General features: G+C 47.5%; 108 protein-coding genes (1 of these 108 running past the window's edge). 18 read left to right on the forward strand and 90 right to left on the reverse strand.

The window, feature by feature from the left end:
• Positions 1-136 precede the first annotated feature (136 nt).
• The 3 genes from NE619_RS05645 to speB (NE619_RS05655) all read right to left on the reverse strand — a co-directional run bounded on the left by NE619_RS05645 (position 137) and on the right by speB (NE619_RS05655) (position 2,751).
• Positions 137-289 carry a hypothetical protein gene (locus tag NE619_RS05645; protein WP_256131404.1) on the reverse strand — a complete coding sequence of 51 codons (153 nt, stop codon included), beginning with the start codon at positions 287-289 and terminating at the stop codon, positions 137-139.
• 143 nt (positions 290-432) lie between these two features.
• Entirely contained in the window at positions 433-1,824 is a 1,392-nt protein-coding gene (locus tag NE619_RS05650; protein WP_256131405.1) for an MATE family efflux transporter, read from the reverse strand.
• 27 nt (positions 1,825-1,851) lie between these two features.
• Positions 1,852-2,751, reverse strand: a complete 900-nt coding sequence (speB, locus tag NE619_RS05655) for an agmatinase (protein ID WP_256131406.1) — start codon at positions 2,749-2,751, stop codon at positions 1,852-1,854.
• 78 nt (positions 2,752-2,829) lie between these two features.
• Here speB (NE619_RS05655) and NE619_RS05660 point away from each other — a divergent pair, with 78 nt between their 5' ends.
• Positions 2,830-3,654, forward strand: coding sequence for a MerR family transcriptional regulator (locus tag NE619_RS05660; RefSeq protein ID WP_256131407.1), 825 nt, complete (start codon positions 2,830-2,832; stop codon positions 3,652-3,654).
• Here NE619_RS05660 and NE619_RS05665 read toward each other — a convergent pair whose 3' ends face one another.
• The 6 genes from NE619_RS05665 to NE619_RS05690 all read right to left on the reverse strand — a co-directional run bounded on the left by NE619_RS05665 (position 3,655) and on the right by NE619_RS05690 (position 11,090).
• Positions 3,655-5,109, reverse strand: a complete 1,455-nt coding sequence (locus NE619_RS05665) for an MFS transporter (protein ID WP_256131408.1) — start codon at positions 5,107-5,109, stop codon at positions 3,655-3,657.
• A 229-nt stretch (positions 5,110-5,338) separates the two neighbouring features.
• The gene (dnaJ, locus tag NE619_RS05670; RefSeq protein ID WP_256131409.1) at positions 5,339-6,487 is read right to left on the reverse strand and encodes a molecular chaperone DnaJ; all 1,149 of its coding nucleotides are present in this window, start codon (positions 6,485-6,487) and stop codon (positions 5,339-5,341) included.
• Positions 6,488-6,560: 73 nt separating this feature from the next.
• Entirely contained in the window at positions 6,561-8,438 is a 1,878-nt protein-coding gene (gene dnaK / locus NE619_RS05675; protein WP_256131410.1) for a molecular chaperone DnaK, read from the reverse strand.
• A gap of 62 nt (positions 8,439-8,500) precedes the next feature.
• Positions 8,501-9,082, reverse strand: coding sequence for a nucleotide exchange factor GrpE (grpE, locus tag NE619_RS05680; protein WP_256131411.1), 582 nt, complete (start codon positions 9,080-9,082; stop codon positions 8,501-8,503).
• Positions 9,072-10,118 carry a heat-inducible transcriptional repressor HrcA gene (hrcA, locus tag NE619_RS05685; protein ID WP_256131412.1) on the reverse strand — a complete coding sequence of 349 codons (1,047 nt, stop codon included), beginning with the start codon at positions 10,116-10,118 and terminating at the stop codon, positions 9,072-9,074. The genes grpE and hrcA overlap by 11 nt, the downstream gene beginning before the upstream one ends.
• A gap of 336 nt (positions 10,119-10,454) precedes the next feature.
• The gene (locus NE619_RS05690) at positions 10,455-11,090 is read right to left on the reverse strand and encodes an AAA family ATPase (protein WP_256131413.1); all 636 of its coding nucleotides are present in this window, start codon (positions 11,088-11,090) and stop codon (positions 10,455-10,457) included.
• Positions 11,091-11,222: 132 nt separating this feature from the next.
• Between NE619_RS05690 and NE619_RS05695 the strand changes: the two genes are divergently transcribed.
• Positions 11,223-12,725 carry an APC family permease gene (locus tag NE619_RS05695; protein WP_256131414.1) on the forward strand — a complete coding sequence of 501 codons (1,503 nt, stop codon included), beginning with the start codon at positions 11,223-11,225 and terminating at the stop codon, positions 12,723-12,725.
• On the opposite strand, the gene NE619_RS05700 is transcribed toward NE619_RS05695, so the two are convergent.
• The 7 genes from NE619_RS05700 to lepA all read right to left on the reverse strand — a co-directional run bounded on the left by NE619_RS05700 (position 12,722) and on the right by lepA (position 21,048).
• Positions 12,722-13,600, reverse strand: coding sequence for a LysR family transcriptional regulator (locus NE619_RS05700; RefSeq protein WP_256131415.1), 879 nt, complete (start codon positions 13,598-13,600; stop codon positions 12,722-12,724). The genes NE619_RS05695 and NE619_RS05700 overlap by 4 nt on opposite strands.
• 27 nt (positions 13,601-13,627) lie before the next feature.
• Positions 13,628-14,257 (reverse strand): AAA family ATPase, encoded by a 630-nt coding sequence (locus NE619_RS05705; RefSeq protein WP_256131416.1) that lies wholly within the window; start codon positions 14,255-14,257, stop codon positions 13,628-13,630.
• A 19-nt stretch (positions 14,258-14,276) separates the two neighbouring features.
• A complete protein-coding gene (locus NE619_RS05710) occupies positions 14,277-15,287 on the reverse strand; it encodes a YeiH family protein (RefSeq protein ID WP_256131417.1) in 1,011 nt (336 codons plus the stop codon).
• Between the two features lie 148 nt (positions 15,288-15,435).
• Positions 15,436-16,539, reverse strand: coding sequence for an acyltransferase family protein (locus NE619_RS05715; RefSeq protein WP_256131418.1), 1,104 nt, complete (start codon positions 16,537-16,539; stop codon positions 15,436-15,438).
• Between the two features lie 12 nt (positions 16,540-16,551).
• Positions 16,552-18,042, reverse strand: a complete 1,491-nt coding sequence (gene glpK / locus NE619_RS05720) for a glycerol kinase GlpK (RefSeq protein WP_256131419.1) — start codon at positions 18,040-18,042, stop codon at positions 16,552-16,554.
• A gap of 41 nt (positions 18,043-18,083) precedes the next feature.
• Positions 18,084-19,253, reverse strand: a complete 1,170-nt coding sequence (gene hemW / locus NE619_RS05725) for a radical SAM family heme chaperone HemW (RefSeq protein WP_256131420.1) — start codon at positions 19,251-19,253, stop codon at positions 18,084-18,086.
• Positions 19,237-21,048 carry a translation elongation factor 4 gene (gene lepA / locus NE619_RS05730; RefSeq protein ID WP_256131421.1) on the reverse strand — a complete coding sequence of 604 codons (1,812 nt, stop codon included), beginning with the start codon at positions 21,046-21,048 and terminating at the stop codon, positions 19,237-19,239. The genes hemW and lepA overlap by 17 nt, the downstream gene beginning before the upstream one ends.
• A 240-nt stretch (positions 21,049-21,288) precedes the next feature.
• Here lepA and NE619_RS05735 point away from each other — a divergent pair, with 240 nt between their 5' ends.
• On the forward strand, positions 21,289-22,143 hold the full coding sequence (locus tag NE619_RS05735) for an Rpn family recombination-promoting nuclease/putative transposase (protein ID WP_256131422.1): 855 nt from the start codon (positions 21,289-21,291) through the stop codon (positions 22,141-22,143).
• A gap of 333 nt (positions 22,144-22,476) precedes the next feature.
• Here the strand turns inward: NE619_RS05735 and NE619_RS05740 are convergent, their stop codons facing one another.
• From NE619_RS05740 to gpr, 3 genes are read right to left on the reverse strand one after another with little or no spacing between them, the layout of a single operon-like run.
• Complete coding sequence (locus NE619_RS05740; protein WP_256131423.1) at positions 22,477-22,662, reverse strand: hypothetical protein; 186 nt, start codon at positions 22,660-22,662, stop codon at positions 22,477-22,479.
• 1 nt (position 22,663) lies between these two features.
• Positions 22,664-23,551, reverse strand: a complete 888-nt coding sequence (gene spoIIP / locus NE619_RS05745; protein ID WP_256131424.1) for a stage II sporulation protein P — start codon at positions 23,549-23,551, stop codon at positions 22,664-22,666.
• A 22-nt stretch (positions 23,552-23,573) separates the two neighbouring features.
• Positions 23,574-24,461 (reverse strand): GPR endopeptidase, encoded by an 888-nt coding sequence (gpr, locus tag NE619_RS05750; RefSeq protein WP_256131425.1) that lies wholly within the window; start codon positions 24,459-24,461, stop codon positions 23,574-23,576.
• Between the two features lie 131 nt (positions 24,462-24,592).
• On the opposite strand from gpr, the gene rpsT reads away from it, so the two are divergent.
• Complete coding sequence (rpsT, locus tag NE619_RS05755) at positions 24,593-24,865, forward strand: 30S ribosomal protein S20 (RefSeq protein ID WP_256131426.1); 273 nt, start codon at positions 24,593-24,595, stop codon at positions 24,863-24,865.
• 170 nt (positions 24,866-25,035) lie between these two features.
• Here rpsT and NE619_RS05760 read toward each other — a convergent pair whose 3' ends face one another.
• The 4 genes from NE619_RS05760 to NE619_RS05775 form a co-directional block, all read right to left on the reverse strand.
• Positions 25,036-25,599 carry a PAS domain-containing protein gene (locus tag NE619_RS05760; RefSeq protein WP_256131427.1) on the reverse strand — a complete coding sequence of 188 codons (564 nt, stop codon included), beginning with the start codon at positions 25,597-25,599 and terminating at the stop codon, positions 25,036-25,038.
• A 102-nt stretch (positions 25,600-25,701) separates the two neighbouring features.
• Complete coding sequence (locus NE619_RS05765) at positions 25,702-26,862, reverse strand: M20 metallopeptidase family protein (protein WP_256131428.1); 1,161 nt, start codon at positions 26,860-26,862, stop codon at positions 25,702-25,704.
• Positions 26,863-27,009: 147 nt separating this feature from the next.
• On the reverse strand, positions 27,010-27,504 hold the full coding sequence (locus NE619_RS05770) for a DUF2798 domain-containing protein (RefSeq protein WP_256131429.1): 495 nt from the start codon (positions 27,502-27,504) through the stop codon (positions 27,010-27,012).
• Between the two features lie 133 nt (positions 27,505-27,637).
• On the reverse strand, positions 27,638-29,002 hold the full coding sequence (locus NE619_RS05775; protein ID WP_256131430.1) for an MATE family efflux transporter: 1,365 nt from the start codon (positions 29,000-29,002) through the stop codon (positions 27,638-27,640).
• A gap of 93 nt (positions 29,003-29,095) precedes the next feature.
• Between NE619_RS05775 and NE619_RS05780 the strand changes: the two genes are divergently transcribed.
• Positions 29,096-29,917 (forward strand): MerR family transcriptional regulator, encoded by an 822-nt coding sequence (locus tag NE619_RS05780; RefSeq protein ID WP_256131431.1) that lies wholly within the window; start codon positions 29,096-29,098, stop codon positions 29,915-29,917.
• 88 nt (positions 29,918-30,005) lie between these two features.
• Here NE619_RS05780 and NE619_RS05785 read toward each other — a convergent pair whose 3' ends face one another.
• Together NE619_RS05785 and NE619_RS05790 are read right to left on the reverse strand one after the other, a co-directional pair.
• Entirely contained in the window at positions 30,006-31,718 is a 1,713-nt protein-coding gene (locus NE619_RS05785) for an APC family permease (protein ID WP_256131432.1), read from the reverse strand.
• 77 nt (positions 31,719-31,795) lie between these two features.
• The gene (locus tag NE619_RS05790; RefSeq protein ID WP_256131433.1) at positions 31,796-33,106 is read right to left on the reverse strand and encodes a saccharopine dehydrogenase family protein; all 1,311 of its coding nucleotides are present in this window, start codon (positions 33,104-33,106) and stop codon (positions 31,796-31,798) included.
• Between the two features lie 1,022 nt (positions 33,107-34,128).
• Between NE619_RS05790 and NE619_RS05795 the strand changes: the two genes are divergently transcribed.
• Positions 34,129-35,220, forward strand: coding sequence for a response regulator transcription factor (locus NE619_RS05795; protein ID WP_256131434.1), 1,092 nt, complete (start codon positions 34,129-34,131; stop codon positions 35,218-35,220).
• Here NE619_RS05795 and NE619_RS05800 read toward each other — a convergent pair.
• From NE619_RS05800 to NE619_RS05970, 35 genes are all read right to left on the reverse strand, one after another.
• On the reverse strand, positions 35,212-35,388 hold the full coding sequence (locus NE619_RS05800; RefSeq protein WP_256131435.1) for a hypothetical protein: 177 nt from the start codon (positions 35,386-35,388) through the stop codon (positions 35,212-35,214). The two genes, NE619_RS05795 and NE619_RS05800, sit on opposite strands and share 9 nt — an antisense overlap.
• Positions 35,389-35,443: 55 nt before the next feature.
• Positions 35,444-36,424: a lipoate--protein ligase gene (locus NE619_RS05805; RefSeq protein ID WP_256131436.1), complete on the reverse strand. Its 981-nt coding sequence runs from the start codon at positions 36,422-36,424 to the stop codon at positions 35,444-35,446.
• Positions 36,405-37,841 carry a purine-cytosine permease family protein gene (locus tag NE619_RS05810; RefSeq protein ID WP_256131437.1) on the reverse strand — a complete coding sequence of 479 codons (1,437 nt, stop codon included), beginning with the start codon at positions 37,839-37,841 and terminating at the stop codon, positions 36,405-36,407. Before NE619_RS05810 ends, NE619_RS05805 begins: the two co-directional genes overlap by 20 nt.
• A 13-nt stretch (positions 37,842-37,854) precedes the next feature.
• Complete coding sequence (locus NE619_RS05815) at positions 37,855-38,067, reverse strand: hypothetical protein (RefSeq protein ID WP_256131438.1); 213 nt, start codon at positions 38,065-38,067, stop codon at positions 37,855-37,857.
• Between the two features lie 37 nt (positions 38,068-38,104).
• The gene (locus tag NE619_RS05820) at positions 38,105-38,554 is read right to left on the reverse strand and encodes a VOC family protein (protein WP_256131439.1); all 450 of its coding nucleotides are present in this window, start codon (positions 38,552-38,554) and stop codon (positions 38,105-38,107) included.
• A gap of 10 nt (positions 38,555-38,564) precedes the next feature.
• Positions 38,565-39,383, reverse strand: a complete 819-nt coding sequence (locus NE619_RS05825) for an SDR family NAD(P)-dependent oxidoreductase (RefSeq protein WP_256131440.1) — start codon at positions 39,381-39,383, stop codon at positions 38,565-38,567.
• Positions 39,384-39,412: 29 nt separating this feature from the next.
• Positions 39,413-40,807, reverse strand: coding sequence for a dihydrolipoyl dehydrogenase (gene lpdA, locus NE619_RS05830; RefSeq protein ID WP_256131441.1), 1,395 nt, complete (start codon positions 40,805-40,807; stop codon positions 39,413-39,415).
• A gap of 13 nt (positions 40,808-40,820) precedes the next feature.
• On the reverse strand, positions 40,821-41,507 hold the full coding sequence (locus tag NE619_RS05835) for a 2-oxo acid dehydrogenase subunit E2 (RefSeq protein WP_256131442.1): 687 nt from the start codon (positions 41,505-41,507) through the stop codon (positions 40,821-40,823).
• A 4-nt stretch (positions 41,508-41,511) separates the two neighbouring features.
• A complete protein-coding gene (locus NE619_RS05840) occupies positions 41,512-41,790 on the reverse strand; it encodes a biotin/lipoyl-containing protein (RefSeq protein WP_256131443.1) in 279 nt (92 codons plus the stop codon).
• A 45-nt stretch (positions 41,791-41,835) separates the two neighbouring features.
• A complete protein-coding gene (locus NE619_RS05845; protein ID WP_256131444.1) occupies positions 41,836-42,807 on the reverse strand; it encodes an alpha-ketoacid dehydrogenase subunit beta in 972 nt (323 codons plus the stop codon).
• Positions 42,804-43,790 (reverse strand): thiamine pyrophosphate-dependent dehydrogenase E1 component subunit alpha, encoded by a 987-nt coding sequence (locus NE619_RS05850; RefSeq protein ID WP_330640673.1) that lies wholly within the window; start codon positions 43,788-43,790, stop codon positions 42,804-42,806. The genes NE619_RS05845 and NE619_RS05850 overlap by 4 nt, the downstream gene beginning before the upstream one ends.
• A 238-nt stretch (positions 43,791-44,028) precedes the next feature.
• Entirely contained in the window at positions 44,029-44,658 is a 630-nt protein-coding gene (locus NE619_RS05855) for an ABC-2 transporter permease (RefSeq protein ID WP_256131445.1), read from the reverse strand.
• Positions 44,642-45,520, reverse strand: a complete 879-nt coding sequence (locus tag NE619_RS05860) for an ABC transporter ATP-binding protein (RefSeq protein WP_256131446.1) — start codon at positions 45,518-45,520, stop codon at positions 44,642-44,644. Before NE619_RS05860 ends, NE619_RS05855 begins: the two co-directional genes overlap by 17 nt.
• Before the next feature lie 203 nt (positions 45,521-45,723).
• Positions 45,724-46,248, reverse strand: a complete 525-nt coding sequence (locus NE619_RS05865; protein WP_256131447.1) for a DUF6382 domain-containing protein — start codon at positions 46,246-46,248, stop codon at positions 45,724-45,726.
• Between the two features lies 1 nt (position 46,249).
• Positions 46,250-47,008, reverse strand: coding sequence for a hypothetical protein (locus tag NE619_RS05870; protein WP_256131448.1), 759 nt, complete (start codon positions 47,006-47,008; stop codon positions 46,250-46,252).
• Positions 46,992-48,200 carry a DUF5702 domain-containing protein gene (locus NE619_RS05875; RefSeq protein ID WP_256131449.1) on the reverse strand — a complete coding sequence of 403 codons (1,209 nt, stop codon included), beginning with the start codon at positions 48,198-48,200 and terminating at the stop codon, positions 46,992-46,994. The genes NE619_RS05870 and NE619_RS05875 overlap by 17 nt, the downstream gene beginning before the upstream one ends.
• Complete coding sequence (locus NE619_RS19150; protein WP_256131450.1) at positions 48,190-48,444, reverse strand: hypothetical protein; 255 nt, start codon at positions 48,442-48,444, stop codon at positions 48,190-48,192. The genes NE619_RS05875 and NE619_RS19150 overlap by 11 nt, the downstream gene beginning before the upstream one ends.
• A 134-nt stretch (positions 48,445-48,578) precedes the next feature.
• Positions 48,579-48,737, reverse strand: a complete 159-nt coding sequence (locus NE619_RS19155) for a Flp1 family type IVb pilin (protein WP_334304331.1) — start codon at positions 48,735-48,737, stop codon at positions 48,579-48,581.
• Positions 48,738-48,748: 11 nt separating this feature from the next.
• Complete coding sequence (locus tag NE619_RS05890) at positions 48,749-49,819, reverse strand: type II secretion system F family protein (RefSeq protein WP_256131451.1); 1,071 nt, start codon at positions 49,817-49,819, stop codon at positions 48,749-48,751.
• On the reverse strand, positions 49,809-50,555 hold the full coding sequence (locus NE619_RS05895; protein WP_256131452.1) for a type II secretion system F family protein: 747 nt from the start codon (positions 50,553-50,555) through the stop codon (positions 49,809-49,811). The genes NE619_RS05890 and NE619_RS05895 overlap by 11 nt, the downstream gene beginning before the upstream one ends.
• Positions 50,545-51,771: a CpaF family protein gene (locus NE619_RS05900; RefSeq protein ID WP_256131454.1), complete on the reverse strand. Its 1,227-nt coding sequence runs from the start codon at positions 51,769-51,771 to the stop codon at positions 50,545-50,547. The genes NE619_RS05895 and NE619_RS05900 overlap by 11 nt, the downstream gene beginning before the upstream one ends.
• Before the next feature lie 209 nt (positions 51,772-51,980).
• Complete coding sequence (locus tag NE619_RS05905) at positions 51,981-53,681, reverse strand: amidohydrolase (protein ID WP_256131455.1); 1,701 nt, start codon at positions 53,679-53,681, stop codon at positions 51,981-51,983.
• Between the two features lie 23 nt (positions 53,682-53,704).
• Positions 53,705-54,505 carry an SDR family NAD(P)-dependent oxidoreductase gene (locus tag NE619_RS05910; RefSeq protein ID WP_256131456.1) on the reverse strand — a complete coding sequence of 267 codons (801 nt, stop codon included), beginning with the start codon at positions 54,503-54,505 and terminating at the stop codon, positions 53,705-53,707.
• Positions 54,477-56,036: an amidohydrolase gene (locus NE619_RS05915; protein ID WP_256131457.1), complete on the reverse strand. Its 1,560-nt coding sequence runs from the start codon at positions 56,034-56,036 to the stop codon at positions 54,477-54,479. Before NE619_RS05915 ends, NE619_RS05910 begins: the two co-directional genes overlap by 29 nt.
• Before the next feature lie 36 nt (positions 56,037-56,072).
• Positions 56,073-57,554 carry a sodium:solute symporter family protein gene (locus NE619_RS05920; protein ID WP_256131458.1) on the reverse strand — a complete coding sequence of 494 codons (1,482 nt, stop codon included), beginning with the start codon at positions 57,552-57,554 and terminating at the stop codon, positions 56,073-56,075.
• On the reverse strand, positions 57,551-57,835 hold the full coding sequence (locus NE619_RS05925) for a hypothetical protein (RefSeq protein WP_256131459.1): 285 nt from the start codon (positions 57,833-57,835) through the stop codon (positions 57,551-57,553). Before NE619_RS05925 ends, NE619_RS05920 begins: the two co-directional genes overlap by 4 nt.
• Positions 57,836-57,853: 18 nt before the next feature.
• On the reverse strand, positions 57,854-58,672 hold the full coding sequence (locus NE619_RS05930) for a polysaccharide deacetylase family protein (RefSeq protein ID WP_256131460.1): 819 nt from the start codon (positions 58,670-58,672) through the stop codon (positions 57,854-57,856).
• A gap of 249 nt (positions 58,673-58,921) precedes the next feature.
• On the reverse strand, positions 58,922-60,319 hold the full coding sequence (locus NE619_RS05935; RefSeq protein ID WP_256131461.1) for a sigma-54 interaction domain-containing protein: 1,398 nt from the start codon (positions 60,317-60,319) through the stop codon (positions 58,922-58,924).
• Positions 60,320-60,475: 156 nt separating this feature from the next.
• Positions 60,476-61,177: an MIP family channel protein gene (locus tag NE619_RS05940; protein WP_256131462.1), complete on the reverse strand. Its 702-nt coding sequence runs from the start codon at positions 61,175-61,177 to the stop codon at positions 60,476-60,478.
• 123 nt (positions 61,178-61,300) lie between these two features.
• The gene (locus NE619_RS05945; RefSeq protein ID WP_256131463.1) at positions 61,301-63,610 is read right to left on the reverse strand and encodes a cation:proton antiporter; all 2,310 of its coding nucleotides are present in this window, start codon (positions 63,608-63,610) and stop codon (positions 61,301-61,303) included.
• Between the two features lie 8 nt (positions 63,611-63,618).
• Positions 63,619-64,560 carry a sensor histidine kinase gene (locus NE619_RS05950; RefSeq protein WP_256131464.1) on the reverse strand — a complete coding sequence of 314 codons (942 nt, stop codon included), beginning with the start codon at positions 64,558-64,560 and terminating at the stop codon, positions 63,619-63,621.
• A complete protein-coding gene (locus NE619_RS05955; protein WP_256131465.1) occupies positions 64,557-65,246 on the reverse strand; it encodes a response regulator transcription factor in 690 nt (229 codons plus the stop codon). Before NE619_RS05955 ends, NE619_RS05950 begins: the two co-directional genes overlap by 4 nt.
• Positions 65,247-65,289: 43 nt before the next feature.
• Entirely contained in the window at positions 65,290-66,978 is a 1,689-nt protein-coding gene (locus tag NE619_RS05960; RefSeq protein ID WP_256131466.1) for a Na/Pi cotransporter family protein, read from the reverse strand.
• A 99-nt stretch (positions 66,979-67,077) separates the two neighbouring features.
• On the reverse strand, positions 67,078-68,181 hold the full coding sequence (locus NE619_RS05965) for a hypothetical protein (protein WP_256131467.1): 1,104 nt from the start codon (positions 68,179-68,181) through the stop codon (positions 67,078-67,080).
• Positions 68,182-68,252: 71 nt separating this feature from the next.
• Positions 68,253-68,951 carry a ClpP family protease gene (locus tag NE619_RS05970; protein WP_256131469.1) on the reverse strand — a complete coding sequence of 233 codons (699 nt, stop codon included), beginning with the start codon at positions 68,949-68,951 and terminating at the stop codon, positions 68,253-68,255.
• Between the two features lie 153 nt (positions 68,952-69,104).
• On the opposite strand from NE619_RS05970, the gene NE619_RS05975 reads away from it, so the two are divergent.
• Positions 69,105-69,353 (forward strand): YlmC/YmxH family sporulation protein, encoded by a 249-nt coding sequence (locus NE619_RS05975; protein ID WP_256131470.1) that lies wholly within the window; start codon positions 69,105-69,107, stop codon positions 69,351-69,353.
• A gap of 7 nt (positions 69,354-69,360) precedes the next feature.
• On the opposite strand, the gene NE619_RS05980 is transcribed toward NE619_RS05975, so the two are convergent.
• Positions 69,361-70,575 carry a metallophosphoesterase gene (locus NE619_RS05980; RefSeq protein ID WP_256131471.1) on the reverse strand — a complete coding sequence of 405 codons (1,215 nt, stop codon included), beginning with the start codon at positions 70,573-70,575 and terminating at the stop codon, positions 69,361-69,363.
• Positions 70,576-71,252: 677 nt separating this feature from the next.
• Here NE619_RS05980 and NE619_RS05985 point away from each other — a divergent pair.
• Together NE619_RS05985 and NE619_RS05990 are read left to right on the forward strand one after the other, a co-directional pair.
• Positions 71,253-72,041 (forward strand): Uma2 family endonuclease, encoded by a 789-nt coding sequence (locus tag NE619_RS05985; RefSeq protein ID WP_256131472.1) that lies wholly within the window; start codon positions 71,253-71,255, stop codon positions 72,039-72,041.
• 35 nt (positions 72,042-72,076) lie between these two features.
• Positions 72,077-72,364 carry a DUF6809 family protein gene (locus NE619_RS05990; protein WP_256131473.1) on the forward strand — a complete coding sequence of 96 codons (288 nt, stop codon included), beginning with the start codon at positions 72,077-72,079 and terminating at the stop codon, positions 72,362-72,364.
• A gap of 249 nt (positions 72,365-72,613) precedes the next feature.
• Here the strand turns inward: NE619_RS05990 and NE619_RS05995 are convergent, their stop codons facing one another.
• The 4 genes from NE619_RS05995 to NE619_RS06010 all read right to left on the reverse strand — a co-directional run bounded on the left by NE619_RS05995 (position 72,614) and on the right by NE619_RS06010 (position 78,808).
• Positions 72,614-74,293, reverse strand: coding sequence for an APC family permease (locus NE619_RS05995; RefSeq protein WP_256131474.1), 1,680 nt, complete (start codon positions 74,291-74,293; stop codon positions 72,614-72,616).
• A 14-nt stretch (positions 74,294-74,307) separates the two neighbouring features.
• Complete coding sequence (locus NE619_RS06000) at positions 74,308-75,378, reverse strand: NAD/NADP-dependent octopine/nopaline dehydrogenase family protein (protein ID WP_256131475.1); 1,071 nt, start codon at positions 75,376-75,378, stop codon at positions 74,308-74,310.
• A 16-nt stretch (positions 75,379-75,394) separates the two neighbouring features.
• Positions 75,395-76,513: an alanine dehydrogenase gene (locus NE619_RS06005; protein ID WP_256131476.1), complete on the reverse strand. Its 1,119-nt coding sequence runs from the start codon at positions 76,511-76,513 to the stop codon at positions 75,395-75,397.
• A gap of 231 nt (positions 76,514-76,744) precedes the next feature.
• Positions 76,745-78,808 (reverse strand): helix-turn-helix domain-containing protein, encoded by a 2,064-nt coding sequence (locus tag NE619_RS06010; protein WP_256131477.1) that lies wholly within the window; start codon positions 78,806-78,808, stop codon positions 76,745-76,747.
• A gap of 152 nt (positions 78,809-78,960) precedes the next feature.
• On the opposite strand from NE619_RS06010, the gene NE619_RS06015 reads away from it, so the two are divergent.
• Genes NE619_RS06015 through NE619_RS06030 form a run of 4 tightly spaced genes read left to right on the forward strand, consistent with a single transcriptional unit; the run spans position 78,961 to position 81,948 of the window.
• Positions 78,961-80,070 (forward strand): helix-turn-helix domain-containing protein, encoded by a 1,110-nt coding sequence (locus NE619_RS06015; protein WP_256131478.1) that lies wholly within the window; start codon positions 78,961-78,963, stop codon positions 80,068-80,070.
• Positions 80,071-80,072: 2 nt separating this feature from the next.
• The gene (locus NE619_RS06020; RefSeq protein WP_256131479.1) at positions 80,073-80,273 is read left to right on the forward strand and encodes a PLDc N-terminal domain-containing protein; all 201 of its coding nucleotides are present in this window, start codon (positions 80,073-80,075) and stop codon (positions 80,271-80,273) included.
• On the forward strand, positions 80,273-81,190 hold the full coding sequence (locus NE619_RS06025) for an ABC transporter ATP-binding protein (RefSeq protein ID WP_256131480.1): 918 nt from the start codon (positions 80,273-80,275) through the stop codon (positions 81,188-81,190). Before NE619_RS06020 ends, NE619_RS06025 begins: the two co-directional genes overlap by 1 nt.
• Positions 81,187-81,948: an ABC transporter permease subunit gene (locus tag NE619_RS06030; RefSeq protein ID WP_256131481.1), complete on the forward strand. Its 762-nt coding sequence runs from the start codon at positions 81,187-81,189 to the stop codon at positions 81,946-81,948. Before NE619_RS06025 ends, NE619_RS06030 begins: the two co-directional genes overlap by 4 nt.
• Before the next feature lie 3 nt (positions 81,949-81,951).
• Here NE619_RS06030 and NE619_RS06035 read toward each other — a convergent pair whose 3' ends face one another.
• The 21 genes from NE619_RS06035 to NE619_RS06135 all read right to left on the reverse strand — a co-directional run bounded on the left by NE619_RS06035 (position 81,952) and on the right by NE619_RS06135 (position 103,098).
• A complete protein-coding gene (locus tag NE619_RS06035; protein ID WP_256131482.1) occupies positions 81,952-82,710 on the reverse strand; it encodes an SDR family NAD(P)-dependent oxidoreductase in 759 nt (252 codons plus the stop codon).
• Positions 82,711-82,726: 16 nt separating this feature from the next.
• On the reverse strand, positions 82,727-83,506 hold the full coding sequence (locus NE619_RS06040) for an SDR family NAD(P)-dependent oxidoreductase (protein ID WP_256131483.1): 780 nt from the start codon (positions 83,504-83,506) through the stop codon (positions 82,727-82,729).
• Complete coding sequence (locus NE619_RS06045; protein WP_256131484.1) at positions 83,496-84,119, reverse strand: SDR family NAD(P)-dependent oxidoreductase; 624 nt, start codon at positions 84,117-84,119, stop codon at positions 83,496-83,498. The genes NE619_RS06040 and NE619_RS06045 overlap by 11 nt, the downstream gene beginning before the upstream one ends.
• Positions 84,106-85,554, reverse strand: a complete 1,449-nt coding sequence (locus NE619_RS06050; RefSeq protein ID WP_256131485.1) for an APC family permease — start codon at positions 85,552-85,554, stop codon at positions 84,106-84,108. Before NE619_RS06050 ends, NE619_RS06045 begins: the two co-directional genes overlap by 14 nt.
• Positions 85,555-85,581: 27 nt before the next feature.
• The gene (locus NE619_RS06055) at positions 85,582-86,331 is read right to left on the reverse strand and encodes a creatininase (protein ID WP_256131486.1); all 750 of its coding nucleotides are present in this window, start codon (positions 86,329-86,331) and stop codon (positions 85,582-85,584) included.
• A gap of 17 nt (positions 86,332-86,348) precedes the next feature.
• Positions 86,349-87,293: an agmatinase gene (gene speB / locus NE619_RS06060; protein WP_256131487.1), complete on the reverse strand. Its 945-nt coding sequence runs from the start codon at positions 87,291-87,293 to the stop codon at positions 86,349-86,351.
• A gap of 277 nt (positions 87,294-87,570) precedes the next feature.
• A complete protein-coding gene (locus NE619_RS06065) occupies positions 87,571-88,971 on the reverse strand; it encodes a sigma-54 interaction domain-containing protein (protein WP_256131488.1) in 1,401 nt (466 codons plus the stop codon).
• A 27-nt stretch (positions 88,972-88,998) separates the two neighbouring features.
• Positions 88,999-89,520, reverse strand: a complete 522-nt coding sequence (locus tag NE619_RS06070) for a nitroreductase family protein (protein ID WP_256131489.1) — start codon at positions 89,518-89,520, stop codon at positions 88,999-89,001.
• A gap of 411 nt (positions 89,521-89,931) precedes the next feature.
• Positions 89,932-92,562: a pyruvate, phosphate dikinase gene (ppdK, locus tag NE619_RS06075; RefSeq protein WP_256131490.1), complete on the reverse strand. Its 2,631-nt coding sequence runs from the start codon at positions 92,560-92,562 to the stop codon at positions 89,932-89,934.
• Between the two features lie 18 nt (positions 92,563-92,580).
• Positions 92,581-93,984: a glycine--tRNA ligase gene (locus NE619_RS06080; protein ID WP_256131491.1), complete on the reverse strand. Its 1,404-nt coding sequence runs from the start codon at positions 93,982-93,984 to the stop codon at positions 92,581-92,583.
• 39 nt (positions 93,985-94,023) lie between these two features.
• Complete coding sequence (locus NE619_RS06085) at positions 94,024-94,734, reverse strand: DUF4342 domain-containing protein (protein WP_256131492.1); 711 nt, start codon at positions 94,732-94,734, stop codon at positions 94,024-94,026.
• A 17-nt stretch (positions 94,735-94,751) separates the two neighbouring features.
• Positions 94,752-95,519 carry a DNA repair protein RecO gene (recO, locus tag NE619_RS06090; RefSeq protein ID WP_256131493.1) on the reverse strand — a complete coding sequence of 256 codons (768 nt, stop codon included), beginning with the start codon at positions 95,517-95,519 and terminating at the stop codon, positions 94,752-94,754.
• Positions 95,520-95,660: 141 nt separating this feature from the next.
• A complete protein-coding gene (asrC, locus tag NE619_RS06095) occupies positions 95,661-96,710 on the reverse strand; it encodes a sulfite reductase subunit C (protein ID WP_256131494.1) in 1,050 nt (349 codons plus the stop codon).
• Positions 96,711-96,728: 18 nt separating this feature from the next.
• Entirely contained in the window at positions 96,729-97,520 is a 792-nt protein-coding gene (gene asrB / locus NE619_RS06100) for an anaerobic sulfite reductase subunit AsrB (protein ID WP_256131495.1), read from the reverse strand.
• Positions 97,521-97,522: 2 nt separating this feature from the next.
• Complete coding sequence (gene asrA, locus NE619_RS06105) at positions 97,523-98,569, reverse strand: anaerobic sulfite reductase subunit AsrA (protein ID WP_256131496.1); 1,047 nt, start codon at positions 98,567-98,569, stop codon at positions 97,523-97,525.
• Between the two features lie 416 nt (positions 98,570-98,985).
• Positions 98,986-99,882 carry a GTPase Era gene (era, locus tag NE619_RS06110; RefSeq protein ID WP_256131497.1) on the reverse strand — a complete coding sequence of 299 codons (897 nt, stop codon included), beginning with the start codon at positions 99,880-99,882 and terminating at the stop codon, positions 98,986-98,988.
• A complete protein-coding gene (gene cdd, locus NE619_RS06115) occupies positions 99,879-100,265 on the reverse strand; it encodes a cytidine deaminase (protein ID WP_256131498.1) in 387 nt (128 codons plus the stop codon). The genes era and cdd overlap by 4 nt, the downstream gene beginning before the upstream one ends.
• Before the next feature lie 5 nt (positions 100,266-100,270).
• Complete coding sequence (gene ybeY / locus NE619_RS06120) at positions 100,271-100,723, reverse strand: rRNA maturation RNase YbeY (protein WP_256131499.1); 453 nt, start codon at positions 100,721-100,723, stop codon at positions 100,271-100,273.
• Positions 100,724-101,707, reverse strand: coding sequence for a PhoH family protein (locus NE619_RS06125; RefSeq protein WP_305146589.1), 984 nt, complete (start codon positions 101,705-101,707; stop codon positions 100,724-100,726). It abuts the gene before it with no gap.
• Complete coding sequence (locus tag NE619_RS06130; RefSeq protein WP_256131500.1) at positions 101,664-102,887, reverse strand: sporulation protein YqfD; 1,224 nt, start codon at positions 102,885-102,887, stop codon at positions 101,664-101,666. Before NE619_RS06130 ends, NE619_RS06125 begins: the two co-directional genes overlap by 44 nt.
• Positions 102,835-103,098, reverse strand: a complete 264-nt coding sequence (locus NE619_RS06135) for a YabP/YqfC family sporulation protein (RefSeq protein WP_256131501.1) — start codon at positions 103,096-103,098, stop codon at positions 102,835-102,837. The genes NE619_RS06130 and NE619_RS06135 overlap by 53 nt, the downstream gene beginning before the upstream one ends.
• A gap of 162 nt (positions 103,099-103,260) precedes the next feature.
• Here NE619_RS06135 and NE619_RS06140 point away from each other — a divergent pair, with 162 nt between their 5' ends.
• Entirely contained in the window at positions 103,261-104,046 is a 786-nt protein-coding gene (locus NE619_RS06140; protein WP_256131502.1) for a histidinol-phosphatase HisJ family protein, read from the forward strand.
• A gap of 111 nt (positions 104,047-104,157) precedes the next feature.
• Here NE619_RS06140 and NE619_RS06145 read toward each other — a convergent pair whose 3' ends face one another.
• Genes NE619_RS06145 through NE619_RS06155 form a run of 3 tightly spaced genes read right to left on the reverse strand, consistent with a single transcriptional unit; the run spans position 104,158 to position 107,686 of the window.
• Entirely contained in the window at positions 104,158-105,240 is a 1,083-nt protein-coding gene (locus NE619_RS06145) for a pyridoxal-phosphate-dependent aminotransferase family protein (protein WP_256131503.1), read from the reverse strand.
• A 47-nt stretch (positions 105,241-105,287) separates the two neighbouring features.
• Complete coding sequence (glpK, locus tag NE619_RS06150; protein WP_256131504.1) at positions 105,288-106,784, reverse strand: glycerol kinase GlpK; 1,497 nt, start codon at positions 106,782-106,784, stop codon at positions 105,288-105,290.
• A gap of 20 nt (positions 106,785-106,804) precedes the next feature.
• On the reverse strand, positions 106,805-107,686 hold the full coding sequence (locus tag NE619_RS06155) for a helix-turn-helix domain-containing protein (RefSeq protein ID WP_256131505.1): 882 nt from the start codon (positions 107,684-107,686) through the stop codon (positions 106,805-106,807).
• A 319-nt stretch (positions 107,687-108,005) separates the two neighbouring features.
• On the opposite strand from NE619_RS06155, the gene NE619_RS06160 reads away from it, so the two are divergent.
• From NE619_RS06160 to NE619_RS06175, 4 genes are all read left to right on the forward strand, one after another.
• Positions 108,006-109,487 carry an APC family permease gene (locus tag NE619_RS06160; protein WP_256131506.1) on the forward strand — a complete coding sequence of 494 codons (1,482 nt, stop codon included), beginning with the start codon at positions 108,006-108,008 and terminating at the stop codon, positions 109,485-109,487.
• A gap of 220 nt (positions 109,488-109,707) precedes the next feature.
• Positions 109,708-111,633 carry a putative bifunctional diguanylate cyclase/phosphodiesterase gene (locus tag NE619_RS06165; RefSeq protein ID WP_256131507.1) on the forward strand — a complete coding sequence of 642 codons (1,926 nt, stop codon included), beginning with the start codon at positions 109,708-109,710 and terminating at the stop codon, positions 111,631-111,633.
• Between the two features lie 153 nt (positions 111,634-111,786).
• On the forward strand, positions 111,787-114,198 hold the full coding sequence (locus NE619_RS06170) for an MDR family MFS transporter (protein ID WP_256131508.1): 2,412 nt from the start codon (positions 111,787-111,789) through the stop codon (positions 114,196-114,198).
• Complete coding sequence (locus NE619_RS06175) at positions 114,188-114,619, forward strand: MarR family winged helix-turn-helix transcriptional regulator (RefSeq protein WP_256131509.1); 432 nt, start codon at positions 114,188-114,190, stop codon at positions 114,617-114,619. The genes NE619_RS06170 and NE619_RS06175 overlap by 11 nt, the downstream gene beginning before the upstream one ends.
• Here the strand turns inward: NE619_RS06175 and NE619_RS06180 are convergent.
• Positions 114,616-115,343: the 3' portion of a GntR family transcriptional regulator gene (locus tag NE619_RS06180; RefSeq protein WP_256131510.1), read on the reverse strand. 679 nt of this gene lie beyond the right edge of the window; only the last 728 of its 1,407 coding nucleotides appear in the window; its start codon lies off the right edge, out of view; its stop codon occupies positions 114,616-114,618. The genes NE619_RS06175 and NE619_RS06180 overlap by 4 nt on opposite strands.

A 115,343-nucleotide genomic window follows, 5' to 3' on the forward strand; every position in this document is an offset into this window, starting at 1 on the left:
ATTTTCTCAAGTGAATTTCCTTCGCAAAAAGAGACATTTTCTCAAGTTATTGACAGGTGCGTTCGCTGTCCTCTCAGGGTTTCCCTCCAAATGAAAACCGAAACTTTCTCTCCATAGCGAAAAAAAGACGCGGGAATTATTTCTCCCCGTGTCTTCTCTGATTGAACTTTTTTTTCAAACTATCGTATTTTTCCGCCAGCCATTCAAAGCTCCCATGTCTATGAAGGACCACAGCCAGCCAAATCAGCCAGAAAATCAAAATTCCCAAGAATAATTCTCTGCTGCCCATTTGCTATTCCCCCTTCCCAAACTTTTATCCACTACACACTTTAAAGATAATTCTGAATTCTCTTATTATTCTACAGCATTATGCTCCTGATAGCAACCTATTTCAAACAAGAATCTGGATGGGGGGGAGTTCTTCGCTTCGGCTTATTTTACTGGTTCCGCTTCTGCGGCGGCCGGCAGGGGTTCTTTACCGTCACCTCTGTACAACAGATCGTAATGATATTTATCCTTATATTTTCGGAACATGAACAGGGCCAGGCCGGTGGTGGTGATTTCGGCAAAGGCCAGAGTCATCCACACGCCATGAAGGCCAAAGAGCCAGGATAGTGCGACTGCTCCGATGATAACCATGATCAACGCCCGGCTGAAGGATATCAGGGCGGAAATCTGACCGTTTCCGTAAGCGGTGAAAAATCCTGAGGCAAAAATGTTTACGCCGGTGAAGAGAAACGCCACGGATAAGAACCTTACCCCGGTCTCCGCCATTTCATAGACGGGAGTTCCCTTCGGCTCGAACGCCTGCGCGATAAAAGGCGCAAAGATAAAGCACAGCACGGCGATCGTTGCGGAAGACGCTAACATGAACACTCTCGAATACTTGAGAAACACATTGACCTTCAAGTATTCCTTCGCGCCATAGAAATAGCTGATCAGAGGAGCCACCCCCGTAATAAATCCCAAATGAGCGGATATGAGTAAATAATGGGAATTGAGCACAATGCTCAGGGCCGCCACGCCGTCTTCTCCCGCCAGGCGGATCACGATCATATTAAAGACAAAGGTAGTGATTCCGGCGGAGGCTTCGGAAACCATTTCCGATGAGCCGTTGAGCATGGAGTGGGCAATATATCTTCCGTCCCATCTTGGTCTGACGATTTTCAGCTGGGTGTCCCTGACAATAAAATAGGCGGCTCCCAGCAGCATAACGGTCACCAGGCCGGCCAAAGTGGCCCATGCGGCCCCCTGAATACCCCAGCCCAGCATAACGATAAACACATAATCCAGAGCAAGATGAACAATACCGCCTGACAGATATAAAGCCAGCGTAAAACCGGGCCTTCCGTCCACACGGATAAAGTATTCAAAAATAACGCCTAAAAACGCAGCCGGGGCTCCCAATATCAAAATCCGAATGTAGTCACTGCAAAGATCCCACAGCCGTTCCGTAGCACCGAGAAAATTGATCAGCTGATCGATGAACAGATATCCGACCGCGATCGTCGCTATGCCTATCACTGCGGAAACGATGCAGATCAGGGTGAATTTTTCGTTGGCCTCCCTCTGCTTTCCCTCCCCCATCTTTATGGCTACGATGGCGCTGGAACCGGCGGCCAGCATGATCGATACGCCCCAGACCAGACCCTGGATCGGATAAACGATTGACATGGCCGCCAATCCGTCCGAGCCCACGAAATTGGCAACAAAAATACTGTCGATGATATAATAGAGGCCAATGACAATCAGCATAATCACTGATGGCGTTATGAATTTAACGAAAACTGATAATTTAACTTCTTTATCAAATAAATGTTCCATACAGGTGTCTCATCCCTTCCCTTAAGGTTACTCGGAGGCTTTGCCCAGGACTTCGTGTATGATTCGAAGAGCGGCCCAGGATGTCACATCGTTCACGTCAAGAGGAGGTGCCACCTCCACAAGGTCCATGGCCTTTATCGGCGCCCTGCGGATCAGCACTTTAAAAATCTCAATCAGTTCCCTGCTGGAGAGCCCTCCTGCTACAGGGGTCCCCGTGCCGGGAGCAAAAGCCGGGTCCAGCACATCAATGTCCAGAGTCAGATAAACTGCGTCATAATCCGCGTATTTACGGACCAGCGCCTCGGCAACCGCCTTTGCGCCTCTCTCGTAAACATCCAGAGCCCTGTGGGTGGTGATTCCCGGATGTTCTTTCATCAGTTCCAATTCTATAAGCTCGGCTACACGAATTCCCACAAAGGAAAGATCTTCTCCGCCGCAAACGTCTTCCAGAGCGCGTGCTTCCGTACAGGCGTGGGACCACTTGTGTCCGTCATATTCCGGGCAGAGATCATAGTGGGCGTCAAAATGAATGACACCGATTTTTTTACCTTCATAATATCTGGCAAAGGCCTTTTGCAACGGGATCGTCACCGAATGGTCTCCGCCGATAAACAGCGGAAAACCGCCTGTCTCCATCACTTCCAGCGCCTTCTCCTCCACATCGGAAAAATAGGACTCCCAATCCAGCTGCGGGTGCATATCTCCGAAATCATACAGGATGCCTTCTTTGATTTCCCTAAAATCTTCTGTTACATCGGACATATCCACAGACAAAGATCTCAGCCTTTCCGGCGCTTTGGCGGTTCCCTTGTTCAGGCTCACCGCATTATCGAAAGGCACGCCCATGATGCAGACTCTGGCCTCACGTTTGTCCTTCGCGGCCCACCTGAGCCACGATGCTTCTTCAAAACTCGAATACTCAAACATGTTAAAACCTCATTTCTTTTCTTATAAAAATATGATAAAGTATATGGTAACCATACAGTCAAGAGGAGGAATGGAAAAATGGAAAAAAATCTAAAGGATTATTTTACCACCGGCGAATTCGCCAGGCTCTGCAATGTGAAGAAGCAGACCTTATTTCACTACGATGACATCGGCATCCTTTCTCCCGAGATCGTCGGCGAAAACGGATACCGCTACTATTCCTACACCCAGCTGGAAGTTTTTTCTACGATTTCTATGCTTAAAGACCTGGATATGCCTCTTGCTGACATTAAAAAATACCTGGACCACCGCAGTCCCGAAGCTTTTATCCGACTTTTGGAACGACAGCAGCAGGAGGTGGACGAAAAAATCAAAGAACTCCAATGGCTCAAACGATTTATCGATACCAAGCTCCGCATCACGAAAGAAGGGCTTTCCGTTCCCATCAACGAAATATTTTTGGAGACGCGGCCGGAAGAGTACCTGATCGCCACCGAATATCTGGGCGATGACGTGGAAAAGGATATCGCAGCCGCTGTGACCGAACATCTGAATTTTTGTCACAGCCTGGACATATACAGCGCCTACGCCATCGGCGGCATGATTCCCATCAGCTGCATTGTTCCGGGAGAAAGTTATATTTACTCGTACTTTTACACCCGCACCGACCAGTCCGGCTCAGATGCGGTCATCGTATGTCCTGCCGGTGATTTTGCGGTCTGCTGCGACAATCAGGGCTACGGCAGAGTTGAAGAAATCTGCGCCCGCCTGCTGCAGTACGCCGCCGATCACGGATACCGTCCGGGAGCGCATATCTATGAAGATCTGCTGCTGGATGAAATGTCCGCGGGCGGCTATGACAACTATACGGTGAAGCTGTCTCTTCCCCTGCTCAGAGCCTGATCAGATCAGTTTTTTAAACGGCTGCAGGTCGATCTCCTCACCCTTTTCCCGGCATGCCAGAGCGTCCAGCACTTTATTGTACATAGTCTTGGTAATCGGATATTTGATAACCATGATGATCGACAGCACCATAAAGAACGCAGGAATAACCGTAAAGGACAGATGGGTCCAGACAAGGGTTGTCTGCGACTGAACCGCGGCTTCTCCGTTGAACCCGGCAAACTGAAGGATCAGCCCCAAAATCTGCAGGCCCACCGCATTGGCCATGGATTCGGAAAGAGACTGCAGAGAAATAACCAGCCCGGCCCGCTGCTTTCGGTTTGCCAGCTGGTCCACCTCGCAGACATCGTAGATCATTGCCGGAACCAACTGCCAGTAACAGATGCTGCCCACGCAGTAAGCCATGGAAAACAGGCAGAGCATCAGAATGGAATGTACCCCTGTCAATCCGAAAAGAGCCATGATGGCCGCACAGAATCCCATACCAAAGATAAACATGGTTCTTTTATCGAAGTAGCGATTAACCCGCAGGATTACCGGTACGAACAATACGGAGGCAAAGGTCATGAGAGCCATGATAAACGTGATGCCCGCTGCCGAAAGCCCCATGTTGTAGGTAAAGAAATACATTCTGTCCGCGCAGAATATCGCATAAGCAACCAGATAGAAAATGCTGGTGCCCACGATAAAGCGAACTGAACGCAGCTTTAAGATCTGTCCGTAGTTTCGCAGCATATCCCAGATTATCAGCGCCAGCTCCTTTATCCTGCTCCCTGTTCTCCTTTTCTTTTCCGGCAGGGTGCCCGCGGCCTTTCGCTCCGCGTATTCCTTCTCATAGCGGTCTTTAATCCCCACTGCTCCGATAAAAATCGTAAGGGCGGAACATCCGCCGCAGAACACGGCCATGAGCTGCCAGCTCTGCGCGGAACTCCTTCCCATATTCAGGAGAAAATCCACAATGATGTTGGGCAGAATCATGCCCATTGCCATGCCCAGCGCGTTGAAGAGATAGGTGTATCCCCGCAGCACGGTCCGTTCATCGTAATCCTGCGTCAGCTCCGCGCCCCAGGCTAGGTAGGGAACAAAAAAGGTTGAAAAAGAAGTCCAGAACAGCAGTATGGTGATGCCGTAATAGACGATCCGAACGCTTTCACTGGCATCAATGGAGGTGAACAGAAGTCCTGTGAACACGGCCAAAGGGAAGGAAGCAATTAAAAGGTAGGGCTTCCGTTTTCCAAACCTGGTATATGTATTGTCGGAAAGGTAACCGACTACGGCCCCGCACACCGTCTCCCATATCGAACCGATGGCAGCCAGCGTTCCGGCTATTGCCGGACTTATTCCCACAACTGTGCTCAGAAAAAAGAGAAGAAAGGTTCCCGCCAGATTATAGAGGGCGGAATCCCCCACACCGGCCAGCCCATATGCGATTTTCGTTTTCAGATTCAGTTTCATTTTGGGATTTCCTTTTATTAAAAAGTAGTATTTTTATATAGAATTGGCACGTTTATTATAAACCATCCGGTTACCGTATAGTCAAGAGTTGTCGCAAAATTTAAAAAATAATAAAAATGACAGCTGTCTGCCGCTCTTCCTATCTGTAAGGCCTTCATGCGAATCTGCCCATCGTTAATTAAAAGAGACCCGCCGCACGCCTGCGACAGGTCTCTTTTTTCAAATCCTTTTAACTGAAGAACTCCTTCATGGATTCCAGGAATCCGCTTTTCTTTTTATAACAGTCGTTCTTCACCTCTTTTGCCATGTTTTGAATAGCCTTCTTTTGTTTTCCGCTCAGTTTGGTCGGAACTTCCAGAAGCACTCTCACGTAGAGATCTCCCTTCCTGCTGGAACGAACGGACTTTATGCCCTTTCCTTTCAGCCTGAATACGGTGTTTGGCTGAGTTCCCGCAGGTACCTTATAGGATACCTTGCCTTCCAGCGTCGGCACAGTGATATCATCTCCCAGCGCCGCCTGATCGAAGGTGATGGGAATTTCCAGCCACAGATCCTGGCCTCTTCTTTCAAAGAGTTTATGCGGTTTTACCGTCAATACAACGTACAGATCGCCGTTGGGACCTCCGTTGCTGCCAGGCTCGCCCTGCCCCTTGATGGAAATAACCGAATCATTGTCCACGCCGGCCGGAATATCGACGGAAATGGTAACCGTCTTTCTGACTTTTCCGGTGCCGCCGCAGTCACTGCACGGATGTTCGTTGATCTGTCCCGTACCGCCGCAGTCCGGACATGGAGACGCGCTCTGGAACGTACCGAACGGCGTTCTCTGGGTCGTATGGATCTCTCCGGTGCCGCCGCACTTGGAACATGTGGTCTTGGATGTGCCCGGCTGCGCGCCGCTGCCTTTACATGTTTCGCACTCCACATATTTGTTAATCTGTATTTCTTTTTTGGTACCGAAAGCAGCTTCCTCGAAGGTAATGGTCATAGCTTTCTGGAGGTCGTTGCCTTTTATCGGGCCGTTCCTCCGTCTCTGGCGGGAACCGCCGCCTCCGAACATACCCCCGAACATATCAAAGATATCTTCGAAGCCGCCTGCGCCAAAGCCGCCGAAACCGGCACCGCCTCCTCCAAATCCGGCATTGGGGTCTACACCCGCATGGCCGAACCGGTCGTATTTGCTTTTCTTTTCAGGATCGGATAAAACGCTGTATGCTTCATTGACTTGTTTGAACTGTTCTTCGGCTTTTTTGTCCCCCGGGTTTTTGTCAGGATGATATTTCATGGCCAGCTTACGAAAAGCCTTTTTGATTTCATCATCACTGGCGCCCTTTTGCAGTCCAAGGACTTCGTAGTAATCTCTCTTATTCTCTGCCATTGCCTTTTCCTCACTTTAAGTAATATACTCGGGCAGAGCACCCCCTGCGTGGGAGTGCTCTGTCAGAGTCGGACTAGTTGTCTTTCTTATCCTCATCTACTACTTCATAGTCAGCATCTACTACGTTGTCCCCTGCAGGGCCGCCTGCCGCGCCGCTGTCCGCCTGACCGCCCATATTCGGGTCAGCGCCCGCACCGCCGTTCTGCTGAGCCTGCTGTGCCTGCTGGTACATCTTGGCTGAAATAGCGTGGAACTGTTCCGTAAGTTTTTCCGTTTTATCCTTTATCTCGTCGATATTGGTGCCTTCCAGAGCCTTGGACAGTTCGTCCTTAGCTGCGGTTACGGCATTCTTTTCTTCTTCTGACAGACTGCCTTCGATTTCTTTCAGGTTCTTTTCTGTCTCATATACCAGAGTTTCCGCCTGGTTGCGTACTTCTACTTCTTCTTTTCTCTTCTTGTCTTCTTCCGCGTACTGTTCGGCCTCTTTTACCTTGGCCTTGATCTCGTCGTCAGACAGCTTGGTGGAAGATGTGATGGTGATGCTCTGTTCTTTGCCGGTACCCATGTCCTTGGCGTGTACGTTTACAATGCCGTTGGCGTCGATATCGAAAGTAACTTCGATCTGAGGTACACCGCGCGGAGCAGGAGGAATACCGGTCAGCTGGAAACGTCCCAATGTGGTGTTTCCTGCGGCCATTTCACGCTCACCCTGCATTACGTGGATATCTACGGCTGTCTGATTGTCCGCTGCCGTGGAGAAGATCTGGCTCTTCTTTGTCGGAATCGTCGTATTTCTTTCGATCAGCTTGGTAGCTACGCCGCCCAGTGTCTCGATGGACAGGGACAGCGGAGTTACGTCCAGCAGCAGTACATCGTTTACTTCGCCAGTCAGTACGCCTGCCTGAATAGCAGCGCCGATGGCTACGCATTCATCCGGGTTAATTCCCTTGAACGGCTCTTTGCCGGTAACTTTTTTAACTGCGTCCTGTACGGCCGGAATTCTTGTGGAACCGCCTACCAGGATTACCTTGGAAATATCGCTGTTGGTTACGCCGGCATCGTTCATGGCCTTCTGCATCGGTTCGATGGTCTTCTGAACCAGATCGGATGTCAGCTGGTCGAACTTGGCTCTTGTGAGATCCACGTTCATATGCAGCGGTCCGTCCTGATTTACTGTGATGAACGGCAGGTTAATGTTGGTGGTCTGCGCGCTGGAAAGCTCTTTCTTCGCTTTTTCAGCAGCTTCCTTCAGTCTCTGCAGAGCCATTTTATCGTTTCTTAAATCAATGCCGTTTTCCTTTGCGAAAGTATCGGCCAGGTAGTTGAGCACAGCCTCGTCGAAGTCGTCTCCGCCCAGCTTGTTGTTGCCGTTTGTCGCCAGTACTTCGAATACGCCGTCACCCAGCTCGAGGATGGAAACGTCAAATGTGCCGCCGCCCAGGTCGTATACCAGGATTTTGTGCTGCGCTTCGTCTTTGTCAAGGCCGTACGCCAGGGAAGCTGCCGTCGGCTCATTGATAATTCTCTTTACGTCCAGTCCGGCGATCTTGCCTGCGTCCTTTGTAGCCTGTTTCTGGCTGTCTGTGAAGTAAGCCGGTACGGTGATAACCGCTTCTGTTACTGTTCCGCCCAGATAGCTTTCAGCGTCCGCTTTCAGCTTGGAAAGGATCATCGCTGAAATATCCTGCGGTGTATATTTTTTACCGTCGATTTCTACGTTATGGTCAGTTCCCATGTGTCTCTTGATGGAGGCGATGGTTCTGTCCGGGTTGGTGATAGCCTGTCTCTTGGCAGTCTCACCGATCAGTCTTTCTCCGTTTTTGGCAAAGCCCACTACGGATGGAGTCGTTCTGTTGCCTTCGGCGTTAGCGATTACTACAGGTTCTCCCCCTTCTAATACTGCTACGCACGAGTTTGTTGTACCTAAGTCTATACCTATTACTTTTCCCATGTTACTCTCTCCTTTTATGTTGTATTCTAATGTATTTTAATTTTTAAACATTAACCGTTTTATTAACTTGCCACCCTTACCATGGAAGGCCGGATCACTTTTCCGTTTAACGTATACCCTTTCTGCATGACCCCGGAAACTTTTCCGCTGTCATATTCATCGGTATCTTCATTCATAACCGCATTGTGGAAGTTGGGATCGAAATCCTCTCCAAGGGCAGGTATCTCCTTGAGCCCTGCTTTTTCCAGCACGTCGAAGAGCTGTTTGAATATCATCTCCATGCCTTCTTTAAAGCTCGCGTCTTCGGCATCGTGCTCCAGAGCCCGCTCGAAGTTGTCGAGGACTGCCAGAAGTTCTACTGCGATTTTCTCGTTGGCATAGGAATAGATATCGCTTTTTTCCTTTTCCACACGTTTTTTGTAGTTCTGGAAATCGGCCATCAGCCTCATATAACGAGAGCTTTCATCTTCTTCCGGTTCTTTCTTCTCTTCTTTTTTCTCTTCGTCGTTTTCCCCAGTCTTGCCGTTTTCTTCATTCTTTGCTTCGTTTTCCTGGGAACCCTCTGTTTCCTTTACTTCCGGTTCCTTTTTTTCTTCTGCCTTTTCAGCAGCCGCTTCGCGTTCTTTGGGATCGTTAGTCGTCATCCTTGCCTCCTCCTGACAGTTTAAATGTATTGCTTATATTCTCCGTTAAATATTCAACTACCGAAGTAATCTGTCCGTATCGCATCCGCGTCGGCCCGATCACGCCGATCTTGCCAGCCAGCTTACCGTCCACATGGTAGGTGGCGGTAATCAGGCTGCAGTCCTGCATGATGTCTTCGGTGTTCTCTTTTCCAATGGTTATTATTACGCCGTTTTCCCTGTTAATCAAGGTCTTTGTGAAATCCTCTTTCTTACCCAGCATTTCCAGAAACATCTTGGCCTTATCCAGGTCATTGTACTCGGGAATGGAGAAAATGTTCGTCAGCCCATCCATATAGAGGTTGACGTTGAGCATATCTTCCAGCGTCTTGATGAAATTGGGTACCACCTTTTTAGCCAGCGCGCTCATCGCTTCGATGTCTGTCTCAAAGCTTTCTATGATATCCAAAGTCAGTACCTGACTGAGGGTCTTTCCTCTGTAGTTATAGGTCATGGTCTTGGCCAGAAGCTCCAGACCGTCCTCGGTATAAGGCACCTTTAGCTTGAGGGCCGTGTTGGATACCTTGCCGCTGTGGGAAACGATCATCAGTACGACCGTATGCTCATCTACCGGCAGCAAATTGATGTATTTCAGTGTATCTTCATCAGGTGACGGCGTCAGCGCGAAGGATGTGAGGTTGGTAATATCCGATAAGATCTTCGCGGCGTGCTGCACCGTCTTTTCCAATTCTGTCACATTCTCATAAAGCTTGCTGGCGATAGCGTTTTTTTCTTCTTCCGTCAGCTCGTATTTCTTCATCATATCGTTTACATATAGACGATATGCCAGCTCGGAGGGAACGCGGCCTGCGGATGTATGGGGATGCGTAAGATAACCCATCTCCTCCAGATCGGCCATTTCGTTTCGTATCGTAGCAGGGCTTATCCCCAGATCGAACTTTTTGGAAAGTGTTCTGGAACCGATCGGCTCTGCTGTTCTGATAAAGTCGCTTATGATGGCCTGTAGTATTTTCAGTTTCCTTTCACTTAATTCCATTGCGGTTCCTCCTGTTAGCACTCTTTATAAGTGAGTGCTAATTACAGTTTAAATTTACCACTCTTATGTAGTATTGTCAACACTCTTTTAAAAAATTTCTTGAAAATTTTTCGTAAAATCCGGCTGCCAAAAAACGGCCTGGCAAAAAATTTCTCAGCACCGAATTTATTTTGCGTCGATGCTGAGAAATTTTCCCTCCCGGAGGGTTTTCAGACTGTAATTCTGCGCTATCCCGCGCCGCCGGAATAAAACAGCGGCGCAGGCCCATAAAGACGTAATAAATAGAAAAGGCTGCGCGCAAATAATATTCTCAGCCCTTTGCGCACAGCCCGCCGATTAAAGTCTGTTTTTCAGTTCAGGGAATCTGGTGCAGATATAATTTATCGCGATTTCCTTTACTTTTTCGTCATCCAGCTTTCCGGTATCGATGCAAAGATCGTATCCGGTGAGATCCAGCCATTTGCGCCCTGTATAGGTGTTGTAGTAACGCGCTCTGGCTTTGTCGGCCTTTTCAATCATTTTAATGGATTTTTCATGCGGAAAATCCAGGTCTTTTTCCAGCCGTTCCAGCCTCTCATCCTCGTCAGCATGGAGGAAAAAGCTTACGTGTTTTTTGTAGCCGCGGAACAGATCGGACCCGCAGCGTCCTACAATTACACAGGGACCCTCTTCCGCCGCCTGCCGGATCAGCTCCGATTCGATCTGATAGATGTTCGCTCCTGTCGGTACGTTCCAGGCGTCTGTCATATACGGCAGGGTGTATACGCCGGATTGAAACAGGGACCTTCCCGCACGGAATTCTTTTTCGTCCAGATGTTCAAGATCTTCTTCCGAAATGTGCAATTCTTCGGCGGCTTCTTTCAGCAGCTCCTTGTCAATATAGCTAAAATTGAAATACTCTGCGATAGCCTTTCCGAGAACAGAGCCTCCGCTCCCAACCTGTCTGCCGATGGTAATAACATAGTTGTTCATAATTCCACCCCACTTTCCAAACAGTTCTTTTTCTTTATTGTACTCCTTTATTTTCCATTCGTCAAAGCGGAAACACCATTTTCTTCACTTTACATAACATAAATTAATGACTTTTAACGAAAGGAATGTTTTATGAAAGACTTACATATCAATCAGCCTGCTTTGCTGAAACGATGTTTCGGCATGCGTGAATCTATTACCATTACTGTTGGAACCGTCATCGGCGTCGGTCTTTTTACCGTGGGCTCGGGCGCTGTGGGCGTCCTGGGCCCCGCGGTCATCTTCGCCACTTTCGCAGCGCTTCTGATCAGCATTTATCCGGCTCTGATCTATGCGGAGATGGGAGCGGCCCTGCCCTTTGCCGGCGGAACCTATCAATACGCTTCGCTGGGCCTGGGGCGGCCCTTCGGCATGCTGGCCGGATGGAATTTCATCATCTCTATGATTTCCGTAGCGAGCGGAGAGGCCCTGGCTTTCAGCTTCTATCTGCGCACTCTGTTTCTGGCGCTGGGGATTTCCCTACCCGTCAGTGATCCGCTCATCGCCTCGGCCGCTATCCTCTTCTTTGTCATTCTTTCCGTGAGAGGAGTGGAAATGAGCGGCAGACTGCAAAATGGGTTTATGTTTTTCTTCTGGGGAATTACCCTCGTCTGGTTCATAACCATGCTCCCGGTATTTCACCTGGATTCTTTTTCCGCGGCCGGAATCCAGGGCAGCGGCGGTTTAAAAGGCTTTTTCCCGTGCGTCGCTATGATCTGGTGGTGTTTTGCCGGATTTGAAACCTGCTGCGCCATGGGAGAAGAGGTCTGCTTTCCCCGCATCAACCTTCCCCGGGCGCTCTTTCTGGCTCCCTTCATCGTCTTTACGGTAACCGCACTGTTCCAATGGGCCCTGATCAGTATCTCGCCCGCAGACAGTCTGGCTGCGCTGGCTGCTGCCGATGCTCCCTATGCCCACGCCATGAAGACAGCTGGAATTGTAGGCTTCCCACTGATTCTTCTCTGTCTGGGCATCACCCTTGGCGGCGATTTTTCTACATTAAATGCCGCCATAGCCGCCCCTGCACGTTATCTTTTCACTATGGCCAGGGACAATGCGATTCCGCCAATTTTCGGAAGGATTCATCCACGTTTTAACAGTCCTTTTGTAGCTTTGATTTTGCTGGGCCTTCTGATGATTCTGCTGGTATCCACAGGTTCCATCACTTACATCGCTTCTCTCTCCCTGTTCGCGACACTGCTTTATTATGTAATCGGTATGGCATCCGCTCTGGGGCTTCGGAAAAAATATCCGGACCTGACGAGATCTTACCGCGCTCCCGGTCTGGCGGCGGGAGCAGCAATCAGCATTGTGATCTATCTGCTCCTGATGACGCAGCTTTCCCCGGAAGCGGTAATCGCCGGGATTCTCTGGTCCTGCCTCGGCCTGCTGCTTTTCTTCACCAGAAACGGCTTCAAAAAAATGCCGGAAACAGAAAAAGAGAAAGTGGACTTTCTCTTTACGGGTGATGCTATCGATGAGCCTTCTGACTCAGAGAGGAAAAAGATGGACCGGGAGTATGGAATCTGGCGCGCAGCCGTAATATGCGCCGCGGTTGGAGTCGCCTTGCTCTATGTTTTTTCCTTCCTTTTCTAATCCTTCAGCTGGTAAAACAGCTCTTTATAATCTGGCGAAAAAACACTGTTTCTTCGCCAGATAAACGTAAGATCATGTGTCAGTTCAAAATCTTTAAGAGGAATCTTCACAAGCGCTCCTGTTTCCAGCTCTTTTTTTACCGCCGCTTCATAGAGGAAGGTGATTCCGCATCCCTCGGCGGTCAGAGCTTTGATGGCACTGATGTTGCTGATCTCAATCATATTTTTATAATCGCTGATTAAAAAATTACGGCTCTCCAGGTAACGCTCAAAGATCTCTCTGGTGCCGGAGCCTTCCTCCCGCACGATGATCCTCTCCTCAAAAGTATCCTCAATTCTGAGCATCTTTTTCGCAGGTTTGTACCGGGGACTGCACACGCCGATATAAGGCTCTTTGGAGTAGACCTTTGAATCATATTCATTCTTGGCAAAAAAACCTTCTACCAGGGCAAAATCAATCTGTCCATCGTCGAGTTTTTTCAACAGCTCCTGGGTATTGGCCACAGTCATGCGCACCGCAGTCTCGGGATGCGCTTTCAGATAGCCGGCAACCGGCCCCGGGATCACGAATTCGCCTACCGTCAGTGTCACTCCGAATACCAGTTCCTTTTTTGCTCCCTGCAGCTGCTTCATCTTATCCTGTAGGTGCATGACGTCGTGGACCATGGTAGTCGCCGCGCTTTGGAGAAAAGCCCCCGCTTCGGTGAGCCTGATCTTCTTATTATTATAATCGAACAGTTTTACCTGAAAGAGTTCTTCCAGATAGTGAATATGCTGAGAAACCGCGGGCTGGGTGATATTAAGTTCCTCCGACGCCCGGGTAAAATTCATATATTTACATACGGTCAGAAATGTATTAAGACGAAAATCGAGCATGATCGGCCTCCTTTGTCTTCTGTTCCGCTATTTTTCCAGCTCCGGAAAGCGATTACAGATATAGTGAATGGCCAGCTCCAGAAGCTGTTCATCATCCAGCTTTGCTGTGTCAATCGTCAGATCATAGTTGGTCGGGTCCTGCCAGGCGCTTCCCGTGTAAGTATGAACATAGCGGGCTCTTTCCTTATCCAGTTTCCGCATCATTTTCAAAGCCTTTTCATCAGCCATTCCCAGATGCTTGCTGAGCCGCCGGATACGCTGCTCCTCGTCCGAATACAGGAACAAACTGATATGTCTTTCATAACCGCGGAAGAGATGAAATCCGCAGCGTCCCACCACTACACAGGATGCCCGCTCCGCGGACTGCCTGATGATTTTCGATTCTGTCTTAAAAAGGTCCTCTCCCGTGAAGGTCTTCCAATCGTCCGACATATATGCCCTGGGATAACCTCCCGTCTGCAGCAGGAGCCTATTGGCCAGGGTTTCCTTTTCATCCAGCGGCGCCAGGTCCTCCTCCGGGGAATTCAGCTCCTTTGCCGCTTTCTTTACCAGATCTTTATCGATATAATTGAATCCAAAGTGTTCCGCCAGGCTTCTTCCCAGGACTGAGCCGCCGCTTCCCACCTGTCTTCCTATCGTGATTACATAATTATTCATATTATCCTCACTTTCAAAATCACCAGATACCGAGCACATGCTGTATCAGCAGGCTGACGCCGGCAATCCCTATCCAGCAGCAAAGGCCCATAAAGATCGGCTTCCCGCCGTTTTTAAACAATTTTACGATGTTGGTATTGAGCCCGATGGCTGACATCGCCATGACGATAAAGAACTTGCTCAGCGTCTTAATCGGGTCTGTAACGGCCGCTGACAGGCTGAACACTGTGGTAATCACCGAAGCCAGCACGAAGAACAGAATGAAAAAGGGAAAAATTTTCTTCATGCTCACCTTGGAGTCATCAGAAGAATCCTTTGCTTTTTTCGTCTGATACAGTGCCAGGATCAGAGTGATTGGAATAATTGCCAAAGTCCGGGTCAGCTTTACGATTGCCGCCGTATCCAGCGTATTGCTGCCGTGAATTCCATCCCAGGCCGTGGCTGCCGCGGTAACGGAAGAAGTATCGTTGATGGCAGTTCCCGCAAAGAGACCGAATCCCTGGTCGCTGAGTCCCAAAAGTCCTCCCAGCGTAGGAAAGATCAACGCGGCAATGATGTTGAAGAGAAAAATGACTGAAATGGACTGTGCGATCTCTTCGTCGTCGGCCCGGATAACCGGAGCAGTGGCCGCAATGGCAGATCCGCCGCAGATTGATGAACCGACCCCTACCAGGACGGATATCTTGGACGGCATTTTCAGCGCTTTGCATAAAACAAAAGCAATGATGAGAGATGTACAGATGGTGCAGATGATGATCGGCAGCGATTGTTTTCCCTGCATCAGTATATCGGAAAGATTCATGCCGAATCCCAATAAAATGACCGCATACTGGAGGATCTTTTTTGATGTGAAGGCAACGCCCACTTTAAACGGCTCCTTTTTCTTCAGAACCTGCGTTACGATCATACCGATTAAAATTGCGAAAACAGGGCCGCCTACGACAGGAACCAGGTTACCGAGAAACCAGGATGGAATCGCGATGCATAAACAAAGAAGAATACCCGGTCCTGTCTTTTTAAAAAATTCCATAGATGCTATATACCTCACTTTCTTTAACTGCTATCATCATACCATCAAATATTGATAATTCAAAATTATATTTTTTTATATATCAATAATAAATTATTATGATCAAATCGAATGGAACAAACTGTGTGATTGGCTGTTTCAAAGGAGCTTATTTCTCTTTCTCCGCTTCTTTCAGCGCTTTATCCCGGTTGGTTTCAATCCCCAGGGCCCATTTCACAAATTTTTTGATATTCAGGTACACCTTATCATAAAGGAAATCGAACACCCAGTTATACCCCTTTGATACCGGCGGGCTGGAAAACACCACTACGCACAGGGATGCCAGTCCGAAAAGGCAGAGGTAATACACAAACATATTGGGGTCGGGAAGATCATATTTCTTCACCAGCTGACGGACAACCAGATGGAGGATGTAAACGGACATGGTGTTCATGCCCACGTAGGTCAGGTAATTTTTTCCCTTTGGCAGGATATTGAGCATGAGCACGATCCAGCCGCAGGGGATGATGAAATCGGCAATACGCATCAGAACATCCACATACCAGGTTAGCCCGAACGCGGCTCCCGGTCCCCGCAGAAGGTAGAATTCCACAGACACCGGACACTTGTAGGCCAGCAGGATATTGATACCGATGAGTACGATTCCCAGAATGGCGCAGTGCCACTTTTTCAGAGTCTGAATCTTGGCGATATGCTCCTTCTGGCAGAAATATCCGATCATAAAGAATGGGAAATAGCTTACTACCCTTCCCAGAGCTAGCGTTCCGTCCAGCTGCGGAATCAGTCCCGCCACCAGGTAAATGATAATGCTGATTTGTACGATATATTTGCTCTTAATAAAGTCTATTAAAAAGAATCTGTATACGAACAGAGCCACCAGATACCAGAGCGCCAGCGGCGGATCCATCCAGGTCAGATGCGCGTTTCCGTTGATCAGATAGCGTACTCCGTAAAAGAACGGCACCAGGAGGATATAGGGGAACAGAAATGTCTTAAAGGCCGTTTCCCTGGCCCTCGCCGGCCTCTTGGAAAAATAGCCGGACAGAAAAACGAATGCCTGCATGACAAATACGTTGATGGTTATGTATACGACTCCCCCGAAGGATGCCTGGTGAAAGTTGCCGCCTACCATCGTAAAATGGGAAATGGGAATGGTCCAAATCAAAAGACCGCGAAAGGTATCAAAAAAATAGCTTCGTTCCTTTTTTCCTCCTGCCTGCGCTGCTGTGTTGTTAAGTGTTTCGTTTGCCATAATCAAAGTCTCCTATTTCGCCCAGCCGAGAACGCATTTCACCGCTTTTTCCCAGCCTTCTAAAAGCGCTGCTCTTGTTTCATCTTTCATAGCAGGTTCGAACTGTCTGTCGATCTGCCAGTTATTGAGAATATCCTCCGTGCTGTTCCAATAGCCTGCGGCCAGCCCTGCCAGATAAGCCGCTCCCAGCGATGTGGTCTCAATGCATTTTGGCCTCAAAACCTTTTTGTCCAGCACATCGCTTTGGAACTGCATCAGAAAATCATTGGCACAGGCCCCTCCGTCCACCTTCAAAGCGAGGAGGTCCCTGCCCGTATCCTTTACCATAACTCGAATCAGATCATTGGTCTGATAGGCCATGGACTCCAGTGTCGCCCTCACCAGATGGTTTTTGTTAGCTCCCCTGGTAATTCCCAGAACCGCGCCTCTGGCATAAGGGTCCCAGTAAGGGGCGCCCAGGCCGACAAAAGCCGGAACCACATAGACACCGTTGCTGTCAGGAACGCTGGCAGCCATTTTTTCCGATTCCGGCGCGCTGGGAAGAATCTCCAGTTCATCCCGCAGCCACTGAACGGCCGCTCCGCAGACAAAAATCGAGCCCTCAAGAGCATAATTGACTTCTCCGGAAATCCCCCAGGCAATGGTGGTCAAAAGCCCGTTTTCCGAATAAACCGGTTCGCTGCCTGTATTCATGAGCAGAAATCCGCCGGTTCCAAAGGTATTCTTGGCCTCACCCGCTTTAAAGCAGGTTTGTCCGAAAAGCGCCGACTGCTGATCGCCGGCAGCTCCCGATATGGTGATCTGTCCTCCGAAAATATTGGGATCGGTCTTTCCGTAAATTTCGCTGGACGGCCGTGGCTCCGGCAGCATACAGGCTGGAATATCCAGCTCTTTCAGAATATCTTCATCCCATTTCAGCGTCCTGATATTGAAAAGCATCGTCCTTGAAGCATTGGAATAGTCCGTGATATGTACCCTGCCGCCGGTCATCTTCCAGATCAGCCAGGTCTCAATGGTGCCAAAAAGGAGATCACCCTTTTCCGCTTTTTCCCTGGCGCCCTCCACGTTTTCCAGAATCCAGCGCAGCTTGGTGCCGGAAAAATAGGCGTCGATCAGAAGGCCGGTTTTCTCCCGGAAAATCTCGGTCAGTCCCCGTGCTTTCAGCTCATCACAATACCTGGCCGTCCTTCTGCACTGCCAGACGATGGCGTTATGAACCGGCTCTCCCGTATGCCTGTCCCATACTACCGTGGTCTCTCTCTGATTGGTGATGCCAATGGCTTCTACGTTCTCATAGGTACCGCTTGCCATCAAAAGCGCTTCCTGCGCCACGCCCATCTGGGTGGACCAGATTTCCATAGCATCGTGCTCCACCCAGCCTGCCTGGGGGTAGATCTGCCGGAATTCCTTCTGCGCTGCGCTCACGATGCGTCCCTGCCGGTCGTAAAGAATGCACCGGCAGCTGGTAGTGCCCTGATCCAAAGCCATAATATATGTTTTCATAGTTACCTCCTGTCAGTCCGCGTCTGTTTCTGCGATGATAATTACACGAATTCCGCCATGATCTCATTGGAAATGTCGATTCCCTTTTCCGTCAGCGCAAGGTACGTCCCATTGAGGGCAAGATGCCCGCTTTTCACATAGGCCCGGATCGTCTGCCGCTGGTCTTCATAGACGGAAAAGAAGTTTTCTCCAAAGGTGCGCCGGAAATCTTCCATATCCAGCCCCTCTGTCTTCCTCAATGCGGTAAACACATATTCGCCCATGAGATCGGTCTGTGTTTCATAAGAATAGCCATCAGGGTCCGCAGGCAGCTCGCCCCGTCCGATCTTCTGAAAATAAGCGTCAAAATCCGAAACATTGCAGGATCGGCCTTTATCATACAAAAATGCGTGCGCCCCCAGACCTGCTCCGTAATATTCATCAAAGCTCCAGTACTTTAAATTATGTTGACATTCAAACCCCGGTTTGGCGCAGTTGGAAATCTCATAATGATGATATCCTGCTTCCCTCAGCATGCGGATGCCTTCGTGGTACATGGCCCGATCCTCTTCCGCAGGCGGAAGATCTATGCTCCCTTCCCGGTACATGCGGCTGAACGTTGTGCCCTCTTCCAGCTGCAGGCTGTAAAAGGAGATGTGCTCCGGTTCCAGCGCCAGCACCTGTTCCAGAGAGTCCCTCCACATCTGCCTGCTCTGCCCGGGCATGCCGAACATTAGGTCCACGTTGATATTGGAAAATCCCGCTTCTCTGGCTGCCTGAAAGTTTTCCGTAAAATCCCGACTGCTGTGTATCCGCCCCATAAAGGAAAGCATCCCGTCATCCATGGATTGGACTCCGATACTGAGGCGGTTTACCCCGGCCTTACGGTACGCTCTCAGCTTGTCCCTGCTGAGAGTCCCCGGATTTGCCTCCAGACTGACCTCCGCTTTTTCCGCAACGCAGAAAGCGGCTTCCGCCGCTTCTAAAATTTTCGCTATATGCTCTTGCCGGAGAAGTGACGGAGTTCCTCCCCCGATAAAGATAGTGTCACATTTTATATTCTGCCCCCTGTAGAGGGAAAGCTCCGCGATCAGAGACTCTGCGTATTTTTTCTGAATTTCCTCATCGCATTCTCCGAAAGAGAGGAAATCGCAGTATCCGCATTTTTTCACGCAGAAGGGAATGTGTATATAAAGGCCCGCAGGCCCCTTTTTTCTATTTATTTTCATCATATTTAAGCACGGCCGTAAAGGCTTCCTGCGGAACTTCCACGGTTCCGAACTGACGCATACGCTTTTTCCCTTCCTTCTGCTTTTCCAGCAGCTTTTTCTTACGGGAAATATCGCCGCCGTAGCATTTGGCGATAACGTCTTTCCTGTAAGCGCGCACCGTCTCTCTGGCGATGACCTTCTGTCCGATGGCTGCCTGAATCGGCACTTCGAACTGGTGCATAGGAATGACTTCCTTGAGCTTGGAGCAGACGAAACGCCCTCTGGCATAAGCCTTTGATTCGTGCACGATCATAGAAAAGGCATCGACCAGATCTTTGTTGAGCAGCACGTCCATCTTTACCACATTGGACTTTTCGTAGCGCAGGAATTCGTAATCCAGCGAGCCGTATCCCCGCGTCTTGGATTTGAGCGCGTCGAAAAAGTCGTAGATAACTTCGTTGAGCGGCATCTCGTAGTGGAGCTGCACTCTGGTCTCTGTGATATATTCCATATGAATCAGTTTGCCCCGGCGTTCCTGACAGATCTCCATGATATTGCCCACATAATCCTTTGGTATCATGATGTCCGCCTTAACGATGGGCTCCTCAATATGGTCAATGTCCGTCGGGTCGGGAAGGTTGGACGGATTCTGCACCATTTCTATATCGCCGTTTGTCAGCACCACCTTGTAGATAACGCTCGGCGATGTGGTGATCACCGCCAGATCGAATTCCCGTTCCAGCCTTTCCACAATGATCTCCATGTGGAGCAGTCCCAGAAATCCGCAGCGGAAGCCGAATCCCAGAGCAGTGGATGTCTCAGGTTCGAAATGAAAGGCCGCATCGTTGACCTGCAGCTTTTCCAGAGCATCCTTTACGTTTTCGTATTTTTCGCCCTCTGCGGGGTAGATACCGCAGTATACCATCGGCTGTACCTTTTTGTATCCCGGCAGCGGTTTTTCGGTAGGGTTTTCATCGAGCGTGATGGTGTCTCCGACTCTGGCATCGGCCACCCGTTTGATGCTGGCGCAGATATAGCCTACCTCGCCGGCTTTCAGTTCCCTGCAGGCCACCGGGCCCGGAGAGTAGATTCCTACCTCAGTAACTTCATATTTTTTGCCAGTGTTCATCAGACGGATAAAATCACCGGTTTTCACCTTTCCGTCAAAGATGCGCGTATAAATCACAACGCCTTTATAATTATCGTAATAAGAGTCGAATATCAGCGCCTTCAGCTTTCCGTCCACCTCTCCCGACGGAGCGGGGATCTTGTGAACGATCTCTTCCAGCAGGTCTTCGATTCCGATTCCCTCCTTGGCCGAAACCAGCGGCGCTTCCGATGCGTCGATGCCGATGACGTCCTCCACCTCAGCCTTGATCTCGTCCGGTCTTGCACTGGGCAGGTCGATCTTGTTGAGCGTAGGCAGGATTTCCAGATCCTCATCCAGCGCCAGATATACGTTGGCCAGTGTCTGGGCTTCAACGCCCTGGGTAGCGTCCACCACCAGAACGGCGCCCTCACAGGCGGCCAGGCTGCGGGAGACTTCATAGGTAAAGTCCACATGTCCCGGCGTATCGATCAAATTAAAAATATATTCATTGCCGTCCTTGGCTTTGTAGACCAGTCTAGTGGTCTGCAGCTTTATGGTAATTCCTCTTTCCCGTTCCAGTTCCATATTGTCCAGAAATTGTTCCTTCATCTCTCTTTGGGAAACAAGGCCGGTTTTTTCGATAATCCGGTCGGCCAAAGTAGACTTTCCGTGGTCTATGTGCGCGATAATGCTGAAATTTCGAATGTATTTCTGATATGAATTCATGGTTTCCTCTTTTCTCTTAAAGTTCCTATTCATTTTACTTGAAAAGGGGCATAATTTCAAGGTTTAAATGCATTGAAAAGCCGCATGCCCTATAGCCCGCTTTTCTCAGCTCCTTTTTTCGACTCCCGGAATCAATATTTGTTTTTTTGCCTAAAATGTAAAATTTTAGTTGACACTTGAAAATACATAACTTACAATAAATGTAAAAATATAACATTTATTGCTTTGGGGGATCAGAGAATGAAAAAAGTAAAACGCACTTACAAGGACGGCATCTTTCGCCAGTTATTCAATGAAAAGGAAAAGATTTTGGAACTTTACAACGCCCTCTCGGGAAACAATTACCCGAAAGGAACGCCCATTGAGATCATCACGCTGGAGGACGCCATATTCGGGGATTTGAAAAACGATCTGGCCTTCATCATCCACAACCGTTTGATCGTTTTGATCGAACATCAATCGACCGTCAATCCCAACATGCCGCTGAGGATGCTCGGATATATCGCCAAGGAGTACGAACGGCTGACTTACTCCCGGGCGATTTACAGCAAACGCCTGCTACCGATACCCACGCCGGAGCTGTATGTCTTCTACAACGGAGAAGAACCCCAGCCTTTGGAACAGGAATTGAAAATATCCGACGCATTTTTAGAGAAATGTGGTAAAATAACCTTAGAAGTGGTGGTGAAGGTAATCAACGTCAATTACGATAAGGGAGCGGAAGTGTTGAAGCGCTGCCAGACACTGAGGGAATACAGCCAGTTCGTTTCCGTCATCCGAGGCAAATGGAAGGAAAGCGGGGAGCTGGAAGCCGCCATAAAAGAAAGCATAGAAGCCTGCATAGACCAGGGGGTGCTGCGGGAATTCTTAAAGAAGAACGGTGGTGATATCGTGAGTTTTCTGTACGAGGAGTTAAGCAGAGAGGAATGCGAAGCGATCCGGGAAGAGGATGGTTACGAAAAGGGTAAATCAGAGGGCATTCAAAAGGCCCGCAGGATTTTTAAACTCCATATGGAGGGAAAATCTCCTCAGGAAATCGCAAGGCTCTGCGATGAAAGGCTGGAGACAGTTAAAGAGATCCTGGATATTTCCTGAATAAAGCATATATGGGACATTGAACAAAAGCGCTGTTTCTCTCCGACTGAAACGGCGCTTTTTGTGACAAGACATCTAAAAAGCGGATCTTTTTTCAACGTTTCCCAGCTTCGCCAGTGGATTTCGGAGGAGAATTCCCGGAAAACAAAACGGCATCCCCGGTAGACCCACTCTTTTCGTCCGCTTCAGGGACAGTTCAGGGCAAAAAGCGCCGGAGTGGCGGAAGAGTCTGCCAGGGCAGCGTGAGAAGAACTCCTGCCAGAATGGTAGCGAGAGGTATCACCCAGGGCAGCATGAAATCTGTCAGGGCGCGATGATCCCGCTTGAGCAAGCTCATAAATCCACTTCAAAGTTCAATCCGAAAAGCGAAACATCCACATCTCCATTTTCGTCTTTTATAATGTTCATTCCTGATTTTCCTCCGCAGCCCGTGCTTTCCCTGCACGACCGGTCCACTGCGATCAGGGCACTTGTCCCCAGAAAAAAAACGATAAATACAGCGATCCACTTTTTAAGCATATTATTTCCCTTCCTCTTCGATGACAGCGGCCAGTACGTGGGCAAAATATTTTCCGGTAGCCTTAACTTCTTCAATATTGTTCTGGTTGTTTCCAATCTCCAGCAGCAGGTATTTATCCGCAATGTATTCATTGTATCGGTACGTTTTTTCGATTGCTCTTCCTCCGAAACCCTTATACATGGATTCCGCCTTTTTGTTTATCTTCTTCGCATAGGACATCAGCTTGCTGAAGTTGGCGTTGTTCTGTCCGACGACCAGACTGAACTTGGCTACTGTCTCACCGTTGATTGTTGTTGTCTTTCCTACATTTCCCGAGTATGCCGCAGCATCTCTGTGCAGGTCGATTATGTATTTTGCCGTCGGATATTTTTTCTGCAGCGCTGTAATGGTTTCCAGAGAGCGGTCATAGGACTGGTTGTAGGACGGGCGGTCGTGGATCGTCTTATCGTGGACTACGCCGATTCCCAGGCTCTGCAGTTCTTTTGTGAGCACGTTGCCCACATCCCGGACGGTTCCCACTTCTTTTTCCCGGTGAAAATTGCTCTCTGAATAAGGCTGATAGGACTCTGTACTGTGGGTATGGTATATAATCACCAAAGGCTTGCTGTTGTCAGCCTTTTTCGTTTCTTTTTCAGGCTGGGTGGTTTCCTCCGCCGGCTGAGTCGTCTCCTGCGCGGCTTTTTCTGTGGCTTTCTCCGCGGTCTCGGTCTTCTTTCTTTCCACGCCCCGGTCGATGGCCGGGTAGACCTGCGAAACACATAGTTTCCCCAGCTCCGAACCGCTCACCTTAATATCCGGCAGGCGCCCTTGACCCAGACGCTGCCAGAAAAACAGGGTGGAAAGAATAAAGCAAACTCCGCATATACAAGCCAATGTTTTTTTGTTCATCATTTTCCTCCATCAGTTGCTCTTACGAATATATGCCGGGATGGAGAGTTTTATTTATACCATTTGCAATTATATCGGAAAAATCTTTGATAATCTGGTCAATGTCTGTGGAGGTAACGATCATATCCTGTCCCTTCTCTTCGATATAATCGTCGACTTGCTGCGCCTGCGGAAGGTTGGCTTCTAGAGCTTCACGAATAATCGTCCGTGAATCGATGACTGTGGGCACGCCGATGGCGATCACCCTGCGTCCCAGCGTCTGCTCCGAAAGGCCGGTGCGCACGTTTCCCATACCGCCGCCCGGATCGATTCCTGTATCATTGATCTGAATCGTTGTGCTGACCCTGTCAATATTTCTTGCCGCCAGGGAATCCACGACAATGACTACTTCCGGGTCGCAAAGCTCTACGGCGCCCTTAATCAGCTCTGCGGTCTCCATACCGGTGGAGCCGGTGACTCCAGGGATAAAACAGCTGACGCATCCCAGTTCTTCGTCTCCGTCCGCCTCGTACATAATAAAGAAATGTCTGGTCACTTTCACCTTGGAAACCGTATATGGACCCAAAGCATCGGGGGTTACTTTATCGTTCCCCAGGCCCACCACCAGAACCTTGAGATGATAGTGGAATTTAATCAGCTCCGAGAGCTCCTTTGCCAGGGCTTTGCCCGCCCGCTCTTTGATCTCATCTTTTTCGTCCAGTATGCCGTTCACTTCGATGGTGATGTAATTGCCCATCGGTTTTTCCAGTTGTATTTCCCCCATGGGATTCAAAATTTTAATCCTGGTGGAAGTAATATCCTCATCGTATTTAATCTTTTCCATGGACACCCCTTCGATGTCCTTGGCGCTGCCTCTGGCTTCATCCAGCAGCTCTTTGCGCTCGATGGCCAGGTCTGTTCTGTATTTCACCGCTTTACCGCCTTTCCTTTATTACGCTCAAAATCCAACTTTCTCTATTTTTCCCTTGCAAAATCGATTTTATTCGTATATACTAAAACTTGCGAATTTAGCTAAAAAATATGAAAGTGGGGTAATTTTTAATGGCAAACATTAAATCCGCAAAGAAAAGAATCCGTGTTATCGACAAGAAGACTGCAAGAAACAGAAGGATCAAATCCCATCTGAAAGCAATCTTAAAGAACTTTGATGAGGCAATCGAAGCAGGCGATATGGAAACAGCTGCTGAAAAGCTGACTCTCGCTGAGAAAAAGCTGATGCAGGCTGCTGCCAAGCACACCATTCACAAGAATGCCGCATCCAGAAAAGTTTCCAGATTAACAAAGAGATTCAACCAGGCGAAAGCCGCACAGTAAAGTCTCACCCGTCCCCACCCGTGTATAAGTTAAATACACATGCAAATGAGCATATAAAAACGATGGCCTGTGTCTCCCATCGTTTTTTTCTTTTTTGTATTTAGCGAAAAATGACGAAAGCGCAGGCTTTCGTCATTTTTCAAGTGTATGTGTATTGCTTTGATCAGCCGCTACCGTAGTACGGCTTCTGTCAGCTGTCTCTGATAATCCGCTATGTTCAAAACCTGATCCCGCTTTTTCCCTGATTCGGAAAGGGTACCGTGAAGACGAACAATCAGGTCGGTCAGCTCCGCGTTTCTTTTTTCCAGGAATTCGCACCGTTTTATGGCATCAATGTCCGAGATAAAACATAGAACCGTATCCTTTTCCATTTCATCCGGGGTGAGCAGAATACGCATCCAGCGATAGTCCCTTCCCGCGGACGAGCAGCGGAATTCTATGCTGTCATACCCTCCCTGCCGAACGATAGTCCTGAGATTTTTCTCCTCAAACATGGAAATAAACAACGGCAGATCTTCCGGGTGGATCTGCTTCTCAGCTTGATTAAGCATCTCCTCTCGCAGGCCGCTCTGTGCGATAAAGTACCGTTCCTCTGTAAAAAAGAACGTTTCATAAGTAGCCTCGTTCAGATCCATCTCGAAAATAGCAGTGTATCCTCCGCCTAACGAAGCTGTGTACCTTTTCAAGCTTTCCTTATCCAGGACAATATGATTTCTGGTATTGATAGGTGCCATGCCTTCTCCCCCTTGTATAGGTTCTAATAGTGTCTTATTCCGGGATTAATTATAGTCTTTTCGTTATAGTGAAACAAGAATATTGCTTTTTTCGACAAAATTTTACCGATATTGGGTTTTCATACAAATTTGGGCAAGGGTTTCGATCCCTGTGGCAAGACATTTTTCATTGATTTGGAATCTGCTGGTATGCAATCCGCTGTTCTCTCTGTCCGCAAAGCCGCATCCCAGAAAAAAATACGCGCCTGGCACCAGCTGCAGATAAGAAGAAAAATCATCCACTGTCATGGATTTACGATTGATTTCAACAGCCTTGTCTCCCGCTGCCAGCTTTACCTGCTCTGCGGACCGACGGTCATTAATCAGGGCCCTGTATCCCTGTGTAAACTTCACATCAATGGATAACCCCATGGCCTGCGACAGACCCCTGGCTAAAATACGGATCCGCTGACACAAGCGGTCGCAGACCTCCCCGTCCTCGCCGCGAATGATGCCTTCAAGCTCCACCTGGCCCGCAAGGATGTTTCCGGCCTCGCCTCCCCGGATACGGCCAAAGGAGATGAGGCCCGCCTTCACCGGGTCCAGATCTCTGGATACGATTCCCTGACAAAGAGAAATGAATTGGGCAGCTCCGTAGACCGCGTCCCTGCCCAGATCGGGCTTTGCTCCGTGGGCCGGAGTCCCCTTGATACGGACTTCGAGCATCCTCGATTCACCGTGAACCGTTCCATACTGGACGCCTATCGTTCCGGCCATAAGGTCCGGTTTGACATGAAAGCTAAAGATCTGATCCACTCCCTTTAAAACTCCCGTTTCGATCAGCCGGTCAGCGCCTCCCTTTCCTTCTTCGTCGGGCTGGAAAATCAGCCGCACGTCGCAGGGCAGCACGTTTTTCAGTCTATGCAGCACCTGGGCCAGCCCAACCAGAATGGCCGTATGCGCATCATGACCACATGCATGCATCAGTCCCGCCCTTCTGGAACGATAGCTGACCATAGCTTCCTCAGCAATGGGCAGCGCATCGATGTCCGCCCGAAGAGCGATGCATTTTTGTGGATTCCCCTTTCCTTTTATATCCGCTGTTACCGCTGTCGCCAGGGGCCGGGAAATTTCCAGCTTCATTTCTTTCAGTTTCCTGCCGATCAGGGTCACGGTCTTAAACTCTTCGTTGCCCAGCTCCGGCCAGCTGTGGATTTCCTCAAAGACTTCTTTTGCCAGCTGTTCGGCTTCCTGTATGTATTCATTCAGATTTTGTATAATCACCTCAAGCACCCCTTTCATCCCACTAATATATGAGCGGCTGGGGGTGAGTATGAGTTTTGATTTCAGAGAACGTACCAAACGGGCTTTGGGGGTAAATAAGCAAAGGTTCTGCTCCGGCAGGCCGGATATGGAAGAGCGCAATTCTTCTTAAATGGTATTTACTTTTGCCTTGCAGCCGCACAGCTGCCTTTTAAACATGCGTTTAAAAGCAAACCGCACTGCCGGCCCTGCGATCAAAAGCTGCCAGCAAAAAGCCATTGGAAAATTCCATAAAACAGTGTGAAGCCAGGTGATCGGCATCATACTTCCAAATCCATGAAAAATGATCGTAGCCGCAAGACTCATCAAGGGGCACATCAGGCATACCGTTGCCACGGAAACGGCCAGAATCACAACGATTTCTCTATTGTCCCGCGCATCTACGATCAAAAAGGCGATCTTTCTTGCTAAAGGGCCTGCCAGGATCGATTCCAGGACGATCACCAGAACCCCCATAGCCGCAATCTCCCCAATGGGCACCGCAAACGAACTGCCGCTCAGTCCTCCGTTTCTCAGCGATGCATTATACACTTCCATGCCATAGACCATAACCAGGGCCATCATCACACCGAAGATCAGTTTCTGAAATTTTGTTTTGGGCATTTTCATTGTCCTCCTTGTCTTTTGTACAAAAAAAGAATGCGCCAGTCCCAACCTGGACTTACGCATTCTTCGCTACTCGGTATCTTTATTTTAGCAATATGAAAATTTTTTGTCAAGATTTCTTTTGCTTCCATCACGCAGCCTGAGCCGCTTCCCCCAGCGTTCTGGTGTCGTACGCCGCATTCATTTTCTTCAAATAAATCAGGCAGATAACCAGTGAAGCGATCGTTGACACAGGTGAAGCAAGGCCCATTGCAAACAGTGACGTGCCGATGGTCTGCCTCAGCAGCAGCGCCAGCGGGACGCGGGCCAAAAAAGTCGCTGCCAGATTTTGCGTCATATTGAATATGGTTCTGCCATAGCCGTTGAAATAGCCCCCCAGGCAATAAACGATCCCTGCCAGGAAGATGTCCCAGGAATAGGACTGCAGGTACGTGGCCGCCAGGTTCATCACTTCTGCGTCAGAGGAAAACATTCCCGTCAAAGTAGTCCCGAAGAACTGACAGTAGGCTGCGATTAAAAAACCATACCCCCCTGTCATCCAAACGGCGGCCCGGAGGCATTTGCGTGTTCTTTCATATTCTCCGGCGCCGTAATTCTGCGCCACCATAGCCGATACTGCCGCATTCATGGCAATGGGAACCAGGAAGAGAAATTCCACCAGCTTTTCCACTACGCCTACCGAGGCGGAAGCCACCACACCAAAGGGATTGACAATGGCAACGATCAGCAGGAAAGATACGCCAACCAGAATATCCTGTATCCCCAGGGGGATTCCCACCTTAAAGAGCTGACGGAACTGCTCTTTGTGAAAGCGGATATCCTTCATCGAAAAGGCGAATCCCAGTCCCCGTCTGATGAGAAAAGCCACGGAGAAGAGAAAGCTCACCGCCTGCGCCAGAGTCGTAGCGATGGCCGCGCCCGCGGCGCCCATTCCAAAATAGCGAATCAGCACAATGTCCAGTACCACGTTAACTACGCAGGCAATTGCCACAAAGAGCAGCGGCGACTTGGAATCTCCCAGCCCCCGCATGATCCCGCAGACCACATTGTATCCTGTGATGAAAAAAGCTCCCATTGAACAGTAAAAGAGGTACGCCTGAGTGTTTGCCACTGACTCCTGCGGCGTGTTCATCAGGGAAACAATAGTATCTCTGCCCAGCAGAAGGCCCGCTGTGAGGACAATCCCGATAATCGTAAAGGTAATAATGGTAATTCCCATGGTTTCCGCCAGCGCTTTATGGTTTTTGGAACCCATATACTGTCCCAGCAGCACGGTGATTCCCATTGTCAGCCCAATGATAAACTGCGTAAAGATCATCATTACCTGACTGCCTATGGTGACGCCCGATACGTCGGCTGTAGTTGCGAAATTCCCCACCGTCAGCATGTCCGCGGCGCCGTATAATGATTGCAGCAGCTGGGCCAGCAAAAACGGTCCGGCAAACTGGATTAACTTCTTGTACACATTTCCCTGTGTTAAATAATTCAAACTCATCTTTATTCCCTCCAATAACAAATCTTGCGTCCGTCACTGACAAATGGTATTATAGAGCGTGTTGTAACAACGCAGTCAAGAGGAGAATGTAACATGGAAGAAAAAATTTATTTTACATCGGGAGAATTCGCAAAGCTTTGCGGCACAACAAAGGAAACCCTGCGCCATTACCATAATAAGGGGATTCTCTCGCCCAAAAAAGAAGGGGACAACGGTTATTTTTATTATGAAGCCTGGCAGTTTTTCGAGTTTGACCTGATCTCGCTGCTGATTTACGCCGGAAACAGCCTGCAGGAAATCCGCCAGTATCTGGACTCTTATAACACAGAGAATTTTTTGGAACTGATGAAGGGAAGTAAAGAGCGGCTTCTGCGCAAGAGAGAAAAAATCGAAAGCATGCTGCGGGTCGTGGATAACAGCGTCGCTCTGGTAAACCTGGGGCTTAAGCACGACGGCCATCAGCTGACCATCGCAGCCTGTGAAGAGGAATATTATCTGACTGTGCCAATTGAAGAATCCGCATATGAAAACAAGCGCAATCTTCTGGACGCCTTTTCCCGCTTCTGGGCTCATTCCGTGGACAACCCGCTCATCGGCGAATATCCGTACAGTTATGTGATCCCTGAGGAAAGCCATCGAAAGGGCGATTACTCCATTAAGTATATCGCCGGCAAACTGGATGAACCCTCCGGCAACAGGAACATCCACACGAAAAGCGCCGGCCGTTACGCCATCCTCTTTCATTACGGCAGTATCGACGAAGTCCATGTTTCCTGCCGCAGGCTCTGTGAGGAAATTCATCAGCTGAAACTGGAACACGCCGGGCCCCTTTATGTGGATGAATTAATCAGCAACCATGTGACGCCTGAAGAAGAGGATCACATAACCAAGCTCTCGATCCGGGTAGGTGAATAGAAAAACGCGGCGATTTCTATAAAAATATCTCCAACCACTTGCTCTGTGATTGGAGATATTAATTATTTTCGTTTAACTTTATTGCTTATTAAGCCTTATCCCGGAATTCCTTTTTCAGGCTGACGCCCAGGCCTTCCGTAGGAATCGGCTGCTGCCTGATCGGCAGAGTGGGATCTTTTTTCCTTCCGATGAAGAAAATAACCAATCCTACCACCAGCAGGACAATTCCCCCGATTCTACACCAGTTAATCATTCCCCAGAAATCACTGAAGAAACCGCTGCCATATTCCTCGAGATAATACTCTTCACCCCAGCTGCCTTCGTACCATTTCAGGAGTACAGAACCCAGGAGAGCGACAAAACCGGCCAGAGCCACATATGCTCCGATATAAACCGTATCTCCCTGCGCAAGCTTTGTCTTCGGATTGAGCGGGTGCCCGATTGGATCCTCTTTTGCCATTCCGCCATAGACCCATTTGCAGATCAGATAGCCTACCAGGCTGATGGCCAGCATCAGGAATCCTGAAATGAAGTAATCCGTTCCGTTTACATACAGTGCGATACCGGCAATGATGAACGGGCAGATGGTCATTGCGTACAAACCTGCTTTTCCGAAAGGAATGTAATATAATCCAAGCTTCTTTCTTTCCTCAAGCGGATAAACTTTTCTCAGTCTGTGAACAGCTACTGCCAGACACATATACAGATACAGCATAGGCGGCGTCGTTGCCATAGCCAGCGTTACAAAATCAAATTTGCAGAGGAAAATCGTAAACACAGCCATGATAATGATGCTCAATGCAGGAACGCCTCTCTTCTTAGAAACCCTGCAAAGGAATCTCGGGAACAGATGGTCGTCCGCCATTACAAAGAAGCCTCTGGAGCCGGATGCTATGTAAGCGTTGAAAATGGAGCAGTTGGACAAGATAGCGATTATCAGGAATCCCATTCCTGCCGCCGGTCCTACAAACTGGATTAAAACATCCATGTAACCTATTGCGTTTTCACCTTCCGTATTCCACAGCTCCCAGTTGCCTACAGAAGCGAGACCTGCCATGGTTGGAAGCAGATAGCTCAGTGCGATGATCGGCATCGCGATAATCAGCCCCTTGGGAATTGCCTGTGGATTCTCCAGCTCTCCTGCCACATTGGACATACATTCATATCCGCTGTACATCCAGATCGCGATACAGATGCTTCCGCCCAGGCTTCCTACAACGCCCTCTTCCTCATTGTAAAAAGGTTCAATAGGACTCGTGTTCCAATTGGCAAAACCTACGATCATAACGGCGGCAAAACCCACGATAACCAGCAGTGAGAAAATCGTGCTCAGGCTGGATACCTCTTTAATACCCATCAGGTTGACGGCGGAAAAAATAACGATCATTGCGACTTTCAGTATAGTTGCCGTCATTGGTGACATGTGCCAAAACTTTTCAACATATCCGACTACCAGCACAACATACATTGCCTGCTGCAGCCAGGTACTAATGGTTCCCCAGAACCCAACCTGCCAGCCCCACATTTCTCCGAGAGCATCTCTGGTCCAGACGTATGCTCCGCCTTCCGAAGGAAGCACAGCGCCCAGTTCAGCGACCATTTCACTGATCGGCAGCGCCCAGAAAATAGGAAATAAGACCAGCATCAATAACGTAAGGCCCGGTCCGCTGATCGGTATCATTTCCTCGATACCGAAAGCCCCTGCGGCAACCAGACAATAGATCATAAAGACTACTCCCCAAACGCCAACGTGGCGACGCTTAAGAGCACCAACACCTTCCAAATGTTTTTCCTGTTGCATGGTGTTCCTCCTTTTTACATTTCTAAAAATGCGGCTATGGAGCCGGAGTGGACTCCATAGCTTATGTAGTTAATTACTTATTTCTTTGCGTTTGCAAAGATGTCGGCCATCATTTCTTTATCCTTAGCTGCCTTATATGGGGAATCCATTTCAACGATTCCATATTCAAAGCCAGCCTCATCCATGATCTGCAGATACGGGATCGGATCAAAGTATTCCGGTGCGAATACGCCCTTATCCTTCCAGATGCCTCTGCCGATCAGTTCGATACCAACAGCTGCGCCAAATCCGGTCTGTGCTACAACAGCCTGCATGTTCCATTTTTCCATGGATGCCTGGTTGTCAAACGGCTGATACATAAAGATTTCTCTTTCCTTGCCGTCTTTGATTCCCTTGCAGTGAACGCCTACGCACATCTTACCGATCATTTCGTCTCCGATATCCTTCGGCTGCGGTGCGCATGCGGCTACGATGTCTCTTGGTACAACTTTCACCCCGTTTACCTCTACCGGGTCCAGACTTCTCAGGCCCAGAGAAGTGATAACCTTCAGCGCCTGAATCAGGTTGTCGTCCAGAGCAATCTTGAAGGTAACTTTTTCCAGACCGTATTTTTCCAGGAATCTCGGCATCAGAACAGTCTCTTCGTGTTCAACTTTTACTAATGTATTTGGTCCTACGCCTGCTGGCATGTCAAAGGTCTCTTCACCGGCAAACGGAACGTCTGTCACATAGCCCTTTTCCTTGCTCCATTCTACGTTCGGGTTCACGCACTCGTCCAGTACGGTCCATACGTTGAAACCGAAGGTGATGTCATCTTCGCCGGCATTGGGAATTTCCAGATTTCCGCCGTCTTTAACGTGGATTTCTTTCAGCTGATCAAACAGATATTCAGCGGCAAATTTTGCGAATACATCTACGACACCAGGGTCGATTCCCAAGCAGATGCAGGCCATGTTGCCCTTTTCTTTCCATTTATCAAACTGGTCGAAGTTGTATTTTGCCATCGGCTCTGAGAAACTTCCTTCCAGCGTTCCATACTTGGGTGGATCGTACGGTACGGACCATGTTCCCATGCTCACATAGTTTGCGCCTGCTTCATATGCGGCATCAAAGATATTGTTGGATACAAACGGCGCAGCAGCGTCCATTACGAAATCGCATCCCTGCTTTTTGATGATGTCAACCAGTTCATCCCTGTTCTTTGCGTTGAGCTGCTGCGGCGTAAAGCGCGCGTCGCCCTTCAGGTGCTCGCAGACTTCCTTTGCTCTATCGAAATCATAATCGCCTACTACGACTTTTTCCAGCCACTTCCCTTGCGGATCTCTCACCTGCAGAATTCTTAAAATTGATTCTCCTACGGCTCCTGCTCCTACCAATAACATTTTCATAATAATTTCCTCCTTGCTTTTGGGTGGGCTTTTGCCCATTCTCTTACTCAGCAGTTGGTACTAACCGAATACCCGATGCAGACGGTATTTCTCTTTTTCAATACATCATGCTCTCTTTGCTTTGCGCATGATTGTGCATAAAAAAAGAGAAATACACGCATATAGAATATGCTGCATACTCCTCTGTCCGTTTGCCAGTTGGTTATCTCCTCGTAGGCGCCACAATTAAGTGATCTCTCCAAAGTTTCGTCCAATAACCTTCCTTTTGCCTGTCAGTTTCCACGGGGTAACTGCCACTACCCTGCTTTGCTTCTTCGGCCTCCCGCTTGGGCGAGACGTCTAAGGCTATTTTCATCCGAAGTATTCAGTTGTATGAATTGAGTTTATTTTACCATCCTTTTTCAGAATATTCAAGTTGTTTTTAATAATTAAATTATTAACAGATTCGAAGTGTTTTTACTGCGTCTAAAAATTGTACGAGCTGTTGGGCAAAATAGCATAACATACGAATTGTCCGACAAAATCTGGCCAAAGCTGACCAAAGATAGTCTGGCGCTTTTTGCTTTGAAATTAAGCCAAAGCGGATAAAATATGTGGGTTTGCGGGTTGTATGTATTTATTTTCTGGAAAATTTCACTTAAGATTGACCGGCACGGGTAAGAAACGTTGAAAAAAGATCCGCTTTTACCCATTTTTTGATGATAAAGATCCGGGAATAATTTAATGCGTTATAATATGAAATCGGATAAACATTTCTTCTTGGCAGAAGTGCTGACACCCGGGCCTCCAGCCGTGTTGACACATCAAATAAGGATATTTCATTGTACGATCCTATTAAAAACTTCTATGGAGGCCCCGGCACAATTCCGCACTGGCCCTCCACAGGTTTCATCCGGGAATGTCCAGTCTTCCCTTTATAATCATAAATACTACTTCACACCAGGTATTTCCTTGTCCTTTGATTATTCCCCTATGATATAATTTATTCAAACAGGTATTTTATATGAACGGAGAATTTCAGTATGGCAAAATCACTTGAACCACATATATATGAACAGCTCCTTTCGTTTTATCTGCAGATGAACGACGAACTTCTGAAAGGTTCGGATTTTGGAGACGTCGTGACATCTCTGATCTCAGATTTTTGGAATTACAGAAGCTCCGTCACTATTTTTGAAGAGGATAAGTTCATCGGTATATACGATAACGTCAATTTAAAAAAGATCTATTCCAACGAATACATCGATAAAGACGTGAAAAACGAATACATTTTCGATCACAAAAACTCCTTTAACTTCTCAAACTGCGCTGATGCGTCTTCTAAGATTCTCTATCTGGAGGATATCATATCCTTTGTTGATTATGAGCAGACGGAATTCTATAATAAATTTTTTAAAGAGCGGAATATTTTTTACGAAGCCATTATTTTATTGGACAGTTCCCTGTCTGCCCTGAGCTTATACAAATCCAGAGAGGATGAAAATTTTACGGAGGAAGAGCGCCTTCTCATCACGTTTATCGGACAGATCACAAGACAGGGCTACCAGATTCACAAAAAGATCGGCAAAATGAATCAGGATATCAAGCTTCTGAAGGATACCCGCAACATCTTTCCCCTTGGAAACATCCTTGTCAACGAAAAGCGGGAAATTATTGATTACAATACTACTGCCGTGGAGTTTTGTAAAGCGATAACCGGAGAAGTCAACACAGACCGGATCATCAGCAGCTTCATTTCAACCCTGGAAGACTCCACTAATTTTATGATGAGCGCAGAGCAGAAGATTTCATATTACATCCTGGGCTATAAAATCGAAATCAACATTTTAATCAACAAAAACATCTATGAGAATTTTGAAAAAAACTATTTAATTATCATTTCCAGGCAGACAGCAAAAAAAGACGCTTCCGCCTTTATGTCCCAATACGGCATTACCAATCGGGAAAAAGAGATCATCGACTGCGCCGCTAGGGGCCTGAAAGCTCAGGAGATCGCAGAGGAACTGTGCATCAGCGTCTACACGGTTAAAGTACATATTAAAAATATTTTCTCAAAGCTGGAGGTAAACAATCAAAAAGCAATGATTGCCAGGTACAACGAATTTTTACGTTAATTGCGGGTCCAGCAGCACTTTAAGATCCGCTTCTTTACCTGTGTCTTTTTGTTCAAAATAGGATTGTAACTCCGAGAATCCAATAGTTTTAGAAATATATTTATCTACATCCAGAATGCCGCCGGCAATCATTCCAATGCAATCGTCAGCCGCCTCCCTTCCACCCATATCCCATAGAGAAATCCAGGCCTCCTTTACACGCCCGGATTTCCCCATGGAAGGTTTAAAAGATCAAACGTTCAATTTGTTTGCGGGTAATTCCCTTAAAAAACTCCGATACACACACGCCCTCCAAACGATGTGATACCGCCTGACGGCTATAGTCCAGGCCAATGAACATCTGCTCGAACTCCCGCGTATCGCGAAGGCTGAAATAATCTCCGAATACTTTCATGTTGGCAATTTTTCCTGCTTCCACGTCGAGCCTTATTTCGACAAATCCGCCTTCGAAATAACCGCTTCTGGTCAGGCTGCATTTTGGCGCGTATCCGTAATTCCAGCGATGGGTCCGGTATTTCCCGTCGGCCAGTCTGCGGACCTCCTTCTCTTCAAGGTCGCTCAGTTGATAATACCGCAAATCTTCCCGCTGAGAAAAAGCTTCCAGCAAATAGGCCTTAAACGCCTCAATCGTCATATCCCTTTTCAGATACGGCCGGATATTCGCGACTCGGCTCCTGACAGATTTGATTCCCTTAGACTCGATTTTCCCCGGCTTAACCCTGAGGGCTTGCTTTACGCAGTCCAAATCTGAATCAAATAAAATGGTCCCATGATGCAGCAGAATGCCGTTCTGATAATGCTGCGCGTTTCCCGAAATTTTCTTACCTTCAATGGTAACGTCATTTCTGCCCGTCTGCTCCGCCTGTATTCCCAGATTTTGCAGGGCGCTGACCAAAGGTGTGGTAAATGCTCTGAAATCCAGGTCCGCTTTGGCCTTGGGGATCAGAAAAGAGTAGTTTAAATTCCCTAAATCATGATAAACCGCGCCTCCGCCCGTGATCCTGCGAACAACGTGGATGCTGCCCGCGGATATAAAATCGCTGTTGATCTCCTCAACGGTGTTCTGATGCCGCCCGATGATAACGGAGGGCTCATTCTGCCAAAGCAGCAGCACCGGATCGTCTTTGCAAAAGTCCCTGAAAACATACTCCTCAAAGGCCAGATTGTAGTGCGGGTCTTTGCTGTCATTTCTGAGATAAATCATTGGAATACCCGCCAATTCCTTTTTTATTGCGCACCAGAAACAGTTTCCCCAAAATGGTATAGGCAGCCACTGCGAAAACAAAGGTCGCTCCTGTCGCCGACATGTACACGAACATCGGCTTCGCTACCAGCAGAATCGGATCGAAAAGCGCCACGTATACAACGCAGGATAAAGCGAACACCACAATGGCTACCCAGTTAAAACCTCCCCAGAACCGGTAACGGCTGCCTTCCGTCTTATCGAACATATCCACAAGATCCAGCTTTTGTTTTCTCAATATGAAATAGTCCACCATCTGAATCGCAACCAGCGGTACATAAACCACGCAGATAATTCCCATCAGAATATAGAAGTGATCGTAAATGTACAGCGGGAAGAAAATCATTATCAGGAAGGTTGGCAGCATGAAGAAAAAGGTTACTTTGCCCCAGTGCATATTTTCAAAGATCTTAAATTGCCGCATGCCCAGACTGGAAATATAGATGGTGACCGGTGCTGAGCTCAAATTCGCAAATGCGATGAACAAAAGAGCGATGATTCCCGGTACCAGGCCTCCCAAAGGCACCATCCATTCCGTTGGATCGATGGAATTGAAGGCGAGAGATGTCGCCACGCCCAAAATCGTTCCCAAAGAGGATGCCAGGCATACGCCCAGCATGCTGGGCCAGTAAGCGGCTCTCACTGTTTTACACAGTCTTGCGGCGGTTCCCCTCGATGCCCACCAGGAAACGCCTGCGCCAATATTGATTTCAAAGGCGATCATAAAGTTTACCATCTTACCGCCCGGTACAGGTGCAAGGGCTTCGTAATCCAGGATTGCTCCCCAGCCGCCCGGCGCTTTTGCGATCAGGATAGCCATTCCAACCATAACAATGCACATCAGCGGTGCGACGATCGCACTCATCTTACGCATGGCTACAGGACCCTTCCAGGCGATCAGCCAGGCAGCGGCGGCGGCAACCAGCCCCAGCACGTTGATCAGATATCCGTTTTCTGAAACAAACCCGGTTGTTGTCGCTAAAATGTTTTCAAAGGCGCGGCCGCACATAACGCTCAGGGTTACGGCCCATCCAACCTGCGTCACCAGAATGACCAGCAGCATCAGCTTCATTCCGTTGCCGCCCAGCCAGCTTCTGCCCAGCGTCCAGTGTTCCACCCCATACTTGGCCGAGGTAACGGCCGTGGCAACGATTCCGATAAAGACTCCGATTACGTTTCCGGCAATCGTTGCTACAATCGCTTCCCACAAGCCGACGAACAATGCCACCGTCCCGCCGGTCATGAAGCACCATGTGGCGATAGCCAGAGCAACGTCCACATTGACGTTATCAAAAAAACTATAGATTCTGTCTTCCTTCAGCAATGGTAAGTTCCCTGTCAGGAATTCGTTCTTACCGCCATGTTCACTTTTTCCCATATCTTCTCTCCTCCTAGAAAATACCGCAGGCCATGAAGATGACCGGCAGAATACCGAACATTACTGCAATGATAACGGTTAATGCCCAATCGGATTTGGGTAAGTCCTGGCAGACACCACCCTCTTCTTCGATTACAGTGATGCGTCTGATAAGCTCCTTCTCCAGCTCTTCAGGCATTTCTGTCTTTCCCTTTATGCGTCTTTCAACCGTTTCGTAAATCGACATAATTTGCTCCTTTCGAACACAGCTAAAGCAACAACTTCTATTTTTTATCCAGGTCGTAGGTTTCCAATATGAGACCCAAATCCTTCCGGGTATCGTAATAGGTATATCTTCCGAATCCAATCCAGTACCCGCTCTGTATTACCGGGATACCGCGCTCTGAAGCGACTTCATGCAGCGCCTTCCTGTTATCCCGAATCGCAATATGATGGACTCCTTGTCCATGCTCTTTGAGAAACCGGGCATAATCGCTCTTCTCGTCGATGGGCTGAATTAATTCAAGTTCGACGTCTCCTATCATGGCAAAGGCGGCATAAAACTCATAATCCCGGGCCTCTCCGTAAGTCTGGCGATCCCGCAAAACTTCTGAGGTCCCATCATCCCTTACCCAGGGACCCACTCCATAGGCTTCAAAATTCTTTACCGATTTTTCAATATCCTCAACGACAATATTCAGCTGCAGGATTTTCTGAATCACAACAGGACCCATGGCATGCCTCCTATCTGAACTCGCATCCGCCGCAGATGTTCAAGGCCTGTCCGGTGATGCTCCGGGCTTCGTCTGATGTCAGGAAAAGGGCGGCACTTGCTATATCCGCGGGTGTTTGGGCTCTTTTTAAGGCGCACAGCTGGTTGCAGAACTCATCCACCACGCCCTTTCCGTTTTCGGCGTTTTTGAACATTTGCGGATATTTTTCTTTATAAATCGGCGCTGCGTTTTCATAAAGCGGCGTGTAAACGAATCCCGGACAAATGCAGTTTACATTGATATTTTTCGGCCCCAGTTCTCTGGACAGGGTTTGTGTAAAATTAATCACCCCCGCTTTCATGGCTGAGTATTCTGCGATTTCAGGAGCACCGGTCTTGCCTGCAACGGAGGCGATCGTCAAAATATTGCCGTATCCCTGGTTTACAAAGGTTTGATAGATCGCTTTGCAGCAGTAGAATACACCTCGCAGATTGATCTGATAGCTGCGGTCCCAATCCTCCGAATCCAGATCTGTCAGCGGATCTCCCTTGATCCTGCCTACAACGCCGGCATTGTTGACCATAATATCAATACGCCCGTAAAGTCCCAGGGCCGCATCGATCAAAGCGGCGACGGATTGTTCTTCTGTGACATCGGTTCGCACAAAGTTGGCAGTTCCTCCCCCGGCACAGATTTCCTTTGCGGTTTCCATTCCCTCTTTTTCACTGACATCGGCGACAATTACCCGTGCGCCGGCTTTAGCGTACGCTGAGGCGATCGCCTTGCCGATTCCCTTAGCGCTGCCTGTCACAACCACATTCTTACCGCTGTAGTCAAATTTGATATTCATATTTCACCTCTGATTTCTGATTCTCATGTTTACTGTTTCCCCTTCGGCGGCATATGTATGCACCTGTCCTCAGCATCGAGGGCCGCTTCCAGCAGCGCCTCCCCAATGGTCGGGTGAGCATGGATCGTATCTGTGATGTCCTCCAAAGCCGCGCCCATTTTCAAAAAGGCGACCGCTTCTCCGATGATTTCGGTGGCATTGGCCCCCAGTAAATGGATTCCCAGCAGCCGGCCTGTCGCTCCGTCACTGATTACCTTGAACATCCCTTGTGTCTCTCCCATAGCCAACGCTTTGCCGCTGGCCATGAGCGGGAATCTGCCCACCTTGACGTGTTCGTATTGCTTCAAGGCTTCCTCTTCCGTCAGGCCCGCGAACGCCAGCTCAGGAGAAGTGAAGATGCAGCTGGGTACCAATGTATCGTCATATTTGCTTCTCATTCCTGCTATATGTTCTGCCGCGATCTTCCCCATTTCAGATGCGGCGTGGGCCAACGGTCTGATTCCTGTAACATCGCCGACGGCGTAGATATAGGGTATGCTCGTCCTGGCGTATTCATCCACCTTGATATATTTACCGTTCATTTCCAGGCCCAGAGCGGCAATGCTGTCCGTGTTGGGCGTTCTGCCGATGGAAACCATCACTTTGTCAGCATGGATAAATTCTTCCTCATCGTTTCTGCGTATGCGGACTTTCCGTTCGCCCCCTTCCCCACGGATTTCCTGAACCATGCACCCTGTGTTAACTGTAATTCCGCTCTCCTTCATGTACTGCTCAAGGGTCCGGGACATCTCCTCATCCGCATTGCTGATAAGACGGGGCATTGCCTCTGCGATCGTAACCTGGCTTCCGAAAGCCTGCAGTATATGGGCGAATTCACATCCGATCACGCCGCCGCCGATAATGACGACGTGCTTGGGAATTTCGCTTAAATCCAGCATTTCCTCACTGGTCACCGCATATTCTTTTGCGCTCGGGATGGGAATAGATGCCGGCCTTGAACCCGTTGCGATGATTAAATTCTTAAATTCGATCGTTTCCGTATCGCCGCCCTGCTCAAACCTTATTCTTGTTTGGCCCGATACCGTTGCTTCCCCTTTGAAAACCTCCACGCCATTGGCTGCCAGAAGGCCTTCCACCCCCTGGCGCAGCTGCCGCACCACTAAATTTTTCATATCTATGGTTTGTTGAATATCGACGGATATGTCTTTTATGTGAATACCTCTGTAATCGCTGTTTTTTACCGCATTGATAATTTCTGCGTTTCTGACCAGCGTCTTTGTTGGAATACATCCTGTGTTCAGGCAGGTTCCGCCGATCCGTTCCCGTTCCACCAGCGCGGTCTTCTTTCCCAGCTGGGCGGCCCTGATGGCGGCCACGTATCCGCCGGGGCCTCCGCCTAAAACTACTATGTCGTATGTCTTCATTTCTTCCTCCTAGCTAGTCCATTAACCTTTCAGGGGCTTCCAGAAAGCCTTTCACTTCATTTAAATAAGAAGCTGCCAGTGCGCCGTCGATAATCCTGTGATCCGCCACCAAATCCAACGGCATATAGCGTTTTTGCAGAATTTCTCCGCCTTCCATGACCAGCTTTTCGTAAATTCGGCTGACTCCCAGAATCGCAACCTCCGGCTGGTTGATAATCGGCGTAAACCTTTCGATGCCGTACATACCTAAATTGGTAATGGTGAAGGTTCCCCCGCAGATATCATCGTAGCTGAGCCCCATGGCTCTGGCGCCCCCGATGATCCGGCTCACTTCTTCGCACAGCTCTTCAAATCCGCGCTGATCCACCTTCTTAACGTTAGGCACCAGCAGTCCTTTTTCCGTTGCCACCGCAAGCCCGATATTGATCTCGTCGTGAACGACAATTTCGCCGCTTTCTATACTGGAATTGAACAGCTCATATTTCTTTGATGCAAGGGCGCAGGCTTTCATGAGAATGTGATTGTAGTTCATTTTCAGATTCTCATGGGCGTGTGCCTCATTGAATCCTTTGATGAACGTATCCGCTGCGCCGGTCTCCGCTGACATGGAGTAGGTGACGCGGGGTGAAGTCTGCCAACTCTCTTCCATGCGCTGATACATGATTTCGGCCATTCCTGTAATCTTGATTGTTCTGCTCATGGTATTATTCCTCTATGTCCGCCAAACATCCGCTGATATCCTCGTCAGCATCGGCAATGATACATAAGGGCGTCTGACAGGGGACCTTTTCTCCTTCCGGGACTAAAATTTTTCTTAAAATTCCATCCTGATCGGCTTCCAATTCATTTGTCAGCTTATCGGTTGTGATCTCCAGAATCGTCTCGCCCGCTTTGACCGCTTCGCCTTCGCTCTTAAGCCATTTTGCCGCCACGCCGTCTTTCATCGTCAGTCCTAACTTTGGCATTGTAATGATATTCGCCATGTTCCTTTCCTCCTCTTCTACTGATAATTCCTTCTTGTTTTGATGTTAGTCTGTGATCGACCGAATTCCCTCCACAATATCTTCCGTCTGGGGTATTACATAGCTTTCCAGATTTTTCGTATAAGGGATCGGCGTATTTAATTCCCCAATTCTTACGATTCGCTTTTCCAAAGATTCGTATATGTCCTCTGCGATACAGGCGGCCATCTCCGCCGACCATGCTCCCCGCTTTACCTCCTCGGTTACAATGACCGCTCTTTTTGTCTTTATCACGGAATTATAGATCGTTTCCTTATCCAGCGGATACAGGGTTCTCGGGTCAACCACTTCCGCACGGATCCCCTCTTTTTCAAGGATTTCCGCAGCTTTCAGCGCTTTGTGCACGCACAGTCCCGTCGCAATGACCGTAACATCGGTTCCCTGCCGTTTCACATCGGCGCTTCCCAGCGTAATTGGCTTTCCGTCCAATTCCACCTCCCCTTCCTCAAAATAAAGGGACAGATGTTCAAAATACATGACCGGATTTTCGTCTCTGACCGCGCCGATCAGCAGACCATATGCGTCCTGCGGTGTAGACGGATATACCACTTTTAATCCCGGTATATGGGTGAGAAAAGCTTCCAGGCACTGGGAATGCTGCGCGGCGGCCTGCAGCCCTCCTCCGCATGGCAGGCGCAGAGTCATGGGTATTTTCATATTGCCACCGTACATATATCGAAATTTGGCGGCCTGATTGAGCAGCTGGTCAAAGGCGCAGCCCATAAAATCATTGAACATCAATTCCGGTACCGGGATCATTCCCAGGGACGCGGCGCCGACTGACATGCCCACAATCTGCTGCTCTGTGATCGGCGTATCCCTTACCCTCTCCGGCCCAAACTCGCTGTACAGACCTTCCGTCAGCCCAAAGGTTCCGCCGACAATTCCCACATCTTCGCCCATGATGAAAACATTTGAATTTCGCTTCATTGCGTTTCTGAGGGCCTCATTAATTGCTTTTGCATAGGTCAGCTTCATCGGTCAACTCTCCCTTCCTCAACGATATCGGTATAAACATCTTTCACAGCAAGCGCTGCCGGGGGAAATTGGCTTTCTTCCGCGAATCTTACCGCTTCATTGATTTCGCTTTCGATCTTCTCTTGCAGCATGGACCGCTCTTCTCCGGTCAAAATATCCTTTTCCTTTATGAGCGCTTCGCAGTTTTTTATGGGGTCCTGATCCAGCCATTCTCTGATTTCCTCCGGAGACCGGTAAACATCCGGTTCTCCCTCAAAGTGGCCATGCTGCCTATAGGTTTTATATTCCACCAGCATTGGCCCATTTCCGCTTCGCACATACTCTACCGCTTCTTTTGCGGTTTCATAAACCACGGTCACGTCATTGCCGTAGGCCACCGTACTCTTCATGCCGTATGCAACAGCCCTGTCCGCAACATTTTTTACCGCCATCGAGCGGTCAACTCTGGAAGAAATTCCGTAGAGATTATTTTCACAGACAAATAAGATCGGAAGTTTCCATACGCTGGAAATATTCATTGCTTCGTGCCAGCTTCCCTCATTGGAAGATCCGTCTCCAAAAAAGCAGACCACGATATTGCCGCTCTTTTTCATTTGGCATGCCAGGGCTGCCCCTGCTGCCAGATTAAACCCTCCCCCTACGATGCCGTTGGCCCCCAGTATGCCAATGGAGGTGTCTGAGATGTGCATGGAACCGCCCTTTCCGTGACAATATCCGCTTTCTTTTCCGAACAACTCCGCCATCATGGTTTTGATATCCGCACCCTTTGATATAATGTGGCCATGGCCCCGGTGGGTACTGGATATGTAGTCGCCCTGATTCAAATTGGCGCATACCCCTGCCGCCGTTGCCTCCTGGCCGATGCAAAGATGCACGAAGCCCTGCACCTGTCCCTTTGCGAAACACTTTGACACCCGTGCTTCAAAGAGCCTTATTTTCAGCATCGTTTCATATAGAGACTGTACCTTTTCTTTTTCTAACAACGTTTTCGCCTCCTTCTCTTTTGATTGCAATTAAATTATCACAAATTTCAAATAAGTTTAAAATTCTTCGCTCATGGTATTTATATAACTCTTTTGAGTTATTTTTGGTTATTCTGTTCTCCGGATATTTTTTACAGACAAGAAAAAACTACGGCGAAGGAAGTCTCTTCTACCGTAGTTTTTATTATTCATGATTTATGTTCTATGAGAAAATACTCAAGACTGTCTTACAACTGCATCAAAACTCGCGATCCTTAAAAAGCTTTAAGGAAATCAGGTAGGAAATCAGCATAATGACAACCGCAAAGGAGATTACGGCTAATGCGATTTGAAAATCCGAGATATTGGAATCTGATAAAAAAACCGGTATCCTTTCCAGTAAAAAATCGCTGCTTCCAAGGAGTAACAGCAGTAATGCGCCCCCTGCGACATTTGCGGTCATCACATTGAATTTATAGGTAAGGGGCAGCACGACCGAGCAGTATATAGCTGCCCCTACAAGGGAAAGCACTATGATTTCACTGGGAATCGTCTGGGCCTCTACAGGCAGGCCGAATATCATAATAACTCTCTGGACAACCAGATCAACCACAACTGCAAGTATGGCAAAGATCACGATGGAAAGATACTTGGACAAAACAATCGTGCTTCTTTTTATGGGCAGACTTACCAGTATAATATTGCAGTCATTCTTCTGTTCTATATCGCCGGACCCCAACACCAGGATATATGTGACCCCCAACACTGACAGAACAAATGCAAATGTGGATCCCTGCTTTGCAAAGAGGTTAAGAAAAACAATAAATGCCACTGCCACTGCCAAATTTCTCTTCTGAATAAGAAAGTCCTTTTTAATCAAATGCAACATGTGATTTTACCCCTTCTATATAAAAAACCGCAATATCTTCCAAGGTGGCTCTTTCAACAGATACCTGATTTCCCAGCTCATTTTCCAGGTAATCGTTTCTCTCTGCCAGGCCTACAAACTCATGCTGATCTTTTTTAAGTCCGATAAACATCTGCTCACCCATGGTATCCAACGCGTCCGGATTGCCTCGAACAAGGCAGTGCTTTGCCATAAGCTCATCTTTATTCCTGGTGAAAATAATCTTTCCCTTATAGATCAGCGTAATTTGGTCCGCTATTTTTTCCAGATCCGATGTAATATGGGTAGAAAAGAAAACAGACTTGTTCTTATCCTGCACGTAGAGCTTCAATATATCAATAAATTCGCTCCTGACCAGAGGATCCAAGCCGGAAGTAGGTTCATCCATAATCAGCAGATCCGCATTATGGGATAAGGCGATCGCCAAAGAAAATTTCATTTTCATCCCTTTCGACAGATCTTTGATCTGTTTTTTTAAGGGCAGCTCAAAATCATGGACGTATTTCTGAAAAAGATTTTCGTCCCACTGGTCATAAAACCCTCGTATAACGTTTTTCATTTCATGAACCGTCAGAGTTTCATGAAAATGATTTTCATCAAAAACAAACCCGATCTTTTGTTTTATGCGCTTTTCATCTTTCAAATTGTCCAGCCCGAACAGCTCAATCTGACCGCTGTCTCTCTTGACCAGATTCATGATCAGTTTAATTGTGGTGCTTTTACCGGATCCATTGGGCCCAATAAAGCCCATAACCGAATTATTCTTCAATGTGAAACTGACATCAGTAAGTGAAAAATCTTTATATTCCTTACTTAAATTATGAACTCTCAGCGGCAGCGTCATATGCATGGTTTCCTTTCTTGTTATTCCCTGCTCGTTTGTACTTACACTCTAATTTTTCTTTAGTATTATACCACTGTGCATCAATAAAGTATATAGCTAATAAATAAAATGGGGCTTCATTATAAATTGCTAACATATTTATTATAAGAGCAAAACACAGCAGCAAACGTGATGCGCCTGCCGCTGTGTCTTCTTCCAGCTGTCTACCTGCAAAGTTCCCGCTTCATTTCTCCAATCAGATCAATGATGTCGGTAATGTAGTAATTATTTTCTTCCAAATGTTTTTTCACTTTTTCCAGATAGACACGGCCATTTCCGGGCACACCCCTTTCCACTTCGCTAATAAAACCCACCATGTTTTCCCTCAGTGTAACCGGTTCATCTACCGGCACATAGGCAATTCGCACCTGCCCGGTCTTGCGGTCATAAAAAATCGTATCTAAATTCAGCATAATCCTGCTAGGCGTAATCAAATATTCGCCGGCCTTGCTGACCAGAAGGAAAGTCTTTTCCAGAATGTCCAGGGCTTCCTTTATCTCTTTCACATCGCACTGCCGCAGAGCCGTATACCCGCTGCAGTGATAGGATACCAGTTCCCCGTCCTCACAGCTTACAAAACCCATAGGCATAAATAATTCACAGAGCCCGGAAGAAAGTACGACCTTCTCAAATTCCCTTACGGAGCCTTCCTTAAGCTGCAACTTAAAATCATTATTTCGAATCTCCATTTTATCCCCCTCCGCACTTGCCGCAGGGTGTGTACCCTTTAGCCTGTGCGTCCTCTTTTTCAATCTCTACCGTATATTTATCGACTGTTTTACAGCTGCCCCTGTGATACGCCTTACCTGCGCTGAGAAAGCAATATACAAAGCTTCCCTGCGGAAGTTTATCCGGCTCGCATAGTTTGCAGGGCTGGAAACTTTTTTTAACCGATCCCGTCAGAACCATCTGCCTGGCATTGGATTTTACATATACGCAGTCTTCATTATGATACCTCTTTCCCCACATAGGAAAAATCCATACGATCTTTGAATCGCCGTTTGTCTCCATTTCTGAAAACGCCATCGGGCTGCCTGAAACCGATCTGCCGATGAAGCCTCTGCACTTTATGCGGCTTTCCATTGTAACCCCGTTATAAAAATCAAGCGGCAGACGGATATCCACGTCATATTTTAATCTCAGAGAAATCAGACCGTCTTTTCCAGATTCCCTGTACAGGTACCGAAAGCGGTCGATTTCAATATTCCCGGCCTGTTCATTTTCCCGCCTCAGCCGTTCTTCAACCTTTACGGGAAAATAAGGAGCGGCCTTTACCCCATAGGCCTGCGCGGCCAGGTGGGCTGTTTCATCGAGAGCAGAAAAAGTCACATTTTCCGCTGTACTGAAAATTTTAATAAAATAGCCCAGTGTAGCGATCCCTATGATAAAGATCGGCAGAAAAACAGCCGCTTCCAGTGTAAAATACCCCTTTTTAGTACCTAGTATCATATTCCCGTTCCCTACCGCTTATCTTTGCTTTCAGTCTGAATCCCCCGTTATAGTTTTTCAACAGAAAGTCTCTGCTAGAAGTGCCCTTCATGTTTATTTGAATAAGGTCCATCATACGGGCCAGTTTTAAAGTTTCGCTTTCAAAGTGAAGAAATATCATCAAATAGTCCTGATAATAGAAACCTTTCCTGTTCCCCGTATCAATACAGCCTTCATCCCGATTGCTGAGCACGGAATCCAGGTCCGTTGCCCAGGAGGCTTTATCTTTGAACAGCACCACAGGCTTGCCCTTTTCCAGGAGCCTGGCATCGTTTTCCGCTTCGGCAAAAGCCCATGTGCCAATCAAGATCGCCTGTGTCAGCACAGCCTGCGGGCCGGGTGTCAGCACTTCTGCCGCAGCCAGAGTCTGTGCTCGTTTCTCTTCATCCAGATATAAATACGCTGCATTAAACCCGCTTCGAAACAATACTATACCTCGCCGTACTTCTGCTTTGTTCTTTTTATTACTGTAGTCTCCTTCCAGGATGTACTCCACTTCATTTTCGAAAAAAGTAGCGCGGCCCACCCGGTCTTCCAGAGCATTCTTGAATTTAAGCAGAATGTACCGATCCAGCAAGTATGTTTCTTTACTCTGATTAAAGATTTCATCAATTGATCCGATTTTATCTTTAATCTCAGCGATCCGATCTGCAAATCCCGGACTGCTGCTTTTAAGAGGCGCAGACGGAAGACTGTCAATGATCCTGCGATTACGCAGAGTCCTGTCTTCCCTTTTTTGACCGCTCTTATCGCTCTCCCACTTATCCAGCAGGTCTTCAGCCAGAGCAAATTTCATGTGATCCAATATCTGTTCTTTGATAATTCTCGGATCTGCCAATGAATACTCGCCAAAACCCGCACGGATTCCTGTAACCTTCGCCTCTTGGTTATCATGCAACGCATAATCTGCGTATTCTTTTATTTCAGCTTCCACCTCCTCTCCTGTTTTTTCGAAAGCAAATATGCCGTAACGATCTTTCAGTTCCAAGTTGAACTCAGATAAGATGCTTCTGCACGCAAGGTTCAAAATGCCGTCACCGTAGCTTATGACTGCCGCACGTTTGGCAGCATAGATGAAAACGGCTGTCAACGTTATCATCGCAGTTAGAATAAATATCAGAAACACCGAAGCGCTCCCTTTCCTATTTTTCATCTGTCTGCTCCTTAAGCCTGGCCAGATCTACGGTGCGTATGAAACTGGCTTCATTATCTGCGTATCTGTGTGCAGAAATTTTCTTTGTCGCCCTGCGCAGCATCCCCTTTTCAGAAAACCCCAGGGAAGCTTCGTAATACACCTGCCCGCCTTTGTTATAAACAGGATAGTCGGCTTTTACTTTCGTTATATATTCAACGGTTTCTGTGACTCGTCCGCTTTCCGCCCTTAGAGCGATATGCATTTGAGCGCGCGTTTCAGTCTGCTGATAAAGAAAAGCCAGCATATGGATCAGAGCCACTACCGCCAGAATAATCAGCGGAAAAACCAGTGCCGCTTCTACTATCGTCGTACCCTTCTTATTTTTTCTGGCCGACGCTAAAATCCGCTGTTGAGACTTTCGAAGGTCTTGTTTACAAATCCGGTTATTTCGCTTTTGAAAATAAGTCCGAGCACAATGGCGATAGCGACCAGAATCGCGACTTGCACCATCTCCATCCCCTGCTTGCTGTTGCTTATGAATTTCCATCTTTTCATCTTTATCCCCCTTACATTCCCATTAATGCCGGTGCTATGGTTATCAGAATCAGAACCGAGAGCAGGATTACCAAGGGCAGGGTCAGCTTTGTCTCCGCCAGCCTTCCCTTTTCCTCTGACTGCTGCTTCCGTGCAAACCACAGCAAATCGTTTTCCTTCTTCAATTTCTCCGCCAGATCAGTGCCTTTGCTGATATTGTCGCTGATAATATTTGAAATCCGCATCAGCTCCTTTACTCCGCTCCGCTTTGCGAATTGGCGCAGCTCCTGATGAAGCGACCCATTGGCCTCCTTCACTCCACGGCAGATCTGTTCCAGCTGCGTATAAAAATAATTGGGCGTGTGATCTGTTTGAATGCGATCCTCCACGGCCTTTAAAAAAGCTGTATTGAGAACAACGCCCGCATTCAGCAGCAGAACCAGCTTATTGATAAATTCCGGCAGCTCTCTGACAATCGACTCCACAGCTCGCTTTTCCTCTTTTTCAATCTCAGAAAAGCGCATTTTATAGACCAGCATACCTGCAGCCATAGCCATAATCAGGTACAGCGGCAGACTGGAATCATCCGCTTTTTTCCAGGTGAGAACCTCTCCAGTTTCAAGGCGGTCCGGCAACCGTACTGTTTCCGCCGCTGTATCCACATTGAACTGCGCCACAAGTTTTTTCAGCTCATCCTCCGCTTTTTCCGCAGCCGTTTTTTCCGGCAGAGCCGATTCTTTTTGAGGCTCTTTTTTCCCCACCGGCTCAATTGTAATATAGTATTCTTTTGTTTCCCTTCTTTCGGTGCCGGCTATCTCCACCTCCGTACTGAAAGAAATGGAACCATTCTCAGGATCAGGCCTCCGGACTTCCACGATTTGCCCGTTGTCTCCGAATTTCAGGCTACCGGAATTTTTCGCTGTTGATGCCAGATCAAAAGCCCCCGCGATACATAGAAAGGATATAATTACTACACACTTTATCAGCAGATTCCGGCGGTTCCTTTCGATTTTCTCCCGGCAGTCTTTTCCTCCGTAAAGCCTGTCATACCGCTCCCTCAGCCTGTTTTCAAACTTCCTGTACGCCTTCAACTCACACTTCAATGTTCGTCAGCCTTTCCGTCAGATAAAAAGCCGCGCCCAGCCCTGCTATGGCAGCCGTCATAATTATCCGGCCGGCGAAAGTCGTATACAGCGGCTCCAGATAATCCGGAGAAGAAAAATTGAGAAAGAGTATCACAACCAGCGGCATAACGCTGATGATCTTACCTTCAAACTTTTTCTGTGCAGTCATCGTCTTGATCTCCCGCTCAATATTGATTTTATCCACAAGGATTTCCGTCGTATTTTTCAGCATTTTTTCTAAATCCCCACCCATCGTTCTGCATGTCATATAGACCTGAACGAAATTATCAATATCTTCGCAGTGGCTTCTTTCCGCAAAATCAAGGAGAAGCCGGATGTCACTTTCTCTGTTCTCTGATATGGCTTTGACCATATGCTTCAATTCAACTATCATAGGCGTATCATCACTGTAAATAAGGCTCAAATTTTCCAGGCTGCTTTTCAGAGCCTCACCGATCTGCCTGTTTACCGCAATGGATGCCGATAGAGAATACAGCAGGTCTTTGAATTGTGTTGTAAGCAAAGCCTTTCTTTTTCCCGCCAGGTAATCTCCGTACCGATCCAGCAAAAGATACGGCAGAAACCCTCCGGCCAGGGAAAAAACAATACTATGATAAAACAGAAAGAGCACTGCGAAGAAACTGACATACCCTGCCGCTAAAAAATTTCGTTTTTCCTTTGAGGACAATTCGTACTTTGAATAATCAATGTTCAAGCGGAACCCCCCTTAACTCCAGCTTCTCGGTATGTACAAGCCTGTTGCTGCTCTTAATCAGCCCTTTGGACGGCCGGTATTTGAAGAGCAGGCTGGTTTCGATCTCACCGTTGGTTATACCCTTTATTTCCGCGATCTCCAGTACCTTTCTGCTGCCGTCGGAGAGTCTGCCCAGATGAATGATGATATCAATTCCTTCGGCGATCTGTGATCGTATGGCATCTACGGGAAAATCGGCGGCCTGGAGAAACATGGATTCCAATCTTCGTAGCATTCCTGAAATGGAGTTGCCGTGCCCCGTCGACAGGCTGCCGTCGTGGCCGGTATTCATCGCCTGAATCATATCCATCACTTCCCTTCCCCTCACTTCTCCTACAATGATGCGATCCGGCCGCATCCTCAGGCTGGTCTTGATCAGGTCCTCCATCGTGACCCTTCCTTTTTGCTGAACATTGGCCTGCTTGCATTCCATCCTCACCAGATTCCGAATCTGTTTAATCTGCAGCTCCGCCGAGTCCTCAATTAAAATGACCCGTTCATCCTCCGGTATGAAATTCGACAGAACATTGAGGAATGTGGTTTTGCCCGAGGATGTTCCCCCGCTGATAAAGCAGTTATAGCCTGCCTTTACCAGCTTTTGCAAAAAGTCGGCAGCTTCCTGAGTGATGCTCCCCATTTTGATCAAAGCCTTCATATCAATCGCTTTTTGTGGAAACTTCCGGATTGTCAGGATCGGCCCGTTGAGCGCAATATTCTTGTAAACCGCATTGACTCTCGACCCGTCTTCCAGTCTGGCGTCTACAATGGGGTGGAGCTCATTGATCTCTCGGTGTACTCTGGCCGCCAGCCGCCGTATCAGTTCTTCCAAGTCCTCTACCGTATCAAAGGCCAGATCCACTTTCTCCAGCTTGCCGCCGGTTTCTATAAAAATGTGATCTTTTCCGTTGACCATGATTTCAGATACCCGATTGTCTTCAATATATGGCTGGAGAATATCCAGGTCTCTTCGCAGGGCGAAGAAAATCCGTTGGACCAGCCTGCGGTTTTCACCGGGCGAACGCATGGCAAGCCGCTTGTCCTGCAGCACATAAGCCTCGATTACTTCCAGCGCCTGTTCATCCGTGATTTCCTCTTCCTTTGAAGTAAGCGTACCGCGAATCTCTTTTATGATCTGCCGCATTTCTATATCCGGCGCTCCAATTACATTTAACTCCATAATTTACTTTATTTTCCTTTCTTGGCTATAGTATACGGCACTTGGAAAATAATTACAAGTCTTTCTTTTCGACAAAATTCGACAAATGCTTTATTGCCCAATAAAAAAGTGTGAATAAATGGATCGAATATCCTATTCACACTTCTGGGTCTCAGGAGCTGGTACGTTTCTTTATTTATCTTCTGATATCACCTCTGTTTGCCGCAGGTTTAAATATTATTAAAAATCACTCTGCCGTCAAAAATCTTGCTCAATACTTTTATATCCTGAATTTCCAACGGATCTGTTTCATAAACATCTCTGTCTATAACAATCAGATCGGCGAATTTTCCTGGCTCTATGCTGCCAATTTCCTTCTCCATATGCAATGCGTATGCGGCATTAATCGTATATGCCTTTATCATTGTATGAACATCCACTCTTTCACTAGGTTTAAGCAAGTATTGAGGATCATCGATATCAGTCAATTTTTTTACTTTATAAAAGTCTTCTTGATATATGTTCCGTGTAACACCTGCCCTGACTGCAAAGAACGGGTTTGGGTCAGCTGTCACCGGATAGTCGGCGGAACTTGTTATAACAACGCCCGCATCTTTAAAGCTCTTCATTGGGTACTCATTTTCGGCCCTTTCCCTGCCGAGATAAGGGAGTTCCGCTTCAAAATATACACATGGATCTTTAAAATGCCAATATGGATTTGTGCATGCCACAATACCTAAATCCGCCATTCTCTGTATGTCTTCTTCTCTCATAACCTGAAGATGGGTAATACAGTTTCTATGGTCGCCCGGCACTTTCCGCTGAGCCGTTTCAAGTGCGTCAATCGCCTCCTTGACGGCCTCATCACCAATAGCGTGTACATGAATATTGAATCCTTTTTCCAGCACTTTTATAAACGTTTTTTCCAGTCTGTTATACTCCCAAAGCAATTCGCCCCTGTAGTCGGATCCCTGCCCGAGCGCTTCACAGTAGGGTTCCCTCAGACATGCGCTTCCGCCTTCTACAGTTCCGTCCACAAAGAATTTTGCTGTAGTGACCTTAATATATCCGTTCCGTTTTTCAAATTCTCTACGCTTTTCCTCAAGGTCCTTGATTTGATCATCTTCATTAAAGCTTGATTTAATTTCACGGGCAACGCAAATTCTTATGTTCAGCCCGCCCTCATCTTCAAGCGCAGCCATTCCGTCAAAAATCGGCACCGGATCTGTTGACCCTGACTGTCTCTGCGCAAGAACCGCAGTATATCCATATTGGTCAAGGATTTTCTGGCACCAGCTCAGAGCCTCTTTTCTTTCACTGGCTGTAAAAGTCTGTTCATCGTAAAGCAGCTTTGCTTCTTCTTTCAGTATCCCCCAGGGTTCTCCTGTCTGTGGGTCTTTTTCAATGACCCCACCCTCCATATCAGGTGTTTCTTTTGTAATATCAAAATTCTCCAACGCCTTGGAGTTGAGCCAGGCAATATGACCTCCGTAATCCACAAGAATTACAGGCTTGTCAGAACAGATCGCATCAAGTCTTTCTTTTTTGGGGCCAATGCCGCTTTCTTCCCCTGGAAACACGGCTGTCATAAAACCTCGCCCATAGTAAATGTCACGCTCGGGATGTTCTTCAATGAAATTCTTGATCATTGTCATAGTTTCTTCAAGATTCTTGGCATCGAATAGATTTATATTATACATAACGTTATACGCATTACCTGGAAGATGTACATGCGGTTCAATAAAACCGGGAAGAACGGTTTTTCCCTTCCAATCTATGATGACAGTGTTTTCGTTTATATATCTTTCTATATCGGAATTTTTTCCCACAGCGATTATTTTATTATTATTAACTGCAATTGCTTCAGCCCGTTCCATTTTTTCATTCATCGTATAGATATTGCCATTGCGTAAAACCAAATTTGCTTTCATCACGCACTCCTTTCCGTTAAACATCAGAATCGCCCCGCAGTCAGGCCAAAATCCATAATTAAATTAGCGCCAGTGATTGTTTCAGAGCAGTCATTATAAGCCAGAAACATTACGGATTTCGCAACATCCTCAGGTGTAATAAACCTTACATCGTCTTCACTTTGCGGATAGTTCGCAAGCTTCATGCGGTCATACTCCGCTCGGTTGTCCATCTTCGAGCGGGTAAAGCCTTCATCAAGCATATCCGTCTTTACCATATCCGGACTGACAATATTAATGCGTATGCCGTGACGCGCACATTCAAAAGCCAATGCTTTTGTCATTAACGTCAGTCCGCCTTTTGAAGCACAATAAACTGAATCAGCGTCAAATCCCATAACTCCGGCAGTAGATCCTACATTTACAACACATCCTTTTGATTCTGATAAATATGGCACCGCATACTTTATCAGAAAAAACGGCCCGCGAAGGTTCGTATTAATCATTAGCTCCCAGTCCTTTTCGCTGACATCTTCAATGTATTTTTCATAGCATATTCCTGCACAGTTTATCAGAATGTCCAATCGCTTTTCTTGGTTTATCAATGTATTCACGATATTCCGGCAATCAGCTGTACGGGATACATCCCCTTTGATCATATCGATGCGTTTACTTATTTGTGACAGTTCATTTCTGGCTTTCTCAAGAGTTTTTTCTTTTCTCCCTGTAATATATACCCGTTCTCCTATGCGGAGAAAGGCGGCAGCAATGGCTTTTCCTATACCGCCTGTTCCTCCTGTAACAAGAACAACTTTTTCATTTGCTGTTTGATTCGTTCTTTTCATATACGATCTTTCCCTCCCAAATTGTCATTTCAACATCCAGATTGCTGAATGCGGGAGTTCCCACTGCATCATATGGATTCATATTCATGACTGCCATATCCGCAAACTTCCCAATTTCAATCGAACCCTTTATTTCCTCAAGGCCGGCTGTATATGCCGCATTAATGGTCACGCTTTTGACCGCAGTATCGAGATCAATGTTTCTGCAGGGGTTGGCATTGTCTACAAGCGCAATAATGTCCCTTACCGGGTTAACCGGTACAATTGGGGCATCTGATCCCGAGCATATAAAGTTGCCCGCATCAATAATTTTTTTCATAGGGTCCCAATTGTCCGCGCCTTTTCTGCCAAGCACCACTTCGAATTCTCCTCCATCAGCTCTGTCCCATGTCGTACTTGGTCCAGGCTGCATGGAAAGAATGAGGCCCAAATCCTTTGCCATTTCAATCTGAGCTTGCGTAGGCGTCGCAAAATGTTCAATTCTATGCCTTATATCACGCCTTCCTTCTTCCATGAATATCTGCCTGTATATGTAAATCAGCTGGTCAATTGCCCTATCGCCAAGAGCATGCATCGCAACTTGCATACCATTCAAATGCGCTTTTTTTACAAAGTCATAGATTTCAAGATCTGAATGATAAAGGAGCCCCCTCTTGGAGGGGACATCGACAAATGGATCAAAGTTACACTGAGTGTATTCAAACAGCGAGCCATCCAATGTTAAACATCCACCGATTCTAGGCCATCCGATTGCTTTAACTTTATCTACATCCCATGTCTGATAATATTCCACCATCGTAATCGGTAATTCTTTTTTTCTTTCCAGAATCAGATCAATATCCCGATCTCCCGATACAAACTGCCCAAAGAGCCCGTGCATCATAGTTGCGCCTCTGGAAATCGCAGTGTTTACACAGGTCTTAATATATCCCCAGAGTATCTCATCGGACTGTGAGGCTAACATGTTTCCCAGGGCAGCGAAAGCAGAATCATCCGAGACATAGATCCCGGCTGTTTCGCCATCTTTCATCTCCACACCTGGAAGATCGGCAGGCACGTTTATAAGATCCGCTGCCGCACTGTTTACGCATACACCATGTAGAGTATTTGCAATTATCATCACTTTATGACCATGAGATAGCTTATCAAGCTCCCACTTATCCGGATATCTTCTGTCTTCCTCTCTGACCATGCTCTGCGGCACATAATTCATCGCAATTACCCAGTCATCCCCAGGTATCCTTTTACATTCCTGCTCTACAAGGCCGAATATTTCCTGCATTGAAACTGCATTTAACAGATTCACCGACATTTCTTCCAGTCCTGCGCATACCACATGCACATGACAGTCTGACATTCCCGGGAGCACAGCCCGTCCATTAAGATCGATTACCTTTTTCCCTTCAGGAGCCTTGTCGTCAGAGCCAAGTGCTGAGATCTTATCTCCTTCTATGGCCACCCATTTATAAACAGATAAATGTTTATCCATTGAAATAATATCGCCATTTTTAATAACAATATCGTAACTCATTTGTACCTCCCTTTCAATTGCCTATTGCAGCGTGTGTTACAGTGCTTTTGTACTCCGTGGCTCCTTATAGTTTTTAAGCAAATCAAACATCTCATCGACATGTCTCTGTTTTCCGAATATAAAGCCACAGATTATAATAGCCAAAGTATTGCATACCAACCCTAGTAAGCCGCCTGTCCATCCACCTGCCCACTGAATTGCCTGCGGCCAGAAAACTCCTAGTACCGCCCACATTGAGCCGATTGTAAAGCCGGCAATCGCTCCCTGCAGGTTGGCTTTTCTCCAAAATAGTCCAATAAACACCAGAGGAAATGCCTGTACGCAGCAGTCGTAAATCGCGATTACGAAATACATCAGCTGCTTTACTTCAAACATTGAAATAACTACTGCTGCTACACCTACGCCGATCGTGGCCGCTCTGGCAATTTTGAACAGCTTATCTCTGCCCATTTTGGGGCAAAGTGGAGCTACGATATCCTTAGAGATCATTACAGCGAAACAGTTGAGAAAGCATGCTATAGAACTCATGCTTGCGGCAAGTCCCAGTACTCCCAGTAATCCCAGTCCAACAGGTCCGCCAAGTTTATCTGCAATCCAGAAGCTTGCCTCCTGTGAATCTGCCGGAAAGCCTTTGAAGTACGTAGCGCCCAGGCCTAATGCCATTACGAGAAACCCCATTATTATTCCAAGAATTGGTGCAAAAAGTACCGATTTCTTCGTAGTCCTTGGGCTGTCTGTCATATACAGCCGATAAAAAATAGCTGGCAGAACAAATCCTCCGAGGCCACAGGTGATAATTACCGATGCCCAATAGCAGGCTCCATTTGCGCGAAATGACAACAGCTGTGGTTTGAACTCCTCAACCAGCGCATATAAATCGAACACTCCGCCATAAGCTTTGCGGATCATCCAGTACAGGAAAACGACACCTACCACTCCCATTGTAATGCCCTGTATTAAACCTCCAATGGCCGCACCTTTCGCTCCTCCGAAGAATGTATAGACTATTACGAAGCCTACTGCTATAATAAGCGCCGCATTAAATCCAACCATATAATATGTCGCCGCATGTACCATATATCCCAATGCCTTGATTTCTACTATAAGCCATGGCGCATAGAAGATGAAAAATATTGTCATGAACACCCATCTGAATTTCTCGCTCCCATAACGCTTAGCAACATAATCTCCCTCTGTTTCAAGACCGTACTCTTTACCCCATATCCATACGGGCCTCGCTTCGTAATATTGTACGATTACAGCTACTACGGAATAAACTATTATGTATTGTGCGAACACTCCCGTATCAGCTGATGTCGCAAACCAGCCTACATACATGGCTCCGCAATACCACGCTCCAATCCCGGAAAAGGCGTTAAGCATAAAGCCGAAGGATCTGTTTCCTACGGCATATGATTCCAAATCCACTTGCTTCTGCGTAGAAATTTTAATGATAACAGCATTTAATATAAAATACCCGATCATAATTGATATTGTTATCAAAGCTTTAGTCATCATTGTTCATCACCCCTCTTCGTAGCATTATTCTCATCTTCCTCATTCTCCCATTTTGTGCGTTCCTCTTCTTCAAATTTTCCTTCGATGTTATAAAACACAATCAGTCCGATGCACATCATAAACGGTGCAAGTAGAATACAGAATTGTGAGCATGGCAGTCCGAGAATATGCGGATTTATTACATCAATTACCTTCTGAAGAGGCGGAAATGTGATAAACAAAATACATATGGTGAAATAAATTGCCATAACTATATACAGATTTACTCTTTTCTTTGACATAGTGGCCTCCTTTCTCATCTAAAACGATTTATAATCTTCCGCAGCATCAATGCATCTCATGAATTCGATATCGTCGTGCTTTTTAATGAACTGAATGAAACGCTCGTACATTCTAATTCTTGCCGGTCTTCCGCTGATCTGTGGGTGACAGGTTAATGTGAACGTGTTGTCAAAACTTTCTTCATAAAGGTATTGAAATTCTTCTGCCCATATTTCGTATGCAGTGCTAGGCGCAGGCATAGGTGCTCCCCATGTATAACCGCTAAGCAGCCAAAAAGGTGCGTCATCCAGAGTCCAGTTTATTGGAATTTCGACAATATTACTCTTTCTGCCAAACACTTCAAGCCTGCTGATTTTATCGCTCCCCATCATAGTACTATCGTAAAAGAACTCCATGTCTTGAAGAATCTCCAGGGTGTTCAGGCTAAATTCCCATGATGGAGCCCGGAACCCAACAGGATTTTTGCCAGTAACTTTTTTAATCGCTTCACTTGTTTTTACGTATTCATCTACTTCCTCCTGCTTTGTTCTGAACTCACAAGGGCATATGTGCGAATATCCATGATTCCCCACTTCATGCCCTCTTTCAGCAATTTTTCTTACAATCACAGGGTGTTTTTCAACAGCTTCACCGGGAATGAAAAAAGTACTCTTAATTTCATATTTATCAAGAAGGTTTAAAAACCTGGGTATGGCGACCTCCGCACCATAATAGCCCTGTGACAGCACAACTGGCCTATTTTCATTTCCTTTAGCATTTAGAGGGTCTGGTGCGGTCCATAGAGTTTCGGCATCAACATCAAATGTGAGCATTACTTTAAATTTTTTATTAGCCAATGATCTCTCCTTTCACAACTTACGTTTTCATGATGATATACTATAGCGCGCTTTGCTACTAATCTATGTACGCATAATCCATGCCAATATCTTGTTGTTGAAATTCCAGCCGTTCACGTAAACCTTTTAAAATCTGATTCGGAAATATTCCATATATGGAACGTTTATCGTTCTTTTTTTAATTTTTTGTTCCAAAAATGGAAAAAACGTCTTTTTGTTTTTATTTATGAAACAAAAGACGTTTTTTCATTACTTTTTTGTGATTCTGTATTGACTTAATCGCCGCGAAAGTGTTGCCTTACTCATATCTAACATATCCGCAACTCTACTCGCATGCTTATATCTTTCCATCATAGATATTAAGATCGTTTTCTCGTATTCTTCCATGAGTTCTTTCATACTTTTATTGCTAAACTGCGCAGCATCAATATTAATGTTGCTAATTGGTATTTCTAAGATTCTTTCTACTTGAAAGCCTTTTATTAATTCTCCGTCAAAGGATAACATTATGCGTTCAACAGCATTTTTCAACTCTCTGACATTACCAGGCCACGATGCTTTTTCCAATATGGTTAGCGCATCATCGCTTACAACTTTATTCATATTATACTTAGTGTTAAATTCCTTAACAAAATTAAGTGTAAGGCCTCTTATATCCTTTTTCCTTTCTCTCAGTGGTGGAATATTCAGCGGCATCACATTCAATCTATAATATAGATCTTCTCTAAACGCACCTGCCTTTACAGCTTCCATCAGGTCTTTGTTTGATGCGGTTATAACTCTGACATCGATCGGTATTACCTTGCCGCCGCCTATACGCATTAGTTCACGTTCCTGCAGTACGCGTAGCAATTTAGCCTGAAGGTGTACCGGTATCTCACTGACCTCATCTAGGAAAAGAGTCCCCTTGTTTGCCATTTCAAAATAACCCATTTTTCCATGTGGGTCTGCTCCCGTAAATGCTCCCGGTTCATATCCAAAAAACTCCGATTCCATGAGATTTTCCGGTATTGCGGCACAGTTTATTTTAATGAAGGCTCCATTAGCTCTTTCACTATGCTTGTATATATAATTGGCAAAGACTTCTTTACCGGTTCCGGATTCTCCCGTAAGGAGTACGGTTGTGTCCTGCGAAGCAATTCTTTTTGCTTGATTTAACAAGCTTTTCGAAATATCGTCGTCAACGATTATTTCTTCATCTGGTACGGTATTTTCTTTCCTAAGGCGTTTTAATTCTTCCTGCAGCGCTCTGTTATCTCTGTTATTTTGATCCAGCAGCTCTCTTAATATCTGTGTTTCAGTAACATTGCGTTCGGTACAGACAATCATCTCTATAGTATTGCCATCGTATAGGGGTACCCCTGTAACATAAACCTGTCCGCCGTCCCCGAGCCTCTCAATATGTGACTCTTCTTTTCCGCTGTTGAGAACTGTCGTGATTATGTTATCTTCCGTAAAGCCTATCGCTTCCAGTTCTTTCATATTCTTTCCCACAGTTTCTTCCCTGGTCAGTCCTCCGGTTGCACAAGATTCGTTATTGACGAAAACTACATTGGCATCTTTATCCGTAACAAAGACACCAATCTTCAGGCAATTTAAAAATTCAAGGAATTCATGATAATTGTTTTTTAAAAATTTTATTTTCATATGATCTCCTTTATCCAATTTAAACATTTGATGGGAACTTGATGAATATAGTATAACCTGCAAACTGTACCTCAGCAAGTTTCACTTATTGCAATAAAAAAGGTACTGCGCAAGCGCAGTACCCCTCTCCATTCTCTCATTCTTCTTAACTTTAATTTACGCCTGTTTCTCTTCTTCCGCCGATAAGAACTTATATACCAGCGCGGCGATAGCTGCGCCTACCAGTGGTGCGAGGATGAATACCCAAACCTGACTCAGCGGCTGACCTCCTGCCAGCAGCGCAGGTCCAAAGCTTCTTGCCGGGTTTACGGAAGTTCCGGTGAACGGAATTCCCAGAATATGTACCAGGGTCAGAGTAAGACCGATTACTAAACCTGCGACAGATCCGTTTTCCACCTTAGATGTCACACCTAAAACAGCAATAACAAACACAAAAGTCAGAATCACTTCTGCCAAAAAGGCAATGCCCATGCTGATTCCCAAAGCACTGGCGTCTCCATAGCCGTTTGTTCCCAGAGACTCGTTGCTTCCGAAAAGAGCCACCAGAATGGCCGCGCCTGCTATGCCTCCGATAAACTGAGCAACCAGGTATCCCACAAAATCCTTGCCGTTCATTTTTCCAGAGATAAACACTCCCAGCGATACTGCCGGATTGATATGACACCCTGAAATATTGCCGATGGAATACGCCATGGCAACGATCACCAGCCCGAAAGCAAATGCGATCAGTAAAGTCGTGAAGCCCAGCGGCACCTCAACTCCTAATTTTCCCACCAGCGTATTGGCGGCAACCGCGCTGCCGCAGCCGAAGATAACTAAAACCATTGTTCCGATGAATTCCGCTACATATTTTCTCATCTGTCGTCCTTCCTCCTTTGACTTGCAAAACTCTTACATATATTTCTATATCCAAGGTTATATGCTACTCTCCAAAGCAAGAACATTCAATGGTTTTACCAATTCATCATAATTTTTACTGATCTATTCTTCGTCGTCCAGGAAATCGGCTTTCAGCAGGCTGTTGGCCATTTTCTGCGTACCGATTACCCACAGAAGGTCGCCTTCTTCGATGATCATGTCGATGTCCGGATTGACGATAGGCAGCATACCCCGCTCAATGCCCAGAATATATCCTTTATACCTGGGCCGGAATCCGGAATTTTTGATTGATTTTTTCAGCAGGCTGGAATCCGATTCCACCTTGATCGGACAGCAGATGATCTGTTTTTCCGGTTCGATCTCGTAAAAGATCTGTCCGTAGATGTACTCCCGCAGCGTTACCATCGGCTCCTGGGGTTCCTGGATATGATCTTCTTTTTCCAGCATCAGAATACAGGATTCAATTTCATTTTTGGTACCAATGGCGTGAATGATATCTCCTTCAATGACCCGGAACTTTCCATTGGGCATGTTGATATGTTTTCCATCACGAATGATTTTAATGATCGTAACGTGGAAAAAACGGCTCTGGCAGAACTCAAGGATGGTGTTTTGCTTAATGGTATGGGTGACCTTAAATTCCACCACATAAAAGGATTCGTCCAGCCAGTGATATTCGCCCTTAATGCCCCGCTCCTTCTTCTGCTTTGCCAGTGTGGTTTCATAGAAATTTTCAACGAACCGCATTTCTATTTTCAGCGTTTTTCCCTTGATATAGTCCGATTTGATGATAAAGACAATAACCGCGAAAGACACCACCACCAGCAAAAGATACGGCAGCCGCAGCAGTACCCGCAGCGTCATCACAATAAACCCGCAGGAAATGATGATTCGCATACCTGTGAAAGCCAGAAGCGGCATGCGGTTGGCCTGGCTCTTAAGCCAGAGTTTCGTATAAAGCACGCTCTTTTTGGAGCACATAATGCTGATGAGCGGGATCATAAACCCGCAGGTCACCACAGCCGTCAGAATATTGCCCGCAAGTCCCTGGATATACTGGTGAACAAAATCCTGCAGGAAACGTGTTCCGCCGATATAAATGAAAAAGATGCCCACCGTGCAGATTGCCGTTCGTATAAAAAATTTGATAATATAACGCTGCCAATCCCAGTCCTTGTCCGCAGTGCTCTGCTGCTCGGAAGTATGCCGGTTGAGAAACTTATACATCTTCGGCGACAAATGGCGTTTGGCAAAGCCGTAAACCTTCTCCGAATGTTTGATGAAAATCGGCGTCGTAAAGGTAGTGATGACGGAGACGCAGACAACAATGGGATAGAGAAAGTCACTGGTTACTCCCAGAGACATTCCCAGGGTGGCGACGATAAAGGAGAATTCACCGATCTGCACCATGCTGAAACCGCCCCGGATGGCGGTATGCAGGGATTGGCCGGAGAAAAGGATGCCCAGTGTCGCAAAGGTCATCTGTCCTAAAATGGTAACCGCAGTGATAATCAGAATCGGGCCCAGATATTCCAACAGCAGCTGAGGTTCAATCATCATTCCTACGGAAACAAAGAAAACTGCTCCGAAGAGATCTTTAATCGGTTTGACCAGACTTTCGATCCGTTTACCCTGAATTGTTCCCGCCAGGATGGAACCCGCCAGGAATGCGCCCAGCGCCGAGGAAAAACCGATCAGATTGGCAATGACTACCATGCCCAGACACAGGGCAATGGCTACGATCAACAGCAGCTCGTCGGTGATATGATTGGATACTTTTTTCAAAAATGTTGGAATTAGATAGATTCCCAGTACCAGCCATATCATCAGACAGAGGAGCAGCATGCCGATATTCTTGAATACATCCAGACCGGAAGTGCTCTGTCCTACGGCCACAGTGGAAAGCACGATCATCATAAAAATGCCCCCGATATCTTCCAGGACTAAAGTCCCCAGTACCAGCTGGGCAAATTTTTCCTTTTTCAGTTTGTACTCCTCGTAAGCCTTGAGGATAATCATCGTCGAAGACATGGAAAGCATGCCTCCCAGAAAAACACTGTCCATTTTGGCCCAGCCTAAAAGCTGTCCCGCCGTATAGCCGATAATAATCATGGCGGTCATTACGGTCATGGCTGTGACAAAAGCGCTGCCTCCCACAGTAGCGATCTTCTTAAAGCTGAATTCAAGTCCCAGCCCGAACATGAGAAATACAATTCCGATGTTTGCCCATACATGAATATCTTCCACATCCACCACCGTAGGCAGATAACTGAAATTAGGGCTGATTAAAAAGCCGGCAATAATGTAAGCCAGAACGACCGGCTGGTTGATCTTTTTAAAGATGAGAGTTATGATTCCGGCCACCACTAAAATAAGGGCTAAGTCGCTGATTAAATAATCAAGTTGCTCCATATATCATTCTACCTTTCAAAAGTCACATAAAAGACGCTTCCCTCCCCTGCTTTGCTTTCCACTTTCAGGTCGGCTCCGAACAGCGCTGCGATATGCTTTACGATGGACAGCCCCAGCCCGGTTCCGCCGGCTTTGGTGGATCTTGATTTATCGACCCGGTAAAAACGTTCGAACAGACGCTCCAGATGTTCCTCGGCAATACCAATGCCCTCATCCCTGACGATTACCTGAGTCTTTCCGTCTGTAATCCCGGCCGTCACCCATACGCGTCCGCCCTGTTCCGAATACTTGATAGCATTTTCAATCAGATTTACCATCATCTGGCGAAAACGGTCAGGACTTCCGTAGATCCGGGCCTCCTCATCGTAATCCGCAATCAGGCGTACATCTTTGTCCTCTGCGATAGGCTCCAGCGCCTCAACCGTTTTTTCCAGTACATCTCGAACACAGAACTCCTTCGTATCCGCGGACTCTTTCCTGTTCTCAATATCCGACAGAACGAGAAGATCCTCAATCAGGCGTTTCAGCCTCGAGGTTTCAATTGCGATGATATCAATAAATTTTGTCCGTATCTCCGGGTCCTCGGCAGCCCCCTGCTGCAAAGTCTCTATGAACCCCGAAATGGAAGTCAGGGGTGTTTTCAACTCATGGCTGACATTGGCCACGAATTCTTTGCGAATAACCTCTGCCTTTCTGCTTTCCTCCGCCGCTTTCTTCAGTTCTTCCTGCGCCCTGCCTGCCGGCTTGATCATACTTCTATATATGTGAAATCCAATTGCGATTATGCCAATCAAATACACACAGACAAAGATTAACAGCCCGCTTTCCACCGGAACGCCATCGTAGGCTTCCGCCATCCTCGGCAGGATATACAGCTTATAGACCAGAAAAAGCGCTAGCAGAGTAAAGCCTATGATCTCTGCGGCAGCGATCAAAAACTTATTTTTCATTTTATCTTATATCCTTTTCCTCTGATGGTTTCGATATATTTTTCTTCATCGCCGCCCTGGCCCAGCTTCTTTCTCAGATAACGAATATGTACATCGACTGTTCGGGTTTCCCCGGCGTATTCGATGCCCCAGACCTTATCCAAAAGCTGGTCTCTGGTCAGAACATGCCCCCTGTTCTCCGCCAGATAACACAGCAGTTCAAATTCTTTCAGCGTCAGGTCCACAAGTCGCTCACCGACCTTCACCTGATGCCGCTCAATATTGATCTCAAGCTCATCGATTCTAAGGATATGTTCTCCAGGCGGTAAGTCCTCATGGGTATTATCGTAACGTCTGAGCACAGCTTTGATTCTGGCCATCAGTTCCCGGATTCCGAAAGGCTTGGAAATATAATCGTCAGCGCCGAATTCCAGTCCCAGCACCTTATCAATCTCCTCTGTCTTGGCTGTCAGCATAATGATGGGGGTCTCGTTGCCTTCCTCGCGAAGTTCTTTGCAGATATCATAACCGTTTTTTCCCGGAAGCATGATGTCCAAAAGGATCAGATCCGGTTTTTCCTTATGGACCATCGTTACACCCAGATATCCATCTTCTGCTTCAATGCCTTCATAGCCATTGGCTTTCAGATTGTAAAGCACCAGCTCCCGAATATTGGGCTCGTCTTCAATGATCAGAATTTTTTTCATCTTTTACCACCTTATCTTATTTTACCATATTTTAAGGGGAGCTTCAATTTGCGACTTCATCCATATCCTTGAAATCCACATTATCCAGCACAGCGTTGGCAATATTATCACAGCAGTCGCCGATTCGTTCGATATTATGGATTACATCTGTATAAATTACTGTAAATTCCGGCGAGCATGTCTTTTCGTTGAGTCGCTTCATATGCTGTTTACGCAGCAGCACCTCGATATGATTCAATTCCTTTTCCTGCTCCTTGACCTCATGAGCCAGAGAATGGTCCCCTTTCTCCAGTGCCAGGATGCTGTCCCTCATCATGCGCCCGGCGTGGTCAAAGCACTCATAAATTTCCGCACAGGCCGAGTCGGAAAACTCGTATTTATTTTTCGTCTTTTCTCTGGCGAATATGGCAATGTTCTCGCAGTAGTCACCTACGTGTTCGATATCCGCGGCCACGTGCATCAGCCCCGATACCTGGCTTGTCTGCTTTTCTGTCAAGGTTTCGGCAGATGATATGGATGCCAGATAGCTGACCGTTTTTTTCTGCAGCTCATTCACCGCATCCTCCATATCCAGGACTTCTTTTACTGCCGTGAGGTCATTGCCCAGGAATGCTTTTTTAGAGGAAACAATCATGCCGGAAGCAAACCCTGCTAATCTGGAAAGCTCTTTTTTTGCCAGATGAATAGCAGCAAAAGGCCGTTCCAAGACATTGTAGTCCAGATAGATCGGTTCGGAAGGAAGCCGGTCGGAATCCTTTCCCGGAACCAGTTTGGTAACGATCTTAACCAATACGCCGATCAGCGGCAGGAAAAGTATCGTATTGAAAATATTAAAACACATATGCGCATTAGCGATCTGCCTTGCGATTACAGCCACCTCCGGTCCGCTCGGCGATATGAACTGTATGAATTTAGCATACCATGGGATGAACCAGATAAAGATAAAGGTTCCTGTCATATTGAAGATAACATGGGCCGCAGCTGTTCGCTTGGCATTGACCGAGGCGCCGATGGACGCCAGAAGCGCGGTGATCGTTGTTCCGATATTATCGCCGAAAAGGATAGGCAGCGCTCCCTGCAGGCCGATAATGCTGCTGATACCATCCGGACCTGCTGTCGATGCCAGATTCTGCAGTACGGCGATCGTAGCCGAACTGCTCTGTACAACAACGGTCATAACGGTTCCCAGAACTACACCTAAGACCGGAATATCCTGCACCTGCATCATCAGATCGACAAAAAATTGGGACCCGGCCAGCGGTTCCATCGTCTCCCCCATGATATTAATACCGACAAAGAGCAGACCAAACGCAAACAACGTCTGCCCAATGCTGATTAGTTTTTCTTTTTTTAAGAAGAAGTAAAGAACGAATCCGATAGCTACGAACAGCCATGCATAATCGCCAATCTTGAAAGCGATCAGCTGCGCGGTGATGGTTGTACCAATATTGGCGCCTAAAATGATGCTGATAGCCTGCGGCAGCTTCATAAGTCCCGCACTGACAAAGCCCAGTACCATAACAGTTGTGGCACTACTGCTCTGCAGTACCGCCGTACAGAGCGCCCCTGCCAAAACACCCAGCACAGGATTTCTGGTAAGAAGCGCTAAAATTTTCTGCATCTTCTCGCCTGCTGCTTTCTGCAGTCCATCGCTCATCAGGTTCATACCGTAAATGAACATGGCGAGGCCGCCCAGCAGGGTAATGATCATCTGGAATACTTCTGCGTTCATCATTTTTCTCCTTTTATAAACATAATTAGATAAGTTTATTATAGAAGGTTAACTTTATGTAAAAAAGCAGAAGTTTGTTAAGGAATTGTTAATTCTATGTTAAAAAAGGGCGTTTTTCAAAACTGCCTCCGTCAGCTCCTTGATTCCCTTTCCATAGGGGCCATCAAGACTGATACTGCGAATTCCATCCTGAACCGAAAAGCTTTCCGGATCCTGCGGCAAAACAGCAGCCGTATGCAGCATCACATCTTCCTGTGATTTTTCATCAGCTGTCGAAGGGTCCTCCTCTTCTGCAGGCAGCTGATATCGGTTCAGGACTTTTGCCATGCGTTCTATAATCGTTTCTCCTTTTAGAAAGACCAGATATTCCAGCATACGCCCTTCCTTATAGCTGACCTCCTCCTGCTCTGCCACCAAACAGATGTGATTGGCCATTTCATAACAGCACAGAGCGCTCTTTCCCAAATCGCACCCCACATCGATCACGATGAAATCGTATCTTCCCGTATCCATAACCGCGCCCAGGAAATACTGCATTTCCTCACCGCTGAGCCCTTTCAGCAGATTCCTCCCCGGTGCGGGTAAAAACGCGTCCACACCGTAATAATCAAATACCAGAAAGCTTTCAATAAAAGGCATTCTGTCTCTGCTGTCATCGTTGAACAGATAGTAGAGGTACTCGCTGATACTCTTTCCTTCTGGAAAAGGCTGCATGTATTCCAGGGTGGATTCCAGTTCTTCCATGCTCAGATACATCACCCTTTTTCCGTGAAATCGTTTCAATTCCTGGGCGAAAGCCATTGCCGCGCTGGTACATCCACCGCCTCCCTCCGCGGAAACAAAGGCCACAGTCTTCAGGCTATGGTTTTTTATGGGTACTGCTTTCCGTCCTGTGAGGAATGTGTAAATGAACAGCAGCTCACCCGCAAGCTGTCGTACATTGCTGTATTTATAAAGCTGAAAGGCCTTGTTTTCATAATTCCGGTCCACCATCGAAGGTTTTTCAGCCAGCCCTATGATCTTGCCGCCGATTCCCGCCTGGGAATCCTTCAGTATCAGATCGAAAGCTCCCAGTTCACTATGTAGAGGATCACTTTGATATAAAGTGATCGTGAAATTCTTATAAACATCTACCAGCGCCAAACTCAGCGCTCTCCCGTATTCCCGGTCTTCTGATATAATCGCCAGTTTAATATTCTCCATTTTACATTCCCCTTTGTTGATTTGTAAATATTTTCCTTATTCTTCAATCATAAAGGGAATGTAAATTTTTGTCAATCATTATTTTTAATTTCGCTTCGTAATTTTTTCAGGGCCTGGCTCAAACCGCCTACTTCGTCTATGATTCCGATTTCCACCGCTTCATGTCCGAAGAGAATGGTTCCCACATCATTGGGCATATTATCGGTGCGGTTCATCAGTTTGGTTATGGTATCGCGGTCGGCTTTGGAATGTTTTTCAATAAAGTTAATCACCCGGTCTTGCGTCTTGCGCAGATAATCAAACGTTGTTTCCGCTGTAATTACCAGTCCGTTTGTGCGAATCGGATGGAGGGTCATGGTCGCCGTTTCCGCGATAAATGAATAGTCCGTTGAGGTGGCAAGAGGGATCCCAATGCTGTGTCCTCCCCCCAGCACCAGAGAAACAGTCGGTTTGGAAAGCGTAGAAATCATTTCCGCAAGAGCCAGTCCCGCCTCCACATCTCCGCCGACTGTATTGAGAATAATCAGCAGGCCTTTCAGCTTTGGATTTTCTTCCACGGCTACCAATTGCGGGATCAGATGTTCGTACTTCGTTGTTTTATTTTCCGCCGGCAGCACCATATGGCCTTCTACGCTGCCGATGATATTGATATATTGAACGTCACTCTCAAAATCCGTGCCAGTCGTCAAGAGTCCCAATTCTTTGATGATATCTTTGCTTTTGTCTTCTTCTGATGGCAAATTTTTTTCATTGTCATTATCTTTATTCATAATTCGCTCCTTTTTCTAATAGATTTGTAACATGCGAGCTGCGTCGAGCATGTTTCAGCTGGCGCTTCCCTGCGGCAACGCCGTTTTTATCAGCAGTTTCAGCTGTAATACGTGAGCTGCGCAATATTAGTATTTACCCATTAGGAGGTCATTATGCGACTGAGCGAAATCGGAAGTAAAGAAATTGTAGATCTGTCAAAAGGAAGCAGCCATGGACAGCTGTGGGACACGGAAATGCTTTTTGAGCGAAAAACAGGTATCATAAAAGCGGTTCTCATTCCCGGTCATCAGAGCAAAGGGCCCTTCAAGGCTTCTTCCGAGCAGTGGATTCAGCTGCCCTGGAACAGTATTGTCAAGATCGGTGAAGATATGATTATCTTCAAATCAGAAGAAGACGACTGAGATCTGCTCACTCAGCCGTCCTATTATCAAAGGTTATGTTTATGACCGCGATTTCGCTGTCGGTCCCCACCCGCATAGCAGGTCCCCAGATACCTACGCCTGAGGTGACGATGGAATGCATATCGCCCTTTTTCAAATATCCGCAGGCGTTTTCCCACATCATGCGGATGGTCAGGTTTCCTGGGAAAATCTGTCCGTCGTGGGTATGTCCAGACAAATCGACATCCACGCCCGCATCTGCGATTTCCTGTAATTCTTTAGGCTGATGATCCAAAAGGAGAACAGGCTTTCTCTGATCGACCCCGGCCAAAAGCTCTTCAATGGATTTTCGCGAAGCGCTTTCTGTTCCCGGCTTGGATGCGTCCCTCCTGCCAATGAGGTAAAACGCTTGATCTACCAGCTCCGTCTGATCCTGCAGCAGTTTTACGTTGGATTTTCTAAGAAAATCATTCATCTCATTTTCATTTATGGTTTTTCCGCCAAAGGGTACCGTAAATCCACCGACCAGATTTTCCGCCACATCATGGTTTCCGTAGCAGGCATAAACTCCGTATTTGCTTTTAATTGATCGGTAAATCTCCATGAGCCTTTCCGGGTTTTGCAAGGCACTGTAATCATTGTCAAAGATATCTCCTGCAATGCAGACAAGATCCGGCTTCTGCGCATTGATCTTTTCCGCCATCTCCGCCATCTGTTTTTTCCCGATGCTGTAGCCCATATGCATGTCGGCCACCAAAACGATCTTTAACCTATCTCCGGACGCACAGGCCTTATGAACCGTAATGTCATAGGTGCTGGTTTTTATGGTTCCCACATGAATCATTCCATATGCACTAAATCCAAGAATCAAAACAGCTACCGCCGCGCCGCGCGCTGCCACCAACCTCCGCCGGACAGGGTCGCCTCGTTTAATCTTCTTTACCCGTCTGTAAACAAATGTACCCAGCAGCGACAGCACCATGAAAAACAGCGCGTAGATAAAGACGCCAATCCAGATATTGCTGATATATTTCACCGCCGCTTTTGCGGCATCATTGCTGAATAATGCGTAAGCTGCCGGTGATACTGCCAAAAGAACGTGAATAATCGTAAAAAATATCGTGACCCATTTTGCATGAAGAACGCCGTGGAGACTACGCAGCCAGCCAAGGGTTCTCTTCCAGATAAAAATATTGAGCCCTAAGTAAACAATGATTAAAGCAATAAAAAATAACACATCCATAAGCAAACGTCTCTCTCCCCCTCAAAACACCTTTCATATAACCTGCAAGCCATGTCGCAGCAGGATTCAATGGTTCCCACCTCTCGGCAACGCCGTATACAATCGTGGAACCATTATAACCTGCAAGCAGCGTCGCAGCAGGATTCAATGGTTCCCACCTTTCGGCAACGCCGCATACAATCGTGGAACCATTATAACACATCTCCTCATCTTTTTCGACACGGGTAAATCCCGCGCCAGCGCTTATTGCGTAGGGAAACAGATTATCTTATTAGGATTTGACCCGCAAATAAGCTTCAAGAAATTTCCAATTTGTGTTTTATGTTCTAAATGCCACTCTAACGCTCTCTTGTGAATATAATTTCATTAAAATGTGTGTCATTTTCAAACAACTGGCTGCATTTCCTTTCTCCGGTATCGCTAGTATTTCCAGCTGCTCCAGCGAAAAGCCCATCCGCCCGTCAAAACCCAAATTCTTCCTGTTCTCTCTATTTGACTCACGGCTTTAGCCGCTGTTCTGCTAAAATATCGTCGTTAAATCCAGCGATTCAGTAACCGAAATACATCCATTCGGTATTTTTTCGGTATTATTTTTAAAAAACAGTTTCATTTCGGTGTATTTTCTGATACAATATGGTCAAACAGATGTTCTTATCATACGAGAGGAGTTTGGAGTTATGACGATTCAGGAAATGAAGGACCGCAAAAGAGAATTGGGCTATTCCTATGCCCGGATAGCCAATCTGTCCGGCGTGCCCCTCAGCACAGTTCAAAAGATATTCAACGGTACTACCTCTTGTCCCAGGTACGAAACGCTCCGCGCTCTGGAACAAGTTTTGGGCAAACCGGAGATACCGCCTGCGTCCCGCGCCTGCGAATCCCAATCCGCCTACGAAATAAAAAAACAGGGCGAATACACATTGGAAGATTACGATCGGCTTCCCGGCGAAAGAAGAGTAGAGCTGATTGACGGTGTTTTTTATGATATGCCGTCACCTTCCTCAGTTCACCAGCTGATTACTGGACTTATATACGCAAAGATGCTGACATATGCCGCAGAGCGTGACGAAGGCTTCACGCCCATTATCTCTCCCATTGATGTTCAGCTGGACCGCGACGGCAGAACCATGGTTCAACCTGATGTGATCGCTGTTTGTGATCGGGATAAAATCATCAGCCGCGGCGTTTTCGGTGCTCCTGATTTTGTGGTTGAAGTCCTTTCAAAATCCACAAAAAAGAAGGATATGGTAATCAAACTGAACAAATATCTGAACGCAGGCGTACGGGAATATTGGCTCATTGATCCGGACAGCCAAAAGATCATGGTTTATGATTTTGAGCATGACAATTATCCTGTCATCTACGGATTCGATTCGACCGTTCCGATCGCCTTCCAAAACCATGACTACACGATTAATTTTGCGGAAATATACGATTACATCCGCTTTCTTTGCGAAAAAAACTGATATACGAAACTTTTTATCATTAAGGAGAAGCAGCAATGAAAAACATCCTCAAATTATTTTACGACTGCCCCGGCGATTGGCGTGAAAACAATCAGACATCGGATTTCAGGTTTGCAAAGACGGCCCGTATCAAGAGTGAAAATCTGGATCTGCTCATGGACAGCTTTTCCGATAAACAGAAGGAATTGTTTGAACGCTACTGCCAGGCGGATGCCGAAATCGAAGATATGATAAATTTTGACCAGTTTTGCTATGCGTTCCATCTGGGAGCACAGCTCATGGCGGAAATAATCCGCGGCGAAGATGAATTATTGAGCGACTGAGCGAAACGGTAATCCCCTGCGGTTTCAACTCAGCCAGAATCCATGCCGGACATTCCAGGAATCTGCCATCGCCGCTCTATCAGAGCGTAGCACCGCAGCACCGTTGGGCACCGGATAAAATAGCCCTGACTCCAACTGGCATGCCAGATCGGAGTCAGAGCTATTATTCCTTTGAGAAAAGATTACGGAACATTTTCTGTCACCGCTGTTCACATCCGCCGATTCTCTTCGTTGTAAACCGGTATCTCGTTATTCTTCAGAAGACTGTTTTTGCAGAACAAACGATTCAACTTCTGGTCTCTGATCCTTAGGGTCCAGCTTCCGGTCCAGAATAATGAGCACAACTGCGATTACAGCATACGCGACTGTCACCCAAAGGATACCCTGTGTAATAATTTCATATGCGTTTGCCACGCCGTACGTTTCCGCATAATATTCAGGTCCCCAGGAGCCTTCGTATATCGGCATGAAGAAGTAAGCAATCAGGCCAAGCACTACGAACACCAGAAAGATCTGCGCAATTCTGAACAAATCACCATAGCAGAGTTTCGTCTTTGGGTTAATCGGGTGTCTGACCGGGTCCAGTCTGTGCAGTCCTCCGCAAACTCTTTTTATGATAACATAGAGTATTGGCACTAGGATCAGCCCCAGCATACCTCCAAGGAAGTAATCGGCGCCGTTAATCAGCAGCGAAAAAGCAGCGATAAGGATTCCCGGCGTAACCATGCATACGAACACTGCCGTATTCCCTGGAACTTTAAACGGTCTGGGCAGATCAGGCTCCTTGATCCTGAGACGAATTCCCGCAATCCAGATCAATACATAATCGACGATCACTAAGGTGACTGTAATGGTAATCAGCGCTGTAAATGAATACTGCACGGAAATCAATGTGAATACGGAAATTGTCAGAGTAGCAAATACAGGAATTCCCTTCTTTTTGCTCACCTTTGTCAAAACCTTTGGCGCCAGACAGTCTTCCGCGATTGCGTAGAAGCCTCTGGACAGAGTCGTCATGGCAGTGTTATAAGTTGAAACATTGGCCAGAAACGCGATAATCGCAAACCCGATTCCAAAAGCCGGCCCCGCAAATTGCGCGGCTACTGTCATATAGTTGATGCCGTCGGGCCCCCAGTCAGCCCATTGCCCCACCGAACCCAGGGTTGCGATTGTAGGAAGGAAATAAACAGCCGCGATCATGGGAATACCTATGAGAAGTCCCTTCCATACCACACTTTTATCTTTACAGTCGCCGGCGACCGTGGACACCGATGTGAACCCGGAATAAACCCACATCGCAATAGCCAGTGAGCCTGACAGACTCCACAGAAAGCCTTCATCCGTATTGTAAAAAGGTTCGAAGGGACTCTGATTCCAATTCATAAAACCGAGTACCGTTATGGCTGCGAAAGCGACCAGCACCAAAATGGCGATGCCTGTGGTCACAGCTCCCACATCCTTGATTCCCCTGAGATTAATGATGGTTATGATTATAATAACTGCGGCCTTGACCATATAGGCCTGCGCTTCCGTCATCTCCACGGCCAGGCTCAAATAAGAAACGCCGAGAACCACATATCCGCCCATCTCAAAATACTGCGCCAGCGTCCTGCACCATCCTGCGCAGAACCCCCAGAACTCTCCCATTCCCCTCTGTATCCATTTGTAAAATCCCCCCGTATAGGGAAGCGCTGAGCCCAGTTCTGCGGCGGTCAGAGCCTGCGGCGCCGCCCAGAAAATCGGCAGCAACAAAATCAGCAGCAGCCCAAGGCCCGGTCCACTCACACATATTATATCTTCTATTCCAAAGCAGCCTCCACAGCAAAAGCTGAATATCAAAAACACCATCGTATACAGCCGAACATTTTGCGGAACAATTTTACTATTGTCATAAATGTTGACTGCTTGCTCCTTCCCAGACTTACTCATCACAGCCTCCTTTCCTAAAAATCCTTTACATATTTTTTCAAGGCTTCTTTATCCAATCCCTCAACTCCCATATCTGCTTGCGTTCTCACCATATCGGAAAGCTTGGCCCCGATCAAAATCGAACCGATCGCCTGCAGAGCTTTCATAACCGGCACCTCCACAATCAGCAGCTCCGCCAGAGCGATCCACGCAGTAAGTCCATAAGGAATATCTTCCGTAAAATACCGGTTCTGCAAAGAAGTGGGTCCTTTAATAAATTCAAGAGTTTCACAGCCGTTAACCTCTTCCCAGATGCTTCTCGGCTGGCGGCCTTCCGCCAATTCCTCCGCCAATGACATGAACTTATATCCCAGCGTCTGAACAATAGCTTTTCGCTCTTCTTCAAGCTTTTCCATAACGCCTGCCACACACGGCGTAATTCCCTCCTCATATAAATAGAAGTCGCCCTTTGAGCGTTCTATGCGTGCTGAATTGAGCACACACCCCGGGATATGCAGCACCGGATTTAAGCTGTGCAGCCCGCAGGCAAGAACATCATCCACCTTTTGCAGCGAATAAAAAGTAGAAGCCAGTTTATATGCCAGATCGGTCTTTTCAGTGGGCATCACGCCAAACAGCAGGTCGGGGTTCCTCGCAAAAACATGGATTCTCCCCGGCGATTCAGCGCGGGTATCATAGGCCAGAGAGCTTGTTTCACATATCGCTATGTCCGCAGTTACGCCTTTTTCTTTAAAAATTCGTTTAAAGGTGAGGCTCCCCAGGCTTCCTGGCATCAGTACGATCACCTGACCGTCTTTTACCTGATCCGCCAGCAGCTCCGCGTAATTCCTCTGGGCAGACGCAGGAAGAGGGATGAACATAATTTCCACGTCCTCGATCGCCTCTGCTATATCTGTCGTAATGAGGTCGATTTTCGCCTTTCCTTTTATAAAACCCTCCAGCGTAATTTCCCTGGTTTCGAAGAGATTCCGGAGCGGTTCTGCGTATTCAGGCATTTCATATAGGGATACCCTATGCCCCTGCAGCGTTAAATCCGCGGCCATGGTTTGTCCGCCATTACCGGCTCCCAGTACGGCAACTTTCATAAAATCACCCCTTCCCTTACAGCATTTCCGTATCAAACGGCGTATAATCCATATTGTGCGTATCGGCTATATCCTTGTGGACCAGAGTCCCGCCCACAAAACTCATGGATCTGAACAATTCCTTACTATCCTCACAAGCCTTCTTGATCCCCTTGTTGGCAATCGCCTCAACGTACGGATAAATGGAACTGGCAAACAGCTCGCTGGAGGTCTGAGGAACTAAAGCGGGCAAATTGTCGATTCCAAAGTGTACCACACCTTCCTCCACATAGGTGGGATCTGTGATCGTCGTATATTTCACCGTTTCAATAATGTCGCATCCTACGAGATCCACGATCAGAGAATTTTTCTTCATCGTCCTGACCATCTCCCTCGTCACCAGCGGATATTCCATCCCCGGATACGGGTAAATGGTATTGATGAGAACATCACAATCCTTCAGGCGCTCCGCGCATTCATCTGAGCTCCACAGCAATAGATGGGCCTCCGGTATCAATCCCTGCAACTGATTGATCCTGCTGTATTGGGACTCGAAGACCGTTACATCCGCATGCAGCCCCAGAGCCACATCCGCCGCCGCATACCCGCATGTGCCGCCGCCTAAAATCAGGATCTTTGGTTTTCTGGTTCCGCTGATGGCCGCCAGACTGATACCGGCTCCTCCTGCGGAAAGCATGCAGTGGTGACATGCGCACATGACCGCAACCCTTCCTGCGATTTCACTCATGGGCATGATGATCGGCCGTGCTCCCGTATCCGTTCTGATTAGTTCCAGGGAAACTCCCGTCACCTTTGATGCTAAAAGTTTATCGAGCATCGGCTGGTCCGGCTCCACCTCGCCAAGATGGAAAAAGCAAACGATAATCTGTCCTTCCTTAAAAGGCAAGTCTCGTTCCGACGGCATATAATCCTTAAGCTTTACAATCATATCGCTCTTAAGATAAATATCCTGGGTGGTCGGCAAGATCTCCGCGCCGGCATCGATATATTCCTGATCTCCAATGCCCGCCAGCAAAGCCAGGCCTTTTTCGATATATACGGTGTGCCCCTGGCCGGTCAATTTTTTTACCCATTTGGGAGTCAGCCCGACTCTGGCTTCCTGATCTTTCTTTTCCTTTGGAATTCCGATAATCATGATAACCTCCTGTCTGTACTTCAAGTAATATGTTAGTAACAAAATTACCATAATTATCTTAATATTCAATTATTTCGTTGTCCTGCGGCTGGCACGTTTTTACCCGTATTTGTACAATTATTTTTTTCGGATCGTTTTGCCTGAGAAAAATCGCAAAAACATTAAAACCGGGCATTAAAAAAACGCAAAAATGTAAGAATGCACATTTTTGCGTTGCCAATGGCTAGTGGTTCAGCACTTTTCCAGCAGGATTAATTCACTTCCGAAACGCGGCATATGGACATATAAATCCATCGTTTCTTTCAGCGTCATCACTTCAAAACTCACTTCCGGGAAAAGGCTCTTTTCCAGAAGGAATTTTTCCTGCGAACTCAACCCTTCCGGGAATCCCATGGCTGCCAGTTTATTGAACAAACAGCACTCTTCGTTGAGACTCAGCCTTGTCACTTTATAAGTGCCTGTCAAATTACTGATTTCCACAATATACTCATTGCTCGGGACTCTTTCTTCAAAAACATCTGCAATCTCTTCTTTGCTTCTGAGAGAGCGAATTTTTTTATATCCTTCCTGGTAATAGTCGTAAAATAACAGCTGGTAGCTGTCGCCTTTTTTGGTAATGATATAATCATTATCCTCCGCAACCACACTATCGCCCAGCATAGCGTAGAACATGCAGGTAAAGTAGGCCGCCTTTTTCAGACCGTTCCACGCAGTAAGACCGCTGCTTCCTGAAATGGTACCGACAGATGTGCCTTCATCATCCATTAAGGCATAGGCTGTTTTTTTCTTATTTCCCAGCAAACCATGCAGCAGATACGGCGTTCCGCAGATCGCATCGAACACGTAGCTTCCCTGGTCGAAAGCAGAATCTCCGAGAGCCACCGGTTCTACTGAAAAAAATTTCTCTGCCCCAGCTTCCTCATTGAGATAATCCATCAAATACGCGAATTGTTCCGGTGATGAACTATGGTCCGCAAGGTATAACGTAAAATTTTCCGTATTGAGTCCATGAACATCAAGCGTAGAAAACAGTGTCTCAAAGAAACCTATATGGTTTTGTATGTTGCGGTCATTGCTGAATTCATAGATTGCCTTGTTCATGTTTTGCCGCGTCATGAATTCAAACCGTTTCAGGAGCTCCCGCTCAGGCCGGCCTCCTGCCACGGAAATCACCTCCGCCACATCAAAGCGGTTTCGTAAAACCTGAAAGATTGTTTCACTGATCCTGCCGGGAGTTTCCCAGGTCCTGCTGGCCGCAATAAGGTTATTCCTGCCGAGGCTTCTCTTCCGTCTGACTGCCTGACCGTTCAGAGGAATTACTTTGGAATAAAAGTCTCTCAACAATGGATTCCCCCGGTATGTCTGCTCGGTCCGGGCATCGTCCATGCTGTCCAGTATTGCCTGCGGGGACAGCACTTCTATTTTTATTTCTCCATTGGCGTGGCTGGTCCGTTGCGCCCGATACTCTTCCGGAGTTTGGCCGTACCATTCTTCGAACGCCTTGACATAATACCGGGTCGCGGAAAATCCACATGCCAGGGCGATCTCACTGATCCGCATCTCTGTTTCCAGTAAGTATTTCTCGGAAATTTCCACCCTGGAAAAGTTGAGAAGCTCCTTAAAGGATATCCCCACAAAGTCCTTTATGATATGGGAGAGATAATACATACTGAAATGTTTTTCCTCCGCCAGTTCCTGCAGAGTTACTTTTCTGTCATAATTGTCATATATAAACTTATAGATTTCCCTGATGCGGCCTACATTGGCGGGATTACCCTGCAGGTCCAGCTTATTGATAAAGTACCGGCCTTCATAAATGGAAAAATACTCAAAATTGCTTTTCATATAGGTAAGCAGGTCGATCGATAAGGACGTCAGCTTTTTCGAAAAATTGGCTCCCTTTTTTACATATAGCTCCATCAGCTCACGGATCTTTGAGGTGAGCGTTATATTCAGATCCTCGATTTTCTCTCCGTTCAAGTATGTCTCCAGCATCATATAAGAAAATTCCAGGCTTTCGATATATTGAACAAAGTAGTCCAGGTCAAACTGAATGATGAGGATCTTATTGGGAGCATTGGAATACATGCTGTGGAGTTCGTCCTCATTTACGATGAAAATATCGCCCTTTTTCAGCAGGATCGTCCTGTAGCCGATGATTAATTTAATGGTTCCCTCCATGACGACGATCAGCTCCAGATCCTTGCTGTGATAATGGATCGGATATTCCTCGATCGAACTTATGGTAACATTAATAGGTATTCCCTCAGGATATTGCAGCCTTTCTTCCAGCATCGCCCCGAATCCTCCTTTACTTTTCCTCAGTATACGTCAAAATACTTTTCATCGCAACTGTATCGCAGCGGTTGATTTTTTCAACTAAAATCAACCGCAAATCCATTGTAGCCTTGTCAAAAGCCGCTATAATAAAGTTAGAGGTGATTCAAATGAAAGAAATAAACATCAGCAAAACGCTGACCCAAAAACGCAAGGAAAAAGGCATTACACAGGATGAGCTGGCCGCCTATATCGGCGTTTCCAAAGCATCCGTGTCCAAATGGGAAACCGGGCAGAGCTACCCGGACATCACATTTCTGCCCCAGCTTGCGACCTATTTTAATATTTCCATAGACGACCTTCTGGGCTACACGCCGCAAATGAGCAAAGAAGAGATTCGAAACCTGTACCATGAACTGGCCGACCGCTTCGCAGACAGCCCTTTTGAGGAAACCTACGACCGATGCCAGAAAATCATCCACAAATATTACTGTTGTTTTCCGCTGCTGCTGCAGATGGCTGTGCTCTATCTCAATCATCATATGGTGGCGCCCAAAGAGCAGCAGTCCGCTGTACTGGACGAAGCCCTGGAACTGTGCCGGCGGATCAAAGAAGAGAGCGGCAATGTGTTCTTATCGAAGGATGCGACTATGGTCGAAGCAGCCGCCTATATGATGACGAACCGTCCCCAGGAAGTACTGGAGCTATTCGGAGAAACACTGCGCCCCATTACCCAGGAAACGGAAAGTATGGCTCAGGCTTATATAATGATGGGCAATCCGGAGAAAGGCCGCGAGGCCCTTCAAGTATCCATCTATCAGCATCTTATTGTCTTGGAAAGCTCCATGGCGCAGCTGCTGACTCTGCCGGGCCAGGAACCGCAAAAGACAGATTTAATTCTCAAGCGGTTTTTGGGCATAGCACGCCTCTTTGAGCTGGAGAAGCTGCACCCCAACGTTATGGCTTCATCCGCTTTGGCGGGAGCACAGTTCTTCTGTGCCATGGGAGAAGCTGAGAAAGCGCTGGATTTTTTAGACCTTTATGTCACGGCCTGTGAGAATTTTGCGCCTTTTACGCTCCATGGCGATGTCTTCTTCGATTCCATTGATTCCTGGCTTGCTGATTTTGACTTGGGCAATCAGGCTCCTCGCAGCAAAGATATCATAAAAAAGAGCCTGATCGAGAGCATCGAGCAGAACCCTGCTCTGACGCCCCTTAAAGAAACGCCCGAATTTAAAACGATTCTTATAAAATTAAAATCTGTCCTGGGAGGAAACTAGCTATGAATGATTATATTGAATATCTGCCCTTTCTGATCCCTTTGATTATTTTAGAGATTGCTCTGGCTTTAACCGCTCTGGTTCACGTCCTCAGACATCCTCACTATCGGTTTGGAAACCGCGTTTTGTGGGTGCTGGTCGTAATGTTTATACAGATCCTGGGGCCAGTGGTCTATTTTGCTTTTGGAAGAGGTGAAGAATAATGGATACTCTGTGCATTGAAGGCCTGACGAAAAAGTTCGGCGCTCATACGGTACTGGATGAAATTTCATTTACAGTCCCCGAGCATTCTGTCTTTGGCTTTCTGGGTCAAAACGGCGCCGGAAAAACCACGACCATGAAACTGATCCTTGGCCTTTTGAAAGCAGATGGCGGGCAAATCCGCGTTTTGGGCGAACCGGTGACTTACGGGCAGACCAAAACCAACCGTCTGGTGGGCTACCTGCCTGACGTACCGGAATTTTACGGTTACATGAAACCGGCTGAATACTTAAAGCTTTGCGGAGAGATCGCCGGACTTTCCAAAAAAGAAATTGCCCGTAGAAGCGAAGAACTCTTACATCTGGTGGGACTTGAAGAAGCCAGGAAAAAAATCAGCGGCTTTTCCCGGGGAATGAAGCAGCGTCTGGGTATTACCCAGGCGCTGCTGACAAGGCCAAAACTGCTGATCTGCGACGAACCCACATCCGCCCTCGACCCTGTGGGCAGAAGAGAGCTTTTAAATATTCTCCATCAGGTCAGGGAGCAGACAACGGTACTGTTTTCCACCCATATTCTTTCCGATGCGGAGCAGATCTGTGACCGTATTGCCGTCCTTCACCAGGGAAATCTGGCCCTCTGCGGAGAGCTTTCCCGGATAAAGGCGCAGAAATCAGCCAATGCTCTTTTCGTCAGCTTTGCTTCCGCAGCCGATGTATCGGAGCTGACAGCTTCTCCTTATCTGCTGCCTTATTGCAGTCAGATCGAGGTTCAGGGCAGCTGTCTGACAATCCGCAGTACGGATATAAAGCCTGTGCAGCAGGCTGTTTTATCAGCCCTTTACGGCAAAGGACTCTTTCCGCTGAAAATGGAAATACAGGAACCGACTTTAGAAGGAATCTTTATGGAGGCAATACAATGAACGGATTTATCGCTTTTACAAAAAAAGAACTGTGCGAATCGCTGCGAACTTATAAATTGATTATCCTGGGCATTGTTTTTCTGCTCCTGGGCATTATGAGCCCGCTGACCGCAAAGCTGATGCCGGAGCTGATCGGCTCGTTTCTGCCGGAGGGCATGACCATGTCCATCGCAGAGCCTACAGCAATGGATTCCTGGATGCAGTTTTTTAAAAACGTGCCGCAGATCGGGCTGGTTGTCACCGTCATTTTATTCAGTGCCATGATATCAGGGGAGCTTTCCCGTGGAACACTGGTAAATGTGCTGACCAAAGGCCTTTGCCGCAGCAGTGTGATTCTGGCAAAATTTCTGGCTGCCCTTTTGACCTTTACTGCGGCCTATGTGCTCTGCTTTGCAGCTTGCTTAGGATACACGGTCCTGTATTGGCATGACCCCGTATCCCTTTTGCCGCTGGCCGTATTTGCGCTCTGGGCCTTTGGTATCCTGCTGATCGCATCCCTGCTTTTGGGAGGTGTTCTTTTTCGCAGCGGCTATGGAGCTCTGCTCTTTACCGGGGGATTTACAGTCTGTCTGTTTCTGCTGAACTTCTTTCCTCAGGTTCAGAAATTCAGCCCACTGCGGCTGGCCGCAGACAACGTTTCTCTGCTGAGCGGCGAACTTGCCGCATCGGATTTTGCCATACCCTTTGTCATCTGTGGCCTGCTGCTTATAGTTTTTCTCTGGGCAGCCGTGTCGCTCTTCAACCGGAAGCAGATCTGAAACTCAGAAGAATACGGCGCCGCCGTTGGGGCTTACGAACTGACCGCAGAAGAAATTGCCATCATCGGAAGCCAAAAGCAGGGCGGCGGCGCTGATTTCTTCTACTTTGCCGAGCCTTTGGAGCGGGATGTCCTTTTCTTTTTCCACCCATTCCGGTTCCATGTCCGCCAGGATCATGTCCGTTTCAATAGGCCCCGGCGCTATGATATTCACCAGAATGTCGGGAGCCATTTCCAGGGCCAGGCACATGGTAAAGGAGTTGATGGCGCCCTTTGCGGCGGCATAGTGTCCATATCCGGCTCTGCCTTTTTTGGAAAGCTCCGAAGATATGTTGATAATTTTTCCCACAGGCTCGCCCTGCCCTTTTGCCATCAAGGGGATCAAATATTTGCAGTTCAGAAATACGCCCCTCAGGTCCGTATTGATTACCCGGTCCCATTCGCTGGTTTCCATCTCCGTTACCGGAACCTCCAGGCCAATGGTTCCCGCGTTGTTGACCAGAATATTGATCTTTCCAAACTCTTTTTCTATGGTTTGGGCCAATCTTTTTACATCTTCTTCTCTGCCTGCGTCCGCCTGAATAGCCAGCGCCCTGACACCACAGGCTTCGATCTCTTTTACAGTGCTCTGCGCCGCCTGCTCATTGCATCGGAAGGAAAAGACGATATTCGCCCCTTCTTTAGCAAATGCCAAAGCGATTCCTTTTCCAATTCCTCTGCTGCCGCCGGTTACAACGGCAACTCTGTTTTCCAGTTTTTTCATAACTCTTACCTCGATTCTACAGATAATATGGCGTGGAACGGTATTCCCCGCCGCTGACGATTACATGGCGGCCGCTGAAAGCCCGGCTGCCGGTCTCTGTTGCCAGAAATGCCGCCATAGCTGCGATCTCACTGGGTCGGGCGATTCGCTCCATGGCGATATCCTTCGCGTACATTTCTCTGACTTCGTCCAGGGAAATGCCCAGGTCATTGGCATCCACATTGAGCTGTGGCGTATCGATGACGCCGGGAATGATGGTACAAACCCTTATGTTATCCTCGGCATAGGTTCTGGCGAGATACTGCCCCATAGTCAAAATACCCGATTTAGACGCGCCGTAGCCGGTGGCGTTGGTCCAGCCGATGGATCCGAAGAAAGAGCTGATGAGTATGATCGTACCCCCGCCGTTTCTTTTCATATCCGGAATCGCACTTCGAATACAGGCCATATGGCCGGTCAAATTAATTTTAATCTGCCGCCACCAGGTATCTTCTTCGCTTTCCAGGAATGGCGACATGCTCATGCCGGCGGCATTGCAGACCAGCACATCCAGTTTTCCGTAATACTGCTGCGCCTGCTTGGTTACTTCCTCAGCTGTCTTGATTTCCTGCAGGTCGCCCATGGCTGTTTTGGCTCCCGTTCGTTCTGCTACTCCTTGGACCTTTTCATTGTTTTTTCTGCCGTTTATAATCACGCGGGCCTTTTCCCGGGCAAACTTCACTGCCATGGCTTCGCCGATCCCCTGGGTGCCGCCGGTAATGAAAACAATCTTATCTTTCAAATCCTTATATCTCATCTTTTACACCTCCCATGGAGATCACCTGCGCCGCGGTATAGCTATCCTGCTCGGCCAGATAAAACACGGTTTCCGCCAAAGCTGACCGGTCAATGGGAACATTGGGAGCCAGCGCGTTCACCAGGATATTGTCCTTTGCCACTTCCGCGCCGAAGCTCTTGGCAAAGCCATGGAGCGTTCCTGCTGCCGAAGCTTCCATAATACAGTCACCTTTTACCCACCTGTAGTCCGGGGCCAGCAAAATGATTTTGCCCTGCTTTCTTTGGATCATATACGAAGCCGCTGCCCTGCACAGGTTGGCGGCACCGCCCAAAACCGTCCGCAAAAGTTCCTCCCAATCCTCCATATTCGTGTCTTCAAATCCGCCTTCAAAGGTCATCCCCGCTCCGTGGAAAACAGCGTCAATCGCCTTGCTCTCCTCAATGGTTTCTATAATTTGTTTTACGCTTTCAAAGTCTTTCATATCGCACTGATAATAGGAATCCGTATTTTCCGCCTCCGGAGACAGGTCCAGACCTACGACGTCCCATCCCCGCTGCGAAAACAGTTCAGCGACCGCGCCGCCGACCTTTCCGGCACATCCTGAAATCAGGATTGTTTTATTCTTCTCCATGTTTTTCCTCCTTTTTATCCCTCGGCCTGATATAGGCAAAATAGTAGATCAGCGCCAATGCCAGCAGCCCTCCAACGATAGCCAGGTCTTTCGCGGTCTGCGATGTGATGGCAACCACGAGAAACAGAATTACTATGATGGAAGGAATCGGAAACAGCGGCATTTTAAACGGCCGGGTGGTTTTCTTATCTCTGAGCCTGCTGTTGATAGAGCCGATAGCGATCAAAAGATATACGGTAGCGGCGGCCATTCCTCCAAAAGTAATCAGAGTAACAATGTCCGATGCGAATACCAGAATACAATCCACCGCAGCAATCAGAATTGTGGCTACCCAGGGGACCTTGCCTTTGCCCGACACCTTTGTCAAGGCCCGATTCATTTTTCCCGGCCAGATCCGGTCGCGTGCTCCCGTATAGAGCACTCTTGCCATATAATTGATGATAACCACCAGGCAGCCAAAGGAAGATATGATGATACCGGCATTGATAATCGTAGCTCCGATCGATCCCATATAGGCTTCTGCCGTGTAAAGAAGCGGCGATTCACTGCCAAGGAAAGCAAACAGATCGGGAGCTGCAACCATAGACATAATCAGAACAGCAGCGATAATGACAGCCGTTGTGGCAGCGGAAATAAACACAGCCTTTCCCACATTTCGACAGGATCCCTTTGTTTCTTCCGAAAATCCCAGGGACGCCGGATACCCGTCTATGGCCGCGCAAAGGATGCCGATTCCCATCAATACCGCCGCAAAGGTCACAGGAACCATACCGGTTCCGCTTTCATTGAGCATTTCCGCATGAAACAGCACATCGCCCAGAGATCTTTGGGGATTGGCGAAGCAAATATACAGAAAGACAAAGATAACGGCCATCTGCAGCGCTAAAAATATCTTCGCTACCCGATTGCTGGTAACGATACTGTTGAGGCCGATCAGCAGAGCGATAATCAAGGTGACCGCAGATATGGCGCTGCCGGCAAAGGCGCCCTGAGGCAGCTGCGGAAAGAGGATCTGCAGATACTGGGCCACGCCCATGGCGATGGACGGCGGATAGATAAATGCCTGAATCATAAAGGTAAACACGGCAATGAACACCAGCGGCTTGGGCAGCACGTAGCTTACAATTGAATAAAGTCCTCCCGAAACCGGATACATGGATCCCAGTTCTCCCAGGATCAATCCAATCAAAATCACATTGATCCCCTGCAAGAGAGCAGCCGGGCCTGTGGCGATTCCCACTGTCGCAAAAGCGGCCAGCGCATAAACAAACGCAGCCATGACCGGAGACACGTTGGAAAGGGCCATAACCACATTACCGAATACGGACAGTCTCCGGTCCAGCTCCTGCGGATATCCCAGTTGTTCCAGCCTTCTCTGCGCTCCATCCTCTTTCGAGTCCACAAAAGGAAGATTTATTTTGTTTTTATCTTTCATAAGATCAACCTCCTTACTTAGCCCCGGTTACATCCGATCTTTTAATATAGCTGCGTAGTGGGCTGTGATATCCTCTGCCAAGAGCTTTCCTTTTTCTTTGGAAGAAGTCCTGGCAGTTGCCAGTAAACCCGTCTCAGGGACTTTGCATTTTGACGCGGGATAAATGGAATATCCCAATTCTTCATCAACGCCGTCTTCTATAAATCGTTCCATATGAACCAGGTCCGGCCGGAAATACATGGTCATGGAAGTCTCCGCAATCGCGGCATGTTCCAACGCCCAGCCCGGAAACGGTACTTCATCGAATACCTTGTCCATCACTTCATCGGATATCTGATCCCACCAGCTGCTTTCTATAAAGGTCACATCCTCATATTTTCGCGATAACAGGTCGATCGCCTCTAAGATAAAGGCTTCGTTTTCAAAGTGTCCGTTCATTACGAAAATCTTCTTAACGCCGTCTCTGATCAGCTCCTCCAGAATATCCGATACCAAAGCGGTTAAGGTGGCGCCGTTGAGATCCAGCGTTCCCGGAAATAGCGGCCCGCCGCCTGACAGGGGGGCTGATTTATAGCCATAGCAGACGGTTGGCGCAACGAGTCCGCCAATCTCTTCTGCGATCATTTTCGCAAGACCTGTGCTGATAATCGCGTCCACGGATAGCGGCAGCATCGGCCCATGCTGTTCGGTGGAGCCTACCGGCAATATGATAACCGCATCCTCTTTTTTTGCTTTGAATTCCTGCCAGCTGATTTCCTGCATAAAAACACTACTCATAACCACATCTCCTTTGACTATTTTTTCTTACTTAAAGCAATGATTGATATGAACTCAAAAACAAGATTTGCCGCCAGAAAAGCCGTTATCTGTGACGGATCGTAAGCCGGCAGCACTTCCACGAGATCGTAGCCCACAAAGTTGAGATCTTTCAGTTTGCGCACCATGCCCAGAGACTCGGCGCTGCTGAAACCGCCCACTTCGATGGTCCCGGTTCCCGGCGCAAAGGCGGGATCAACGAAATCAATATCAAAGGTCAGGAAGGCCTTTTTATCGCCAACCCGCTCAAGGATCTGGCGGACTACTTCCGACAGCCCCAGCTCACGCATTTCAAAGCTGGTGATTACCTTAAAACCCAATTTTGAGGAATCGGTTAAATCGTCTTCCGAATAGAACGTTCCCCGCATTCCCACTTGAATCGAGTGCTCCACATCGATCAAGCCTTCTTCCAGAGCCCGTTTAAATACGGTACCGTGGTTATATTTTTTGCCGAAATAAGAATCAATGGTGTCAAAGTGCGAGTCGAAGTGGACTAAAGCTACCGGTCCGTGTACCTTCGCGATCGCCCGCAGCTCGCCTAAGGTAATAGAATGATCTCCTCCCAGGCAGATGGGAATGACTCCGGCTTCGACAATCGGTGTCAGCCCCTGCTCCATCTGCTCATAGGTTTCTTCAATAAATCCCGGTATTACCGGAACATCACCGTAATCCACGCCGGAAAGCTCTTCCACCACATTGACCTTCTGCGGCACGTTGTATGGCTTGATCAGTGAGGATATATCCCGGATGGCGGCAGGTCCGAATCTGGCTCCGGGCCGATAGGTGGTTCCCGTGTCAAATGGGACTCCAATCACCGCATAGTCGATGTCCTGGGTTGTTTTCACATTGGGAAGACGCATAAATGTTTTGATTTCGGCAAAACGCGGGGTCTTCAAAGAATCTAACGGAATATACTTTTTCATAATGGCCTCCTTTAGCACAATTTGTTTGTTGTCCATATAAAATAGCAAGTTCCGTGCCAATTGTACGAATAGACAAACTATTCTGTATTCGGTTGAAATCACTTGCCTTTCCTGGGTCGTGCGGTTTTATGAAAATAACAAAAGACATGGAATCGTGCAATTATGCATCAATCCATGTCCTAACTTATATATTATCATTGAAATTTCAATATTTTATGTCGTTTCTTATATCGTGCAAAAACGCACGGATATGCGTGCATTTTTGCACGATTCTCTACTATTCTTCTTTCAGCAGCTTTCCGTACCTCGCCATTTTTCTTCGGATCGTTGTGGCATCGACTCCCAGCTTTTGGGCAGCCTTTGGAATGGACCCTGCTTCCTGGACAGCCTGTTTTAAAAGATGAGCGTCATATTTTGCCAAAGCCGTTTTATAATCCTCGGCTGTCATCTTGTAAAAGGGAAAGTCGCCTGTTTTTCCCCTTGTCAGATGGGACGGCAGCGATTTGCTGTCTATGATATCATCCTGCGTGCTGACCAGAATACGTTCTATTACATTCTCCAGTTCCCGGATGTTTCCCGGCCATTCATATTCCAGCAGCGTGTCTTTCACTTCTTCCGTCAGATGCTTATGAAACCCGTAGTGTTCATTGAGCTTTTCCATCAGGCGCAGGATAAGGGGAAGAATATCTTCCTTTCGTTCCCGCAACGCCGGGATACGGATCGGCACTACGTTGAGCCGATAGTAAAGGTCCTCTCGAAATTCTTTGTCGCGCACTTTCTGCGCCAGATCCACATTGGTCGCCGCAATGATTCTCAAATCCAGCTTTTTTACAAGTTTTCCTCCTACGGGAACGATCTCTCTGTGCTGGATCGCCCGCATCAGCTTTGGCTGCATGGAAAGGGGCATCTCCCCGATTTCGTCCAAAAATACGGTTCCGCCGTTGGCCAGCTCAAGCAGCCCGGCCTTTCCCGTTCTCTCGGCTCCTGTAAAAGCGCCCTTCTCATAACCAAAGAGCTCGGACTCGAACAGGGATTCAGGAATACTGCTGCAATCGATCTTAATAAAGGGACCCTCTGCGCAAGCGCTGTTGTTGTGGATAAATTCAGCAAGGACGCCCTTACCCACGCCCGATTCTCCGGTAATGAGAACGGTCGAATCCACTTTCGCCACATTCAGGGCCAGCCTGATGATTTTTTGCATGGCAGGGCTTTTGGCAATGAGATCCGCTTGCTTTCCATGTTCCTTTTTCAGCAGTTCCAACTCCACCCGGTATTGTCTTGCCAGCTCTTCTTTGACCGAAAGTTCCCGTTTTAGTTCGTTGAGGGCTGTAATGTCCCTGGAATTGACTATGACCTTGTCGATGCTCCCGTCTTCTTTAAAGGTCGGTGTTCCCGTGGACAGCAGCTGACTGCCGTTCTTCGCAGTCTGTATGATAGTAGTGGGAGCCTTTGTTTCCAACACCTTCAGGGTGACGGATTCGGAGTAGACTCCGTTGGCCACCAGCTCCTTAATAGTTCTGTTCATGGCCTCTTCTTTGGAGATCCCTTCAATTCTGGTGCAGGCGCTGTTTATATACAAAGTGTTGCCATCGCTGTCCAAAATATGGATTCCGTCGTAGGAGGATTCAAAGGCGGTTTTCAGGATCTCCACCTCTTTGGCAATATCCAGTTTTTTCACGGCTTACCTCCCATCTGTCCCAGCGTCTTAGAATTTCCCGTAATGTACCTTCTCCCACAGCTTCTCATCCAGCACTACAGGCCCTCTTTCCTTCGCCGGCATGCCCAGGGAAAGAATCGCTTCCACTGCGTATTTTTCTCCTATATCAAACATTTCTTTAATAAACTGTTCTGTGGTTACGCCTGCCTTTTTGCTGTTTCGGTTCCGTACCTGTATCCAGCAGCTTCCCACCCCTTCGTCTGCCGCAGTCAGGTGCATATTGCTCATGGCGATGGAGCAATCCTCAATCCAGACGTCGTTGATCTGCGTATCTGCCATAACGATAACGGCCGCGGCCGCTCCTTTCAGCATGTCGGCTCCCATTTCCCGACAGTCTGCCAGCTCTCCCAGCAGCTTTCTGTCCTGAACCACCAGAAATTCCCACGGGTGCAGGTTCTTCGAAGTCGGCGACAGCAGGCCGGCTTTGAGTACGGTTTTCAGTTTTTCCTCAGGAATCGCTTCCTCTGTGTATTTGCGGATACTGCGCCGCTGTGTCAATTTGTCTATCATAATAAAATACCTCCTGTTGTTTGTTGAAACGATTATACAGGATTCTTTGCGGGTACACAACCTGTATTCCCAATATGCCGATTTGTTTCAACAGCGGGTTCATTTTCGCTTTGTTGTTGAGGTATTTCCAAGGGTTTGAGGTTTCTGATCCTGTTTGAAGCCGCATATTGATCGAAATTCTGTGCTCCCGTGCCTCGTATCCTTGAAAAAAGTTCAACAAGAACTCGGTTTTCTGCTGCGTGTTGATAAAAATAGCGATTTGCCTTTTTCTGCCAGGGGTGCATATTAAAACAGGTGTGTTATCTTTCGGATAACACACCTGCATAAATTCACAATGGCCATGGGCTAAAGCCCTGCGGCACCTGACGGGGGAAATTCCGCAATTTGCTCCGCAAATTGGGACAATTCCTCCTATTTTTCGGCTTTTACTGCTGCCTGGGCTGCGGCCAGTCTGGCGATTGGCACGCGGAACGGGGAGCAGGATACGTACTGGAGTCCGATGTTGTGGCAGAACTCGATGGATTTTGGATCTCCGCCGTGTTCGCCGCAGATTCCCAGCTTGATGTTCGGTCTTGTGGACTTACCCTTTTCAACTGCCATCTTAACCAGCTGTCCTACGCCGGTCTGGTCGATGGACTGGAACGGGTCATCGTCGAAAATGCCCTTGTCTCTGTATTCTTTGATGATCTGACCCGTATCGTCTCTGGAGAATCCGAAGGTCATCTGAGTCAGGTCGTTGGTTCCGAAGGAGAAGAATTCTGCTTCTTCCGCGATTTCATCAGCTGTCAGAGCTGCTCTTGGGATCTCGATCATGGTTCCGATCAGGTAATCGAATTTCACGCCTTCGCGCTCCATAACCTTTTCAACTGTTTTAACAACCGTTGCTTTTACGTCAGCCAGTTCTTTTTTCAGGCCTACCAGCGGAATCATGATTTCCGGAACAACATCCAGGCCCTGTTCTTTTCTCACTTCGATGGCTGCCATGATGATGGCTTCCGCCTGCATCTCAGCGATCTCAGGATAAGTAACGGCAAGACGGCATCCGCGGTGTCCCAGCATTGGGTTGAACTCGTGGAGTTCTTCTGTCTTCTTAGCCAGTTTTTCATATGGAACGTTGATCTGAGCGGACAGCTGTTTGATCTCCTCGTCCGTGTGAGGCAGGAATTCGTGGAGCGGCGGATCCAGCAGACGGATGGTTACCGGTCTGTCGCCCAGCGCTTCGTAGATTCCCTTGAAGTCGCTCTTCTGGAACGGCAGCAGGAAGGACAACGCTTCTCTTCTTTCTTCTTCGGAGTCAGCCAAAATCATTCTTCTTACGGCCGGAATTCTTTCTTCTTCAAAGAACATGTGCTCGGTTCTGCAAAGGCCAATACCTTCCGCGCCGAAATCAACCGCCTGTTTCGCGTCTCTCGGATTGTCGGCGTTGGTTCTGATTTTCAGGGTACGGATTTCGTCAGCCCACTGCATGATGGTTCCAAAGTCGCCGGACAGTTCAGGCGGAACAGTCTTAACCTGGCCCTTAATTACTTCGCCGGCCGTACCATCCAGGGATATGTAATCGCCTTCTTTAAATACTTCCGAGCCGATTGTCAGCGTCTTTGCTTCTTCATCCACTTTGATTTCAGCGCATCCGGAAACGCAGCATTTGCCCATACCTCTTGCTACTACCGCAGCATGAGAAGTCATACCGCCTCTGGCTGTGAGAATACCTTCCGCGGCAACCATGCCGGCCAGGTCTTCCGGAGAAGTTTCCAGTCTTACCAGAACAGCAGGGTTTCCGTTTTCTACGGCTGCCACTGCGTCAGCGGCATTGAAATAGATCTTACCTGTCGCGGCGCCCGGTGATGCCGGAAGTCCCTTGGTCAGTCTTTCAGCAGCGGCCAGTTCCGCATCGTCGAATTTCGGGTGGAGCAGCTGGTCGATCATCGCCGGTTCCAGTCTGGTAACGGCTGTCTTTTTGTCGATCAGACCTTCCTTTTCCATGTCAACGGCAATCTTTACGGCAGCAGCCGCTGTTCTCTTACCGTTTCTTGTCTGGAGCATAAAGAGTTTATTTCTTTCAACTGTGAATTCCATATCCTGCATGTCAGTATAGTGTTTTTCCAGCAGTTCGGAAATCCGTGTAAATTCTTTGTAAACCTCCGGGAACGCTTCCGCCATCTCTGCGATCGGCTGCGGCGTACGGATACCGGCTACTACGTCTTCGCCCTGTGCGTTTACCAGGAATTCGCCGAACAGCTTCTTTTCGCCATTGGCCGGATTTCTGGTGAAGGCAACACCTGTTCCGGATGTATCTCCCATATTGCCGAATACCATGGACTGTACGTTTACGGCAGTACCGATGCTGCCCGGGATATCATTGAGCTGTCTGTAAAGGATGGCTCTTTCATTGTTCCAGGAACGGAATACGGCCATAACCGCTTCCATCAGCTGATCCTTCGGATCCTGCGGGAAGTCTCTGCCCATTTCGGCTTTCACTAATTTTTTATATTCTACGATGATATCCTGCAAGTGTTCAGTGGTCAAATCCACGTCATACTCGCAGCCTTCTTTTTCTTTCTTGGAATCAAAGATGGCATCGAATTTTGTCTTAGGGATTTCCATAACCACATCGCCGAACATCTGGATGAATCTTCTGTAGCTGTCATAAGCAAATCTGGGATTTTCCGTCAGCTTTGCCAGACCTTCAACGGTATTATCGTTAAGCCCCAGGTTGAGGATCGTGTCCATCATACCAGGCATGGAAATTTTAGCGCCGGAACGTACAGATACCAGCAATGGATTTTCTACACTGCCGAACTGCTTTCCGGTCACATGCTCAAGATCGGAAAGTTTCTCAAAGATATCAGCCACGATGTCATCCGCGATCGTCTTATTTTCTTCATAGTAGCGGTTGCAGGCTTCGGTCGTAACCGTAAATCCAAATGGTACAGGAAGGCCAATTTTGGTCATTTCCGCAAGATTAGCACCTTTTCCGCCCAACAGGTCTTTCATATCCTTTGAGCCCTCATTAAATGAGTAAACAAACTTTTTCTTTTCCACTTTTTAAATCTCCCTTGCTTAAAAAATTAGTTTTTCTTCTATATAGCTTTTAACCTGATCTACAGGAATTCTAACTTGTTCCATCGTGTCTCTGTCCCGAATCGTCACGCAGCCATCCTCGGCCGTGTCGAAGTCCACGCAGATACAGAAAGGCGTACCGATCTCGTCTTCTCTTCTGTAGCGCTTGCCGATTGAACCGGAAGCATCATAATCCACCGTGAAATACTTGGCCAGTTCTTCATGAATCGGCTCTGCGATCGGCGCCAGCTTTTTCGCCAGCGGCAGCACTGCGGCCTTGAACGGCGCCAGGGCCGGATGGAAACGGAGCACAGTCCGTACATCTTCCTTCCCTTTGCTGTCCGTTAAAATTTCCTCGTCATAAGCGTCAACAAGGAAAGCCAGGGCCACACGGTCAGCTCCCAGCGACGGCTCGATGCAGTAAGGCACATATTTCTCGCCGGTCTCGGAATCCACGTAGTTCATTTCCTGTCCGGAATGTTCGATATGCTGTTTTAAGTCAAAATCGGTCCGGTCGGCAATGCCCCACAGCTCACCCCAGCCGAAGGGGAAGAGATACTCAATATCGGTTGTGGCGTTGCTGTAATGGGAAAGCTCTTCCTTATCATGATCCCGCAGGCGGATATTTTCTTCTTTCATGCCCAGATTCTTCAGGAAGTTGACGCAATAATCCTTCCAGTAGGAGAACCATTCCAGATCCGTTCCCGGAGCGCAGAAAAATTCCAGTTCCATCTGCTCGAACTCACGGGTTCTGAAAGTGAAATTGCCCGGAGTGATTTCATTTCTGAAGGATTTGCCGATCTGCGCGATGCCGAACGGTATCTTTTTTCTGGATGTTCTCTGTACGTTACGGAAATTTACGAATATACCCTGAGCTGTCTCAGGTCTTAAAAAGAGTTCCGATTTAGAATCCTCGGTCACGCCCTGGAATGTCTTGAACATCAGGTTGAACTGACGGATGCCGGTAAAATCCTGCTTTCCGCAATCCGGACATTTGATGCCCTTCTCCTTGATGAAATCTTCCAGTTTTTCATTGGACCATCCGTCCACGGTGATATCGGAGATACCTTCTTCTTTGAGATATTCTTCGATAAGCTGGTCTGCTCTGAACCTGGATTTACACGCCTTACAGTCGATCAAAGGATCGGCGAACCCACCCACATGGCCGGAAGCCACCCAGGTCTGCGGATTCATCAGAATCGCCGCGTCCAGGCCCACATTGTACTTGGATTCCTGCACAAACTTTTTCCACCAGGCCTTTTTAACGTTGTTTTTAAATTCAACGCCCAGGGGACCATAGTCCCATGTGTTGGCCAGGCCGCCGTAGATCTCGGAGCCCGGGTACACGAATCCCCTGTTCTTGGCCAAAGCAGTAATTTTGTCCATCGTCACTTCTTTACTCATTGCTGTTTACTACCTACCATTTCTATTTGTATTTTTCTTTTATCTATCGTCAACTTTGTCTTCGATATTCTCTTTCAGGTCCTCTGCCGCGTCTTTCATATCGTCTGCGAGGTCCTCCGCTTCATCTTTGATATCATCTACAACATCGCCCGCCTCATCAAAGCAGCTGGAAAAATCGATTTCTTCTTTTTCTTTCTTCACTTTGCTGATGGCGTCGGAAGCCTTGGCCTTGGCGTTCTGATAAATATCGGAGCTCTTTTCTTTTACGTCCTGATAAATATCCGAGCTTCTTTCCTTTACTTCATCAGCCACAACGCTGCCTTTTTCAACCACAGTCTCCATGGTATCGGAAACCGTATCGCTCACGTCAATAATTGTACCGTCGTCTTTTACGACTTCCACCGTGCATTTGAATCCAAACGCTGCGATCACGCCCAGAACAGCGCCCCACGGAGCAACTACCGTTCCAATGATCCCCAGATTCACCGGAATGTTGAGGATTACTTCGTCCTCTCTCTTCACAACAATCTTGGAAACGTTTCCCTTTTTAATCAGTTCTTTCAGGTTATCCAATACTGCAGTCCCCTGTCTGCTGAAAGATTTGCTCTCCTTGCTGTCGATCGTTTCTTCGATGCTGATGATCGCATCTACCACACTGCCGTCCGCAGCCTCCAGCGCCTCTTTCGCTTCCGCGTAGCTCACACCGGTTCTGTCCTTGACCAATTCAATTTTTTCTAATGTAATCTCCATATTAAACCTCCTGGTATTCAATACTCCGTTAAAAAGCTCTCGCTCTTTAAATCACCAATATCTAAATGATACGCTGCGTACCGCCGAATCATGGTCTGCAGCTTTTTTTGGACATTCTCCTCCAATGCGAGATTTTCAAAATTTTTCAGAGAATTGTCCGCAAAGTACTTCAATATATCTACTATACCAAAACTAACCGGATAAATCAATGTATCATTGCTACTAAGTTCAACGGAACCGCCGCATTTTTCACAGATGATGCCTCCGTCTTTTATGCTGAAATACCTGGGAGGATTTTGTGTGCCGCAGATTTCGCCGCAGCAGGCGCAGCGATCCAGGCGCGGCATAACGCCCATGATTTTCAGCGCTTTCACTTCATATCCCAGCACCAGGGTTCCATGGCTTTTCTGTCTGTTTTCCATGACGCTGAAAAAATCCAGGATCAGATTGAACAGAGCTTGAGAGGGCTGTTCCTCCACCAATAGCTTTTCGGTAAATTCCAGTATGTAGGAGCTGTTCATGTATTTGTCCACATCTTCACCGATCCGGTAGTAGCTCTTAAGCACTTCGGCCCCGTTGATATTGTAACTGTCCCTGTTTTTAAACAGCTCATATCTTCCATAAGTAAAAGGCCGCATGGCCAGAGCCGATTTGTTTCTCCCCTTTTCGCTGATGCTGGTCCCGGCGCTGATCTTGCCGTATTTCTTGGAGAACAGAAGGACCATACGGCGTCCGTAGGCTGCTTTTATCTGTTTCAGTATGATTCCTTCAGTATCGGTGATCATGGCGCGTCTCCTTTCTTCTGCTTTCTGTTTTTTAGTTTACCACATTCACGGAAAAGCAACAATAGTTACGATTATGCGAAAAGACCGGCCTTATGGTAAAAGGTCGGTCTTTGGTGAAACTATGAGATTTCAAAAGGTCCTTCATTTGGACGATTCTTCGGAAGGCCCCGCGTGTTTGTGCTGGGAAAGAGGCATGACGTGGATATTGCTCCGCTGTTCATTCTCCGCCCAATAGATATCATCGGCTACCTTTGCTTCCGGATTGAATTCCACACCTTCAAAGATATGCTTCGCGAATTCTTTATAGCCCACCCGGTCGATCAGGTGGCCGCCGTGAAGATATTCCGGCTTGTAATCCAGCGCCCATGCAGAGAATTTCTGCCAGTTAGCAAACATTCCCAGGACAACGTCTTCCGTTACCCAGTTGAGAAATAGCTTGCCGGAACGGGGAGTCTGCTTTCCGGTCCTGCCGCCCAGGGTCACGCGGTACAGCTTCTTCGGGTCTCTGGTCCAGCCGCCCGTAGGACAGATCAGTGAACATTCGCCGCAGCCTACGCAGCAGCAGGGATCTTTATCGATCTTTCCGTTTTCATTGAGAGTCAGAACTCCGGTAGCATGGGACTGACAGGCATCCACGCAGGAGCCGCAGCCAATGCAGCGGTCATAGTCGTAGACTTGTTTGTTGACTCCGATGACGCCAAAGTCATTGAAATTGGCTTTGGCACAATCGTTGGGGCATCCGGCCACCGATACCTTTATGTGGTAATGGGACGGAAATACCAGTTTCTCAATTTTTTTCGCCATTTCATAGGTATTGGCGTTGCCCTTGATGCAATGGGCATTGCCGATACAGGCCATTACATTGCGGGCTCCGATGGTAGGGTATCCGTACTCCGTGGCTTCCATATCGCATCCGCAGAGCTTCACATCGACTTCTTCAATATATTGCTTGATATAGCGGTTGACTTCCGGTATGTTTTCATATTTGACTCCCGGTATATCCAGAGTCTGACGGGTTCCCATATGGAAGGAACCGTTTCCCCAGCGTTCGCAGATTTCTGCGACAGCTTTTAAGTGTTTCGCATCGATCACAGCGCCGGGCACACGCATCTGCAGCATGAATTCCCCCGCCACCTTGGACTGACGGAAGCAGTTGGTGCGAACCTTCTTTACATCAATATCATGATTCATTTCCCTCTTCTCCTTCCTTTAATCCACCAGATACTTGGCCTGCGTATAGTTAAACGTCGGTCCGTCCAGGCATACATAAACTTCATCGATACGGCAGTGTCCGCACTTTCCTACGGCGCAGGACATCTTGCGTTCAAAGGACAGCCAGATTTTTTTATCCGGCACTGCGCATTTGCCGCATTCAATGCCTGTGAATTTCATCATTGGCGGCGGGCCCACGATAACGACTTCATAATCCCCGCCAAAGGAATCAAAGGGAATTTCCTTAACAAACTCCGTCACAAATCCTTTATGCCAGCCGTCGATCTTTTCGTTATCCAGAGCATATATCGTGGAGAAACAGTGTTTCCATTCTTCCAGTTCGCTGCGGAAGAGAATGCCCTCCTGATTTTTAAACCCACAGATCAGATGAACGCTTTTCACATAATCCGGTTCTTTTTCAAATTTATGCAGCATGCTTCTCACCGGCGCCAAGCCCGTACCACCGGTAATGATGACCATATGCTTCCCCTGAAACTGTTCCAGCGGCCAGCCGTTTCCGTAAGCTCCCCTGAGGAACAGCTCATCGCCCGGCCGTTTTGAAAAGATTTCATTGGTTACTTTCCCTACAGAGCGAATGGTGAAGTCCATCCATCCGTCGCCGAAATCGCTGACCGATATGGGGGCTTCGCCTACTTTGGGGATTGAAAGCTGCAGAAATTGACCGTGGTTGGGGCGGATATCGGTTTTTACCCGAAAGGTATATTCCTGCTTGCTCTCCTGTTTGACATCTAAAATTTCACAGGCTACAGGCTGAATGATGTTTTTCATGGCTATTTTCCTCCTTCCGCTTTCTGACTGGCTGTAATCTCATCGACCGCGGCAGCCATTTTGTCTACCGTGGCGGCGATGGAAATCAATTCCGGACATCTGCTGATGCATCTGCCGCAGCCTACGCACATATGGAAATCCCGGAAGCGAGCTTTATAGTCGTGGAATTTGTGCAGCACTTTATAGCGCATCCGTTCGCCTGCCGTATTGCGGAACACAATGCCTCCGGCCATATCGGTAAAGCCTTCAATCTGGCAGGATGCCGAAGTTCTCTTGCGCTCGCCGGCATTGGAGTTTTCCTGATAAACGATATCGCTGGTGGTAAAGCAGGTACAGGTGCTGCAGGCCAGCGTACAGGCGCCGCAGGAAACGCAGCGTTTGTCGAATTCATCCCACATCGGGTGCCGCTTTAATTCCGTCAGCACTTCTTTATTGGGGATCTCCGGCACGGTTACCTGTAATGGATTTTCCTCTACAAAGGATGGTGTGAACCGGGCGGAAGCACATTTCTGAAAGTAAGGCGCCAGCTCTTCATCCTTTATTTCCAGAAACATCGCTTCATCCTCCGCACGCACCGCCGCCGCGTAGTCGTCTGTCCGGTTGGTTCCCATGCTGACGCAGAAACAGGTGTCCCAGCCTTCCCCGCATTCCATCAGCACAATTTTTACTTTTTCGCTCATACGCTGGTAATAGGAATCGGCAAAATCTCCATTCTCAAGATAAATTTTCTCCTGATGATATTTTGCGTGAACATCACAGGGCCGCATAAAAATGAGAAGTTTCTTCTTCGTGGCCTTACTTTCCCGATACTCGTCTTCCGTGAAATAAAACAGGGTCTCTGTAATCGGTGTCAGAACTTCTTTCGCAGGGAAATCGGATTTCTCGTTAAATTCGATTTCATCTGCCCTATGTATTTTGTCGTAACGGATCATGTCGGTGTCCGAATATCTCCCCTTGCCGACAAATCTTTTGGGAGCCCAGATCTCGTACTCCTTCTGCAAAGAGTCAAAGATGCGGTCCGCCTCCCCAAAGCTTAGTTTATAGCCCATATTGAAGCCTCCTTTTGGAAATTTTCTGATGATTCATTCGTTTATTATATTCTCTACCTTATTCATCATTTTGTCTAATTATTAAAGTTTATCAGATCATAAGAATTATTTATGTATAATTCCGAAAATTCTAAAAATATTTTTCTCACACCTCCCTTCCGGGCTTTCCGACTTTCTTGCATATCTCCCATTGGAAAAGAAGGCATAAAAAGAGGAACCCCGTGTTTGAGATTCCTCTTAACTGTTTTTCTCCTGTCAGCACAAAACGCATGAGCTGATTCTGCCCATATGATGCGGCTATATGCTTTTCTTCAGAGATCCCCTGTCTAACTTCTTCTGATCCAGAATTTTAATCGCTTCAAACGCATCCCCTATGCTGTGCTTTTGCCCCAATATTTTTTACATTTTTTTTCATATCATTCTTTGTAGCCAAAATTTGAGAGGGCAAAATCGCTGTCCCGCCAGTTTTCCTTCACCTTAACCCACAATTCCAGGAACACCTTCGTTCCCAGCAGGGCTTCGATCTCCTCGCGGGCGCTTTTTCCCACGCCTTTCAGCTTTCTGCCTTCTTTGCCTATGATAATGCCCTTGTGGGATTTTTTCTCACAGTAAATGACCGCCCCGATTTTGGTGATCTTAGGAGTCTCTTTATAGCTTTCAATCTCAACGGCCACACCATGAGGGACTTCATCCTGCAAATAGAGCAGCAGCTTTTCACGGATAATCTCGCTGACAATGAACCGTTCCGGATGGTCTGTAACCATATCCTCCGGAAAATACATGGGACCGTCCTCCATAAACTTGGCCGCGGCTTCTATCACATTGCCGACATTTTTTCCCTCTGTCGCGGAGGTTCCGATAATTTCAGCAAAGACCCCCGTCTGTTCATATTCTTCATAAATCTGCCGGAAATCCTCCGGACCCAGTTGATCGATCTTATTGATTACCAGGATTTTGGGAGTCTCGATCTCCCTCAGCAGGTCGAGGATATACTTGTCCCCGGGTCCTGCGCTCAATTTATCATCAACGATCAGGATCACCGCATCCACCTCTTTAAAAGTTCCGATGGCGGACTCGGTCATAAAGTCTCCAAGCTTATTTTTCGGTTTGTGTATCCCCGGTGTATCGATGAAAATCATCTGCAGATCATCCGCGTCCTCCTGCCCGTAGCGGGTGTAAATGCCGCGGATGGTATTCCTGGTAGTCTGGGGCTTATTTGTAGTAATGGCGATCTTTTCTCCTAGTATGGCGTTGAGCAGGGTCGATTTTCCTACGTTGGGTCTGCCTACAATACTGATAAATCCTGATTTCATTCTTTCTCCAATCGAAAGCCCTCCGGCAGCAGACGGTTAAGCGGCTGCACCCTCAGGCTGTTTTCATCTTTTCCTGTAATAACATCTAATTCCGGGCAAAATTCATACATAAACTGCCTGCATATGCCGCAGGGAAGCGCTTCTCCGCCGCTGGAAGCAACTGCGATGGCCGAAAACTGCCGCGCTCCCTCGGATATGGCTTTGACAAAGGCGGTTCTCTCGGCGCAGATCGTCCCGCCGTAAGAAGAATTTTCCACGTTAACACCGGTAAACACCTGTCCGTCCGCAGTCAAAAGCGCCGCTCCCACCTGAAATTTGGAAAAAGGCACATAGGCGTTCTGCTTTGCTTTATCCGCGATTTTATATAGTTCTTCGTACTTCATAACCTTCACCTCTCCAGACTGATCTTTGACATAACCGCCTCTTCTTTGGCCCGCATTTCCTGCTTGTCCGCTTCCTCCATATGATCGTAACCCAAAAGGTGGCAGATGCTGTGGACAAACAGATAGACCAGTTCCCGTTCATTGGAATGGCCGAATTCATCGGCCTGAAGCAGCGCCTGCTGCGTACAGATGACAACGTCTCCCAGCGGGATCTCACCCTCAGCGGGAAGCTGATTCAGATCCTCGTATTGGGGAAAGGAAAGTACGTCCGTAACCTTGTCCACTCCCCGGTAAATACTGTTGAGCTCCTGGATCTCCTCGGGACTGACAAAGGTCAGGCTCACTTCCACCCGATCGGAAGGGATTCCTTCTGATTCCACACAGAAAACAGCACCCTCTTCCATTTTGGAAAGAAGCCTTTCTCCGGGCATCCTTTCCTGGTCGCATATAATATTCATTTACTCCTCCTCCGTCTCAGGATGGGCCTGATAATATTTATCGTAAGCGCCGATAATCTTCTTGACCAGCTCATGCCTTACGACATCCACATCTTTCAAATAGCAGAAATCGATTCCCCGAACATGCTTTAGAATTTTGGAGGCTTCTACCAATCCCGATTTCTTTCCTCTGGGCAGGTCCACCTGGGTCACGTCTCCGGTCACCACGATCTTGGAGCCGAATCCCATTCTGGTGAGAAACATTTTCATCTGCTCCTTTGTGGTATTCTGCGCTTCGTCCAGAATAATAAAGGAATTATCCAGTGTCCGCCCTCTCATATAAGCCAGCGGCACCACCTCAATGGCTTCCTTTTCTTTCAGGCGAAGAGCGCTTTCCCTCCCCAAAACATCGTAAAGAGCATCATAAAGGGGCCGGAGGTAGGGATCTACTTTCTCCTGCATATCCCCCGGCAGAAAGCCCAGCCGTTCTCCTGCTTCCACAGCCGGACGGGTGAGAATAATCTTCTGCACTTCCTTGTTTTTAAAAGCATGAACAGCCATAGCCACTGCGATATAGGTCTTTCCCGTTCCCGCGGGCCCGATCCCGAATACGATATCCCTTTTTCGGATACTCTCAACATATTTTTTCTGTCCCAGAGTCTTGGGTTTGAGCGGTTTTCCACGGTGGGTAAAGCAGATAATGTCTTTGTCTATGTTGCTCTCCTCATAGGACAGCCCCTCATCTTTTAAAGCAATCACATAATTTATCTTCTGCTCATCCAGAGCCTCGCCTTTTTTGATGATCTCAGTCAATTCCTTAATGACCGCTTCCGCCCGGTCCACGTCCTGTCCTCTCAGAATCAGCTCATTGTCTCTCTGCATGATATCCACTTCCAGATTTTCCTTCAGGATTCGAATATTGGCGTCCAGATTGCCAAAGAGCTCACTGCGGTCGATCTCCTCACTGATCGTTATCTTTTTTAACTTTTCCGTCTTGTTTATCAACTACGATCTCCTCTTCTGTTCCTATTTGCTGTAGGGTTTCCAAAGTCACACCTATTGTTATTATATTTTTTTCCCGGGAAAAATTCAAACTTTTATTGAGAATTTGTGCTTTTTGCGGTAAATTTTCTTTTGCGTACTGACGAATGGCCGCATTTACCGTCTTTTTCAGCTCTTCATCCTTAACTTCCTTCTGACTCAGCGTCACCTGTTCAACAGTCACGGCGTCGATCTTGATGCGGAAGGGTTTCACCAGGTTAATCAGATTCTTTGTTTTGACACGGCAGACTTCATAGGGGTTGATTGCTTTTGCCAGATTATGGCCGTTGAAGGAAAGTCCCCATATCTTCTTTCCTGTCCCGGTTTTCATTCTTTTATACCTCTCCGCGTAAAAATTCAAACGCTGCGGTATTTTTGCTTCCACAGTACCCTCTGCGTGGACGTAGGTCTCTGTCTCATTTTCCGAGTCCGTTCCATAGGCCACATTCCTGAGCGGCACGGTTCCTGTGATGAGGATATCCCCCTTTTTCACAAAGGCCCCGTCCTTTACGGCACGCACCCCTTCTATGGGAATAATTTTGCTGATATACCCGTCCTTGTCGGCCACAATATTACACGGTTTTTTATCCTCCACCTTGGTCTTTACCGGCTTTGCGCCTTCTGCCACAGTCACCCTGGCCAGATTGCCGGTAAAGTCGATGCCCACCCAGGAGATTTCATCGTATTTCTCGTACATCTTTATCTTTATTTTATTCACATCGATGTCTTTTTTACATCCTTCGTAGAGCCCCGCTTCCGCCAGAGTCTGGCGCAGCTGCGGCTCATCAATTTTCTCGTATCCGTCGATCTGGATTTCTACGATAAACAAGCTCTGGTAATAAAAGAACGCCAGAAAAAGAAGCACTCCGACGATGGTGACTTTCCGTTTCCACAGGCCCTGCAGGGCATATCCGTATCCGCCGTCGGAAATCACTGTGATCTTATAAGTGCTCTTGGCCATCTTTTTCAGCCTTTTAAAATCCCGGCTGCTTACCGACAGAGTAAGTTCCAGATCACTGACAAAGGTCACTCCCCGCAGCTGAATACGGTTCTTTATGCACTTGTCAATCAGCTTATCCAGCTGAAACCCTTCAATCTTTATTTTTTTGTAGTGTTCCGTAAAACTGGAGTTGTTCCAAGTCACCTGTAATCAGCATCCTTTCGTCTTTCAGTTCTTTTATAGTCAGATCTTTTCCTACCACTGAGGTAAATCGCTGTCCGTTGTGGACGATAATCTGATCCCTGGACAGCAGTACCAGCTTTTTTACATTGTCCAAAATAACCGTATTGCCGCTTACCAGCACCCTGGGCATATTGATCGCGAAATCAAACAGCAGTTCATCCTTAATGGCCATATTCCCTCCTTATCGTTCCTTCTATTCTATTAGCGGAATCCCGAAAATATGTTGCCGGATCGAAGCAAGTTTTCGTGTATTTACCGCAGGTCCTATTGAAAAGCGCCGGCTTTTGTGGCAGAATCATTGAGTAAGCGAAATGAAGAAAGGACTGAGGCAAACATGTACGATTATCACACACATACCGCATTTTCCGATGACTGCGATGTTCCAATGGAGGAAATGCTCCGGGGAGCAGTAAAACGAGGCATCCGGGAACTGGCGATCACAGACCATTACGACCCCGGATACGAGGATCCTGAGTTTCCTTTCACCCTTGATTTTGATGCGTATTACAAGGCTCTCTGGGATGCGGAAAAGAAGTATCAGGGACAGCTGACCATTATTAAAGGGATGGAAATCGGCATCATGGACAGTCAGTTTGACGAATGCCGCCGGGCGGTCAACGACTTCCCCTATGATTTTATTATCGGTTCCTTTCACTGTCTGGGTAAGGACGACCTTTACCGGTATGACTTTTCCAAGGTGGACGGGCCGTCCAAGCTGGAAGAATTCTATACCTATGTCAATAAATGCTTTACAGAATATAAGGATTACGATATCGCTGGCCATCTGACCATCATAGACCGATATATCGGCAAAATCTACGATTACAGGCCGTATATGGATATCATCGAAGATACGCTCAAAACTATTATTTATGACGGAAAAGGATTGGAAATCAATACCTCCAGTTTTAAATACGGTACCGGCATCTGGCTGCCGCGGGAGGAGGTACTGAAACTCTACAAAGACCTGGGAGGCGAGATCCTGACTTTCGGCTCGGACTCCCATGATCCTCAGCATTTTATGGATCACTTTGAGGAAGCCCATGCGCTGGCAACGAACCTGGGTTTTAAATATCAGTGTACGTTCAAAAAGAGAAAACCTGTATTTCACAAGTTGTAGGAGAACCGTTATCAAATTGATTATTAAAATAACACGCAAAAAGCGGACCCTCTTTAAAGAGCAGTGTCCGCTTTTCGCTTATCATTTTTATGGTATCACATGTTTGAAGGCTTATTTAATGCAGTCTGCGAGGACCTTTAAGAACTTCTCGCAGTCTTTCGGGTAGATCTCTCCCATATTGGCAACCTGGAACATACCCATTTCCACGTATTTTCCTTTGCCGCTGTATACCACATACCCTTTGTCTTCCATGTCTTTCAGGAACTGGTCCAGATTCTTTCCTTCCGGCAGGAATACCGAAGTTACGGTATTGGCCATGTGCTCGGAAAGCAGCAGTTTTAGGCCCATATCCTCCATGCCTTTTCTGAGGATTCCCGCGCACTCGGCGTATCTTGCTACCTGATGCTCCACACCTTCTTCCAGAATGTTGGTCAGCGCCTGATTGAGCGCCCAGAACAGGTTTACGTTGGGAGTATTGGGAGTCTGGTTTTTCGCCACTGCGCTCTGATAATGCTTGGCCAGATTCAGGTATACGTTCTTACCCATTTCCGGTGTCAGAGTCTCAAATGCCTCTTTCTTACCGCAGATATAAGCGGATCCGGGGAATGCTCCCAGGCACTTTCCGCCTACGGAAGTGGCGAACGTGATGTTAAAGTCCACGATGTCAATATTCTCACCTGCTGCTGCCGATACGCAGTCAACAAAGTACCATTTGTCGTATTTCTTACAGAGCTGTCCCACTTCTTTCACCGGGTTAATCATACCGGTTGAAGTTTCGTGGCATACCATAGCTACGACCTTTACCTTTGGATTTGCCTTAATCAGTTCTTCGATCTTGGAAACATCCGGGTAGTCGCCCCATTCAAAGGAAGCATCCACGTAAGGGATCTGATATTTTTCAATGATCTCCTGTAGTCTTTCACCGAACACGCCGTTTCTAACCAGCAGAATTTCTTCACCTTCATTAAAAATGGAGGAAAGCACCGTTTCATTGGAAGAAGTGCCTGATCCGGAAACAATTACGGACTGATAAGAATCATCGGCCTTAAACAGACGGTTGATCTTTTTTACCGTATCCGCGAACAGCTCTTCGAATTCCGCTCCTCTGTGGCAGATATCATAGTGCATCATGGCTTCGCGTACATTGTCCTTTACCATAATCGGTCCCGGACTGAATAACATTGGTTTGCTCATTTTTAAATTCTCCTTTCAGAATCCTCGAATCACTTTTTATCTATTTTCTAATCTTCAACCCAGTTTTTTGCCCGTTCAACGGCCTTGTGCCAGTTATAGAGCAGGGTTTCACGTTCATCCACGCTCATCTTCGGTTCATAGCGTTTGCTCAGCTTCCAGTTGTCGGCAAGGTCGCTCATGGAACGGAAATCACCGATTCCCAGGGCCGCCAGATAAGCCGCTCCCAAAGGTGTAGTATCATTGATGGCCGGCACGTCCACCGGTATTCCCAGAATATCGGCCTGGAACTGCATGAGGAATTTATTCACTACCGCCCCGCCGTCCACACGCATGATCTGAATCGGAATGCTGGCGTCCATATTCATGACATCCAGATTATCTTTTACCTGATAAGCCGTAGCCTCTAAAGTCGCACGTACGATCTGTTCTCTGGTGGTTCCGCCGGTGATACCGATAATCGTGCCCCTGGCATAGGAATCCCAATGAGGCGCGGCAAGACCCGCAAAGGCCGGCACAAAATAAACGCCGCCGTTGGATTTGGCATCGTAGGCCATCTGTTCCGTCTCCTTGGCATCCTTGATGATCTTGATTCCGTCCCGCAGCCATTGGGTCGCTGCTCCCGTGATGTAAATGCCTCCATCCAGAGCAAAGGTCATCTTCTTATCGATGCTCCAGGCTACGGTGGTCAAAAGTCCGTTCTTGGAATAGATCGGCTTATCACCTGTATTCATCAGCATGAAGCAGCCGGTTCCGTAAGTACATTTGATTGCTCCCGGAGAATAACACGCCTGACCGAACAGCGCCGCCTGCTGGTCTACGATGGAACCGGAAATAGGAATCGATGCTCCGAAAAAATCCAGGGGATCCGTATTGCCGTATACCATTGAGCTGTCACAGATCGTCGGCAGAATGTTTTTATCGATCTCAAAGATATCGAGGATATCCTGATCCCACTTACCCGTATGAATGTTCATCAACATTGTACGGGAGGCCGTGGAAGCATCGGTGATGTGGACCCTTCCGTGGGTCATCTTCCAGATCACCCAGGAATCCAGAGTTCCTGCGAGAATTTTCCCTGCCTTGATCTTATCCTTGACGCCCTCTACGTTATCTATGATCCATTTGATCTTAGTGGCGCTGAAATAAGCATCGATCATCAGCCCTGTCTTCTCCCGGATCTGCACGCCATATTCCTCCGTGAGGCTGTCGGCATACCTGGCGGTCCGTCTGTCCTGCCAGACAATGGCATTGTAAACGGGAACGCCCGTATCTTTGTCCCATAGCATAACCGTTTCGCCCTGATTGTCGATACCGATGCAGGCAATCTCCTCCGGTTTTGCCCCCGCAATGTCCAAAGCCATACTGATGGAGCCCAGAACACCGTCCCAGATCTCCATGGGATCATGTTCGACCCATCCGGGATTTGGATAGTGCTGATGGTGCTCTTTATATCCTCTGGCCACCAGATTCCACTTTTCATCCAGCAAAAGGGTCGTCGTCCCTGTCGTACCCTGGTCCATCCCCAGGTAATACTTCTTCGTCATTGTTTTCCAACCTTTCTCTGTTAATTTATATATAAATATGGATCGATTTTATTGTAGTCCAGGCAGGAGAATCCCAGTTTTCTCAGTGTTCCCGATGAACAGTGGAGAAACCGCTTATAGCACCGGTTCATGTGAGCGTGGTCAAAGAAACCGCTGTCAAGAGCCAAATTAATAAGAGGCTCATGGTTGGAACTGTCAGCCAGCTTCTGCAGCGAGTTCTGCAGGCGCATGATCTCGCAGTATATCTTCGGGGAAACACCTACATATTTCTCAAAGACTTTACCCAGATACCGTTCACTGTATCCCGTTTCCGTTCCCAGCTGACTGACTTTGATATTTCCATGTTTTTCGTAGATACGGTCCGTACAGTAACGAATCAGGTAACTGGAATCATCTTCCTTCATTCTGACCCGGATCAGCTTGGAAAGGAGCATGGCCTTCTCCGGCACCGGCAGATCCTTGCAGGCCGCGGAAACGATCTGCCCCCCGTTCTTTATGTAATCCTTAATATCGTACACCTTATTGGTGAGGCTGCTGGCGTTGTCTTTCAATATTGAGGCCGTTGCGCTCGGCTGGAATTTAAGCACGATCAGCAGCTCTCCCGGTTTCAGTTCGATTTTCTTGATCTCATCGATCACTCCGCATATCTTGCCCTTCATCTCCTCTTCCATGCCGTAAAAAGCCATGGAAATACAACCGTCGGGGACCACGGGCAGCGTAATATTGTGAAGGCCGCCGCACTTCACGGCAAAGATATCCGAAACAGATGTGTAGAGGGGATGCCCGAAATTGACATCAATCCGGAAAGACTGACAGTTTTCGCTGCTCACCTTAAACGGTTTATAGTCGGAACGTCTTTCGGCAGAAGCCAAATGCTGCTTGTCGCTGATAATAAATGACATATTTTTTCCCCTTTCTATCCATTTTAGTAAAAATCAGAACAACGTTTTTTACATTTTTATCATAACACCTTCAATTATTTTGGTCAACTTCCGATTTGTGCTAGTGTTAAACCTTAAGAAAAAATTAAAATAGAGGAGGTAAAACAAAGCGTTACATTCGTTGAGGAAGGTTTTCGTTGGAAGTATGAAATAGTAGTGTGAGGTTACTGTTTTACTTCGATGTGCTTTTTCCGGATGTATTTTTTTGATTTTCCATTCGAAAATTGTCATCATTACAGACAAATTTATATCTTTTTCACACTTTTAGGAGGTTATTTTTATGGACGAGAAAAAAGGACTGGTCCGGGAACTCGGACTGCCTGAGTGCGTCACCATCACCGCCGGCGCTGTTATCGGCGTAGGCCTGTTTACCGTAGGTTCCTCACAGGTAGGCGCGATGGGCAGCTCAGTTATCATCGCATCCGTTATCGCTTTCTTAATGGTATTGTGGCCTGCCGCCATCTACGGCGAACTGGGAGCTACTCTTCCTCTGTCAGGCGGTACCTATTCCTTTGCTAAAAGAGCTATCAACTGGCCGGTAGCCATCTTCTGCAGCTGGCATTACACCATCGCGCAGATCGGTATCGCCGGCGGTGAAGCACTGGCCTTCGCCAGCTACTTTACATATCTTCTCAATGCTCTGGGAGCAGGATTTGTCATCGACTCCAGAATTCTGGGTTCGGCTCTGATGATCCTCTTTACCATCATTAACTACAGAGGAATCAAATTCTCCGGAAGATGGCAGAATGGATTCATGTTCTTCTTCTGGGCCGCTTCCTTCGTATGGATGATCATGGTAATGAAGCATCTGGATTTCGCCAACTTCGCGCCGATTTTCTCCGGCATCCCGACGGAATTCACTGCACTGGCTAAATGTATCGTAATGGTATGGTGGTGCTTCGCAGGATTCGAAACCTGCGTAGGCATGGGCGCGGAAGTTAAATTCCCGCAGATCACTCTGCCGAGAGCGCTGACTCTGTCACCATTCATCGTATTTGCCGTAAACGCGTTATTCCAGTTCTTCCTGGTTGGCCTGACTCCTCTGGCAGGACAGCACCTCCTGGAAACTGCTGACGCGCCTTTCGTAGAGGGTATGACACAGGCCGGAATCGTTGGATTCCCATTCATCCTGCTGTGCCTGGGCATCACCTTCGGTGGGGACTTCAGCTCCATGGTACCATGTACCGCCGGCGCTGCCAGATATATGTACATCATGGCTGTTGACGGATGTTTCCCGAAAGTATTCGCAAAGGTTCATCCGAAATACAGAAGCCCTTACGTTTCCGTAATCGTTGTAGGAGTAGTTGGAATCCTGCTGATCTCAACAGGTTCCATTGTAATCATCTCCGCAATGTGCGCATTTTCACAGATGCTGTGCTATATTATCGGATATCTGTCCTACCTGCTGTTATACAAAAAAGAACCCGAGCTTCACAGACCCTGGCATGCTCCTGCCGGTAAATTCGGCGCCGTTGTGAGCATCATTCTCTATGCGGCTCTGTCCATCCTGGCAATCGACTGGACTGCCATCTGGTGGAACATTGGACTGTCTGTAATATGTATCCTTTACATCCTGATTTTCGTAAGGAACAGACCGATTCCGGAAGAAGCCATCGACGAAGAACTGCTGGCTCTCAAGACTAAAGATCCTTCTCCGGAAGAAAAGGCCAAACTGGATGCTCAGTACAAGAGATGGAGAATCACTGCTTACATCTTCTTCGCAGTTGCGGTAGTGCTGTTCATTTTCGGTTCCACACTGTAAAAAGCACAAACTTTATAAACCACTATATAACGACTTAAATACAAAAGAGGCCTTTCCCCATCAGGAAACAGGTCTCTTTTGTATTTTTCTTAAACTTTATTCTATTTCTTGTTTACCGACCGAATATATATTACAATATAAAAGTCCACAGTTGTGTCTATACATTTTGCTTTATATTTAGTACTAGTCCCTCTAATAAACAGAACCGAGGTTTGAATCAATGACAATATGGTCACAAGCAGCTGAATTTCTGGCTCTTATATTGATTATAGTAATAAGTCTGTATTTCTTTGACAGAAAACACACCCGCTCACCGCGAAGGACATTGTTCTGGATATGTTTGGGCCTTTCCGCTTTTGAGATTATCCTCAACGCGGCATGCGTGCTGACGATCCGATATTATGCCCTTGTGCCTCAATGGCTCAATGTGCTGCTCAACAGCCTGTATTTTCTCGTCACCGTATGGACCTGTTCTATCCTTGCTCTGTACATATTCAATCTGTTGCTGGAGCATGTCTACGAAAAACATTGCCTTATCAGGGCCGTAGCCGGTTTAGTGATACTCAACGCGCTCTTTCTGATCCTTGTCATCATTAATTTCAGGACCGGCGTGCTCTTCTGGTTCGACGCAGACGGCGGATATCACCGCGGTCTGTTCAACAACGCCGGCTATGCCGTTATGCTGGCCGAAGTCTGCATGGTAATTATGTGTTACGTTCGCAATCGCTCCAGTGTCAGCAAAAACGTCTTTCAGGTCATTCGCACCCTTCCCCCTATCGTTCTGGGGCTGGCTGCTTTTCAGCTGATCTATCCTCAGATCCTGCTCAATGGGGTCAGCTTTGCTTTTGTGGACCTGGTCCTGTTCATCAACTTTCAAAATTATCAGGTGGGTACGGATAGCCTCACCCGCATTGGAAACCGAAGAAATTTTTATCAGGAACTGTCTCTTCGGATCGCCGGCAAACAAAAATTTCAGATTATTTCCATCTCCCTGAAACACTTTGTCGTTGTAAACCAGAGATTCGGCTATCAAATAGGAGATGACTTTCTCTATACAATCGCTTCCTGGCTGGAGAAATTCGATCAGGACAGCCGTGCTTTCCGTTTTGGAAACGTTTCTTTTGCGCTGGTGTCGCCGTTCCTGTCGGAAGAAAAGGCAGCGGCCAATTTGAAGAAGGTACGGGATCGATTCGAAGAAGGCTGGAGCGTGGGAGATATCCGCTTTGATATCATGGCCTGTTTCAGTGAAATCATCCGCAGGGATCAGAATTGGCAGCCGGATCAGGTGATCGAATATCTGGAATTTATGAATGCCATGGCCAAGCAGGAGGATATAGCAAGCCTTCGCTTTACCAAAGAAATCGAACAAAAAATTGAACGAAAAAAAATTCTCACCGAACTGCTGAAACTATCTATAAAAAAGGATCGTTTTCAAATCTGGTATCAGCCGGTCATTGACTGTACCTCCGGAAAGTACCTTTACGCAGAGGCGTTGCTTCGTCTCAGCGATTGCAGCGGGGTCCCTGTTTCACCGAACGAATTTATACCCTTAGCCGAAGAAACGGGACTGATCGATGAAATGAGCTGGATTGTCCTGGAAAAGGTCTGCCGTCTCCTGGGCGAAACACCTTCCCTGGATGTGAATTCCATTTCCATCAATCTTTCCATGCAGCAGTTCCTTGATCCCCATATTGCCCAGAGAATCGCAGACTGCCTGAAACGGCACCATGTTCCTCCGGAGAAGCTGAAAATTGAAATCACAGAACGAGTAATTGCCTATGACCTGCCCTATATCAGTTCTGTCATGGCACGCATTCGGGAAGCGGGCATTGGCTTTTATCTGGACGACTTCGGCGTAGGCTACTCCAACTTTTCCAGCATCATGCGCCTTCCTTTTGAGTGCGTCAAGCTGGATCGAAGCCTGTTCAGCGAACTACTGGTCAGCGAAAAGGACCGGACGATCGTTCAGACCATGATCGAGCTGGCCCACAGCGTAGGTTTTCAGGTGGTATCCGAAGGAATTGAGACGCAGGAACAGGCGGAACTCTTATCTCGCCTGGGTACGGATCGTATTCAGGGTTACTATTTTGCCCGCCCGATGCCGGAAAAAGAATTTCTTGCATTTAAGACAGAAAACGACCATTGACGCTTGTAGTCATTGGTCGTTTTTATATTCTTCCTGAAATATATCCAAATTGTCTGACAAAATAGCCTAATTTAGTTGCAAACACAACTAAATTATGTTAGTATATTTAATGGTTGCAAACACAACTAATTTAGTTTTAGGAAGGCTGAAAAAATGAACGAGAAAAAAACGCATTATGGCCTGATTATGGCCGTTTATCTTTTAGGAATTTTTATGGGTGCTCTGGACACCGGGATCGTAACTCCCGCCAGGACGGTCATTCAGAACAACCTGGGCGTCGATGATAACCTGGGTGTCTGGATGATTACCATTTATACGCTGGCCTACGCCGCCAGCATCCCCGTCATGGGCAAGCTCGCGGACCGTGCCGGAAGGAAATACGTCTATCTGGCCAGCATTTTTCTTTTCGGTGTCGGCTCTCTGCTCTGCGGACTTTCGCAGGACACAGGCAGCTTCACTATGCTGCTTATCTCCCGCGCTGTTCAGGCCATCGGCGGCGGCGGTATCGTCCCTGTGGCAACCGCTGAATTCGGCACTACCTTTCCGGCGGAAAAACGCGGAATGGCGCTGGGCATGGTCGGAGGCGTTTACGGGATCGCCAATATCTTCGGTGCCAGCGCCGGAAGCGCCATTCTGGATCTCTTCGGCAGCGATAACTGGCAGTTCATCTTCTACGTGAATGTACCGATCACCGTGTTCATCCTCATCGCAGGCTTTGTCTCTCTTCCCAACACCAAAGAAAAGGCTGTGACGAAAATCGACGGATTTGGAACCGTTCTTCTGGTCATTATGATCCTGAGTCTGATGTACGGCCTGAAGAATATCGACTTTTTCGATTTTGTCAGCACCATCTCCAGCCGCAGCGTATGGCCTTTTGTAGCGGCCTTTGCGCTCATGCTCCCGATCTTTATTCTGGCGGAAAAACGAGCTGAAGATCCGGTTATGAATCTCTCCTACTTTAAAAATAAGGATATCCTCGTTACTCTGATCCTGTCGGTCATGACCGGCGTCATCCTCATGGGCCTGATCTTCGTTCCTCAGCTGTGCGAAAACGCCATGAAAGTGGAATCCGGCAGCGGCGGTTATTTTGTCATTATACTGGGCATTTTCGCCGGCGTCGGCGCTCCCGTTTCCGGCAAAATGATCGACCGCTGGGGAGCAAAGCCGATCCTTGCCATTGGATTTCTTTCCTCTCTGGCAGGCTCCCTGTTTCTGATCTTTGTCATGACCCGCCATCCGGGCTGGGCTACCGTAGTCGTGAGCCTGATTCTCATCGGTCTGGGGATCGGCTTTACCATGGGCACTCCCCTCAACTATATGATGCTGGATCATACTGAGGCGGCAGAATCCAATTCCGCTCTTGCGACTTTATCTCTGGTTCGTTCGCTGGGGACAGTCGTCGCCCCTGCCATCATGGTCGGATTTATCGCCCACGCCGGTATAGGCGTTCAAGATGATCTCATGGCGCTGCTGCCAAAAGAAATCAGCGTGCCCGAGCTTCCCTATGCCGCGGAACTGCAGAAGGAAATGAAAGAACAGGACATCAAGGATATGCCGGACCTCACTGCCATGACCAGCGTCAAGATCGATATGGATGAAGACAGCGACTACGAAATACCCGAAGATATGCTGGAGCTGATGCAGAGCTCTGATGTAACCACCGTCGTAGCCAACACCAAGACCTTTGCCAAAACCATGTTCGGCCAGATGACCCCGGAGATCAAAGCTGAAATTGACCGGGGCATTGACAAAGGTACGGATGGCGTCAAATCCGGCATATCGAAAATGGACGAAAACATTGCTTCCATGGAAAAAGCAGTTGACGGCATGGACCAGGGCATCGCAGGGATGACCACTGCCATCGGCAAGCAAAAAAGTCAGCTGGCAAAGATGAAAAACAGTCTTTCTCAAATGAAGAAGGGCCTTTCCGGCATCAAAGACGGTATCGATTTTCAGAAAATGATGAAGGGACAGCTGAGCGGAGCCCGGGCGGTTCTTTCAAAAATGCCTGCCGTTGAAGGCGCGACTTTGGATCAGCTCCTTCCCGATGCCATGAAACAGCAGTTCGCCCCTCCGGTTACTGCCGAACTGAAAAAAATGACCAGCCTCAGTCAACTGGATAAAAGCATATCCGCCTGTGGAAAAAACATTTCCACTATGAAGAAAAAATCCTCGGACTTAAAGAGTGGAATCCAAAAGCTGGGTACCGGTATCAAAGGGCTCAGCAGCGGCATCAGTCAGACAAAAGCAAAACTACAGGAAACCAAAGCCAGCCGTACAAAATTAAAGCAGGGAATCTCCGGTATCCGCAAAGGGAAAAAGGAAGCGCAGGCAACTCTGAAAAAGATGGACTCCATGAAAGCCGCTGTACCAGGCGCTTTTGAAACAGCGGAGGAAAATTATATAAAGAAAATCGACGCTTCTTCTGATAAAATAGAAAGTACCTTCCAGGAAGCGCTCAACAAAGGATTCCGGCAGATCTACGCTACCGTAGCCGCAGCCTCTGCCATAGGCCTTTTGCTTCTTTTACTTTATCGAGACAGGAGACGAAGAAATGAACGGTAAAATCTACTCGGAAATAGGCCGTCTGATGATGTCCTACGGCAAATACTTTCGCACCTATATGAAAAAGGCTCTGTCCCCGGCAGGGCTCAATATGGCCGGAGCCATGGTTCTGATGCTGCTGTATGAAAAAGACGGCCGGAGTCAGGATCAGCTCCTTGAGGGGGTCCATTATGATAAAAGCGTAATGACCCGCACTATGCAGTCCCTGGAAAAGAACGCTTTTCTGATGCGGCGCAAGAACCCGGATGACGGCAGGTCATGGATCTTTGTTCTCACCCAAAAAGGACGGGATGTGAAGCCTCAGGTGCTGACCGCGCTCCATGAATGGTGCGCCATTGCCTTTGCCGACATCAGCCAGGAGGACATCGAAACATTGCTGCGGCTCATGATCCGGCTTCAGACTAATATCAAAGAGCTTTAATATGTTAGAACCTGTTTTTCATGTTCCAGAAAAGCAACAGCCTGCTTTTCTTCGCTTCTCAGATGGCTTTCCCAGGTAGCGGCGAACGTTTCAATGTCATCTTTCTTCAAAGCTTCCTCCATGCGTGAATTGATTTCAGCGTATTCCGCATGGAGGTTTTTCTTTTTCAGCCGCACAAAGGCCAACGGATAGCCCCAGGCCAGCAAATCTCCGATTTTACTGTAACATTCGCGTACCATATTCAGCGGACATGCTGCTTCAACAAACGCAAAGAGCACTTCAAAGCAAAGAAAGCTCTTTTTCTCCTCACGGATTTGGCAAAACCGCCGCGCCAGCTCTTCGCGTTTTTTCCTGCTTGCGCAGCGCAGGCTTAATGCAGTCACCTGACGAACTGTCATAGCAAGCAACTGCAGACTTTCCAGGTATAGCCTGTACCCCTCTTCCATTCCCGGGGCGGAAAGATTGATCTGTATGGGTTCCATGCTTATCAAAGTACCTTTACCCTGAAAGGATTTGGTTATTCCAGTACCCTCCAAAAGGCTGAGGGTACGGCGCACAGTATTCTGCGAAACTCCATATTTCCGCGCCATCTTAGGAAGAGACGGCAGATAGCTGCCGACGGGGTAGCTTCCGTTCATGATTTCCCTTATAATGCGGGAAGCCAGCGTATAACGAAGCTGCGGCCGCTGACGGTAAATATTCCATTTAAAGGGTATCTGCTCCG

The sequence above is a fragment of the Anaerovorax odorimutans genome, assembly GCF_024459955.1.
In the GTDB taxonomy this organism is placed as follows: domain Bacteria; phylum Bacillota; class Clostridia; order Peptostreptococcales; family Anaerovoracaceae; genus Hominibacterium; species Hominibacterium odorimutans_A.

What these genes read in the sequence shown, in the direction of transcription:
- NE619_RS05810 (WP_256131437.1), bottom strand. Translation starts at nt 37,841, where the DNA reads ATGGGAAAAAGTGAACATGGCGGTAAGAACGAATTCCTGACAGGGAAC.
- NE619_RS05860 (WP_256131446.1), bottom strand. Translation starts at nt 45,520, where the DNA reads ATGACGCTGCCGCTGAGAGTTCATAATTTAAGTAAGGAATATAAAGAT.
- NE619_RS06020 (WP_256131479.1), top strand. Translation starts at nt 80,073, where the DNA reads ATGAATGATTATATTGAATATCTGCCCTTTCTGATCCCTTTGATTATT.
- NE619_RS05690 (WP_256131413.1), bottom strand. Translation starts at nt 11,090, where the DNA reads ATGAACAACTATGTTATTACCATCGGCAGACAGGTTGGGAGCGGAGGC.
- NE619_RS05960 (WP_256131466.1), bottom strand. Translation starts at nt 66,978, where the DNA reads ATGAACGCAGAAGTATTCCAGATGATCATTACCCTGCTGGGCGGCCTC.
- NE619_RS05940 (WP_256131462.1), bottom strand. Translation starts at nt 61,177, where the DNA reads ATGAGAAAATATGTAGCGGAATTCATCGGAACAATGGTTTTAGTTATC.
- spoIIP (WP_256131424.1), bottom strand. Translation starts at nt 23,551, where the DNA reads ATGAACAAAAAAACATTGGCTTGTATATGCGGAGTTTGCTTTATTCTT.
- NE619_RS05815 (WP_256131438.1), bottom strand. Translation starts at nt 38,067, where the DNA reads ATGTCGATTTACGAAACGGTTGAAAGACGCATAAAGGGAAAGACAGAA.
- NE619_RS05800 (WP_256131435.1), bottom strand. Translation starts at nt 35,388, where the DNA reads ATGGGTGGAAGGGAGGCGGCTGACGATTGCATTGGAATGATTGCCGGC.
- NE619_RS05825 (WP_256131440.1), bottom strand. Translation starts at nt 39,383, where the DNA reads ATGAATATCAAATTTGACTACAGCGGTAAGAATGTGGTTGTGACAGGC.
- dnaJ (WP_256131409.1), bottom strand. Translation starts at nt 6,487, where the DNA reads ATGGCAGAGAATAAGAGAGATTACTACGAAGTCCTTGGACTGCAAAAG.
- NE619_RS06085 (WP_256131492.1), bottom strand. Translation starts at nt 94,734, where the DNA reads ATGGAGATTACATTAGAAAAAATTGAATTGGTCAAGGACAGAACCGGT.
- NE619_RS05695 (WP_256131414.1), top strand. Translation starts at nt 11,223, where the DNA reads ATGAAAGACTTACATATCAATCAGCCTGCTTTGCTGAAACGATGTTTC.
- NE619_RS05845 (WP_256131444.1), bottom strand. Translation starts at nt 42,807, where the DNA reads ATGAAGCTGACCTATGCAAAAGCAATTAATGAGGCCCTCAGAAACGCA.
- NE619_RS05660 (WP_256131407.1), top strand. Translation starts at nt 2,830, where the DNA reads ATGGAAAAAAATCTAAAGGATTATTTTACCACCGGCGAATTCGCCAGG.
- ybeY (WP_256131499.1), bottom strand. Translation starts at nt 100,723, where the DNA reads ATGAATATTATATGCGACCAGGAAAGGATGCCCGGAGAAAGGCTTCTT.
- NE619_RS05775 (WP_256131430.1), bottom strand. Translation starts at nt 29,002, where the DNA reads ATGAGTTTGAATTATTTAACACAGGGAAATGTGTACAAGAAGTTAATC.
- NE619_RS05835 (WP_256131442.1), bottom strand. Translation starts at nt 41,507, where the DNA reads ATGAGCAGAACAATCAAGATTACAGGAATGGCCGAAATCATGTATCAG.
- era (WP_256131497.1), bottom strand. Translation starts at nt 99,882, where the DNA reads ATGAAATCAGGATTTATCAGTATTGTAGGCAGACCCAACGTAGGAAAA.
- asrC (WP_256131494.1), bottom strand. Translation starts at nt 96,710, where the DNA reads ATGAATCATGATATTGATGTAAAGAAGGTTCGCACCAACTGCTTCCGT.
- NE619_RS05975 (WP_256131470.1), top strand. Translation starts at nt 69,105, where the DNA reads ATGCGACTGAGCGAAATCGGAAGTAAAGAAATTGTAGATCTGTCAAAA.
- NE619_RS05665 (WP_256131408.1), bottom strand. Translation starts at nt 5,109, where the DNA reads ATGAAACTGAATCTGAAAACGAAAATCGCATATGGGCTGGCCGGTGTG.
- NE619_RS05790 (WP_256131433.1), bottom strand. Translation starts at nt 33,106, where the DNA reads ATGAAAATGTTATTGGTAGGAGCAGGAGCCGTAGGAGAATCAATTTTA.
- NE619_RS06025 (WP_256131480.1), top strand. Translation starts at nt 80,273, where the DNA reads ATGGATACTCTGTGCATTGAAGGCCTGACGAAAAAGTTCGGCGCTCAT.
- NE619_RS05995 (WP_256131474.1), bottom strand. Translation starts at nt 74,293, where the DNA reads ATGAGTAAGTCTGGGAAGGAGCAAGCAGTCAACATTTATGACAATAGT.
- NE619_RS05710 (WP_256131417.1), bottom strand. Translation starts at nt 15,287, where the DNA reads ATGGAATTTTTTAAAAAGACAGGACCGGGTATTCTTCTTTGTTTATGC.
- lepA (WP_256131421.1), bottom strand. Translation starts at nt 21,048, where the DNA reads ATGAATTCATATCAGAAATACATTCGAAATTTCAGCATTATCGCGCAC.
- NE619_RS19150 (WP_256131450.1), bottom strand. Translation starts at nt 48,444, where the DNA reads ATGCATATCGCTCTAAGGGCGGAAAGCGGACGAGTCACAGAAACCGTT.
- NE619_RS05915 (WP_256131457.1), bottom strand. Translation starts at nt 56,036, where the DNA reads ATGAGTTACGATATTGTTATTAAAAATGGCGATATTATTTCAATGGAT.
- NE619_RS06140 (WP_256131502.1), top strand. Translation starts at nt 103,261, where the DNA reads ATGTACGATTATCACACACATACCGCATTTTCCGATGACTGCGATGTT.
- NE619_RS05820 (WP_256131439.1), bottom strand. Translation starts at nt 38,554, where the DNA reads ATGGGTCCTGTTGTGATTCAGAAAATCCTGCAGCTGAATATTGTCGTT.
- NE619_RS05985 (WP_256131472.1), top strand. Translation starts at nt 71,253, where the DNA reads ATGACGATTCAGGAAATGAAGGACCGCAAAAGAGAATTGGGCTATTCC.
- NE619_RS05920 (WP_256131458.1), bottom strand. Translation starts at nt 57,554, where the DNA reads ATGATGACTAAAGCTTTGATAACAATATCAATTATGATCGGGTATTTT.
- NE619_RS05715 (WP_256131418.1), bottom strand. Translation starts at nt 16,539, where the DNA reads ATGGCAAACGAAACACTTAACAACACAGCAGCGCAGGCAGGAGGAAAA.
- NE619_RS06040 (WP_256131483.1), bottom strand. Translation starts at nt 83,506, where the DNA reads ATGAGATATAAGGATTTGAAAGATAAGATTGTTTTCATTACCGGCGGC.
- NE619_RS06175 (WP_256131509.1), top strand. Translation starts at nt 114,188, where the DNA reads ATGAACGGTAAAATCTACTCGGAAATAGGCCGTCTGATGATGTCCTAC.
- NE619_RS05855 (WP_256131445.1), bottom strand. Translation starts at nt 44,658, where the DNA reads ATGTTGCATTTGATTAAAAAGGACTTTCTTATTCAGAAGAGAAATTTG.
- NE619_RS06170 (WP_256131508.1), top strand. Translation starts at nt 111,787, where the DNA reads ATGAACGAGAAAAAAACGCATTATGGCCTGATTATGGCCGTTTATCTT.
- rpsT (WP_256131426.1), top strand. Translation starts at nt 24,593, where the DNA reads ATGGCAAACATTAAATCCGCAAAGAAAAGAATCCGTGTTATCGACAAG.
- NE619_RS05840 (WP_256131443.1), bottom strand. Translation starts at nt 41,790, where the DNA reads ATGGCGAATATCATTACAATGCCAAAGTTAGGACTGACGATGAAAGAC.
- recO (WP_256131493.1), bottom strand. Translation starts at nt 95,519, where the DNA reads ATGATCACCGATACTGAAGGAATCATACTGAAACAGATAAAAGCAGCC.
- glpK (WP_256131504.1), bottom strand. Translation starts at nt 106,784, where the DNA reads ATGACGAAGAAGTATTACCTGGGGATGGACCAGGGTACGACAGGGACG.
- NE619_RS06070 (WP_256131489.1), bottom strand. Translation starts at nt 89,520, where the DNA reads ATGATAGACAAATTGACACAGCGGCGCAGTATCCGCAAATACACAGAG.
- NE619_RS05980 (WP_256131471.1), bottom strand. Translation starts at nt 70,575, where the DNA reads ATGGATGTGTTATTTTTTATTGCTTTAATCATTGTTTACTTAGGGCTC.
- NE619_RS05805 (WP_256131436.1), bottom strand. Translation starts at nt 36,424, where the DNA reads ATGATTTATCTCAGAAATGACAGCAAAGACCCGCACTACAATCTGGCC.
- NE619_RS05910 (WP_256131456.1), bottom strand. Translation starts at nt 54,505, where the DNA reads ATGAAAAGAACGAATCAAACAGCAAATGAAAAAGTTGTTCTTGTTACA.
- glpK (WP_256131419.1), bottom strand. Translation starts at nt 18,042, where the DNA reads ATGAAAACATATATTATGGCTTTGGATCAGGGCACTACCAGCTGCCGG.
- NE619_RS06035 (WP_256131482.1), bottom strand. Translation starts at nt 82,710, where the DNA reads ATGAAAAAACTGGAAAACAGAGTTGCCGTTGTAACCGGCGGCAGCAGA.
- NE619_RS05965 (WP_256131467.1), bottom strand. Translation starts at nt 68,181, where the DNA reads ATGGAGAATATTAAACTGGCGATTATATCAGAAGACCGGGAATACGGG.
- asrA (WP_256131496.1), bottom strand. Translation starts at nt 98,569, where the DNA reads ATGGGCTATAAACTAAGCTTTGGGGAGGCGGACCGCATCTTTGACTCT.
- speB (WP_256131487.1), bottom strand. Translation starts at nt 87,293, where the DNA reads ATGAAAAAGTATATTCCGTTAGATTCTTTGAAGACCCCGCGTTTTGCC.
- NE619_RS05645 (WP_256131404.1), bottom strand. Translation starts at nt 289, where the DNA reads ATGGGCAGCAGAGAATTATTCTTGGGAATTTTGATTTTCTGGCTGATT.
- NE619_RS05905 (WP_256131455.1), bottom strand. Translation starts at nt 53,681, where the DNA reads ATGAAAGCAAATTTGGTTTTACGCAATGGCAATATCTATACGATGAAT.
- hemW (WP_256131420.1), bottom strand. Translation starts at nt 19,253, where the DNA reads ATGATGAAAATAAATAGAAAAAAGGGGCCTGCGGGCCTTTATATACAC.
- NE619_RS05735 (WP_256131422.1), top strand. Translation starts at nt 21,289, where the DNA reads ATGAAAAAAGTAAAACGCACTTACAAGGACGGCATCTTTCGCCAGTTA.
- NE619_RS06010 (WP_256131477.1), bottom strand. Translation starts at nt 78,808, where the DNA reads ATGCTGGAAGAAAGGCTGCAATATCCTGAGGGAATACCTATTAATGTT.
- NE619_RS06160 (WP_256131506.1), top strand. Translation starts at nt 108,006, where the DNA reads ATGGACGAGAAAAAAGGACTGGTCCGGGAACTCGGACTGCCTGAGTGC.
- NE619_RS06000 (WP_256131475.1), bottom strand. Translation starts at nt 75,378, where the DNA reads ATGAAAGTTGCCGTACTGGGAGCCGGTAATGGCGGACAAACCATGGCC.
- NE619_RS06080 (WP_256131491.1), bottom strand. Translation starts at nt 93,984, where the DNA reads ATGAGTAAAGAAGTGACGATGGACAAAATTACTGCTTTGGCCAAGAAC.
- NE619_RS06005 (WP_256131476.1), bottom strand. Translation starts at nt 76,513, where the DNA reads ATGATTATCGGAATTCCAAAGGAAAAGAAAGATCAGGAAGCCAGAGTC.
- NE619_RS05955 (WP_256131465.1), bottom strand. Translation starts at nt 65,246, where the DNA reads ATGAAAAAAATTCTGATCATTGAAGACGAGCCCAATATTCGGGAGCTG.
- NE619_RS05705 (WP_256131416.1), bottom strand. Translation starts at nt 14,257, where the DNA reads ATGAATAATTATGTAATCACGATAGGAAGACAGGTGGGAAGCGGCGGC.
- NE619_RS06155 (WP_256131505.1), bottom strand. Translation starts at nt 107,686, where the DNA reads ATGTCATTTATTATCAGCGACAAGCAGCATTTGGCTTCTGCCGAAAGA.
- NE619_RS06165 (WP_256131507.1), top strand. Translation starts at nt 109,708, where the DNA reads ATGACAATATGGTCACAAGCAGCTGAATTTCTGGCTCTTATATTGATT.
- NE619_RS06050 (WP_256131485.1), bottom strand. Translation starts at nt 85,554, where the DNA reads ATGAAAGATAAAAACAAAATAAATCTTCCTTTTGTGGACTCGAAAGAG.
- NE619_RS06045 (WP_256131484.1), bottom strand. Translation starts at nt 84,119, where the DNA reads ATGGAGAAGAATAAAACAATCCTGATTTCAGGATGTGCCGGAAAGGTC.
- NE619_RS05770 (WP_256131429.1), bottom strand. Translation starts at nt 27,504, where the DNA reads ATGCCCAAAACAAAATTTCAGAAACTGATCTTCGGTGTGATGATGGCC.
- NE619_RS05760 (WP_256131427.1), bottom strand. Translation starts at nt 25,599, where the DNA reads ATGGCACCTATCAATACCAGAAATCATATTGTCCTGGATAAGGAAAGC.
- NE619_RS05785 (WP_256131432.1), bottom strand. Translation starts at nt 31,718, where the DNA reads ATGCAACAGGAAAAACATTTGGAAGGTGTTGGTGCTCTTAAGCGTCGC.
- dnaK (WP_256131410.1), bottom strand. Translation starts at nt 8,438, where the DNA reads ATGGGAAAAGTAATAGGTATAGACTTAGGTACAACAAACTCGTGCGTA.
- NE619_RS06135 (WP_256131501.1), bottom strand. Translation starts at nt 103,098, where the DNA reads ATGGCCATTAAGGATGAACTGCTGTTTGATTTCGCGATCAATATGCCC.
- NE619_RS06015 (WP_256131478.1), top strand. Translation starts at nt 78,961, where the DNA reads ATGAAAGAAATAAACATCAGCAAAACGCTGACCCAAAAACGCAAGGAA.
- NE619_RS05935 (WP_256131461.1), bottom strand. Translation starts at nt 60,319, where the DNA reads ATGAAAATAAAATTTTTAAAAAACAATTATCATGAATTCCTTGAATTT.
- lpdA (WP_256131441.1), bottom strand. Translation starts at nt 40,807, where the DNA reads ATGAAGACATACGACATAGTAGTTTTAGGCGGAGGCCCCGGCGGATAC.
- NE619_RS05900 (WP_256131454.1), bottom strand. Translation starts at nt 51,771, where the DNA reads ATGGAGTTAAATGTAATTGGAGCGCCGGATATAGAAATGCGGCAGATC.
- NE619_RS05945 (WP_256131463.1), bottom strand. Translation starts at nt 63,610, where the DNA reads ATGGAGCAACTTGATTATTTAATCAGCGACTTAGCCCTTATTTTAGTG.
- asrB (WP_256131495.1), bottom strand. Translation starts at nt 97,520, where the DNA reads ATGAAAAACATCATTCAGCCTGTAGCCTGTGAAATTTTAGATGTCAAA.
- NE619_RS19155 (WP_334304331.1), bottom strand. Translation starts at nt 48,737, where the DNA reads ATGAAAAGATGGAAATTCATAAGCAACAGCAAGCAGGGGATGGAGATG.
- NE619_RS05650 (WP_256131405.1), bottom strand. Translation starts at nt 1,824, where the DNA reads ATGGAACATTTATTTGATAAAGAAGTTAAATTATCAGTTTTCGTTAAA.
- cdd (WP_256131498.1), bottom strand. Translation starts at nt 100,265, where the DNA reads ATGAAGTACGAAGAACTATATAAAATCGCGGATAAAGCAAAGCAGAAC.
- hrcA (WP_256131412.1), bottom strand. Translation starts at nt 10,118, where the DNA reads ATGGAATTAAGTGAAAGGAAACTGAAAATACTACAGGCCATCATAAGC.
- NE619_RS06055 (WP_256131486.1), bottom strand. Translation starts at nt 86,331, where the DNA reads ATGAGTAGTGTTTTTATGCAGGAAATCAGCTGGCAGGAATTCAAAGCA.
- NE619_RS05865 (WP_256131447.1), bottom strand. Translation starts at nt 46,248, where the DNA reads ATGGAGATTCGAAATAATGATTTTAAGTTGCAGCTTAAGGAAGGCTCC.
- NE619_RS05700 (WP_256131415.1), bottom strand. Translation starts at nt 13,600, where the DNA reads ATGCTCGATTTTCGTCTTAATACATTTCTGACCGTATGTAAATATATG.
- speB (WP_256131406.1), bottom strand. Translation starts at nt 2,751, where the DNA reads ATGTTTGAGTATTCGAGTTTTGAAGAAGCATCGTGGCTCAGGTGGGCC.
- grpE (WP_256131411.1), bottom strand. Translation starts at nt 9,082, where the DNA reads ATGACGACTAACGATCCCAAAGAACGCGAAGCGGCTGCTGAAAAGGCA.
- NE619_RS05740 (WP_256131423.1), bottom strand. Translation starts at nt 22,662, where the DNA reads ATGCTTAAAAAGTGGATCGCTGTATTTATCGTTTTTTTTCTGGGGACA.
- NE619_RS05795 (WP_256131434.1), top strand. Translation starts at nt 34,129, where the DNA reads ATGGCAAAATCACTTGAACCACATATATATGAACAGCTCCTTTCGTTT.
- NE619_RS05950 (WP_256131464.1), bottom strand. Translation starts at nt 64,560, where the DNA reads ATGAAAAATAAGTTTTTGATCGCTGCCGCAGAGATCATAGGCTTTACT.
- NE619_RS05870 (WP_256131448.1), bottom strand. Translation starts at nt 47,008, where the DNA reads ATGATACTAGGTACTAAAAAGGGGTATTTTACACTGGAAGCGGCTGTT.
- NE619_RS05990 (WP_256131473.1), top strand. Translation starts at nt 72,077, where the DNA reads ATGAAAAACATCCTCAAATTATTTTACGACTGCCCCGGCGATTGGCGT.
- NE619_RS05875 (WP_256131449.1), bottom strand. Translation starts at nt 48,200, where the DNA reads ATGAAAAATAGGAAAGGGAGCGCTTCGGTGTTTCTGATATTTATTCTA.
- NE619_RS06030 (WP_256131481.1), top strand. Translation starts at nt 81,187, where the DNA reads ATGAACGGATTTATCGCTTTTACAAAAAAAGAACTGTGCGAATCGCTG.
- NE619_RS05970 (WP_256131469.1), bottom strand. Translation starts at nt 68,951, where the DNA reads ATGAATAAAGATAATGACAATGAAAAAAATTTGCCATCAGAAGAAGAC.
- NE619_RS05780 (WP_256131431.1), top strand. Translation starts at nt 29,096, where the DNA reads ATGGAAGAAAAAATTTATTTTACATCGGGAGAATTCGCAAAGCTTTGC.
- NE619_RS06145 (WP_256131503.1), bottom strand. Translation starts at nt 105,240, where the DNA reads ATGAGCAAACCAATGTTATTCAGTCCGGGACCGATTATGGTAAAGGAC.
- NE619_RS05925 (WP_256131459.1), bottom strand. Translation starts at nt 57,835, where the DNA reads ATGTCAAAGAAAAGAGTAAATCTGTATATAGTTATGGCAATTTATTTC.